Genomic DNA, 113,712 nt, shown 5'->3' on the forward strand with positions numbered 1-113,712 from the left:
GTTTTATGCTTAACGCGCTTTAACATTATGAGCCGGATTGATTCAGACGCACTACCAGATAGACGCAAGTCTCGTGGGTCTCATTGATAAACCGGCAATCGTTGGGCGGCCCCAGTTCCAGACAATCCCCCGCCTGCATCTGATGGCGAGTGTTCCCTTCAACAAAAACTAACTCACCCTGCTGTAGCCAGATGAGCTGTCGCGCCAGCGCGTACGAAGAAGCAGGCATCGGTACATCGCTGCCGGCCGGCAACTCTATTTGCACCAGATCGATCGGCAGATCGCTGCGCGGCGAGACGTGACGGCGCAAATAGTGGCTTTGTGGATCGCGCCACACCGGCTGGTTGGCAAAGCGCAAAAGCTTACCCTCCTGCATCTCTGCACGCGCAATCAACGTCGACATGCTGATACCAAACGCGCCGGAGAGACGGCCCAGCATCGTCGCGGTGGGGCTACTTTCGCCACGTTCTATTTTATGCACCATTGCCCGCGAGGCCCCTGCGCGTTCAGCCAGATCGCTTAGCGACCAGCCGCGGGACTCGCGTTCGATACGAATGCGTGCGCTAATGCGCTGGTTGAGATTGTCTTCTATAGTATTCATGACGTAACAATATAGTGCGCACTACCGTATTACACAACTGTCCGCTATCCCCTATACTGCGCTGTTCCACGTAAAATTTATCGTAAAATTGATGACAGCCGGACGTTCATTATTGTAATAATACCGTACTACTATAGTGTACAAACTTTGAGGCTTGCTATGTCCATCCGCCATGCCAGTAAAGACGATTGCGCGGCGATCGCCGAAATCTATAATCACGCCGTACTGCATACCGCCGCCATCTGGAATGACAAAACCGTCGATATCGATAACCGTATTGCCTGGTTTGAGGCCCGGCAGATTGCCGGCTATCCGGTGCTGGTGAGTGAAGAAAACGGCGTGATTACCGGGTACTCCTCGTTCGGCGACTGGCGCGCATTTGACGGTTTCCGCCATACCGTTGAACATTCGGTCTATGTCCATCCCGATCATCAGGGTAAGGGGATCGGCCGTAAGTTGTTAGTCGCGCTTATCGCTGAAGCGCGGCGTCTGCACAAACATGTGATGGTGGCCGGAATTGAATCCCGCAACCATGCTTCGTTGCATCTACATGAAACCCTGGGGTTTATCACCAGCGGGCAGATGCCGCAGGTGGGAACTAAATTCGGTCGCTGGCTGGATCTGACCTTTATGCAGCTACAGCTCGACGATCGCCAGGATCCGGACGGCGAGGCATGAATCAGTCGCTCACCCTTGCCTGCCTGATAGCGGCGGGCGTCGGTCTGGTATTGCAAAACACCCTGATGGTCCGCATTACCCAATCCGCCTCGACGATTCTTATCGCCATGTTGCTCAATTCGCTGGTGGGAATTGTTATTTTTGTCACCATTTTGCTATTGCGCCACGGCGCGGCAGGCTTTCAGGAACTGGCGCTGAACATCAAATGGTGGACCCTTATTCCCGGCCTGCTGGGATCGTTTTTCGTCTTCGCCAGCATCAGCGGTTATCAAAACGTAGGGGCGGCGACAACCATTGCGGTGCTGGTGGCCAGTCAGCTGGTTGGCGGATTGGTTATTGATTTGATTCGCGCCCACGGCGTGCCGATTAGGGCGTTAATCGGGCCAGTATGCGGGGCGGTGATGTTGGTGGTAGGCGCCTGGCTGGTCGCCAGACGCCAGTTCTGACATCACCCTTAAAGGATCTCGCCGCCTTTGGTTAACTGCTCGCGGCGTGCTTCCTGATCTTCATGATGTTGACGCCCGTGATGGGCTATCGCCGTCCGTAGACGCTGCTGCTGGGTATAGCGTTCTTCGCGGCCCAGCTCAGCATCATCGCTTAAGGCAATCAGTAGCTCGTTCATATGGCTAATCACGCCCCCGGCAATGGTGTCATCGACCCTGGCAATGACATCGTCCAGATGTGCCATCCTGTTCTCCTTTTCGATCAATTCAGCTTAGCTTTGGAAAAATCGCTTCCCATCAGACTCACGCTATAGCCGCTGACGTTGCTGCGGGTGGCGTAGAAAGTTTTACCCGTCGCCAGCGTGATCCACGGCGCCTGCTGATAGAAAATTTCCTGAGCCTGTTGGTAAAGTTTGGCGCGCGCCTGCGGATCGCTCACCAGAAGCGCTTTTTTCACCAGCGCGTCATAGGACTTATCGCACCAGCGCGCTACGTTAGAGCCGGTTTTGATATTATCACAGCTGAGCAGCGTGCCGGCGAAGTTGTCCGGATCGCCATTATCGGACATCCAGCCAAACAACGCGCTATCATGCTCGCCCTTGCGCATACCGGAAAGGTATTCGCCCCACTCATAGCTGACGATTTTCGCTTTTATGCCGACTTTGCTCCAGTCGTTCTGAATCATTTCAGCGACACGTTTCGACTTCGGGTTATACGGGCGCTGTACCGGCATCGACCACAGAGTCACTTCTGCGCCCTGCGCCACCCCCGCCTGCTTAAGCAGCTCTTTCGCCTTCTGTGGATTGTAGTCGTAATCCGGTAAATCCTTCTTGTAACCGAGCATATTGGCCGGGATCGGCGATTTCGCCACGTTGCCGGAATCCAGGAAGACCGCCTTCACGATCGCCTGCTTATCGGTGGCGTAGTTCAGCGCCTGACGTACCAGCACGTTATCAAACGGTTTCTTTTCAGTATTAAATGCCAGATAGCCCACGTTCAAGGCTTCCACCGCGTGTAGCGCCAGATCTTTATTCCCTTTAATTACCGGAAACTGTACCGGCGATGGCGCGGGAATGATCTGGCATTCGTTGGTTTGCAGCTTAGCCAGGCGGGTTTCAACGTTCGGCGTGATGGAGAAGATCAGATGTTTAGTCGGTACCTCGCCTTCCCAATAGTGCGGGTTGGCGATATAACGGATTTGTGAATCTACCTTGTACTGCTGCAGCGCGTAAGGGCCGGTGCCAATAGGCCAGCTATCAACGTATTCCGGCGTCCCCTTTTTCAACATCGCGTCGGCATATTCCGCAGAAAGAATCGAGGCGAAGTCCATCCCCCAGTCGGCGAGAAACGCCGCATTGGGTTCGCTCAGCACAAACTGAACGTGATAATCATCAATCTTCTTCACTTCTTTAATCAGCTTATCAAGACCAACGTCGTGGAAATATTCATAATTGCCCTGCGACACGTTGTGATATGGATGTTGCGGATCCTGCTGGCGCAGCACCGAGAACAACACATCATCCGCATTGAAATCGCGGGTCGGTTTAAAGTATTTATTGCTGTTGAACTGCACGCCTTTACGCAGCGTAAAGGTCCAGGTTTTACCATCCGGAGAGACTTTCCATTCGGTCGCCAGCGACGGAATCGGCGTGTTTTTAAGCGGATCAAAGGTTATCAGGCGATTATAAAGTACCTGTGAGCTGGCAACGAATGAAGGACCAGAGCTGGCGATTTGCGGGTTAAAGGATTCCGGCGAGGCTTCCGAACAGTAGACCAACGTGTCGTTGGCCGCAGCCAACGCGGCGCCGGTCGGCAACAGCGCGCTTAAGGCCAGCGCAAGTAGTGATTTCCCTGTAGACATGGTTATAAACCTTATAAATTTGTTATATGCACACTAATAACAGCACAGTGGAATACAACCAGCAAATAATGAATCGCTATTAGATTCACACTTTAACTCATAAGGTTAGTGCTGTTTGCTTTGCTTAACGGCACTATCATCGGCTACGCCCGCACCGGTACGACAAAATGATTATTTACGACTAAGATCCAATCGCGTGCCGCATTGTCCCTTTTCAGTCAAAGGAGCGTTACATGACGAATTCGATTTATCAGCCTATCACCCTCAACGATCCGCGGTTGTTGCAATTTGCCGAACAGTTGAATCCTGGCGCCAGTCCGATCTATCTCCCGGTCATTGATAGACCTGGGCCTGAGGGAAACGCCTATTGGAACGTCAGCGCGGCGATCGAACAGGTCGGTGGAAAAATGCTGCTGGGCTGGGAGATAAACTACTGGCCGGGCTGTTTTCTGGTCGCAACGCATCACGCCGCCTTACAGGCCGACGATGGCGGTGTCTATGATGTGACTCAACGTTCGCAAGCCGCGGCGGTCCCTAACGTTAATCTTTTTGTTCCCGACGACTCAATTGCTATTGATCTTGATAAAACACCGGCGGTCAAATCACGATTTTACATATTACATTCCGCCGTCCAAATTACGGACTATCTCCGGGCATATGATAATCTCAACGCTTTCGAGAAAAAACTAAGCGATAAGTTATATGATATCGGCTATCGTTGTGAAACGAATAAAGCGTTGGCGAGCGGTGTCGTTGGCGCAACGCCTGCCTTCACGGAAAACAGTTCGGTCGATGTTGACGAAATAAAAATGAATATTTCGGAATTAAGCTGGATATTAAAAGATAAAATTAAAAAGCTAAAACAATATTCTGACGCACTACAGGTACAGCCATTACATTAACTGTCCTCTTTGGGCCGTGGCGAATGGATTATGTCTGCTACGGCCCATGTTCACCGTTCTCATTATTGTACTAAGTTGTGACCCGCTGAGTAATCTGCAAAAAAGTTGTGCGATAACCGCCCTTTCGCCGCTGCGCAATGAGGTAAGGCGGTAGACTCGACACTCCGCAGACCAATGAGGTTACGCTAATGACAATAACCTGCAGCTTATATAGCGGCGGCCGCTGGCATGATGCCGAAGGCCACGCTACTTTCACTCGCCGACATCCGCAAAATAGCGAGATAGTCTCTACCGCCGCAGCGGCCAGCCTCAATGATGCCCGTCGCTGCGCAGAAGCCGCCGCCGCCGCATTCCCGTCATGGCGCGACACCATCCCCTCCGAACGTCGCCGTCTGTTGTTGGAAGCCGCCGAGCAAATGCAGCGTAGAGAGGCGAAATTTATCGCCACTATGGCGGCGGAGACCGGCGCGACAGCGCACTGGGCCGGATTCAACGTGCACCTGGCGGCAGATATTTTGCGTGAAGCCGCGGCCTTGACCACGCAAATCGAAGGTCAAATTATTCCCTCCAACGTGGCCGGTAATCTGGCGATGGGCGTGCGTCAGGGGGCCGGCGTGGTGCTGGCTATGGCGCCGTGGAACGCGCCGCTCATTCTGGCAACCAGAGCCATCGCTACGCCGCTGGCCTGCGGCAATACGGTGATACTCAAGGGTTCGGAACTCTCGCCCGCCACGCAAAGCTTAATCGTCGATGCCCTTGCCGCGGCGGGCTTTCCCGACGGCGTGGTGAATTATCTCACCTGCTCGCCAGCCGAAGCGCCTGCGCTGGTGGAGACGCTGATTGCTCACCCCGCCATACGACGCGTCAATTTTACCGGGTCGACCCCGGTTGGGCGCATTATTGCCCGCACCTGTGGAGAACACCTTAAGCCTGCGATACTGGAACTGGGCGGCAAAGCGCCTCTACTGGTACTGGATGATGCCGATCTGCAGCAGGCAGCGGCGGGCGCGATTTTCGGCGCTTTTGCCAACGCCGGGCAGATTTGTATGTCCACCGAGCGCATTATTGTCGATGAGAGCATCGCGGATGACTTTGTCGCTTTAATCAGCCAACGAGCTTCCGCGCTGCCTGCTACGCTTCTCGGCCCGGTGGTCGATTTGAAAACGGTACAACGCTGCAACGCGTTGATTGATGATGCGCTAAGTAAAGGCGCACATTTACTCTGCGGTGGAAAAGCGGATTCGACGCAAATGCGCGCCACCCTGCTGGATGGCGTAACGAGCGAAATGCGCATATGGCATGAAGAATCTTTTGGCCCGGTCAAATCGGTGATCCGGGTTAACGGCGAGGAAGAGGCGCTGGCCGTGGCAAACGATAGCGAGTACGGGCTGGCGGCAGCGGTTTATAGCCGCGATACCGCTCGCGCCTGGAATGTGGCGCAAAACCTGCAAACCGGTATTTGCCATATTAACGGCCCTACCGTACATGATGAAGCGCAGATGCCGTTCGGCGGCTGTAAAGCGTCCGGCTATGGCCGCTTCGGCGGACGCGCCGGGATCGCTGAATTCACCGAGCTTCGCTGGATAACCATGCAAACTCGCCCGCGCGAATTACCGTTCTGATTTACCGCGATGCTTTCAGACCAGCCCGGCAATCGCGCGCGCCAGCGCGGCCGGGTTTTCCCATGCCATCGAATGCCCCGCCTGTGGTATGACAGCCAATGCGATACCCGCAGTTTCGACGTCTTCCGCTTCCTGTGAGGGTAGCGATAAACTACCGTAGATAAGCGTCTTACGGCATTGCAGGTGAATAAAACGCTCAAACCACGAGGGAGAAGCGCCTACTACCAGGCTGGTAGCTCCCCGCCATAACGCCCACGGTGCGCTATTTTGTAGGCAACCTTTCCATGGGGACGTTTCTGCCGCCAGCATCGACTGATAGCCGTTGGCGATAAAATCATCTTCCGTCTGCCCGGCGATTTTACAGCTATAGAATCCCCCACCGGCATAGAGATTGGGCTCGGCGACAATTAAGGCCTCAACGCGTTTGCCCAGCCGCTGCGCTGCCTCAATAGCCACACTGCCCCCCATACTATGGCCGTAGAGAATGCAGCGGCTGACCTGCAATTTGTTCAGCCACTCCACAACGACCGCAGCCTGGTCAGCAATTCGGTAGCCAAACTGAAGCGGTTTATCGCTGTAACCATAGCCTGGAAGATCAATTAGTAAGGCCCGGCGCCCATTCAATATAGGGTTAGAAACCACTGGCGGGTAATCGTATGAAGAGGCGCAACCTAACCCATGAATGAACACAATAGGGTCCCCCTGGCCTTGGAAATCAAACCAACGGACCGTTGCGCCGGCTAAATGCGAATAGAAGCTGTTCATCAGATGGCATCCTTATTATTTTTAACTGTATTTATATACAGACATCAAGATAATTAGGCCAGCCATTTCTGTTGTTCAGAACAGTGAAACCAGCAACGCCATAGGAAAGCTGAACGGCCATGTCGCACCAATCAACAGCGCCGCCAGCAGGCGAATGCAGCGGCTTTCCTTAGTTAAAAACCAGCTTATCAACGCACAAATACAGCCCATTACGGCATAAAAAACCAGCATCTTCTGGTATAAAGTCATTTTTTTCCTTCCCTGTCAGACATCGCGCCATACGCGTTATCCTGTCCCGCACCACTTAGCACGTCAGAGATCAATACTTCACAAAACAAATCGCTGCAAAGACCATGGAAAAACGGTTGATTCAGTGTTGTCCGATAGCGCAACTCTACGCCACCGACTATAAATGTAGGGGCTTACTCATAAAGGTGGCGTTATGGATGTTTCCAGCAAAACCGTAATTCTGATTAATGTCGGCGCAGCGCTTGCGCTTATTAGCCTGTTATCCGTTCGTTTTGGTTGGTTTTAGTAATTTTTTCAGCAACTAAACCTAAAAAAGCAGCCTCAGCGGCTGCTTTTTTTATGATTTAACTGTCGCGCTTTTCCCGGCGCCTGACTGCTGAAGCGCAGCAATAGTCTTAAGATTTTCCGGGTTATATTGCGGCAAGAAATTCAGCTTTTCGTTATCCCACTCTACCGCTGCGCAAACGTCCTCATTTGCCCCCAGGCTTTCACAGTCACTAATACGCTGGGCAGGGAGATTGCCGTAAAGCATCGCGCTTACGCCGGTGAGTAACAGGAGAAATACTAGCTTTTTCAAAACCAATTCAACTTCAGAATAACAAATTTTGTAAAATTTTCTCATGAGCGATGCGATAAAGTCAAATCACATACATGCAAACAACGGCCCGGTGGCGATCTCTACCCATATTTAACATTATTGCTACAACCATTACCTTCCAGAAGCGCGTTTCTAAGAAGTGGGATCCGCCATGCCCGCCCCGCCAGGGAGAGAATATTTATATAATTGGAAATAACAAATTGATCTGGTTTTTCGTATACCGGATTATTGATATTTAACTATACTTGGCTTTAAGGGGTGAGGATTTTCTTAAATTGACTACGCAAAATAATCAGCAATCGACTTCTGATCCTTACGCTTAATGCGGACTGTAGATTTTCTACTTGTTATTTTGTGCTGTATATTGCGGTAGGTGAACGAAATTATTATTTGCAAATTCACGGATTTCCGCATAGTTTCATTACTATTCGTTATAACGTATTTGCTTTTTTTCTCACTTATTTTGAGGTCGCTTATGTCAGGAATAGTTGCCCTGCTAATGGCTTTAGTTCTATTGGTGATCGCAATCTACAGCCTTGTCTCTTATATTCGTGAGCGCCGCCACTCGGGCCTGCCATCTAAAAAAGATAAACATTAATTATTGCATCGCTCTTAAAAGTCGATACAAAAAAAATCCCCGCATCATCCTGCAGGGATCTAACAATTAATAACATGCTTAGTAGTTTACACCCCATCCGGCGCTTATCTCCGGCACTCACAATGGCTTAGCTCTTGAAGGGGTATAAGAATACTCTCATATTACCCCTTATCTTTTTTAACAATTGTTGCTATTGCAACTATTAGCCTGGTAATGCTGCCGGTACGTTAATGTTTAATGTTTCACCATCACATGGCGAACCACCGTGTAGTCCTCCAGCCCATACATCGACATATCCTTGCCGTAACCAGAAAGCTTCTGTCCGCCGTGCGGCATTTCGCTCACCAGCATGAAATGGGTATTCACCCAGGTGCAACCGTACTGCAAACGCGCGCTCAGACGATGGGCGCGGCCAACGTCCTGCGTCCAGACCGAGGAGGCCAGACCATACTGTGAATCATTAGCCCAGGTTAATACTTGTTCCTCATCGCTAAACGACGTTACGCTGACTACCGGACCAAAAACTTCGCGTTGTACGATAGCATCATCCTGCTGCGCGCCAGCCAACAGCGTGGGCTGGAAATAGTAACCATTCCCCGCCGCGCGACTGCCGCCGGTCACCACTTTAATATGCGGTAAGGCGCGTGCGGCGTTGACAGCCGCGGTCACCCGTTCAAGATGGGCAAGAGAACTTACCGGCCCCAGCTCCGTGGACGGATCGTCAGGCTGCCCCATTTTCAGGCTGGCCACGGCAGCGCCTAGCTTTTCAACCAGCCGTTCGTAGACGCCCTGTTGCGCATAAATACGGCAGGCGGCGGTACAGTCCTGGCCCGCGTTATAAAAACCAAAGGTGCGAATGCCCTCAACGACGGCATCGATATCGGCATCATCAAAAACAATGACCGGCGCTTTACCGCCCAGCTCCATATGGGTGCGTTTAATCGACGTCGCCGTGTGACCAATAATATGGGCGCCGGTGGCGATCGAGCCAGTCAACGAAACCATACGCACTTTACTATGGCCTGTGAGCGGATCGCCAACAGTCGGGCCGCGGCCAAAAAGCACGTTAATGACGCCAGCCGGGAAAATATCCTTCGCGAGCTCCGCCAGCTTCAATGCCGTAAGCGGAGTGATTTCCGAAGGTTTAATCACCACGCAGTTACCAGCCGCCAGCGCGGGCGCCAGCTTCCAGGCCGCCATCATCAGCGGATAGTTCCAGGGTGCAATCGAGGCCACTACGCCAACCGGGTCGCGGCGGATCATTGAGGTATGCCCCTCAAGGTACTCTCCGGCCGCCATTCCCGGCAGGCAACGCGCGGCGCCGGCGAAGAAGCGAAATACATCGGCAATCGCCGGCATTTCATCATTGATAACACAATGTAGCGGTTTACCGCAGTTTAAAGACTCCAGTTTGGCGAGCGTTTCTGCATGTTCAGTAATCACATCCGCCATTTTCAGCAAACATTCGGCGCGGGTTTTCGGCGTTGTCTGGCTCCAGCTGACAAACGCACGATCTGCAGCATTGACGGCGGCATCAACCTGCGCCTCGGTCGCCTCCGCAATCTCAATAATCGTTTCGCCATTGGCAGGATTGAATACCGGCAGCACCTCGCCTTCACCCGCCACTAATTGACCGTTTATCAAAAGGTTATGTTGCATAGCATGATCCTGTAAAGTGTATTATTTTCCGCTTTCGGCGTTATTCTCACCGTCACGGGTTAGCCACCAGGCCCCCAGGATGGGTACAGTCGTCACTAACATCACCAACAGAGCGACGACGTTGGTGACCGGCACATCGCGCGGACGCCCCAGCTGATTTAGCAACCACAGAGGAAGCGTCCGTTCATGACCGGCGGTAAAGGTAGTGACGATAATTTCATCAAAGGACAGGGCGAACGCCAGCATGCCGCCTGCCAGCAGCGCCGACCCCAGATTGGGTAGCACCACATAGCGGAAGGTTTGCCAGCCTGTTGCGCCGAGGTCCATTGATGCTTCTACCAGACTCCATGATGTCCGGCGAAATCGGGCAATAACGTTGTTAAACACTACGACTACGCAGAAGGTCGCATGACCCACCACGATAGTTAGCAAGCCAGGCTCAAGATTAACGGCTTTAAATGCCGTCAACAGCGCCAGGCCGGTAATAATGCCGGGGAGCGCAATAGGTAACAGCAACAGCAGCGACACGGCATTCTTACCAAAAAACGTACTCCGCCACAGCGCGCCGGCAGCGAGAGTACCTAATACCAGGGCAATCCCCGTAGATAAAGCGGCGATCTTAAGTGACAACGTCACTGATTCAATGATATCTGCACGAGCGGCAGCCTCGCTGAACCAGCGGAGCGTCAGCCCTTTCGGCGGGAAGCTGAAAGCGGCATCCTCTGTATTAAAGGCGTACAAGGCGATAATCAGCAGTGGAAAATGGAGAAATATCACCCCGCCCCAGGTGGCAATTTTGAGAAACAACGGTGCGCGTTCAGAGTGCATCAAACGCTCCCAGGCGCTTAACAAACGCCAGATACAGTGCAATAAGAACAATCGGCACCAACGTGAACGCCGCCGCCATCGGCATATTGCCAATCGCGCCCTGCTGCGAATACACCATATTGCCGATAAAGAAACCAGGCGGCCCCACCAGTTGCGGGACAATAAAATCCCCAAGCGTGAGGGAAAAGGTAAAGATAGAACCTGCCGCGATACCCGGTATGGCTAAAGGCAGTACCACGTAGCGGAAGGTTTGTTGCGGTCGGGCGCCTAAATCGGCTGAGGCCTGCAACAGCGATGGCGGCAGACGTTCCAGCGCCGCCTGCACCGGCAGGATCATGAACGGTAGCCAGATATAGACAAATACCATGAATCGCCCGAGCCCGGAGGTCGATAAGGTATTGCCGCCGACCGCCGGGATGGTCAATACCATATTTAACACGCTCTCCAGACCAAGGTGGCCAAGGAACCATTGCGCCACGCCATCTTTCGCCAGCAATAGCGTCCAGGCGTACGCCTTGACGATATAACTTGCCCACATCGGCAACATCACCGCGATATAAAAGAAGGCTTTCATCTTGCCGCGGGTATAACGCGCCATATACCAGGCCATCGGCAATGCCAGGATTGCGCTGGCAATAGTCACGCAGATGGCCATCACCAGGGTACGAACAATGATGTCGTAGTTGGCGGGATTAAACAGAGCCTTCAGGTTAGCGAGCGTCAAATCCGTGGTGACCGACATCGTAAAGTCATCAAAGGTATAGAAGCTTTGCCACAACAGCGTCAGGAGCGACCCCAGATAGACAATGCCAAACCACATCAGCGGACCCAGCAGCAGTAAAAACAGACCCAGTGAGGGTTTTCGCCAGAACAGCCCTGACACTCGCCCGGTCGTTGGTTGCACAAGCGCCATCGTCATCTCAGCCTCCGCTTTCCAGGGAAACCATCGCCGAACGCGACCAACAGGCCAATACCTGTTGCCCCAACTGTGGCGCGCTCAACGCTGCCCCGCCATCGACGTTGGCCTGACTGACTAGCAGTTTATCGCCCGCAGCAAGTTTCAGTTCAATACGCGTTGACGCCCCCTGAAACTGCACCGCCTGCACGGTCCCCTGAACCTGGATATCACCGCCACTATTCAGTCGAATATGTTCAGGACGCAACGACCAGGCGCCGGGCAAGCCGCATAGGCGCTGAGAAACGTCTGGGGTAAAAACGTTCGCGGTGCCGACAAATCCGGCAACAAAGGCGGTTTTAGGCTGTAAATAGAGCGAGTGCGGCGAGTCGACCTGTTCAATACGCCCATTGTTAAACACCGCCACGCGATCGGACATCGACAGCGCCTCACCCTGATCGTGAGTAACAAAAATGAAAGTGATGCCCAACGACTGCTGAAGTTTTTTTAACTCCACCTGCATCTGTTCACGCAGTTTTAAATCCAGCGCGCCAAGCGGTTCATCTAATAACAGCACACGAGGTTGGTTGACCAGCGCGCGAGCTATGGCGACCCGTTGCCGCTGACCGCCGGACAGTTGCGCAGGCTTGCGCGCGTGAACGAACCCAAGCGCCACTTTTTCTAAGGCTTCCTGGGCGCGAAGCTGACGTTCTTTTTTGCCCACGCCTTTCACCATCAGCCCATAGGCGACGTTGTCGATAATCGACATATGCGGAAATAGCGCGTAATCCTGAAAAACCGTATTGACGTCACGCTGCCATGGCGGTAATTCGCTGGCCTGCTGGCCAAAGATACGAATCGAACCGCCGGATAGCTGTTCAAAGCCCGCAATTAAGCGCAGGCAGGTGGTTTTGCCGGAGCCGGACGGCCCCAGCATGGAAAAAAACTCGCCATCGCGAATGGCGATAGTCACGCCATCTACCGCGCGCACGTCACCGTAAAGACGCGAAACGTCATCAAACTCTACCGCGTACGTCATGTTCAGTCTCCAGGCGCTTAGCGGCCACCCATAATCGCGATATAGTCCTGGGTCCAACGGCTATAAGGAACATACTTCCCGCCTTCGGCAATCGGCGTTTTCCAGAACGCAATCTTGTCGAATTGGTTGTAGCCGTTGGTTTCGCAACCTTTGTCTCCCAGTAACGTACTGGCTTTACAGCCCTGTGGCACCACGGGCAGCGATCCAAACCAGGCGGCGACATCGCCCTGTACTTTCGGCGTCAGCGACCAGTTCATCCACTTGTAAGCGCATACCGGATGCTTTGCCTCACTATGCAGCATCGTGGTATCGGACCAGCCGGTTACACCTTCTTTTGGGAACACGGTAGCAATAGGCTGACCTTCGCCTTTCAGACCATTGGCCTGATACGGCCAGGAGCCCGAAGCAACCACTCCTTCGTTTTTAAAGTCGCTCATCTGCACGGTCGCATCGTGCCAGTAACGGTGAACCAGCGGATGCTGATCCTGCAGAACCTTCAACACCGCCTGATACTGCGCTTCGGTGAGTTCATAGGGATCGTTAATTCCTAACTGCGGCTGTGTTGCTTTGACAAATAGCGCCGCATCAGCGATATAAATCGGACCATCATAGGCCTGAACTCGCCCCTGGTTGCTTTTTCCGTCCGGCAGGTCCTGTTTGACGAAAACTACTTTCCAGCTATCAGGCGGTGTCGGGAAAGTTTTAGTGTTGTACATCAGCAGGTTCGGCCCCCATTGATAGGGCGTGCCGTACACTTTATCGCCGACGTTAAACCACGCGCCTTTGGCAACTCGCGGGTCAAGCGTTTTCCAGTTTGGGATCAGCGCGGTATCAATCGCCTGTACACGCTTACCCATAATCAGGCGTAACGAGGCGTCGCCGGAGGCGGTCACCAGGTCGTAGCCGCCCTTCGCCATCAGGCTGACCATTTCGTCAGAGGTGGCGGCAGTTTTCACATTAACCTGACAGCCGCTCTCTTTTTCAAATTGGCTTACCCAGTCATAATTCTTATCCGTCTGACCGCGTTCGATATAACCCGGCCAGGCAATAATATCGAGCCGCCCTTCGCCTTTATCCAGCGAAGTCGGCGGTTCAGCGGCTTGCGCTGTCAGCACAACCATACTCAGCGCGCACAGGCTGCCACGGGCAAATTTTTTGCTCATTTGAACTTACTCCTGTCAGAATAAAAGTAGCGGCAGCCGTGCCGTAAAAATATCTCCCTTAATAAGGGTAGACGGCGGCCTGCGGGGCTCTGGGGAAATTTCCTCAGGTTGTGACCAGGTGCGCATTCCGCAAAAATCGCCACCACGATTCGATAATATGGATTATAGACAAAGAGTTATGGCAAAAGGACGAGTATGCATATTCCCTATGACGACCCGCTAATGGTGGATATTTTAAGCTGATTAATGAATACGAGAATGAAGGGGATAAATTGCCGGGAAAATAAAAGCCGGCAATTAAAAAAAAGCGATGAATAAACTAAGGCAAAAGTTGACGTATAAGTTCGCCGAGCCGTTTCACACCCTGCTCCTCTTTTTCTCCCCAGCCCCAGGCGGTATTAAAACGGAAAAATGAAGTCCAGTCGGCCGTGGTCGAAAACATTTTACCCGGTGCAATACTGATGTTATCCCGCAACGCCAGTGCGCTGAGTTCGCCTGAATCGATACCAGCGGGCAACTCCAGCCACAGGAAATAGCCGCTGTCGCTATGATGAATTTTGACCTCTGCGGGTAAAAAGCGCAGTAGCGCTTGCCAGGCCAGCTGTTTCCGCTCAGCAAGCTGACGACGTAAACGGCGCAAATGCGCGTCGTAGCGTTTGGTAGAAAGATAATCGACCAGCGCCAACTGCATTGGCGAACTCGTAGATAGCGTACTCATCAGCTGTAACTGCTGAATACGGCGGGCATGTCGGCCAGCAGCGACCCAGCCGATACGAAACCCCGGAACCAGACATTTTGAAAATGAGCTACAGTGCAACGTCATCTCATCACGATCCCAGTACTTTGCGGGTAGCGGTTTTTCCCGACCAAAGTACAGCTCACTGTAAACGTCATCTTCAATTAACATGACGTTGTAGCGCGTCAATAGCGACACCAGCCGCGCTTTTTTGTCCGCCGTCAGCGTAAATCCGAGCGGGTTTTGGCTATTGGTCATCAGCCAGCAGGCTTTTACCGGGTAGCTCTGCAAAGCCTGTTCCAGCGCCGCCAGATCGATCCCCTCTTTCACATCGCTGGCCACCGATAGCGCTTTTAGCCGCAAACGTTCAAGCGCCTGCAGCGCGCCGTAAAAGCACGGATTCTCTACGACGACCCAATCGCCGGGTTCAGTCACCGCCTGCAGGCTGAGGTTTAATGCCTCCAACGCACCGGCGGTGATGACTATCTCATCCGGCGATACGTTCATTCCCTGCAACGCATAACGCCGGGCAATCGCATGACGAAGCTCATCGTTACCCGGCGGCAGGTTCTCAATCACACTCATGGCGGTAGCGGTTTTACTCACCTGCGCCAGAGAACGATTTAGCTGCTGCAAGGGGAACAGGCGCGGGTCGGGAAAGGCGGAAGCAAAAGGCAGCATCGAAGCCTGACGGCTTGCCTGCAGGACGTCGAAAATATAGGTGTTGATATCTACCGACTCATGGCGCGTGACTTGCGCCGGAGGTTCAGGCTGGCGCTGTTTTACCGGCTGCGGCGCCACATAATAACCCGATTGCGGGCGTGCGATAATTCGTCCCTGACTTTCCAGTAACTGGTAGGCATGGCTGACGGTCATAAAACTCATTCCGCTGCTGACAACCTGCTCGCGTAATGAAGGTAGGCGATCGCCGGGTTGCCAAACGCCGAGCGCGATCTGTTCCGTGAGCCGTTGCGCAAGCTGCTGATATTTTTTCATTACCGCATCCATTTAACCAACGAGACCCGTATCTTATAACAGATGGTCAAAAATGGCAGGTTTTAAAAACTGATATAGCTAATAGATATGACCGGATAAGTACTGGTTTCGCACTGCAAGCGATGACGCTGATGTTCAAATAACATGAGATTGTATTATCACTAATGAAATATGCGCATTTGAGAATAGTAATAAAATATTATCCGAGCCAGAACGTCATGAGGCATATCCATTAAACGCACGGTATATCAATGCAAAACCCAATCGTTTGAACGTTGATATGCGTTGTTTCTCATGTTGTGAACCAACGATTAAAAAAGCTCGCTAACCTCGCATGAGATAAATTCATCACGCATCTAATAATGAAGTGATTTCATGCTGAGGATAATAATAACTCAAATCATCAGATAGACTCCACCGCCCACAGCAAGCCAAAAAATGCTCATTATCAACAATGAGATAAGTAAACTTCGCAGTCCTTTCTTTGACAAACCGTCTCCCTTTTTTCATCAACTGAATATATCAAATTACAATAAATAACCAATTCACATAATAAATATGGATATTTAAAAAAACAAACCCTGCAGCTAAACTCAGCACCGTTACAGGCTAGCAGAATAATTAATGAAATACAGCGCAAGCAATAAGGAAAATCGTAAACAAAAATGTGAAGTATCACAGGAATAAATTCACAATACGTAATTTATTATTTATAGTGACATGAGAATTGACTTCACAAATATGAAACAGAGATAGAAAGAATAACAATCCGCAACTGTTATCATAAAAAAGCGCTTTTCTGCCTCTGCTATCACTCCCCGCCACCCCTTAAAATTGCGCTGAATCAATTTTGTTGTGGAGTCCTGCATGTTCGGTCTTGATGCATTTCATCTGGCGCGGATCCAATTCGCCTTTACCGTCTCATTTCATATCATCTTTCCCGCGATCACCATCGGTCTTGCCAGCTACCTGGCGGTACTTGAAGGATTGTGGTTAAAAACAAAAAATCCTGTCTGGCGCTCGCTATATCATTTCTGGTCGAAAATCTTTGCCGTCAACTTTGGTATGGGGGTGGTCTCGGGGCTGGTTATGGCCTACCAGTTCGGCACCAACTGGAGTGGTTTCTCGCAGTTCGCAGGCAGCATTACCGGCCCGCTGCTAACTTATGAAGTTCTTACCGCCTTCTTCCTTGAGGCCGGTTTCCTTGGCGTGATGTTATTTGGCTGGAACCGCGTCGGCCCCGGTCTGCATTTTTTCGCCACCTGCATGGTGGCGCTGGGCACCATCATTTCCACGTTCTGGATCCTGGCCTCAAACAGCTGGATGCAAACGCCGCAAGGTTTTGAAATCGTTAACGGCCAGGTGGTACCCGTTGACTGGTTGGCCGTTATCTTTAATCCCTCTTTCCCCTACCGCTTATTCCATATGTCCGTTGCTGCGTTTCTTAGCAGCGCGTTATTCGTGGGCGCCTCCGCCGCATGGCATTTGCTTCGTGGCAACCGAACGCCTGCTATCCGCGCGATGTTCTCTATGGCGCTATGGATGACGCTGCTTGTCGCCCCCATTCAGGCATTAATCGGCGATATGCATGGGCTTAACACCCTGAAATATCAACCAGCGAAAATTGCCGCTATCGAAGGACACTGGGAAAATCCGCCCGGCGAACCGACGCCGCTGCTGCTGTTCGGCTGGCCGGACATGCAACAAGAACGTACCCGCTACGGGCTGGAGATACCTGCCCTCGGCAGTCTGATCCTCACCCACAGCCTCGATAAACAGGTGCCGGCGCTGAAGGAATTCGCCCCGCAAGATCGCCCTAACTCAACCATTGTCTTCTGGTCATTTCGTCTGATGGCGGGCCTGGGAATGCTGATGATTCTGCTTGGCGTCATAGCCCTATGGCTGCGCTATCGCCAGCGTTTGTATACCTCAAAACCATTCCTGCGCTTCGCGTTATGGATGGGGCCTTCCGGACTGATTGCGATTCTGGCTGGCTGGGTGACCACCGAAGTCGGCCGCCAGCCGTGGGTGGTCTACGGCGTACAGCGCACTTCCGAGGCCGTATCAGCTCACGGCGATCTGCATATGACCATTAGCCTGCTGGCCTTTATTGCCGTCTACAGCTCGGTATTCGGTGTTGGCTATAGCTATATGCTGCGCCTGATCCGCAAAGGGCCGCAAGAGCAGGTACCTGTGCCATCAGGAACGCCCGCGCGTCCGCTTTCTGCCGTTACGGATGGTTTTCAGCACAAGGAGTCCCGCTAATGGGTATTGATTTATCGGTTATTTGGTTTGTTATCATCGTGTTCGCCACCCTGATGTACATCGTCATGGACGGTTTCGACTTAGGGATCGGGATACTATTTGCCGCCGTACGCGGCGGTGAAGAGCGCGACGTGATGGTTAACAGCGTCGCACCGGTATGGGATGGCAATGAAACCTGGCTGGTGCTTGGCGGCGCAGGCCTCTTCGGCGCTTTTCCGCTGGCCTATGCGGTGATTATCGACGCGCTGTCGGTGCCGCTCACCCTGATGCTGATCGGGCTTATTTTTCGCGGCGTGGCCTTTGAGTTTCGCTTCAAAGCGACCCCCTCGCACCGTCCTTTCTGGGATAAAGCTTTTCTGGGCGGATCGCTACTGGCGACATTCACCCAGGGCATGGTCGTCGGCGCGGTCATTCATGGTTTTCCGGTCAGCGGTCGCAGCTTTAGCGGCGGAATGTGGGATTGGCTCACGCCATTTACCCTATTCTGCGGTCTCGGCCTCACCGTTGCCTACGCGTTGCTGGGCGCCAGTTGGCTGGTAATGAAAAGCGAGAATCCGCTGCAGAATACCATGCGCAGAATTTCACGCCTTCTGCTGCTGGCCTTACTGATAGTGATAGCGGCGATTAGTCTGTGGACGCCGCTCTCCCAGCCGGCGATCGCCGAGCGCTGGTTTAGCCTGCCGAATCTGGTTTACCTGCTGCCGGTACCGCTGCTGGTTATCGCCATCAGCGCCTGGCTATGGCGCACGCTTGGGCAACGCGACGGTCATTGCCTGCCGTTCGTGTTGACCCTGGGGCTCGTTTTTCTTGGGTTTAGCGGACTTGGGATCAGCATTTGGCCGAATATTATTCCGCCTGGGATCACGTTGTGGCAGGCCGCGGCGCCGCCGCAAAGCCAGGGCTTTATGCTGGTTGGCGCGCTACTGATTATTCCCGTCATTCTTGGTTATACCTTCTGGAGCTACTACGTCTTCCGCGGCAAAGTTCAACCTGGCGAGGGATATCACTGATGGAGAGATCATGGATAAAACGTTTGCTATGGCTGGCGGCCATATGGGGAGCTAGCGTGCTGGCGCTGGGCGCCATCAGCATGATTTTCCGTCTGCTGATGAACGCCGCCGGGCTTCGCGCCTGAAAAAAATCTATTCCCTGGCCTGGCGCTTATCGCGTCAGGCTTTTTTTTCATCTTTCTTCAGCCTAGCCTGACAAAGCCTTGCGCTTCTTTGATAACCAGGCAGAAAAACCAATATTAAATCAATCATATTAATCATGCGTTATTTATTGATATGGAAAATGATATGTGGCGGAGAGGAATAGCGGCAGTGGTGCTGATGTGCGGGTTATTCTCCGGGCATCTGCTCGCCCAACGTCAGGGGCATGATTATTTCCCGGTGCAAAGCCTCGAACAGCAGTTACTGCACGAGGCTGATTGCGATGAACTACGCAGCCGGGCTGAGGATACCGCCAGTTCGCTGCGCGAGCATCACCACCGGCAGTATGCGCGCAAAGCAAAAGCGCATAACTGTCCGCCGTGAGAACGGCCCTTACGCGCCTTTACGCTTGGGCAACGTTTTCATCAGCTCGTCAGGACTGACGGAGGCGACGATACTGCCCGGATGCGGCATCTTGAGGATGTGATTTTTGATTTTACCCACCACGTGCATTTCGCATGGACGGCAATCAAATTTCAGCGTTAACACTTCGTCACCATGGATCAGCTGCATCGGCGTCGCCTTCCAGCTCTTAATCGAGCCTTTAGCCTGCTTCGGACACAGGTTGAAGGCGAATCGCAGGCAATGCTTGGTGATCATCACCGGCACGTCGCCTTTCTCTTCATGAGCTTCATACGCCGCATCGATCAGCTGAACGCCATAGCGCTGGTAGAAAGCGCGCGCTTTGTGGTTATAAACGTTCGCCAGGAACGACAGATGCGTTTCCGGATACACCGGCGGTGGTACGGAGACCGGTTTACGCGTTCCGCGCTGCCAGGCATCGAGGCGCGCCCGATCGAGCATCTCTGCCGTTTCGCGGCGCAGTTGGTTAAGCATACTGTTCGGAACAAACAGCGCCGGTAGATTAATCTGCACATCACGCGGGTAGTAAATGGTCTGGCCGAGCTTCGCCACGCCATCTCGTAAATTGGCCAGCGCTTTTTCCGCCTGGGTCGCTTCGGCGAATTCGCCATCCAGCGTATGCGTGACGCTGACGCCGTCTTCGCAGGTCATGGTCAGCACCAGCTGTTCCTGCCAGCCGCTCAGCGCGATATCAACCGCAATGCGGCGCTCGCTGGAAGTTTTCAGTAGCGCCTGCTGCCAGTTATGATCGAGGTTACGATTAAGCGCCTCGTGCGGACGCACTTTATGCAGGTCTGCCGGCATTTCGTTTGGCCAGACGCGATAACGATTTTCCCCCGTTTTCTCCACCGTATTGGCGCGGAAGCCGACAACTTCACGTTTTATCATCACATTCAGACCGTCGCCGTTAGTCAACGCGTCGGTCACTTCGACATCGAGATAATCTTTTCCGACTTTTAATACTTCGCCTACCGGCAGGCCGATAAATTTCGGCGAATCAAACGCGCCGATATCGCCCTTACGCGCGTTAACAAAATAGTCGGTGCTGCCGCGATGGAACGTTTTATCGGTCGACGGCACGAAGAAGTGTTCGGTGCGCCCGGCGGAAGAACGCGCGAGATCGCCGCGGTCTTCAATAATACGATCCAGCATCTGACGATAGTGAGCGGTGATATTTTTCACATAACTCATATCCTTATAACGCCCTTCAATCTTAAAGGAGCGCACGCCGGCGTCGATCAATGCCGCCAGGTTGGCAGTCTGATCGTTATCTTTCATCGACAATAAATGTTTTTCATAGGCCACGACGCGCCCCTGATCGTCTTTCAGGGTGTAAGGCAGGCGGCAAGCCTGAGAGCAGTCGCCGCGGTTGGCGCTACGTCCGGTTTGCGCATGAGAAATATAGCACTGACCGGAATAGGCTACGCATAAGGCGCCGTGAATAAAGAACTCGATAGTCGCGTCGGTATTATCATAGATCGCTTTAATTTGATCGAGGTTGAGTTCGCGGGCCAGAACAATCTGACTGAAGCCTGCATCAGAGAGAAACTTAGCCTTCTCGACGCTGCGAATATCGCACTGGGTGCTCGCGTGCAGCTCAATCGGCGGCAGATCCAGCTCCATAATCCCCATATCCTGCACGATCAGCGCATCAACGCCGGTCTCGTACAGATCGGTAATCAGCCGTTGCGCGGGTTCCAGTTCATCATCATGAAGAATGGTATTCAGCGTCACAAACACCTTCGCGCCAAAGCGATGCGCAAACGGCACCAGGTTGGCGATATCGCTCAGGCTATTGCTGGCATTATGCCGCGCGCCGAAGCCCGGCCCGCCGATATATACCGCGTCGGCGCCGTGTAAAATCGCTTCACGGGCGATCCCGGCATCGCGGGCAGGACTAAGAAGTTCAAGATGATGGTTTTGCAGGCGCATACGCTCGTCGTTATCCGTTATAGGGGTCGAAATGGCGGCTATTGTAGTCAGAACTGGGCGCAGACGAAAACATTTTCCGCCGCGCCCACACAGCGAATTTGCAGAAATCGGCAATGCATTGAAGAAAAAGCTATTTCTCATGAAAACCCGGCAAGGTTACAGTGGCTGCGTATTCCGGATTTTCCTCGTCACGTTGTGAATTTTAGTCTCAGTCATCTTGATTGGCCGCGGATTAATCCGCGGCTTTTTCTTTTGGATAATGAATCAGTGAATGAAAGTGCGCCGTCTGCGCGCCGCTATTGCGGTAAGCGTGCGTCAGGTCGCCGGCAAAGCGCCGCCCTTCTCCCGCCTGCAATGAATGCCACTGCCCCTGCAGACATAAATCCAGCGTACCGCTAATGACCACGACATGTTCAATGACGCCGGTCTCATGCGGCGTCGATTCGCTCAGTGCGCCGGGGGCGAGGGTAATCGAAAAATGGTCAAAACGCAGTTCAGGATCCCATGGGAAGATGGGCGTCACCACCATCGCCTGCTGCTGTGGGTCGAAGGCGGCGGGCGCTGCGGACTCATCAGCGACAATAAAAGTCGAAAACGCCACATTGAGGCCAGTGGCTATCTTCCACAACGTCGCGACCGTTGGACTGGATTCATTACGTTCAATTTGCCCGAGCATCGCTTTCGATACCCCGGTTTCTTCCGCCAGCCGCGACAAACTCCAGCCGCGCTGCTGACGCAGGCTTTTCAGCGTCGTTGCCAGATGTTGCGCAATATTCATGGATGGCTCCTCATCATTTTCTTGATATTACCAGTTGTACGCTATAACGCACAATGCTACCTTCGTCGTATGTTATAACGCACAAGAGGTGTTCATGCGCTCCTTTACCCTTCCCATCCCCACGCTGCTCGCGGGATTTGTCGCCGTGCTGGTAGGCTATGCCAGCTCCGCCGCCATCATCTGGCAAGCGGCCGCCGCCGCTGGCGCCGACGCCGGGCAAATAGCTGGCTGGATGACCGCCCTTGGCCTGGCGATGGGCGTCAGCACGCTGGTATTAACGCTATGGCGGAAAGTCCCCATCCTCACCGCGTGGTCAACTCCAGGCGCGGCTTTACTGGTCAGTGGATTACAGGGAGCGACGCTGGCGCAGGCGGTGGGAATATTTGTTTTCGCCAACACCCTGATTCTGCTATGCGGCGTGACGGGACTGTTTGCCCGCCTCATGAAGATCATTCCGCATTCGCTGGCGGCGGCAATGCTGGCGGGGATCCTGTTGCGTTTTGGTCTGCAGGCATTTGGCAGTTTGCAGGATAATCTCCCGCTATGCGGCGGGATGTTCGCCGCCTGGCTGTTATGCAAAGCGCTTTACCCACGTTTTGCGGTCGTTGCGGCGTTAGCGGCGGGCGGGATCATCGCCCTGCTAACCGGCTCGCTGTCGCCAGTGGCAAACGATATGGTTTTTGTTGCTCCGCAGTGGATTACGCCGCAGTTCACCCCTTCGCTACTGCTCAGCGTCGGTGTACCGTTTTTCCTTGTCACCATGGCGTCACAGAACGCGCCCGGCCTGGCGACCATTCAGGCATCAGGCTATCGGGTTCCGGTCTCGCCGCTTATCGTATTCACCGGCGCGCTGGCGCTGCTATTCTCACCATTTGGCGTCTATTCCGTGTGCATCGCCGCCATTACCGCCGCCATCTGCCAAAGCCCGGATGCGCATCCGGATGCGGATAAGCGCTGGCTCGCCGCAGCGGCGGCCGGTGTGTTTTATCTGTTGGCGGGGCTATTTGGCGGTTCGATAACCGCGCTAATGGCGGCGCTGCCGCCGGTGTGGATCCAGATGCTGGCGGGGCTGGCATTGTTAGGAACCATTAGCGGCAGCCTCTATCAAGCGCTGGGGCAAGAAAACGAGCGCGATGCCGCAGTGGTAACCTTTTTAGTCACCGCCAGCGGTGTTAGCCTTGCAGGCGTCGGCTCGGCCTTTTGGGGGCTGGTCCTCGGCGGTATCAGCTATATGCTGTTAACCACGCTGCGCCGCGCGTAGCTGGCTTGGCGTAAGACCCGTGGCGCTCTTAACCCGGTGGCTAAAATGGCTGGCGGAGCTAAACCCGCAGGCCAGCGCTATCTCGGTCAACGGCCGTTGGGTGTGGCAAATCAGATGTTGCGCCTTGATCATCCGCCGCTGCATCACATACTGGTGCGGCGCCATATTCATTGACTGGCGGAACATCCGCGCAAAATGGTATTCGCTAAGCGAAGCCTGGGCGGCAAGGTCGGCGAGCGTTAGCGGCTGCTCGAGGTGCTCCTCAATCCACGCCAACAGATTACGCAACAGATGCGGCGCCAGGCCACCGGTAACCGTCGGCAGGCGCCACTGGACGTTCGAATAGTTTTGAATCAGATGCGTTAACAGCAGCGTACTGGCCGAGCTTAACAGTAATTGATTAGCCTGCTGGCGCCAGTCGTTATCGAGCAGAAACTGACGATAAACCGCAGTAATTTTGTCATCGCTGGCGAAGGTTTTTTCCTGCAAGGTGAAAGACGCCGGGCTGCGGTCCCAAATTTGCTCGCCGACGCGGCGCAGGTGCTCATCGGTGCAATAGAGATGAACGAACGAAAGATCGCCGCGAATATCCCAGGTGCTTTCGTCCCCCTTTGGCATCAGACAAAAACGATCCGGCCCGCCGCCGTTCCTCCAGCCGTAGGGCGTTTTTTGGTAGCTTTCGTAACCATCGGCGACATACAGGCTCAACGTGTGGTGGTCGCTGCGCACCGTGATCCGGTCAAGGTCGTTGTACCACGCGGCAAGCTGGATCCCGGAATTGAGTTCTACGGTCCCCCGCAGCACCGCATTTTGTTGTTGTAATGTTTCGAACGTCCCGTATGCCATAGCCTTCACATCGTTTTTAATCCGCAGACCTCTAGTCTATGAATTGTCATCACCGCTTACCAGCATTGACCATGAGCTTGTGAAAAATAAGCGCAAGATTTTGCAAGTCAGCAACAAAACGGTGACAGCGCTTTGCCAGGAAAAATCGCACACTTACGCCAGGCATATTAAAGGAGAGACATTTTGAACGCATTACTCTACGGGCTGGTGGTGGTTATCTGGGGTACCACATGGATTGCTATCTTTTTACAACAAGGGCCCGTCGCCGCGCCGGTATCGATTTTCTGGCGCTTTGCCGTCGCCAGCGTCACTATGCTGACAATTTTGCTGATTACCCGCCGCCTGCGCCCGCTGGCGATGCGCGATCATCTCTTTTGCATGCTGCAAGGCTGCTGCGTCTTTTGTTTTAACTTCTGGTGTTTTTATACCGCCGCGGCGCATATCAATACCGGTCTTGAGTCGGTCATCTTTTCGATGGCGGTCTTATTTAACGCGATCAATAGTTTTATTTTCTTCCGCCAGCAGCCACCGGGGCGCTTTTGGCTGGCTGCGGCACTGGGGCTCGCAGGAATTGTCACCCTTTTCTGGGACGATCTCCTCGCCAATGGTCTAAACGCGTCGCTGCTGTGGGGAATTGGCCTGAGCGCCCTGGGAACGTACGGTTTTTCATTGGGCAACATGCTGAGTATTCGCCACCAACGCCGCGGGCTTGAGACATTGACCACCAATAGCTGGGCCATGTTTTACGGCACCCTGGTGATGGGGGCGATCGCGCTGCTGCGCGGCGATAACTTTACGCCGCAGTGGACCTGGAGTTATATGGGCGCCCTGCTGTATCTGGCGTTGTTCGGTTCGGTTATCGCGTTCGGCGCTTATTTCACTCTGGTAGGCCGTATCGGGGCCAGCAAAGCGGCCTATAGCACGCTGCTTTTCCCGCTGGTGGCGTTAACTATCTCCACCTTCTACGAAGGTTACGTCTGGCATAGCAACGCGGTGCTAGGTCTGGCGTTAATACTGGTAGGAAATCTGGTGATGTTCGCCCGCCCCGAACAGCTGTTTATGCGCCGCCGGCTGGCTTAATAATAAGCCCGTCAGGCAACACGCAAGACGGGCTTAACGCATCAATTACTTCTGCGACGGATCGAATTTCACCGCATCGATCGCCATATCATCAATCACCTGCTTCAACGTATCAGCGGTCAGCGGCGTGCTCTCATTAGACAGCGTTTTACCTTCGCCCTTACGTACAACTTTAATAACCGGTTTATTGGTCTTCGCGTCGATCAGTTCGCCTTCGAAGTAGAGATTCGTGTCCATCGTGCGATGGCCGGTTGCCGCCTGGGTACCCGCGACAATCATCGCCACCGGGATCACTTCATAGAACTGCAGACCTTCTTTACTCGTATCAACACCGGTGATTGCGCCGCGGAAAATCAGGCTGCGCGGGCCAGCCGTAGTCGCCAACGGTTTACGTTCGCTGATGGCCTGCTTCATCTGCTTGTTGGTGTAATTGAGGATGTCCTGCAGCGCTTTCTCCCCTACCTGAGTCGTTGGTTTCGGCACCGGGTAGTAGGTGATTGGACGGTAGACAACATTGTCGTAATTGCTCGGATTGTAGTCCGGGGAGATCCAGCGCAGTTCTGGTTTGCCGGAAGCCGAAGTGGTCTCTTTTAACTTAGAATAATCTTTTAAAAATCCGGAATACTGCTCCGGTTGCGCCAGTTTGGATGCACAACCAGTTAATGCCAGTAGCCCGGCCAGAGCGGCTACTTTAAATAACATTTTTGTACGCATGGATAATCCCTGTAAATGCAGTTTGTCGGCAAGGTTTATAACAAAATTTCACGCTTAGTTTTGTGACAAAAATGGTGGTCCGTCAACTCCTTGCAAAAAATAAATCCGCCAACGCGGCGGATTTATTTACGATGCTTATTTTACGTCCACCTGATAAAAAATATGCTTCCCAAACGGGTCGATTTCATACCCGGTCACCGATTTACTCACCGGTTCAAAAATAGTTGAGTGCGCAATCATCACGGCCGGCATTTGATCGTGCATCATCTGCTGCGCCTGTTTATACAAAGCTTCTCGTTGTGGCCTGTCGGTGATGGTTTTGGCTTCGGCGATAATTTTATCAAACGGCGCGTAGCACCATTTCGCCGAATTAGAACCGCCGTTGGCCGACTGGCAGGTAAATAATGGGCCAAAGAAGTTATCCGGGTCGCCGGTCGCGGTGGTCCAGCCCATCAACGCCGCCTGATGCTCGCCGTCTTTCACCCGCTTAAGGTATTCGCCCCATTCATAGGTGGTGATTTTGGTCTGCACGCCGATTTTAGCCCAGTCGGCCTGGATCATTTCCGCCATCCGTTTCGCATTCGGGTTATAGGGACGCTGAACCGGCATCGCCCACAGGTCGATGGTGATGGGCCCCTTCACGCCGGATTCACGCAGCAGCACTTTGGCTTTTTCCAGATCCCAACTGTAGTCCTGCAGATCGGCATCTGCACTCCAGACGCCAGGCGGCAGCAGATTTTTCGCTACCGTACCGGTACCGTGGAACACCGCGTCAATAATTGCCGGTTTGTTGATAGCCATGGCCAATGCCTGACGTACCTTAACGTTATCCAGCGGCGCTTTCTGCGTGTTGAAGGCCAGGAACCCGGTATTAAGCCCAGCTTTGCTCATCAGATTGATCTGCGGATTCTCTTTCATCCGCGGTAAATCGGCGGGATTAGGGAATGGCATGACCTGACACTCATTTTTCTCGAGTTTAGCGTAACGCACCGAGGCATCAGGCGTAATACTAAATACTAAACGATCGATTTTCGCTTTTCCCTGCCAGTAATCAGGGAATGCGGTAAACAAAATCCGCGAATCTTTTTGGTATTGCGCCAGCTTAAATGGCCCGGTCCCGATGGGATCCATATCAACGCGCTGCGGGGTTCCGGCTTTCAGCATCGCATCGGCATATTCTGCAGAGAGGATTGAAGCAAAATACCAGCCGAGGTCAGCGACAAAAGGCGCCTCGGGGTGCGCGAGGGTAAAACGCACCGTATATTCATCCGGTTTATCAATTGCGGTAATTAACGAACCAAACTCCAGGCTTTCAAAATTGGAGTAGTTGCCATTAGAGACGTTATGATAAGGGTTATTCGGATCCTTTTGCCGCATAAAGGAAAAAATAACGTCATCGGCATTAAAATCACGGGTCGGTTTAAAATACTTATTACTTTGGAATTTAACGCCCTTGCGTAAGTGGAAAGTATAAACTTTGCCATCGTCGCTCACCTCCCAGCTTTCCGCCAGGCTGGGCTGCAATTCCGTGGTGCCAACTTTAAAGTCCACCAGCCGGTTATATATCGGTACCGCGCTGGCATCGACGCTGGTCCCGGAAGTATAAAGCTGCGGATTAAAGTTTTCCGGCGAGCCTTCAGAGCAATAAACCAGTGTTTTCGCATTCACAGCGGAACTCACCGCTAATGCCGCTATCGTCAGAGCTATTGAAGTAAATGTGCGTTGCATGCGTTTCCCTTTTCATTTTTTGACTAATGAATAGCTTGTTGTTTTATTGCCCATAGATAACACTAAAGCCAGATTGCAAACACCTTAAAAATAACTATACCCTAAATAATTCGAGTTGCAGGAAGGCGGCGACGCAGCGAATCCCCAGGAGCTTACTCCAGTAAGTGACTGGGGTGAGTGAGGACAAATTCGTCAGGAACGAATTTGAACGCAGTTCACTGCGCCCGTAAGGGCGAGGCCCAGGGATGGGCCGAGTTATTGCCAACGCACATGCAACTTGAAGTATGACGGGTATATAGAAGGAATCACTATGGCCTCGCCCTTAACCAAACAATTAACCCAGCGCTTCTTTCGCTATCTGGCTATCACCAGCCAAAGCGATCCACGAGCAACCACGTTACCCACGACGCCCGGACAACATCAGATGGCGCAGGCGTTAGCCGACGAGCTACGTCAGTTTGGCCTTGACGATATCGTTGTCGACGAGCACGCGACCGTAACGGCGGTAAAAAAAGGCACCGTCCCCGGTGCGCCGCGGATCGGCTTTATCACGCATATTGATACCGTTGATGTCGGACTGTCGCCGGATATTCATCCGCAAATTCTGCGATTTACTGGTGAAGATCTCTGCCTTAATTCGGAACAGCAAATCTGGCTGCGGGTTAACGAGCATCCGGAAATCCTGGCCTATCGTGATGAAGAGATTATTTTCAGCGACGGCACCAGCGTACTGGGTGCCGATAACAAAGCGGCGGTGACCGTTGTCATGACGCTGCTGGAAAACCTGACCGCCGAACATAAGCATGGCGATATCGTCGTGGCGTTCGTCCCGGACGAAGAAGTGGGTCTTCGCGGGGCAAAAGCGCTGGATCTCTCGCGTTTTGCCGTCGATTTTGCCTGGACCATCGACTGCTGCGAACTCGGCGAGATCGTTTATGAAAACTTCAACGCAGCCTCCGCGGAGATACGGTTTACCGGCGTCACGGCGCACCCAATGTCCGCCAAAGGCGTATTAGTTAACCCGCTGTTAATGGCTACCGACTTTATGAGCCATTTCGACCGCCGGCAGACGCCGGAGCACACCGCCGGGCGCGAAGGCTACGTGTGGTTTAATGGTATTCATGGCGATCAGAACAGCACGCGCTTGCAGGCTAATATTCGCGATTTCGATCTGGACAGCTTTAACCGACGCAAACAACAGATTGGCGAAGTGGCAGAGAAAATCGCCGCCCAGTACCCCACTGCCAGGGTTGAATTCACGATAAGCGATACTTACAGCAATATCAGCAACGCCATTGGCGAAGACCGCCGGGCTATTGATCTGATGTTCACCGCGATGGAAAGCCTCGGTATAACGCCAAAACCCACGCCGATGCGCGGCGGTACCGACGGCGCAGCGTTATCGGCAAAGGGGCTGCTGACGCCGAACTTCTTCACCGGCGCGCATAATTTCCATTCGAAATTCGAATTTTTGCCGCTGCGCGCCTTTGAGGCCTCCTATCTAACCGCCCTACAGCTGTGCCTGCTGGCGGCGGATTAAGCCGGTTTACGCGCCAGCATCGTGGCGAAGCGTAGCTTGATGCGGTTGCCGCTGGCGTCGGTGCGGTGCAATTCGCCGACATCTTCGTTGTACTTGAGGAACTGCCAGCCAGCATAATAGTCGCGCAGTTCTTCAGGTTTGAAGGCGAACGGGAAACCCACGGTACAAGGGTAATCTTCGGTATCCATGGCTGCCACAATCAGGTTATAGCCGCCAGGCTTCGTGCAGCGCTGCATGTTGGCGATAAGACCAGGGATGGTTTTGGCTTCCAGGAACATCATCACCACGGTAGAAAGAATAAAATCATACTCGCCATCAAAACTCAGCGAATTCAGATCCTTAATCGCCGTCTGCAGGTTTTCCAGCCCTTCTGCCTGACGAATGGTCTTCAGATTATCGATACTCATGGGATTCTTATCCCACGCGGTGACGTTGTAACCTTTCGCCGCCAGATACAGGCTGTTGCGACCATTGCCGCAGCCGAGGTCAAGCGTTTGACCCGGCTGCATCAGCGAGGCGGCATACACCACTTCTGAGTGGGTGCGCGTGAGGCCATATTTTTCTGTAAAGTAGTTTTCGTCACGAGTCGTCATGATTAATCCTTGTTTGGCAATAAAGTGGCACGGTCTACGCGAATTAACAGTTTACCCCGCACCAGCAGAAGAAAGGTACGCAGCAGCAGCAGGCCGATAATCAGGTTGCTAAAAATAAATAAGGGGATCGCCAGAGTATGGAAAAAACCGTGCGGCTGACCGTGCCCCAGATGCAGGCCGGTGGTCGCCAGTGCGGAAATCCCGAACGAGAAGCTCCAGAATGAAGCATTAAACGGCTGCTGCAGATACCACGGCATCAGGCGCAACATAAATAGCAGTTGCAGCAGCCCGTAACCAAATAGCATTTTGGCAAAAGTATCACCTTCGCCGCCGTTGACGCTGAGCCACGCGCTACAGGCCACCAGAGCAGGCGCCAGCTGGATACCCAACGATGTCCGCAATGCCGCCGGTAGCTCGCCGTTGCTGCGCAAACGCTGCAGGATTACCGGCTCCAGGCTGAGCCAGGAGAAGACGCCGGCGCCGAGAAACACCAGTCCGGCATCGCTGAATCCCAGCGCGCCGCAGGCCATGGCGCTGATGAAATTGTTGGCGACAGTCGGCAGATATAAACCGGGCGTCGTCGCCGCTCCCGGATGTTTACCCCGCCACAGCCCGGCGCTCTGCCAGGCCGCATAGCATAGCTGCAGCACTACCCCGATAATAAATACCCCCAATGATAACGCTCGGTACCAGGGGACAAAGCCGATTGCCACCAACAGCGTTGTCGCCGGAAGCAAACTGACAAAACTGCTGGCCACTGGATGACGCATCTCCTGTAGCACGCTCCACGGGAAACGAATGGCCCGTGCAATAAACGCTATCATTAATAGTGCCCAAATAATCGTCGCCAGCACCACCAACGCATCGCCAATAATCCTGCTCACCGGCCAGAGGGTACTGGCATAGCGCCAGGCGAATCCCATGCCAATAATTCCCAGCACTATACCAAAATAGCCAGCCGGTAGATTCAGCACCCGGTCGCTTACTGCGTTTTTATTCATTTTATTTAAACTTTCAATTTAATTTTAAGTTGCATTTTAAAGGAACCTTATAAAACGCGCTACGGAGATTTTTGCTATGTTTATGTTAACCAACGGTAAAGAGAGATACTGATGAATAAATATCGTCTGAGCGAGCACGCCCGCCTGTATCATTTCGAAGAAGACGGAATTAAACATAGCGTAAATCTGCGGCAAATCGTGGCGCTGATTGATTTCTCGGACGTTAAGGCGGGTAGCGAAGGTGGCTGGCTCGATGATGAAGCCGCTTTAAGCCAGGGCGGCGACTGCTGGATATATGACGCCAATAGCGTCGTCTTTGCTGGCGCGCGCGTTGACGACAACGCCCGTCTGACCGGCACCTGCGTAATAAGCCACGGGGCGACAATTAGCGATAACGCCTGGCTTGATAATGTTGAGGTAAGTCACGGCGCCAGGATAAGTGACAACGTCACTATAAAGCAATCGCAAATCCGTGGTGTCTGCCGAATCGCCGACCAGGCGCGTATTCTCCCCCATTGTCTGGTGATTGCCGCTCAGGGGCTGACTTCTGATGCCGACAAAGTGCTGCAAATTTATCAGCGCGCCACGGTCAGCGCCTCACGGATTGTTCATCAGGCGCAAATCTACGGTGATGCCGTAGTTGAGCATGCTTTTGTTGAACACCGTGCCGAAGTGTTCGATAACGCACGTATTGAAGGTAATGAAGATAACGATGTATGGATATGTGACAACGCCCGGGTCTACGATTGCGCGCGACTGGTTGCCGGGCGCGGCGAGGATCAAATCCCGACTCTGCGTTATAGTGCGCAAGTGGGTGAAAACGCCGTGGTCGAAGGCAACTGCCTGTTAAAGCATCGCGTCATGGTCGGCGGGCACGCCCATCTTCTCGGCGGGCCCATTCTGCTGGATGACGAGATACTCATCGAAGGACATGCGACGATTCGTGGCGATGTGATTATCGAACATCAGGTAGAAATCTGCGGTAACGCCTGTATCGAAGCGCTGGAGGGTGACAAAATTCATCTTCGCGGGCGCAAAATCGTCAGCGGCGACGAGCATATCACCCGTACGCCGCTGCTGGGTTCGCTGTAGCCACTTATTGCGGGTCGATAATCCGCGCGTAGATATTCTGATCGTCATACGCGCCATTTAAAAACTCGGCCTGCTTCAGACAACCTTCCAGTTGGAAACCATTGCGCAGCGCCACCTGATTACTGCGCTGGTTGGCGACCCGACATTTAATAACGAAACGGCGCACGATGCCCGTTTGCGCATAATGGTGGATAAACGCCTGTAACGCCTGTGATAACAGTCCCTGCCCCTGATGGTTTTGATCGATCCAGTAGCCGATATAGGCTGTCTTGTTCAACGGTTCAATCTGGTTAAATGACAGTACGCCGATCATCTGCCCCTGTAAAAACAGCAGGAACATTTTTGCATAACCGCGCTGGTGCAGCATCACGTTTCCCTGCACGTGGCGCCGGGTTTCATCTTCACTCAGCACTTCCGCAGGCCAGCTTAACGTATGCTGCAACCAGTCACGGTTTTTGAGCACCAGTTGATGTAGCTCACTGACGTAACGTTCGTCAACCGCACGCAGCTCCAGCTGTTCGTTGACCGGGATAGTTTCGATGGTGGGGCCGTTTTCGGCAGTCATGGCAATATCTCACTGATAAACAACAACGCCCGCAGTAGCGCACCGCGGGCGGGTATCAACGACCTGGTTATTTCATAATCCGGTCATCAACGTAGTTACGCCGATCCGCCGCAGGCGGGAAGTACTGATACAGCCACGTTTCGCTGATAGCGTCGCCACGGCAGCGCAGGAACATGCGCATCTCCACCGGATCGGTGGAATCTGAAGTCGGATACCAGTCAAAGAGAATTCGATAGCCGTCAAACGGCTCGACGTAGAGGATCTCTACCTGCTTAGCCTCGCCGCTGGAGAGCGTAATCACCGGCTCAATGCCTTTCGGCGCCGCGGCTTTCAGGTCGCCGCCAACAAAATCGATAGCAAAGCGGCGCGCCCATTTGTCCGGATAATGTTCACCCGGCGCCCATCCTTCCGGGAAGCCGCCCATTCCGGTACGTGTCGCCAGCACTCGCGCCAGCGGAGAGCGTACCGGCGGTTGCGCGCTCCAGTACAAGCGGTAGCTAAAGTCCAGTTGATCACCCGCTTTTACCGGTTTTTCCGGCTGCCAGAAGCAGACGATATTGTCCAACGTTTCGCCGGTAGTCGGGATTTCCATCAGGCTAACGGCCCCTTTTCCCCACTGATTACGGGGCTCCACCCACAGGCTCGGGCGCTTGTTATACCAGCCCATCACATCCTGATAATGGCTGAAATCGCGATCCAGCTGCAGCAGGCCAAATCCCTTCGGGTTTTTATCCTGGAACGCGTTGAACTGCAGCTTTTGCGGATTATTCAGCGGACGACAAATCCACTCGCCGTTGCCGCGCCACATCGACAGGCGGTCAGAATCGTGGATTTGCGGATGGATGGTATCGCACATCCGGCGTTCGTTATTACCGCAGCTGAACATGCTGGTCATCGGCGCAATGCCCAACTGCTTAATGTCTTTGCGCGCATAGAGATGATTTTCGACATCCATGATCACCTGCGTTTCCTGGCAATTCACGGTGAACTTATAAGCGCCGGTGACGCTTGGGCTATCGAGCAGCGCGTAAACGGTGAACACCGTCGCGCCAGGTTTGACGGTTTCAAACCAGAATGACGTGAAATCCGGGAACTCTTCCGGCGTATCGGTAAAGGTGTCGACGGCCAGACCACGCGCCGACAGGCCGTACTGGTAAGTGCTGTCGACCGCGCGGAAGTAGCTGGCGCCCAGGAAGGCGACGATATCGCGGCGCGCCAGTTCCGGCGCCTTAAACACGCGGAAACCGGCGAAACCAAGATCGGTCTGCCCTTCCAGCTGTTTGGTGTCAACACCGGCGTCGTTATACTGGAACAACTCCGGACGGAAATGTATCTCCCGCGCCTGCTGAGACTGCGCGTCCAGCGAGAACATGCGCACCCGGCGGCGGAAGCCCATACCAACATGGAAAAACTGGATATCCAGCTTACGCTCTTCAACGTTATTCCACAGCGAATGCGCCGCATCATACTGAATGCTGTTATAGGCCTGAGGGGTCAGATTCGCCAGCGTCGGCGGCAGGTCACGCGGCGCGCCGCCCCACGGCTGACGGGCTAAGTCATGAGCCATCGCCTGCAGGACGGAAAAGTCAAAGCGGCGCGTCTGGCCATCGGCGATAGCAGAATCCGCGGCGAAAGCCGCTTTAGTGAATAACGAGGCGACTCCTGACGTTCCGCATACGGCGGCAACAGCCATGGATGATTTAAGAAAACGTCTGCGGTTCATGCCTGGAAAAGCGTCCTTTTTGAGAGTTCGACGGATACGCAACGTTGCAAACATCTGCGTCGTGAATTCCGCTCACTCTAGACAAAAATGATTGATAATCCAATTGTTGGCAGGCGAAAAGCATGAAAAAAAAGATGTCCACCGGAACAGACTGAATAACCACCCAGCGATCGCTATCGCTGAGCTGTTTTGGCGAACAGGCGCGACCCGAGACCTCAGCGTTTTTACCCCCGCTTTGTTTATTTTCAGCACGAACAGGATAAATTTTCATCACGCCAGGTGTAATCTCTACTCTCCAGGGAAAAATGTCAGGAGTATCTAATGAAAGTAAAAGCCGCCGTGACGTTGGGTTATCAACAACCATTTAGCATTAAAGATATTCAGGTTAGCGCACCTAAAAAAGACGAAGTGATGGTAAAAATTGTCGCTACAGGCGTTTGTCATACCGACGCGGTAATCCGCGATAACGCCGGGATCCTGCCGATGCCCGCCATCCTGGGCCACGAAGGCGCAGGTATCGTGGTTAACGTCGGTGATGCCGTTCGTGGGGTCGAAATTGGCGATCATGTGGTACTGAGCTACGCCGCCTGCCATCACTGCGAAAACTGCCTCACCAACCATCCTTCCGCGTGCGAAAGTTTCAATGACTTAAACTTTGGTGGACGCTTAGACGATGGCACCACCCCTTATCGTCTGGATGATCAAGAATTATCCGTCTTCTTCGGTCAATCTTCGTTTAGTCAGTATGTGGTCACCAAAGCGACGAATGCTATTGTTGTCGACCGTGAAGTCGAACTATCGCTTCTTGGTCCGCTGGGTTGCGGAATTCAAACCGGTAGCGGCACGGTGTTAAATCGACTAAAACCGGTGGCCGGGGAATCGCTGGTGGTATTCGGCTGCGGCGCGGTTGGTTTAAGCGCCATTATGGCTGCAAAGCTCACCGGCTGTAGCCAAATCATCGCCGTCGATATTCATGCGAACCGCCTTGAGCTGGCACGTGAACTCGGCGCAACCCACGTGATCAATGGCAAACAGGAAGATAGCGTTGCGGTTATTCGCCAACTGACCGGCAAAGGCGCGCACTACGCCATCGAAACTACCGGCGTCGCCGCCATCGTTCTGCAGGCAATCCACGCGATTAAGCCGTTAGGCACGGTGGCGGTCGTCGGCTTTACGGGCGATATCACCTTTAATGTCCAAAACGATCTGATGGCGGAAGGTAAATCATTGATAGGAGTAATCGAAGGAGACGCCGTGCCGCAGCTGTTTATCCCGCAGTTGGTACAGTTTTATAAACAAGGAAAATTCCCCATTGATAAGCTTATCGAATTCTATCCGCTCGAAGAGATTAATCAGGCTTTCGCAGATTCAGCTTCCGGTAAAGTCATCAAACCGGTGGTGCTGATGTAATGCGGGCGGCTCTTTGCGAAACAAAGAGCCGCAAGTAAAGATTATTTCACACTGACGTCGATACCGGGGAAGTACTTCGCCGCCAGACGGGTGATAGTGCCGTCGGCACGCACTTTATCAATTGCCGCGTCGAGCTGTTTTTTAGTTGCCTCATCGCCCTTGCGCAAGCCGTAGCCAATACCGCTGCCCAGAATCGTATCATCAGCCACCGGCTTACCGATAAAACCGAATCCTTTACCCTGCGGCTTACTGAGGAACCCGGCCTGCCCGGCCGCGGACATCACCAGCGAGGCGTCGATACGGCCGTTAAGCAGATCGGCCCACGCCATGTTCTGGTCTTTATAGGAAACCACCGTGACGCCGTGTTTTTCCCAATGCTCTTTGGCAAAGGTTTCCTGAATCGAGCCCTGTAGCACGCCGATGGTTTTGCCCTTCAGCCCATCCGGCGTCGCCTGCATACCGCTGTCGGCCTTGCCCACCAGCTGTGAAGGAATACGGTAGATCGGCTGGGTGAAATCAATACTCTTGCGCCGCTGTTCGGTAATGTTCATCGCCGAATTAATCGCGTCGAATTTCTTCGCCACCAGTCCCGGAATGAGCGCATCAAAGGAGGTTTCGACCCAGCTGCATTTCAACTGCGCGGCCTGACAAATCGCGTTGCCGAGGTCAATATCAAAACCCTGCAACTCCCCTGCCGGATTACGGCTTTCGAACGGCGGATATTCCGCCTCCACGCCGTAGCGTAATTCGCTAGCGGCAAAGCTTGATACGGTACACAGCATTCCCAAAGCAAGAGTTAGGGCTTTTATTTTCATCGTCTGGCTCCTTAACGCGGCTTAACGCGGCACAGCGCCTGCGCGCCGGCCCGCAATGTGGCTTCATCTTTGGCAAAAGAGAGCCGAATCAGTTTGTTATCAGTACCATCGGTATAAAATGCCGATAGCGGAATCGTGGCGACGCCGTATTCGGTAATCAGCCGCTTAACCATCTCGCTGTCATGCTCATCGCTGAAATGGCGATAATCCGCCAGCATGAAGAAAGAGCCGGCGCTCGGCAATAAGCGGAACGGCGAGTCTTGCAGCAGTTGCTGGAGCAAATCACGCTTTTGCTGATAAAAGGCGGCAAGCGACAGCCATGAAGCCGGGTTCTGCATATGCTCTGCGAAAGCGTACTGCATCGGCGTATCGGCAGAAAACATGAGGAACTGATGTACCTTGCAGATCTCATCCATTAGCGCTGCTGGCGCCACGCAGTAGCCAACGCGCCAGCCGGTCACGTGGTAGGTCTTGCCGAAGGAAGAGATAATCACGCTGCGTTCCGCTAGCTGCGGATGGGTCGCCATGCCGTGATGCTTTTCGCCGTCGAAGACTACGTGCTCGTAGACTTCGTCGGACAAAACCACGATATCGGTATTGCGGATCAGCATCGCCAGTTGATTAAGGTCGTCGGCGGAAAGTACCTGGCCGCTTGGATTATGCGGCGTATTAATGATGATCATCCGCGTCTTCGGGGTAATCGCGGCGCGCACCTCGTCCCAGTTAATCGCGAAATCCGGCACGGTGAGCTTAATCGCCACCGGCGTCGCGCCTTGCAGACGCACTATCGGGGCATAGCTATCAAACGAAGGCTCAAAGTAAATCACCTCGTCGCCAGCATGTACCAGCCCGGCAATGGCGGAATAGATCCCCTGGCTGGCGCTAGCGGTAACCAACACTTCGTTATCGACATCATATTGCGTGCCATATAACGTGGCGATTTTGTCAGCGATACGCTCTTTTAAAGCCCGCAGGCCGGTCATCGGCGCGTATTGATTATGTCCGGCGGTCATCGCCTGCGTCACGCCGGCCACCAGCTGTGGGTCGCAGGCAAAGTTAGGCGCGCCCTGAGAAAGATTAATCGCGTTATGCTGCGCGGAGAGCTGACCGATAACGGTAAAAATCGTGGTGCCGACATCCGGCAATTTCGAGCGGGTGGTGACCGAAGCACTAAGAGCCATGATTAATCCTTTCTCGTTTTATTTGCATATCCATTCAAACCAAAGCGACTTCAGGCGACAAGCGAATTGTTATCATAAGAGCTATGCATTCCGATCATGGCTCAGGACGCCTTTAAAACATGACGGGGCTAACACTCAGGCCATAAACCACAATTTTTGTATGCCTTATACTATTCAATTCTTTATAATCCCCAGCGGTTCTAAGGCTACTGACCGTCTTAGAGAAATTTAGAATATATCTCTTTCCGGCATTTCAGGTGCTGAATGGGGCAAGAGGCAAATCTTATGTTTATTACGCCAGCGTATATCGCGTTATTTTTAATCGCATCATGGGGACTTTTTAAACTCGACCAAAAAAGCAACTCGTTATCAAAAAGCGTTTTTATCGCTATCTTTCTCGGCGCCCTTCTCGGATTATCGCTCCATTTCATTGCCAACGAACCGCGTAAAACGGTCATTGATTGGTACAGTATCGTCGGCAACGGCTATGTTAATTTGCTGAAACTTGTCGCGGTTCCGCTGATTTTTATTTCAATTTTGTCAGCGATTAACAAACTCGAAAATAGCGCCGGTATTGGCCGAATGTCCTTAACCATCGTCGCCTGCATGCTGTGTCTGGTAATGATTGCGGGTTGGGTCGGCCTGTTTACCGCTAACCTGATCGGTCTCGACGCCAGCGCATTCAGCCATATGCAATCGACGCTGACCGCCGAAGACGTCAGCAAAACCACAGCCGTTTCGCTACCCCAACTGGTCACTTCGCTGATCCCGACAAATATTTTTCTCGACCTGACCGGCGCGCGCAGCGTATCGGTTATCGGCATCGTCATCTTTACCCTGCTGGCCGGCGTGGCGTTATTGAAGGTGAAAAAAGAGGCGCCGGAGGAAGGTCAAAAATTAAGTAGCGGGATTAACGCGATTCAAATTTGGGTGATGAAGATGGTACGTATCGTCATAGCGCTGACGCCATACGGTGTCCTCGCATTGATGGCAAAAGTCTTTTCAACCTATCAGCTAGCGCAATTCACCAGCCTGCTAGGCTTTATCGCCGCCTGTTATCTGGCAGTCGCCATGATGTTTATCGTGCATGCGATTCTGCTGACTATTAGCGGTCAAAATCCTCTGCGCTACTTTAAAACGGTGTGGCCGGTGCTTACCTTCGCTTTTGTTTCCCGCAGCAGCGCGGCTTCGATTCCATTAGCCATTACCGCACAGGAAAAATTCGGCGTGCCGAATACCATCGCCAATATTGCCGCCTCTTTTGGTTCCAGTATGGGGCAAAACGGCTGCGCCGGAATCTATCCGGCCATCATGGTGGCCATGATTGCGCCCACGCTAGGTATCGACCCACTGTCGTTCTCGTTTTTAGCCAGCTTACTTCCGGCTATCGCTCTGGGCTCAATTGGCGTCGCAGGCGTCGGCGGCGGCGGGACATTTGCGGCGTTGATTGTCCTGTCTACGCTCAACTTCCCGGTGGCGCTGGTCGGCATTTTTATCGCCATTGAGCCAATTGTCGATATGGCGCGTACCGCGCTGAATGTGAATGGATCGATGATGTCTGGCGTACTGGCGACGCGGCTATTGAAAAATCAACGTACAAAGTCGCACCCTGTCGCCTCGATGAGTGAATAATCCCGTCTGATTGAAGCGGCGGCCAGGCCTGAAAACTGGCCGCCAGCTGTTTATTTCTTACTCAACAGATTAAAACTGGTCATCAGGTTCCGATAATCCGGAATGTGGTTAGAGAACAGGGTTCCCAATCCTTCAATATCATTGCGCCAGTCACGGTGCAGCTCACAGGCCACGCCAAACCACGACATTAACTGCACGCCCGCCTGAGACATACGATCCCACGCCGCATCACGGGTGATCGGGTTAAAAGTACCGGAAGCATCGGTCACCACAAAGACGTCGAATCCCTCTTCAATCGCCGACAGCGCCGGGAAGGCCACGCACACTTCAGTGACGACACCGGCAATAATCAGCTGTTTCTTACCGGTGGCTTTTACCGCGTTAACGAAATCTTCGTTATCCCAGGCGTTAATATTGCCGGGACGAGCGATATAAGGGGCGTCGGGGAACTGTTCTTTTAGTTCCGGCACCAGCGGGCCGTTAGGGCCATTCTCAAAACTGGTGGTCAGAATAGTCGGTAGTTTAAAGTATTTAGCCAGATCGCTGAGGGCAAGGACGTTGTTCTTGAATTTATCCGGCTCGATATCACGAACCAGTGAGAGCAGGCCGGTCTGATGGTCAACCAGTAATACTGCCGCATCATTTTTATCCAGACGAACGTAAGGTTTAGACATGGTGGCTCCTTTAATACACATCAACTAATCGGTGAGAAACGTTGTATCAACGAGATTAATAATAGTGTAAGCAGCGGATGACGATTAGATGGCAAAAACGGAACGCATCGTCCCAATTTCGCAACGAGGCGTGGCATACTGCCCATGATCAAAATGCATAGCTGGAGCCAACATGTCGCGTAGCGCCCTGCCTTTTCATACCGTAGAAACGTTTCTGATAACCGCGAGGCATCTCAACCTAACCCATGCCGCACAGGAGCTATGCCTGACGCAGGGGGCGGTCAGCCGGCAGATCGCCGCGCTGGAGAGCTGGTTCGGCTTCCCGCTATTTGAACGCCACGCCCGGGGCCTGCGACTGTCGCCACAGGGCAGCGCGCTTTATCCGGAGCTACAGTCGGCATTCGGCCGCCTGATAACGGTGGCCGAGCAGGCGCGCCAGCAGCAAACTGTCGTGCGCCTGAAAGCGCCTACCTGCGCGATCCGCTGGCTGGTGCCGAAACTACTGGAGATAGAACGACGTTATCCGGAACTGCAGGTGGCGTTGACCACCACCACCGAGCATAACGTCAACTTTAAGACTGAGCCCTACGACGCGGCGATTATCTTTGGCACCCATCAGAGCGCCGGCGATCTGCTGTTTGAAGAAGCCCTCACGCCGGTGACCAGTCCCGATACGCCATGCGATCCCCAGCTATCAGGCGTCACATTTCTCCATCCGACGCGCGATAAAACCGACTGGCTGCTGTGGCTTGCGCACTTCCCGCATGAAACTGCGCTAAAAATGCATAAAAACCAATATTTCGACACCATGGATCTGGCGATCACCGCCGCGATGCAGGGGCTCGGCGTGGCCATGGCGGACGAAACGCTGGTTGCCGGGGATCTGCGAACCGGGCGACTATGTCGCCCCTTCTCGCTTAGCGTCAAAACCGGCGCCAGCTACCGGCTGGTTGTTCGCCGCTCGCAAAGCAAGGCCGACGGGCTGGCGCGCTTTCGCGCCGCGCTGGTTAATCCAGCGTCACATGATGCTTCATCACCCGACGAAACAGCGCCAGCCGCGCGCGCATAAAGCGGTTCTCGACTTTAAAGCCCGCGCGCTTGTTGAGGCCGATACGCAATAAACGGTCCCGCCCGCGCTGACAGGCAGGCCAGCGTACAGGGCCCGTTAACTCGCTGCACTGATTGCCTGCCAGCCTGGCAAAATTAGTCCAGTAGTCGGCGACCTGCGCGGCGAAGGCTTGATCCGCCTCACTGGCGTACTGACACACCGGCTCGGCTCGGGTCAGGTTGTCAAAAACGTAAACCACTTCGTTGCCATGCCAGGCGCCATGGAGATAAGTTTCATGTTCCGCTTCGGCCACATAGTCAAACCAGTATCGCCAGCACGGTTGCCCGAGACGCTGCTGCGCCTGCATGACAACATACCCCAAAGTCGTGAACGCCATATCGCGGCACACTTCTCTGCCTAACGCTTCATCACCTTTGACGCCTGGATACAGCAGTTTGATAAGCCCAAGGCCAAAACGGCGTTCGCGCCGCAGTTTTTGAATCTGCCCGGCAATATCGACGCCAAATACCGCCATCACGCTGGCCTCATCGCTATTGGAGCCAATCATCACCGGCATCGCATGCTGACGTCCTTTAAAGAACGTGTCGAGCATAGGCTCCGGTAGCACCGCATCGCCGACAATCGGCGCCGGGCCAATATTCAGCGGCGCTGTCAGCGCCCAAAAAGCATCGGCGGGGATTGCCCGCAGCTGTTCCGCGCTGGCATCGGCAAGAGAAAAATGTTCCGCCAGCAGCTTTCCCTTCGCCAGCGCCTTTTCCCGCGGTAAATCCGGTAAGGTATAACCGCTTTGTACGATCGCTTTATGGAACAATCCCTTCGCTTTCGGCGACGCCATTAACGACAGGACGCTGCGCGCTCCCGCGGATTCGCCGAACAAGGTGACATTGGCGGCGTCGCCACCGAAAGCGTGGACATTGTCCTGTACCCAGCGTAGCGCGGCTATCTGATCGAGCAGCGCAAAATTATACAACCGCTCGCCCTCTTCGCCTTCCAACGCCGGATGAGCGAAAAAGCCGAGGTGTCCAAGACGATAGTTCACCGTGACCACCACCACCTCGCGGCTGGCCAATGCGCTACCGTCGTAGGGCGGCAGGCTGCCGGCGCCGATGGTGTAGCCGCCGCCGTGCAGCCAGACCATCACCGGGAGCGGCTGCGAGCGGGCGGCGGGCGCCCACACGTTGAGATACAGACAATCTTCTGAGAAACGGCCAGGATCGCCGCCGCCCAGTTCACGACAATATTCGATATCCTGCCAGCTGGCGGCGGAAAAGGTATCGGCCTGACGCACGCCCTGCCAGCGCTCTGGTGGCTGCGGCGAACGCCAACGCAGCTCGCCAACCGGCGGCTGCGCGTAGGGAATACCGCGCCAGATATGGATACCCTGTTCACTGGTGCCGGATAGCGTGCCCTGCCGCGTTTTCACAAGCGGCGTAGATGAATTCTGCATAACAACGTCCTTTTGCAAGTTATGCCATGCAGAGTACCGATTTTAGAGCAGACCGCAACGGCGTTTACTGCGTTCCTCCGCCTGTTGATATAGCTCGAACTCATCGAGGACCTCACAGCCTAACGCCGCTTCAAAAGCGTCACGGCTGGCGTTACCGTGGCTGCGGGCCTGGGTTTCGTTGCCAAGATTTGATTGGAAGATCCCCGCGGCGCTTACCGGTAAAAAATCCTCATAAACAATCGGCTGCGCGACTACCCAACCGCGTTCGATCAGCGGTTGCGGATCGTCGCCGGGGCCAAAAGCATGGCGGTGCGCTTCTCCTGCGGGGGTCAGGCGATAGCGGAACCACGCCAGCCCCTGCTGACGCAACAGAAATTCGCTGTCAGGAAACTGGCAAAAGACCTCCTGCAAATGGCGCTGATGGTTAAGGTTGTCTTTACCGACCCCGGCCTCATTCAGTAAGCGGTCATACAGCGCTCGTCCTTTCGGCGTCAACGCGACGCCGCGTTGTTCAATTTCGCCAAAGCGCGCGCTGTGCGTGCCTTTATGTTCACCGGCGAACATCACCGGCTCTTCCAGCGCTTTAAAACTGGTTTGCCGCAATAAAATCGGCACCTCGCGGCGCGGTGGCCCTTCAATGAGCGCTTTCGGTTCAATACCACACTGCGGCATCAGCGCCTGAACCCGATCGATATCGAGCGTACGCGGCGTCAGATGGTTGATGTGGCAACCGGGGAAACAGACCACATCGGCAATCAACCGGTGCTCATTATGCAGTGCGTGATAGGTTTGCTCGTCAACGGTGGCGTGACGGTGCCAACGAAAAGTTTCCAACGCTTCGTTGACGAATTCGCGCGCTTCTGCTGCCGTGAATTCCCCCCTATCTTCGTGTAACGCAATCAGCTCACGGCAGCGCGGCGTAAAGATATCGCGACGGGCGAGAATATCCGCCGCTTGCTGGCGCAACGCCTCGTTGCCGATCAGTTCAAGACGCAGCAAGGAGGTGAAAATGCGAAACGGGTTACGCGCCAGCGCCGCATCATCGACCGGGCGAAAAGCGGTAGAATGCACGGGTACCCCAGCCTGCGACAGATCGTAATAGCTAACGGGATACATCCCCATAATGGCAAACATGCGACGCAGGGTCGCCAGTTCTTCCGCCGTTCCCACGCGGATCGCGCCGTGGCGCTCAACGTTCAGCCGTGCCAGTTCGTCGGCATTAGCCAATTGTTCATGTAATTTCGGGTTGTGTTCCAGGACCGCCAGATTCACATCCGCCACCAACTCCAGGAGGGTTCCATACTGCGGAACTTCCTGCTGGTACATTGCCGACATAGCCTGTGAAAAGTTTTCCCGAATCTCATCAGCCGTGATGGTGTTCGCCATGATGTCTTACCTCCAGTGAATACTTCCTGGAGTGTAGGAAAGCGCGTTAAGAGTGGCGGGAAGAATTTACAAACTGTGATGCGGATAACCTGCTACCGCGTTTCGTCTGTACAAATCATAACCGCCGGTTATGAAAAATTAGATTTAATTTCACTTTAAATTAACAAAACATTTACAGAGACTGTTTCTGGCGAAATTACAACAACATGCCTCTCTTCCGTTTGATGGAGTACCCTATGAATAATAAATGGTCACCGCGCGAGGTCGTACATCGCGATTACAATAGCCATCCGCCGGCACTAGCGCCGGGATACAAAACCAGCGTGCTACGCTCGCCGCGCAATGCGCTCATCTCCCTGCAAAATTCACTTTCTGAGATTACCGGCCCGGTGTTCAGCAGCGAAGACCTTGGTCCGCTGGATAACGATCTCATTCTCAACTACGCCAAAGACGGCCTGCCGATTGGCGAACGAATTATCGTCCACGGTTACGTGCGCGACGGCTTTGGCCGGCCAATGAAAAATACGCTGGTCGAAGTGTGGCAAGCCAATGCCGGCGGCCGTTACCGTCATAAGAAAGACCAGTATCTGGCGCCGATTGACCCCAACTTCGGCGGCTGCGGACGGGTACTGACCGATGAAAACGGTTATTACTGTTTTCGCACGATCAAACCCGGCCCCTACCCGTGGCGTAATCAGGTTAGCGACTGGCGACCGGCGCATATTCACTTTTCGCTCTCCGGCGATGCCTGGGCGCAACGGCTGATTACCCAAATGTACTTTGAAGGCGATCCGCTTATTAAACAGTGTCCGATTGTCAGAACCATCAATAACGATGATGCCGTGCGTACCCTGATTGCCGAGCTGGATACCCACGCCGCCGTGCCGCTCGACAGCCTGGCCTATCGTTTTGACCTTGTGCTGCGCGGCCATCGCGCCACGCTGTTCGAAAATCGTACTCAGGGGGCCGCCCAATGAAAGACTATTTAGCTGAAACCGCCTCGCAAACTGCCGGGCCTTATGTGCATATTGGTCTGGCACCGGACGCTGCCGGGTTTCATATTTTCGAAAAAAACTTCGGCCCCAACTTAGTGAGCGCGGAAACCAAAGGCCAACGTATTACGATTGAAGGCCGGGTTTTCGATGGTTCCGGAACGCCGGTACGCGACGTGCTGCTGGAACTCTGGCAGGCTAACGCCGACGGGCGTTATAACCATCCCGACGACCGCCAGCAGAGCAAGGCTCTGGACCCCAACTTTCGCGGCTGGGGCCGCACGTGTTCAGACTTTGCATCCGGCGTCTGGCGCTTTCAAACCATCAAACCCGGTTCGGTCGTCGGCCGTGACGGACGCATGATGGCGCCGCACCTCAATCTGTGGGTGGTGGCGCGGGGTATCAACATTGGCCTGAATACGCGGATGTATTTCGCTGATGAACAGGCGGCAAATGAACAGGATCCGGTACTGAATCTGATTGAGTGGGAAGTTCGCCGCCAGACGCTTATCGCGCAACGTGAAGTGCGTGGAGATGAAATCGTCTACCGCTTTGATATTTATTTACAGGGCGATAAAGAGACCGTGTTCTTCGATATTTAATTTCCCACCAAAATAACTCCCTTTTTCCTTGCCCCGTCGACCACGGGGCTTTTTAACGCGCCTGACAGAAATGACTTGTAAGACAATAAGATCAAATGTTAATAATATTTTGCTAACTAGTTATCAAAATTAAACAACTTCGCTTGCTACCGAGACAGCTCTGTTTTTAACATCGATTATGGAAAAAAATGGTCTCTTCAGTCAGCGCATTCGCTTGCGCCATTTACATACTTTTGTCGCCGTCGCACAACAGGGAACCCTGGGGCGGGCGGCAGAAACCCTGAATCTTAGCCAACCTGCGCTATCAAAAACCCTCAACGAGCTTGAGCAGTTGACCGGTACCCGGCTCTTTGAGCGCGGGCGGCTTGGCGCGCAGTTGACGCTGGTTGGCGAACAGTTTCTTACCCATGCGGTCAAGGTGCTGGATGCCCTCAATACCGCGGGCCAGGCTCTCAATCGTAAAGAGGGCATGAATAGCGATGTGGTACGAATTGGCGCCCTGCCAACCGCAGCGCTCGGTATTTTGCCTACGGTGATTGGTCAATTTCATAAACAGCAAAAAGACATCACCTTACAGGTCGCCACCATGAATAACACCATGCTGCTGGCGGGGCTGAAATCCGGCGATGTCGATATTGGTATTGGGCGCATGTCCGATCCGGAGCTCATGAGCGGCCTCAACTATGAACTGCTGTTTCTTGAATCGCTAAAACTGGTCGTCCGCCCCGGCCACCCGTTACTGCAGGAGACGGTAACGCTCAGCCGGGTGATGGAATGGCCGGTAGTGGTCTCACCAAAAGGGACCATTCCGCGGCAGAATGCGGAAACGCTACTGCAAAGCCAGGGCTGTAAAATTCCCCCCGGCTGTATTGAAACGCTGTCGGCCTCGCTTTCGCGCCAGCTCACCGTCGATTACGACTATGTCTGGTTCGTCCCTTCCGGCGCGGTAAAAGACGACCTGCGTCGCGGTTTGTTAACCTCATTACCTATCGCCACCGAAGGCGCCGGCGAGCCGATCGGTATTCTTACCCGGGTGGACGCCAGCTTGTCGCAGGGGGCGCAAACTCTACTGAGCGCGATACGCAAATCCATGCCTGCCTGACCCTCAATGGCCGTTACCCCGAATCAACACATTGGGGTAACGGCATCGCTACGTTCATTCTTCTGCCACTTAATATATACATTGCGCTAATCAATTAGTGCGAAATCATTCATTAACATTTGCGCTCATTTCATTAACAGATTTATCATAGCCATGATTTCACCATTTGGTTCATGTGAAATGAATTCATCTTTTGAAATCACCTTTATGAAGCTTTTCAGAGCTTCACTCAAAAGCAATTTCCATTTGCACTTGATTCATTTGGTACACGCCTGGCAAGGGGTGGTATAAGGAGACAACATGGCTACGGGCAACGTGCCGCGCGGATTCCCCCGGATCCTGCAGTGGCTACTCGCCGGACTGATGTTAATCATCGGTCTGGCAATCGGCATTTTAGGCGCCAAACTGGCAAGCGTCGGCGGCACCTGGTATTTCGCCATTATGGGACTGGTGATGGTTATCGCCTCCCTGCTTATTTTCCGCAATCGTCGCGGCGGTATCGTTCTTTATGCCGTCGCCTTCGCAGCTTCCATTGTTTGGGCTATCAGCGACGCAGGCTGGACCTACTGGCCGCTGTTCTCACGCCTGTTTGCGCTTGGCGTTCTGGCTTTTCTGTGCGCCATTGTTTGGCCTTTCCTTTCCAGCGCTCCGGCCAAAAAAGGCGCGGCCTTCACCCTCGCGGGCGTGCTGGCTGTGGTACTGCTGGTCAGCTTTGGCTGGATGTTCAAATCCCAGCCGCTGGTCATCGCCAGCGAACCCGTGCCGGTAAAACCGGTACAGCCAGGTGAAGAACAAAAAAACTGGGAGCACTGGGGTAATACCACTCACGGCGACCGTTTTGCCGCGTTGGATCAGATCAATAAAAACAATATCAACCGGCTACAGGTTGCCTGGATTGCCCATACCGGCGATATTCCGCAGAGTAACGGTTCCGGCGCGGAAGACCAGAATACGCCGCTGCAGATTGGCGATACACTCTATGTTTGTACGCCATATAGCAAAGTCCTGGCGCTGGATGTCGATAGCGGCAAAGAAAAATGGCGCTACGACTCGAAAGCGACGGCGCCGAACTGGCAACGTTGCCGCGGTTTAGGCTACTACGAAGATAGCCAGGCACAGGCTAATGCCGTGGCCGGGACTCAGCCTGCCGCCTGTGCCCGCCGCCTGTTCCTGCCGACTACCGATGCGCGTCTGATCGCAATCGATGCCGATACTGGTAAAGCCTGTGAAGCATTTGGCGAACACGGTACCGTCGATCTCAGCGTCGGCATGGGGGAAATCAAACCTGGTTATTATCAGCAGACCTCTACCCCGCTGGTGGCCGGTAACCTTGTTGTCGTTGGTGGTCGCATCGCGGATAACTACTCCACCGGTGAACCACCGGGCGTAGTTCGCGCTTTTGACGTGCATACCGGTAAACTGGCCTGGGCCTGGGATCCGGGTAATCCGCAGCTGACCGGCGTACCGCCGGAAGGACAGACCTACACGCGCGGGACGCCGAACGTCTGGTCCGCAATGTCTTACGATGCCAAACTGAATCTTATTTATCTGCCAACCGGTAACGCCACGCCAGATTTCTTCGGCGGCGAACGTACGGCGCTGGATGATAAATACAGCTCATCAATCGTTGCGGTCGATGCGACCACCGGTAAAGTGCGCTGGCATTTCCAGACCACCCATCACGATCTGTGGGATTTCGACCTGCCTTCGCAACCGCTGCTGTACGATCTGCCGGACGGTAAAGGCGGTACGACGCCGGTACTGGTGCAAACCAGCAAGCAGGGCATGATCTTTATGCTTAACCGCGCGACGGGCGAACCGGTCGCTAAAGTGGAAGAACGTCCGGTCCCGGCTGGTAACGTTAAAGGTGAACGCTACTCGCCGACGCAACCGTACTCTGTCGGCATGCCGATGATCGGCAACGAAACGTTGAAAGAATCGGATATGTGGGGCGCCACCCCGGTTGACCTGCTGCTGTGCCGTATTCAGTTCAAAGAGATGCGCCATCAGGGTGTCTTTACACCGCCGGGTGAAGACCGCTCCCTGCAATATCCGGGCTCGCTTGGCGGAATGAACTGGGGCAGCGTGTCGGTCGATCCGAATAACGGCCTGATGTTCGTCAATGACATGCGCCTTGGACTGGCTAACTACATGGTGCCGCGAGCGAAAGTGGCCAAAGATGCCAGCGGTATCGAAATGGGTATCGTACCGATGGAAGGTACGCCGTATGGCGCAATGCGTGAGCGTTTCCTGTCGCCGCTGGGTATCCCCTGCCAGAAGCCGCCGTTCGGCACCATGTCGGCGGTTGATCTGAAAAGCGGTAAGCTGGTCTGGCAGGTTCCGGTGGGTACGGTAGAAGATACCGGTCCGTTGGGTATCCGCATGCATATGCCGATCCCTATCGGCATGCCAACGCTGGGAGCTTCGCTATCTACCCAGTCTGGCCTGCTGTTCTTCGCCGGCACCCAGGATTTCTATCTGCGCGCCTTTGATACCGCCAACGGCAAAGAGATTTGGAAATCTCGCCTACCGGTGGGCAGCCAATCCGGCCCGATGACCTACGTTTCACCGAAAACCGGTAAGCAGTACATCATTATCAACGCCGGCGGCGCGCGTCAGTCTCCCGATCGCGGCGATTACATCATCGCTTACGCTTTACCCGATCAAAAATAAAACCAGGGCCCCGTTCAGGGGCCTTTCTTTATCTCCCCGGTTTCAGATTCCATTTAGGCGCCGATCTTCAGGCTTTTGTTACTATGGAAGCTCATTTCTCAGGCTGGATAAACAGGGAGGAAGCCATCATGGTTTTGATGAAAGGCTCAAGCGCGCTGCTTTTGGCCGCGTTACTATCGGGATGCGCCAACGAGGAACCACCACAGCTTTATCGCCACGACTTTGTGTTGAAGAATCCGCATACGGGTATGCCGCTGCCCTATCTCCCTTACCAAATCACCACGCCAGACGGTATAGTCTTTAAGGGCAGAACCGATAAAAACGGTTTAACCGTAGAAGCGATATCGACTATGCCGGGAGAATTTAAGATCAATATGATCCCTGAGTCAGCACTATAAGTTTCTTCGGCAGGTTCTGATTTTAGAATGTTTTATTACGTTATGTTATTATTGCGAACAGTTATCAATAACAACATGACAAGGATAAAAGATGAAAGGAGCCCTCTATCACCTGCCGATCGGCGCACTCTTATTAGCCGCAACCACCTCGGCCCAGGCGCTGAAAGCGCCAGAAGTGGATTTACGCGACCCGACGCTGTGGGAAGAGAGAAAGGTCAATCCGCTAAACGATGTCTCGGTCCCCTGCGAAGTGGCAAACGGCCCTGATTGTCCCATCTGGGAAGATCAAAAGTCCGATATTCAGCGTGAGAGAGAGCGGCGGGAGCAGCGACGTTGGCAATCCGGCTATGAGCACTGGCGCAAGTATTAACGCAACCAGAAGTCAACCCGGGCGATAGATGGCCCGGGTTTCGCTATCAGCAATACTTAGTTATCACCGAAGTGAATAACCGTACGAATCGATTTACCTTCATGCATCAGATCGAAGGCTTCGTTGATCTGGTCGAGCGGCAACCGGTGGGTGATAAACGGATCGAGGCGAATCTTACCCGCCATCGCGTCTTCAACCATTCCTGGTAGCTGGCTACGCCCTTTCACCCCGCCGAAGGCGGATCCGCGCCATACCCGGCCGGTGACTAACTGGAACGGACGGGTCTTGATTTCCTGACCGGCGCCCGCGACACCGATGATGACGCTCTCACCCCAACCTTTATGGCAGCACTCCAGCGCCGCGCGCATGACGTTGACGTTACCGATACATTCAAAACTGAAATCAACGCCGCCATCGGTTAGCTCGACAATCACGTCCTGAATCGGTTTATCGTAGTCGTTCGGGTTGATAAAGTCGGTGGCGCCCATCTCTTTGGCGAGGGTAAATTTATCCGGATTAGTGTCGACCGCCAAAATGCGTCCGGCTTTCGCCTGCACCGCGCCCTGAATCACCGCCAGGCCAATACCGCCCAGCCCGAACACCGCGACGCTGTCTCCCTCTTTCACCTTCGCGGTATTATGTACCGCGCCGATACCGGTGGTGACGCCGCAGCCCAACAGACACACTTTTTCCAGCGGCGCCTGCGGGTTAACTTTTGCCAGAGAAATCTCGGCGCAAACGGTGTATTCGCTGAAGGTGCTGGTGCCCATATAGTGATAAATCGGCTCGCCGTTATAGGAGAATCGCGTGGTGCCATCCGGCATCAGACCTTTCCCCTGCGTGGCGCGAACCGCCTGGCAGAGGTTAGTTTTGCCAGACTTGCAGAATTTGCATTCGCCGCACTCGGCGGTATACAGCGGAATAACGTGATCGCCAGGTTTCAGGCTGGTCACGCCCTCGCCGACTTCAACGACGATACCGCCGCCTTCATGGCCCAACACCGCCGGGAACACGCCTTCCGGATCGTCGCCAGAGAGAGTAAAAGCATCGGTGTGGCAAACGCCGGTGTGGGTGATTTTTACCAGAACTTCGCCTTTCTTTGGCGGCGCGACGTCAATCTCCACGATTTTTAACGGCTGACCGGGGCCAAAGGCAACTGCTGCACGTGATTTCATACTGTCCATTCCTCGTCGTGATTTTATTTTAAATAGGATCGTAGCAGGTGACCGACTTCCGCCATGCGGGCGGCGCGTTGGTCCGGGGTGGTATCGCCGCTAACCAGTTCATCCTGCAGATGCATCTCCACCAGCTCGCCCATCAAACCGTTGGCGGCGCCGCGAATGGAGGCAATCTGTTGCAGGATAGTCATGCAGGGTTCGCCGGACTCCAGCGCGCGTTCCAGCGCTTCAACCTGCCCGCGAATACGGCGTACGCGGCTAAGCGCACGCTTCTTGTCTTCTGGTGAATGTGGCACGAGATGCCCTCCATATCATATAGGGGGGTATACTATATTTATTTAGTTAAAGTGGCAAATTGAAACGCCGCTAACAACCATAGCATAGCGGCGCAGGTTTACCTTAATCGAGAGTGAGGCTCATGGCTATACAGCGTAGCTCGGCGTTGGCCATTTTCGAATAATGGCTCTTTTCGCCCTGTGAAACAAAGCCATGGCGTAGATAAAAGCCCGCCGCATTGGGGGTCGCCTCAAGCGTAATGGTTTCGAGCCCCCGTCGGCGAGCTTCGGCAATAACCGCCGCCATGATCAAATCCGCGCATCCCTGCCCGCTCCACTCCGGCAGCGTAAAGATCGCTTCCACGCTTAAGGACTCAATATCGAGATAGCCGGTCGCGATAGGTTGGCCCAGCGTATTTTCCACGATATAAAACGGATTATCGGCAACGGCGTGACGATACCCCTCGGGCATCTGTTCCGGCGTCCAGGCGTGAATCACTTCAGCGCCATAGCTTTGACGACAGCCATGGCGAATCGCCTGATTACGGATATTCCACAACGCAGGGGCTTCATCGGGTACCGCGCGTCTCACTCTCATCGCTACTCCTGTTTTTTATGGCGTCGCTCGCGGACGGCTGGCCTTCATTGGGATGCGCGATACCACCAGCGCCCCCAAAACCAGGAACCCGGCAACGAGGTAAAATCCGGCGTTAAAGCTGCCGGTTAAATCCTTCAGCCAGCCGAATAATAGCGGACTCATGGCCGATCCCATATTACCCGTCGCGTTAATCACCGCAATGCCGATCGCTCGTGAGCGCAGGCTGATGGACTGATCTGGCGTGGTCCAGAAAATCACCATCGCCGCATAGGCTCCTGCCGAGGCCATAATTACCCCCAACAGTTGCATCACGCTATTTGCCCCGTGCGCCGCCAGCATCCAGCCCGCGGCGGCAAACAGATAGGGCAATAACGTGTGCAGCTTACGTTCCTGTAAGCGGTCAGAACGTTTACTCCACCAAATCATCGCCACAATGGTACAGATATGTGGTACGGCGCTAAGCAAACCGATGGCGATATTGCTGCTGCCCTGATTAAAGCTCTTGAGGATCAGCGGCGTCCAGACGCTGAGCGCGCTTAAGGTATTACAGAGAAAGAAATAGGCCAGCGTATACATCAACACCACCGGGGTGAAGACGTCGCGCCAGAGGCTGCCTTTCCCCTGCTGCAGCGCGCTCAGGCTGGCGCTACCGTTCGGTTGTACCAGTCGTAGTTTGTCCTTCTCCATCATTTCGCCAAGGCAACGTTTGTCCTCATCGGTGAGCCATTTGGCCTTTTGCGGACTGTCGTCAAGATAGAACCAGACTACCGCCCCCAGCAGCACCGATGGAAATCCTTCCAGCAGGAACAGCCACTGCCAGCCTTTAAGCGCCAGCATGCCATCCATACTGAGAATATAGCCGGAGACCAGCGACCCCAGCGCCATCGTCACCGGCATGGCAATCATAAACAGCGCATTAGCACGCGCTCGGTAGTACGCCGGGAACCAGTAGGTTAAGTAGAGCAGAAGCCCCGGAAGAAAGCCGGCTTCGGCAATCCCCACCAGCATGCGCAGCAGATACAGGCTATTTGGCCCGGTCGCGAACATGGTCGCGGTCGATGCTATCCCCCAAACCACCATAATGCTGGCGATCCAGCGGCGGGCGCCAACGATCCCCAGCATGATGTTACTGGGAATACCGAAGATGACATACATCGCGTAGAACAACGTCGTCGCGAGGCCGAACATGGTGCTACTCAGTCCCAAATCCTGGCTCATGTTGAGCCCGGCAAAGCCGATATTGATACGATCAAGAAATGAAAAGATAAAAAGCAGAAACAGAAAAGGAATTAAGCGACGGAACAATTTATTGATAACCACCTGTTCGCGCGGGCTCAAGCGTTCAGCGCCCCCCGCATCGGCGACAGGAGGGGAAGTGGCCGGTATATTATCGGTCATGTCAGGTTTTCCTTTTGCTCATCGGTATTGAAAATGCAGGCGTTTTAGCCAATGACGCTGCGGATACCGCTGAACGTGCCTGGGTGTCGTTTCGACGACCTCCCGGCTGGATTCAATCCACCGCACTGAGATTCTTATAGAACCTTTCGTTTCGTTTAGACATTTTTATTTACATACTCGATACAAATTTGCAGCATAAGTAACATTTCACGAATCATTTATTGGCGAGTTAACGGAAACAAAAAACCCGCCGGTTGGCGGGTTCAGGCATGTCAGGCGTAGTACTCAACGCTTGCGCGGCATCATGCGCAGCAGCGTATTATCTTTCCATAAATAGTGATGCAGCAGCGCCGCCAGCGCGTGCAGGCCAATCACGAAATAGCCGATATTGGCAAGTAAGCCGTGCAGCCCCTTAAGGCTGTCGACCAAAGCGAAGTTGCTTTGCGCCGCAAAGGGCATCGTCAGACCGAAAGCAAACCACGGGTTACCGCGGTAATACATCATTGCCATGCCAATCGACGGTAGCGCGATAAACAGCAGATATATCACCAGATGGCCAAGATGGGCGAAACCGGTCATCATCGGCGAGGGTTTAGGAACAATCGGCGGCGCCGGAGACTTCAGGCGCACCAGCAGTCGTGCAATCATCAACACAAAAATGGAAATGCCGCAGGAGACATGGATCATGTTTATCACCGGACGGTCGCTGCGCGGGAAAAAACCGCGCAGTTCCATCGCCGCGTAGGCGACGACAACCAGTAAAAAGACCAGCCAGTGAATTCCTATCTGCAGGCCAGAATATTTATCGCGCATGAATAAACCTTATTGGAAGTGTGATGTTGTTAACATAACCGCCTTCCCTTAAATTTTCATTAACCTTTACCGAGGCTTAAAAAACAGCGTTAGCGCGAATTGAATAGCATCAGGGCTCTTTTGCAAAGAGCCCTGGGCGATGTTACTGCTCGGTGAGTTGCAGTTCAGCAATGACCGGCAGATGGTCACTGGCCGCTGACCAGTTAAATTCCGTCGAGTTATGCGGAATCTCCAGCTTCTTCACATCCCACTTTTGCCCTTTGAAGGTGAAAATATGGTCGATATCAATAGCCGGGTTAACGGCAGGCCAGCTACGCGTATCCGTCCCCTGCTTCGACACTTCGTTAAAGAAATAACCGATCTCTTTCACCGGCTGTTCTTCACGGGTTGAATTGAAATCGCCGGCCAGGATCTTAATTGAAGAAGCGATATCTTTAAAATCAGACGCCGCATCGCCAATACTCAAATCGAGAAGATAACGAGCCTGCTCTGTACGCATGGAGGGATCTTTTTGCCAGTCGAGATGGGTCACCATAATAATCGGCGCGGAATCAAAACCCGGTACATCAACCTGCGCCAGTAGCGCCACGCGCTGTTCCGCATTGCCTGACGGCAGCTTCACCACCTGAGAATGCAGGATTTTGTATTTTGACAGCAGCCCCAGCCCGTACTCTCCGCCGTCAAAATCAAGCGCTTTACCAAAGGCATAATGCATATTGTTGGCATCGGCAATCGTCTTAAGCTGATCGATTTTCTGGCTGCGCTGGGTTTTGTTATCGACTTCCGGAACGGCGATAATATCGGCGTTAATTTTTTTAATCGCTGAATTAAGTGCCGTAAAATCGGCCACATTATCAGAAGCTTCATTCTTGCCAATATTATAGGTTGCTATACGTAGTTTCGGCTGATGCTGGGTATAGACTTTATCCGGCACCCCGCCTTTTTGTACCGCAAGTATTTCATTACCAGCAAGTTTCTCAGCTGCCTGGACGTTGGCCGCCAGACAAGCCAGCGCCACCATAGTCAGTGCAATGCTCTTTTTCATTGGTATGCTATTCCCCTTGTTTAAGTATTCTTATATTAAGGGTACCGAGTGAAGACATTGATTATCGTGATGTATAGCGCAAACTTATAACGCAGAGTGAATTAAGTATCCCGAAAGATTTGAGGTTATCCACAAAACGAGTCGGTATCAGATCGCATAGTTTGTGGATAACTCGCTACAGGCCCCGTCACTCCAGCCATCCCGCCTTGTGTTCATTATTCAACCACATAGCGAACCAAATGCCCGCAATAGAGTAGGATATTGGCTGTTAATCGGATTCGCCGAGGGTGATGATTCTGTCCGCGGTTTGCAGGGTCGTTTCACGGTGAGCAATAATTATTCGGGTTATATTCAACTTTTTCATTGCCAGACTGACGTCTTTTTCACACTCTGCGTCCAGTGCGCTGGTGGCTTCATCCATGAATAATATATCCGGACGGCGGTAAAGCGCCCGGGCAATAAAAATCCTCTGTCTCTGTCCCCCAGATAGCCCCTCCCCCAGTTCTCCGATTAACGTCTCATACCCCATTGGCAGAGCCAATATCACGTCATGAATGCTGCTTGTCCGGGCACATTCTCTCATCCAGGCATCATCAACATTTTCAGTGAATCCGCAGATATTCTCCCGAATAGAGCCAGAAAACAGCCGGTCATCCTGCATCACGCAGGCGATCAAGCGATGATAGTTATTTATACCCAGTTGCCTGATATCCGTACCATTCATTAAGACAGCCCCTGATATCGGTTCAGACAAGCCGCACAGTACTTTAAGCAGCGTGGTTTTCCCCGAACCAGAGGGCCCGGTAATGGCCACACTCTCGCCTGCTCGAATCTTGAAACTGAGGCCGCTAAAGACGGGTGCTGACTGGCTGTCGTAACGGAAGCTTAGCGCTTTAATCTCCAGGCTGGCCGGAGACATGGTTGCCTTTAATCCTGAATCTGGTTTTCTTTCTTCCTTTTCATTCAACGCGATATCCGAAATCCTTTCGTTATGCAGGCTCATCATACGCAGCTGTAATAAGAAGTTGACCAGCGATCCTACCCGGTCAGAAAACTGTGCGCGGAATGCGCCAAATGCCACAAACATGCCGATGGTCATTTGGTTCTCCATAACCAGACTGATGCCCAGCCACAGAATAGTCACCTGATCGCACGTCGCCACAAACGTGTTAATGCCGCCGAAGAACATATCAAGACGGCTGAGTCTGATACCGGTATTGATGGCATCAATCTTCAGGTTCAGCCAGTGGCTCCCACGCCGTTCTGCCATTCCCTGCATTTTAACCGTAGCTATTCCGTAGAGTGTTTCCATAAAATATGAACCAGCACGGGCTCCGGCGATTAACGCTTCTTCCGACAGCTGGCGGTACCGGCTATAGGTCAATATACGAATGAAGACATATACCGCTGTAAAGCCCAGTACAAAAACCGTCAATTTTCCACCGTACAGGATAAGCATCAACAAGAGACCGGCAACCATGATGCTGTCCATCATTGCCCCCACCACACTGGTTGTAAACGTGGCGCGAAGCGCATCCAACGAGCTGAAGCGGGAGTGAATATCGCCCATCTTTCGTCGCTCAAAATAGGTCAACGGCAACTGAAGCAGATGACGGAATAGCCCCGACTGCCATTGCACATTTATCAATGACTCCATCGCAAGGGATGACCATGCGCGGATCACGCTAACCAAAGTACGCCCCAAAATAAAAAACATCAGGACTCCACAGATAAGCATGAGCAGTCCCCGGTCATTCGCAGGAATAGCATGATCCATTACCAATTGGGTACCGACAGGCATCACCAGGCCGATAGCTTCAATAATCAGCGACAGACAGAAAATTTTGCTCAGTACGCCCCGGATACCCTGCACGCTGCTGATTAACGCCCGTATTCCGATTCGGCTTTTTATCGTTTCCTGCACAAATGTACTGCCGGGCCAGACCTCCAGCGCCACTCCGGTGAAGCACTGTGACATTTCATCGGTCCCGACAGTTCTTCGCCCCCTGGCTGGATCATGAAGCACGAAGCGATTCTTACGTACGCTGACGAGCACCACGAAATGATTAAAATTCCAGTGCAGGATACAGGGCATTCTGAGAGCATTAAGTTCATGGAGATCCAGTGACAATGCCCGGCTTTCCATCCCTAACTCAATCCCGGTTTGCTGAACACTGGCAAGCGAGGCTCCACGGGCAGACAGATTTATTTGGCGACGTAGGGCGATCAGGTCGATATTACGACCATAATGTCCGCATATCATCGCCAGACAGGCCAGTCCACATTCTGACGTTTCTGTCTGATGAACGACCGGGACTCGCCGCCGAAATTTCAGATCCAATTTCTCCTCGATGGATGATATGAAGTGGTTACGGTTCATGAATCGGCCCCGTAACACTGCGCTTCATATCGTAGAATGGCGAGAGCATCCACTGATAGATTTTACGTTTTTCCAGAAATAACGTGCTCTGTGCCTTCATGCCATTTTCCAGAGGCAGACGCTTGCCGGCGTAGCTGACAGCCTGCTTTTCTGGACTAATCACAACTTTGTAGTAAGCAGCCGCACCTGCCGCAGAGTTAATCGGGGCGGTCGTATAGGTCTGCATTTCGCGGTGGGAGGCTGGCGTCCGGGAAATGAGTGTGACTTTTGCCGAGAACTGACCAAATTTTTCAGCCGGAAAGGCTTCGTAGCGTATATTCACCCTATCACCGACTGAAATATATGGAACGGCTTCATTGGGTACCCAAAGAACCAAATAATAGCGTTGTATTTTTTCTGGAATTATCTGCAGCAGACTGTCGCCTTCGCTGACCATCTGACCTGGGGTGACGCTTAATGAATCAATTTTGCCGTCTGATGAGGCACGAATGATAATATCGCCTCCCGCATCAGTATTAATCCGCTCTTTCTGTAGCTCATAACGCTGCAGTTCCATCTGATAAACCCGGTTGTCAAATTCCGCCGCCTGCGTCTGAATTTGACTTTCCAGATTGGTTAACTGTAGAGCATTTTGTTCATGCTGCGCGCTCAGGCTGAGCAAACTATTATGCTGCTGGTAGTACAAGGCCACCAGACTGGTTAACTGGTCTTTATTAATCAACCCCTGCTGCTGGTACCGTCGGTAATTATCCATGTTATTTTTCATTAATTTTATTCCCTCCTCAGCGCGCCTGACAATGCCTGCCGAGCGTTCAAAAGAGGCGCTATACTGTATTTTCTGTTGCTCAAGCATCCGCAAAGTGGTTTCCTTACTCTCTCTAAGGCGAGTGATAATCTCGGCGATGCGCTTCAATTGGTTTTCGATATCCTGTCGTTGAGTCTCATTGACCACGCCTCTACGTGTACTTTTACTGACATCAATTTGATAAACAGGATCACCCTTTTTTACAGGGTCCCCTTCCCGGACGAACTGTGTCGCGACAAATCCCTGGACACCGGAATAGACATTAACCGGTCTCGGCCAGGTGGTAACTTCACCTTGCACGCTAATACGTCGTGTATAAGTGCCGGTGCTAATTAAAACAATGAAGCAGACGAAAAAAAGCGCGCTGGTAATTATAACCAGCCGAGAGGAGAGTCCCGGTAGTAATACTGCTTTGCCACACCATGTTTTATCCCTGTTTTCGAGCGCTTCCTTACGAAACATATTTCATTCCCGCTATGGCTAAGCCTCTCCGGAATACTGGAGGAATGACACATACTGAATACCAATTACGACCGCGTTCATCAGCGCATGAAGAATAATTGGCATCAGTATTCCGCCGGTTTTTATTCTCCCGATAACCAGCATCAGCGAAACCAGAAATAATATCAGGAACGATCGCCAGTCTATGTACTGTAAATGACAGGCTGAAAATACAACAGACACAGCGACAGCCGCCGCATAATTGTTATTACCGAGCCAGTATTTAAACACACTGAAAAGACAGCCGCGGAAGACCATCTCTTCATAAACAGGAACCAATAGAATCATCACAATGGCATTTAGCCAGAATACATGCCCATCCAGTCGCATCTGTGAAGCTGACCAGTTTTCAGTCTGATAGCCTGCAGTGACAAAAGGCAACAGAAATTGGATCAACAGAATACACAGGAAAAGTATAATAAAAATGCCGAAACGAAAATTCCCTCTCCCCATGCCCTCGCGTTTGTAGAAATAGAGATAATAAAGGGGGGCAATTGCCAGAAACTCCAGTCCGAAAAGTAGTGGATAGAGATATCCCGTTATCATAAGGTCTTTGCTGCCCTCGAAAAAAAGTGGCAAACATGTGATGCCAAAAAATAGCGCAAACATGGCAAAACAGCCGGTTACGGCTTTGTTTCTTGCAATATTGTACTCGCGGTTATATCCGTCAACGTTCATTTTTTATTCCATCGGCGCCAAAAGGCGTGGACGACTCCCACTCGACTGACAAACTTTAATTATGGCTAGTTTTAAAGGTTAAGAGATGGAAGAGCTGATAACATGCTCTTCCATACGCTAACAGCTATCCTTATTCGCTTTTAGACTGGTTTATACACGTACGCCAATCAGCATCTGTCAGTAACAAATATCATTGAGGTTATTCGGACTCCAGTAGCATTCTCTGCCTGCTGCTGCATTCCACGCTTCGGATGGAAGGTTAGCTGGTTTTTGTTTGAGCGTTCCGCCCAAACCAGATGGGGACATCGCTGGGTCCGGTGTTTTTGTTGCAGCCCAGTCATAAACCTGTCCCCCTGCGATCCCACCGGTTATGGCACCAGGAGTTCCGCCTACAAATGTGCCAGCTCCAGCGCCGATTCCCTGAGCAATTTCCCGCCCAATATCCCCCCCTGCACCGGAGACCATACCCAACTGTTTATTTGTCAGCTCTTTCATCTTTCATATTCCTTATGTAATTCAATAGCCAAAAATAAGCATTGCTCAGAAAATATATACATCCAACGGCAAACACAGGCAGCAGTGCTCTGGGTGCCGATAAAATATCTGCATCATCAACAAAACATCGCACAACGAGAAAACAGAATATAAGATAGAAAAGAGAATGCTCCCGGCAAGGATAATATCTTTAAACACCCGCATTATGATTTACCCTGCAGATTTTCCTTCCCGCATTTCATGCCAGCAGGATGGAATTTCGGCATGATTTTTAAATTTTTAAGCTATGGGTTGATAATTATTCCTCAGGCCGCAATCCATTTTCTATTCATCCCTGTATTATTCCTAATGCAAGGTTACATTAATATGACCAGATGTCAATGAATGATATTCATTCTCATTATCGATATTGTGCTGAACCACCGCTATAGTTATCAATACAGCCTCGATGTAGCTATATCCTTCTGCGCTTTTTCTAATTTCTGTTATTGTGATGTAGATCATATTTACCACTCAACGCCGCATGAAATAGCGAACAATGGTAGGCACTCTTTTTGTTGTACTGTCGCGGTAAGAACATTGGAACCACCTCCGACCCGGCGTTATACTTCCTTCGCACCATCTGGCTCCACGTGACAGTTACTGAAGACGCTTCAGGCAGGTAACTTAGCAATAGAAACACCTCAGGTGAACTGCTAAGCCACTGAAAGGTAGGATTTACTCTTCCCGCTCTGCCTGAAGAAGTTTTAACGTATCAACTTCACCACCAGGAGAATATCCATGAGCAAACTTGGGATTAATGGATTTGGTCGTATAGGACGTTTAGTACTTCGCCGCCTGTTAGAAGTAAATAGCCCGCTGGAGGTCGTGGCCATCAACGATCTCACCTCACCGAAAGTCTTAGCCTACCTGCTTAAACATGACTCTAACTACGGTCCTTTCCCATGGAGCGTTGATTTTACAGAAGATGCGCTGATCGTTAATGGAAAAAAAATTACCGTTTACGCAGAGAAAGAGGCCCAGCATATTCCGTGGAAAGCCGCAGGCGCAGAGGTGATTGTTGAATGCACCGGCTTCTATACCTCGGCGGAAAAATCGCAGGCGCATCTGACCGCCGGCGCGAAGAAAGTGCTGATTTCCGCCCCTGCCGGCGAGATGAAAACCATCGTTTATCACGTCAACGACGACACCATGAGCCCGGATGATACCATCATTTCGGTTGCATCCTGCACCACCAACTGTCTGGCGCCAATGGCTAAAGTGCTCAACGATGCTTTCGGCATTACCGTGGGCACCATGACCACTATTCACGCTTATACCGGTACGCAATCGCTGGTTGACGGGCCGCGTGGCAAAGACCTGCGCGCCTCGCGAGCGGCAGCGGAAAACATTATTCCGCACACCACCGGCGCGGCAAAAGCCATTGGTCTGGTGATCCCGGAACTTAGCGGGAAACTGAAAGGTCACGCCCAGCGCGTGCCGACTAAAACCGGCTCAGTGACGGAACTGGTTTCCGTATTGGCGAAGAAAGTCACCGCTGAAGAGGTTAATCAGGCCATGAAAAATGCGGCGGCGAACAATGAATCTTTCGGCTACACCGAAGAAGAAATTGTCTCCTCCGACATTATCGGCAGCCATTTCGGCTCAATCTATGATGCGACTCAACTGGAGATCATGGAGGCCGGCGGCGTACAGCTTGTGAAAACCGTGGCCTGGTACGATAACGAGTACGGCTTTGTTACCCAGCTTGTCCGCGTACTGGATAAATTCGCGAAGTAAACTCAGAACCAGCGGATAGCTGCGGCTATCCGCCTTGCTCCCTACCCCAGCGTTCTGGCGTTCAGCGCCTCGCTCAATAGCGTATCTTCACGCAAGCATTGCCACGCCGCGCTAACATCGCGTGGGAAATCGACGTGGGTAATAAACCCTTTACCGTTGGGGCCATAACCCTGCGCGTTATCCAGCAGACGCGGCAGCTCGCCAAGCAGCAGCGCCAGATAACGCCCCACTGGCCACAATCCACTATCGTCTCCGTTGAATCTCAGGCCAGCAGCGCTGTTTTCAAGCCGCGGCGAACAACCGGGATAGCTCCACCACTGCGGCTGCGCCGGTGCCTCCTGCCAGACGCGGGCAAAGGTCGCCATCGTCCGACGCTGCATGGTCGGATCCTGAATCACCACGCCAGAGGTATGATCCAGCCCACGTTCTTCCAGTAACCGGCGGGTAAACCACGCGTTTTCGCCGCAGTTGGTTGAACGGTCCTCCACCACGATGCGATCGCGCGGAATTTGCCAGAATTGTTCGGCGATGTCCGCCAGGATATGCGATTCCGGACGCCCCTCTACCTGCAGCGCCTGATAGTGCGGATGCTTTCGTACGGCGTCGTAAAGAAAGGTCGTCGAATGACCAATACCGCCGCTTATCAATAGTGGAATCTGCCTCTGTGCCGCGAGCCGACAGGCGGCGTCAATGGTCGGGATCACCGCGTTACCGGCCAACACCGCAATCTGCGGCTGCGCATTCTGCGGCAAATCATCCTGCGCCAACCAGTCGCCGATGAGATTGGCCGCCGCTAACGTGTCGTGTGAAAGCGCCGGGAAATGCTCTGTCATACCCTTTCCTTCTTCTGTCCTGATCCAACAATGAAGTGTCGGGCGACATCATAAACCGCGCTACGGCGAAAAGGAAAATCCGGCAGCCACGCTTCAGCTGCCGGGTATCATCAGGCGCTGGCGTTATCCAATGCCAGTTGCCCTTCGCGCTTCTGTTTCACTTTCCAGAAGCACCATAGCGCAATAAACCACAGCGGCGAGGCCATCAGCGCCAGCAGCGTATCCGGGTCGAAAATCATAATGAAGATTGAGAAGGCGAAAAACAGCAGGCTCAGCCAGCACATAACCACTCCCGCCGGCATTTTGAATTTCGACCGCGCGTGCAGGTCCGGGCGTTTATGGCGATACACCAGGTACGCCACGAGGATCATACCCCAGCTGAAAACCACCATGATCGCCGCCAGCGTTGAAACGATGGTGAACAACGTCATCACGTTTGGCACCAGGAACAGCAGTAACGTACCGCTTAGCATGCAGAAGCAGGAGAACAGCAGGCTACGTACCGGAATGCGGGTATTACGTGAGAGTATACGGAACTGCCAGTGCGCATGTTTTTCCACCGACAGACCGTACAGCATGCGGGTACTGGAATAAACGCCGCTGTTCGCCGACGACATGGCCGACGTCAAGGCGACAAAGTTAATTACCGCGGCGGCGGCAGGTAGCCCGGCCTTGGCGAACAGGGTCACGAACGGACTGGCATCCGGTGAGACGCCAGGCCATGAAGCCACGGCAATAATGACCACCATCGACAGCAGATAGAAAATAATGATGCGCAGCGGCAGCGCGTTAATCGCCTTCGGCAAGATGCGCTCAGGATCGCGCGTTTCCGCCGTCATGGTGCCGAGCAGCTCAATACCGGTGAAGGAGAAAATCGCTATCTGGAAACCGGCGAAGAAACCGGTCACGCCGTGGGGCATAAAGGCCGTCGGGTCGGTAATATGACCTAACGAAGCCTTCACGCCATCCGGCGAAGTCCAGCCAATAGCAATCATCCACGCGCCGGTTAAAATCAGCGCGATAATGGTGATGACCTTAATCAGCGCAAACCAGAATTCGGCCTCGCCGAACATTTTTACCGACAACAAATTAAACAAGAACAGGATCCCAAGCGTACTCAACGCGGGCATCCATGCCGACATCTCCGGAAACCAGTACTGCATATAGCTGCCGCAAACCACCACGTCGGCGATACAGGTCACCACCCAGCTAAGCCAGTAGGTCCAGCCCAGATAGAAACTGGCCTGCGGGCCAAGATAGTCGCCGACGAAATCCGCAAACGAACGGTAATCCAGGCGGGTCAGCAACAGCTCCCCCATCGCCCGCATCACCATATAGGTAAAGAAACCTACCAGTAGATAGATAAGCAGAATGGACGTTCCGGCGACGGCGATGTTTCTGCCCGCCCCCATAAACAGTCCGGTGCCGATAGCGCCGCCCAGCGCAATCATCTGAATGTGCCGGGCGCCAAGGCCGCGTTTGAGCTGCGACGGGCACTCCCCGTCGGCGGCAGGATGAACCTGCCCCTCACGTTGATGTTCAGTCATGTTGATTCCTTCAAGCAGGCATGGAAAGGCTTGGCGCGGTAGCGGTCAGCAGCAGCCCGGCGCGTTGACCGGCGGCGACGCCCGCATTCGGAAACAGGATGTAGGGGGCGTCGGCATTGACCACCCAGGTTTTCTGTGCCTGACGGGCGATTTCATAGCCTGCCGGCAGCGCGGTAAAGTTTTCGATTTTCGGGTCGAGATTCAGGGTAAAACCGTTCTCGCCCTTGATGATGCTCTGCTGCACCACAAAGTATTCGACCGGCGCTTTGCTACGCGGCGGCATGATGCCGTCGGCGATCAGCGCGCCGATAGCCAGTTCGGTGGCGGCAAACAAGCGCAGATCATTTTCACCGAATGGCATCACCTTCCCCAGTTCCAGCGTGGCGCTTTGCGCGCCGAACTTCTCGCTGGTGAAGTGGGTAAAGGTGCCGCCCGGTTCGGTATGACGCACGATGGCATCCATACCGCTGGCCTGCAACAGCTGATAAAAATCTGCGCTGTAGTCGCCATCATGAGCGGGCAGCAGCGCAAACTGCCGATATTTCGACCCGCGAATAGCGGTATGCAGATCGAGGTGCGTGCGCGACACCTTGCCGTGGACATCGGCGCTACGGAAGAAGGCCTGTACGGCCATCTCCAGTTCAAAAGCGCGACGCGACTCGTTCCCGGGCATCGCCGCCAGATGGCGGCCGCCAAACAGCCGGTTGAGATCGTTATGCAGATAACGACGGCCGGCGCGAATGGCGGGCAGATTGCCGAACACCACTAGTAGCGCGTGGGTCAGCGGCTGCTCGCCCAGGCTTAATCCCTGCAGGATCTGCAGCAACATTTCAATCGGCGCGGTTTCGTTACCGTGCACCCCGGCAGAAAGCACCGTCGCCTGTCGCCATGACGTTTTTGGCAGCAGTTGCAGAATGCCATCGCCTAACCAACTGGCTTCGATAGTCGGCGGAAAGGTCCATGTCTGCAGTTTACAATGCAGTAAATCGTTGACGTTTTGTTCCATTCCCGGCCCCTTATCGCTGGAAGTCATAAATCGCGCCCAGATGTAAAATCTGCGTCAGCTCGTCCAGCGCCTGATAAACCTCGCGCAGCAGCTGCGGGTCGGCGAGGTCGCTGGCATGCAGGCGATCGCGATAATGCTTTTCAACCCACGCGGTCAGTTGCTGGTAGCGTTCGTCATTCATCAGGCTGTGAGCGTTGACCGCCGCGCGCTCAGCGTCATTAAGCACCACCCGCAGACGTAAACAGGCCGGGCCGCCGCCGTTGCGCATGCTTTCACGTAGATCGAATGCCGCCACTTCATCGATAGGCGATGCGCTATCGGCGGCAAGAGCGGAGAGATAACGCCAGACGTTTTCACGCTGACGGCACTCTTCCGGCACCACGATCAGCATTTTGCCATCGGCTTTGCTCAGTAACTGGCTGTTGAACAGATAAGAGGCCACCGCGTCATCGAGGCTAACCTGCTCGTCAGGGACTTCAACGCTGGTGAATGGAATATTCAGCCTGGCGTTGCTCTCCTTCAGCGTCGCCAGCACCTCCCGCTGCTGCAGGAAGGCGTGCTGATGATGGAACAGCACGTGGCGGTTGCTGACGGCGATAACATCATTGTGGAATACGCCATGGTCGATAGCCTGCGGATTTTGCTGAGCGAATACGGTGTACTGCGGGTCGAGCTGATGCAGACGCGCCACCGCTTCGCTGGCCTCCAGCGTCTGGCGTGCGGGGTATTTAGCTGGCGCAATGCCGCCGCTGGCGCGCTTACCATAGACAAAAAACTGCACGCCCTGGCGATCATAATCCCCACAGAAACGGTTATGGTTCGCCGCCCCTTCATCACCTAAATCGCCATGCTGCGGCAGCGCCGCGTGATGCGCGAAGTAACGCTCATCGGCGAAGGTGGCCCTGAGGATAGCCGAGGTGATCGGCGCTTCCTGCATGCGGTGCAGCTTATTGTTCAGGTTGGCGACCGTAAAGTGCACTTTTCCATCAGCGCTATCCGCCGACGGCGACACGGTGGCGGCGTTGGCGGTCCACATCGAGGAAGCGGAGCTAAAGGCCGACAATAGCTGCGGGGCCTCTTTAGCCGCACGCTGGATAACCTGCTCGTCGTTACCCTGAAAACCAATACTGCGCAGCATCGTCATATTTGGCCGCGGCTGCGGCGGCAGAATACCCTGTACAAAGCCACGATCGGCCAGGGTCTTCATCTTATAAAGTCCCTGCAGCGCCGCCTTCTTCGGGTTAGATAAACCGTCGCGGTTGTTTTGTGACGCTTCGTTGCCTACCGACAACCCGGCGTAGTGGTGCGTTGGCCCCACCAGGCCGTCAAAATTCGCTTCAAATCCAGACATAGTGTCCTCACAAAAACGGTTATCAGAATGGCAGACCTGGCGACGTCGTCGCCGGAAGCGTCAGCGTTTCGCTGACCAGAGAAGCCATCGGCCAGGCGCAATAATCGGCGGCATACCACGCCGAGGCGCGATGGTTGCCGGAGGCGCCGACACCGCCGAAAGGCGCTTTGCTGGAGGCCCCGGTGAGCGGTTTGTTCCAGTTAACAATCCCGGCGCGCGCTTCGTCGGCCAGCTTGTCGAACAGCGCCGGGTCGGCGGAAATCAGCCCCACCGCCAGGCCGTAGCGGGTGTTATTGGCGATCGCGATCGCCTCATCGAACTGGTCATAACGAATCACGGTCAGCAGCGGGCCGAAGTACTCTTCATCCGGTACCGCGATCCCGGTAACATCGATAATTCCCGGCGTCAGCACGGTTGAGCGCGGATCAGGCTGGCTCATGCGCAGCAGCACTTTGCCGCCCAGCGCTTCCAGCTTCGCCTGCGCCGCCAGCATGCCCTGCGCGGCGGTTTGCGAAATCACCCCGCCCATAAACGGCTGCGGTTCGGCGTTCCATTTACCTGCGCGAATCTGCCGGCTGGCATCAATCAGTTGTTCAACAAGCGCATCGCCCTGTTCGCCGCGCGGTACCAGTAAACGACGCGCGCAGGTGCAGCGCTGCCCGGCGGAGATAAAGGCCGATTGAATAATCACGTTCAGCGCAGCAACGCTATCGACAACGTCGGCCACGATCAGCGAATTATTGCCGCCCATCTCCAGCGCCAACATTTTCTCCGGCTGACCGCCGAGGTAACGGTGGAAGTGGAAGCCAGCGGCGGCGCTACCGGTAAACAGCACGCCGTCGATATCGCGATTTTCCAGCAGCGCCTGGCCGGTATCTTTCGCCCCCTGCACCAGATTCAGCACCCCATCCGGGATCCCGGCCTGCTGCCATAGCTGAACGGTGAGTTCCGCGGTCGCCGGCGTCAATTCGCTCGGTTTAAATACCACGGTGTTACCGGCGATCAGCGCCGGGATAATATGGCCGTTCGGCAGATGCCCCGGGAAGTTGTAAGGGCCAAACACCGCCATCACGCCGTGCGGCTTATGGCGCAGCAGCGCTTTGCCGTCCGGCAGAGCGGACTCGCGATAACCGGTACGTTCGGCGTAGGCATCAATAGAAATCCCGGCCTTGCCGATCATCGCCTGTACTTCGGTGCGGGTTTCCCACAGCGGCTTGCTGGTTTCACGGGAAATTAACGTCGCCAGCGCCTCTTTATTCTCTTCCAGCAGCGCCGCGAAACGTTGAACCACGGCAATGCGGTCGCTTAATGGACGATGCGACCAGCCATAAAACGCCTCGCGCGCGGCGGCGCAGGCGGCCTGCACGTCAGCTGCGCCCGCACTTTGCGACTGCCATAAAACGGACTGGTCTTCCGGCGCCAGCTTAGTTAACGGCGCGCCTGCGCCCTGCTGCCACTTACCTGCTATAAAATGTGCGTTTACCGCCATGATCTGTTTTCCTCTGGGTTGAGTGTCACCGCGTGAACCCGGTCGGTGGCATTGACCTGCAGGGCGTCCAGCGCCTGCTGATCGAGCGCTCCCGGCGTCTCTTGCGCAATGAGTACCGCGCGGAAGTTTTCAAACTGTCCATTCGCGACGATGGTTGGCGTCGCCTGCGGCGTCATGAGTTGCAGCGCCGGCAGCGAATAGCTCTCTCTGATGGCACGAATATTATCGGTTTCAGCTTCCAGTACCGGGCCGGCATCGAAGATGTCGACGGACCCGCGCCAGCTAAACCCTTCTTTTTCCAGAATAGCCCGCGCCGGCGCGGTGTTAGCATGAACCTGTCCTATTACCTCGCGGGCATCATCCGGCAGCAGCGAGATGTAAATCGGGTAAGCCGGCATCAGTTCGGCGATAAAGGTTTTCATCCCCGTCCCGGTGAGACGGTCGGCATCGGCGAAGGGAATATCGAAAAAGTGGTGCCCTAACGCATCCCAGAACGGCGAATTACCCTGCTCGTCGCTGCGCCCGCGCAGCTCGGCAAACAGATGCGGCGAAAACCACTCGCGGAACGCGGCAATAAAGACAAACCGCGCTTTGGAGAGCAGCAGGCCATTGCGGTTCTTCTGGTACTCCGGGTCAAGAAATAGGGTACAGAGTTCGCTGTGACCGGTATGGTCGTAGCTTAAATTGAGCAATTCCTGATGCTTATAAACCCCAAGCTCTTTGGATGCCCGTACCGTCTTCTGAATACGAAAATTGTAGAACGGTTCGTCGAGCCCCACCGCGACCTCAATGGCGCTAACGCCGACAACCCGGCTCAGTTCGGTATCTTCCAGAACAAACAGAACCCCCTGTTCGCCACGCGTCAGCTTGCCGGCAAAGGTTTCTACGCTGCGTTTAATCCGTGCGGCAAGGCGCACGGCATCATTCGGCAGCGATGTCATTCCCACGCCCGCCCGGGAGGCCAGGCGAACAATATCATCGAGGTCGTTTTCCCGTACGGGACGAAATAACATCATAGGCCGTCTCCCGGATTAGCTGATTAAGCGGGCGACGGCGCGCTCAAGGCGCATGAAGGCTTCATCAATATCCGCCAGGGGAATATTGAGCGCAGGGGCGAAACGCAGGACGTCCGGCCCTGCTATCAGCGCGATCAGTCCCTCTTCCGCCGCCAGATTGGTCAGCGCCTTGGCTTTTCCTCGCAGATGACTTGCCAGTTCGGCGCCAATTAGCAGCCCCATCCCGCGTACGGCGCTGAAGACATCATATTTAGCGTTCAGCGCATTGAGTTTATCGACAATAAGGGTATGGCGTTCGCCCACGCCCGCCAGCAGCGCGCTATCCATTTGCGCGAGCACGCTATTAGCGACGGTCGCCGCCAGCGGGTTGCCGCCGAAAGTCGTGCCGTGGGTACCCGGCTGGAACACTTGCGCCCAGGCCTCTTTCGCCAGCATCGCGCCAATTGGGAAGCCGCCGCCCAGCCCTTTTGCGCTGGTGAGAATATCCGGAACTACGTTGTAGTGCTGGTAAGCATACAGTTGGCCGGTACGCCCGGCGCCGGTCTGCACTTCATCAAAAATCAGCGTGGCTTCATGCTCGTCGCACAGCTCGCGCAGTGCCTGCAGGAACTGCGGATCCGCCGGCATGACGCCGCCTTCGCCGATAATCGGCTCGACGATGACTGCGCAGGTGCGGGAAGAGAACGCTGCTTTCACCGCGTCGATGTCGTTATACGGCAGATGGGTGATGTCCTGCGGCAATGGCGCATAGTCGCTGGAGTATTTCGGCTGCCCCCCTACGGTCACGGTAAACAGAGTGCGGCCATGGAAGGAGTTCTTAAAGGCGATGATTTCGCTCTTGTCGGCGCCGAATTTGTCGTGTGCATACTTGCGCGCCAGCTTCAACGCGGCTTCATTGGCTTCAGCACCGGAGTTACAGAAGAAAATTTTATCGGCGAAGGTCGACTCCACCATGGTTTTCGCCAACTGCAGCACCGGTTCGTTGGTATAGCCGTTGCCGATGTGCCACAGCCTATCCAGCTGCGCTTTCAGCGCGTTAGCCAGCGCCGGATTCGCATGACCCAGCGCGTTAACCGCAATGCCGCCAGCCACGTCAATGTACTCTTTACCCTGCTGGTCCCAGACGCGGGAGCCCGCCGCTTTCACCGGGATAAACGGCGCGGGAGCGAAACACGGAACCATATAAGCATCAAAATCTTCGCGAGTGATACTGCCTGACATAACAATTCTCCGGAACGAGGATCGGCGGCATAAATTGGCCAATCGTGAATAGTCGAATTTAACCATTTCCCTTTAGCCGTTTTCAGGGCGCACACGTCCCGCTGCGATGACAAATATTTTCACCACAACTGAAATAAGCCATTTTATTTGTATGGGTATATGTTAATTCACAGTTAATACCTTGTGTATTGCGTGAGCTAATGCTGGGCCCTGACACGCAACAAAGTCAATACAACCTCGAATCATTTTATTCACTTTTAGAGGATCATCAAGATAATGAAAAATATGAAAAAATTATTTCCATATTCACTTATCTGCATAAAATATGCATATTGATGCATGACATGCAGGCGCCTGACCGTGCTTATTTATTCAAATGCAACCCCAAAAAACTAACAAAAATGTAAAATTCGGAATAGCCGTCAAATACTGGTTTATAAAATTGGTGATAACATTCATCACACAGATTTTACTGCTGTACCTATTCCACGGTTTTACACGACACAAATAACATTGAGATACAGGACTCTTATGGAAAAGTTATCTTACGCATCTGAAAGTAGTACATCTCCATGGACCACTTACCTGCGCCAGATCGACCGCGTCGCGCCGTATCTGGGCGACCTCGCCTACTGGGTGGAAACTCTGCGTCACCCGAAACGCGCGCTGATCGTTGATATTCCGGTGCAGATGGATGATGGCACCATCCGCCATTTCGAAGGCTATCGCGTACAGCACAATCTATCGCGTGGACCGGGTAAAGGTGGTGTTCGCTACCATCCGGATGTCGATCTTAACGAGGTAATGGCGCTTTCTGCCTGGATGACCATTAAGTGCGCCGCGGTCAATATTCCTTACGGCGGGGCTAAAGGCGGCATCCGCGTCGACCCGTTCTCACTGTCTGAAGGCGAGCTGGAACGTCTGACTCGACGCTATACCAGCGAAATCGGCATTATCATTGGGCCACAGAAAGATATCCCGGCGCCGGACGTTGGCACCAACGGTAAAGTGATGGCGTGGATGATGGACACCTACTCCATGAATCACGGCACCACTATCACCGGCGTGGTTACCGGTAAGCCGATTCATCTCGGCGGTTCGCTGGGTCGTGAAAAAGCCACCGGCCGCGGCGTCTTCGTCACCGGTCGTGAAGTGGCTCGTCGTAACGGTATCGAAATCGAAGGCGCGAAAGTCGCGCTGCAAGGTTTTGGTAACGTTGGCAGCGAAGCCGCTCGTCTGTTCGCCGACGTTGGCGCGCGTATTGTCGTTATCCAGGATCACACCGCGACCCTGTTCAACGAAGGCGGTATCGACATGCAGGCGCTGACCGCATGGCAGGCCGAGAACAAGAAGATTGCTGGTTTCCCAGGTGCGCGTGAAATCGCCAAAGAAGATTTCTGGACCACCGAGATGGATATCCTGATCCCGGCGGCGCTGGAAGGCCAAATCACCCGTGAGCGCGCGGAAAAAATCAGCTGTAAGCTGATCCTCGAAGGCGCCAACGGCCCAACCTACCCGGACGCCGACGACGTGCTGGCCGACCGCGGGGTGATCGTGGTTCCGGACGTTATCTGTAACGCCGGCGGCGTGACCGTCAGCTACTTCGAATGGGTACAAGACATGGCGAGCTTCTTCTGGAGTGAAGAAGAGATCAACGCCAAGATGGACCGTATCATGACCGATGCTATCGTTCACGTCTGCGATAAAGCCGCCGAGAAAGCGTGTTCTCTGCGTACCGCGGCCTACATCGTCGCCTGTGAGCGCATCCTGCTGGCGCGTAAAGATCGCGGCATCTACCCGGGCTAATCTCCGGTTAATCCAGATACTAAACCCGGGTTCGCCCGGGTTTTTTTATTTTTTCTCCACGTGCCAGCCGGCCTTTTCCACAAAAAACGCACATTGCGTTAACCTATTTTTATCTTCGTGACTTGAAATCGGTAAATCGCCGCGCCTAAAATCATTAGAGCTCTAATGAATTTGTAGGCGGAACATGGATAACCGACAGCTTAACTTTTCCCATCTCTTATACTTAACCGCGCATCACTGGCGGCTGGCGGTTAACCGGCGGTTGAAAAATCTTGGCATGAGCCAGGCGTCATGGGTGGCGGTGTCAGCCATTGCCCGCAACGAGCAGCCCCTATCGCAAAGCGAACTGGCGCAGGAACTCGGTGTCGAAAGCGCCACCATCGTCCCGCTCATTAACCGCCTGGTCGAACTTGAACTGGTGGAGCGCGTTAAGCCTGACAGCGATAAACGTAAGCGTCTGTTGGTCGCCACCGCAAAAGGGATGGCGCTTTTCCATCAGGTGAAAGCGGTCGCCGACGACCTGCGCGAGGAGATCCTCACCGCCATCACTCCGGAAGAGCGTGAGCAAACCCACCGGGTACTGGAAAAGCTGCTGCACGAGGTGGAAAAGAAATAATGCCTCGTCGCGATGCTAATCCCTATGTGCCCCACGACTGGGCGCCGCATGAAAAACCGGCGATGCTCGGTTCACCGTCGACGCCCATCCACAGTACGCCAAAACGTGTCGCTTACGGCATCGTCGGATTGCTGGTATGCCTGACCGGCGCGCTGGGTAATGCCGTCGTTACCGCCAACCTGCAGCTGCTGCAGGGCACTTTTGCCGCCTGGTCGACGGAAATTGCGTGGCTGCCGGCGGTCTACGTCATGACTAACGTCTCTATCAATCTGCTGCTGGTGAAATTTCGCCAGCAGTTTGGCCTGCGCGCCTTTACTGAAGGCTTCCTGGTACTGTATGTACTGGTCACTTTCTTCCACCTGTTCGTCAACGACCTCAGCTCGGCGATGATGGTGCGTGCGGCGCACGGCATGGTGGCAGCGGCGTTAAGTTCACTGGGAATTTACTATCAGGTGCAGGCCTGGCCGGCGCGCCACCGTCTGAAGGCGTTGACCATTGGGATCACCGGATCGTCGCTGGCGATCCCGTTGGCGCGTCTGTTCTCGACTGAATTACTGCAGATTGACGAATGGCGCGGGCTCTACTTCTTTGAGCTCGGCCTGGCGCTGGTGTCGCTCGCCTGCGTCATCGCGCTGAAACTGCCACCCAGCGACCGCAAAAAAGTGTTTGAGAAGAAGGACTTTATTACCTTCTTCCTACTGGCTCCCGGTATGGCTTTAGTCTGCGCGGTCCTGTCGCTGGGCCGTCTGGACTGGTGGTTTGAGGCGCCGTGGCTTGGCTGGTCGCTGGCGGGAGCGGTGGTGCTGATCGTTTCGGCTATCGCCTTCGAGCATAATCGCACTAACCCGCTGCTTAACACCAAATGGCTTTCCAGCGGCAGTATCATTCGTCTCGGGCTGATTATGCTGCTGATACGCATCGTTCTGGCGGAACAGAACACCGGCGTCATCGGCTGGCTGCAGTACGTCGGCTTGCAAAACGAGCAGATGACCAATCTGGCATGGTCTATTTTCGCCGGTATCGTCTGCGGTATCGTCGCCAGTTGCCTGACGCTTAACCCGCAGCGCCTCTACTGGCCCACCGCGACCGCGCTGGCGTTGATCATGATTGCGTCATTGCTTGATAGCCAGTCCACTGCCCTGACCCGTCCGGAACAGTTGATGTTCAGCCAGTTTTTACTAGGCTTCGGCAGCGCCTTCTTCCTCGCGCCGGCCATGCTGGCGGGAATTGGCGGGGTGATTGCCGACCAGCGGAATCTGGTCAGCTTCTCGGTTCTGTTTGGCATGAGCCAAAATATCGGCGGCCTGCTCGGCTCGGCTATCCTCGGTACTTTTCAGACCTGGCGCGAAAAATTTCATTCCAGCCAGTTGGCCGATCAGATAACCACGCTAAACCCGCTGATCGTCGAGCGACTGCAGCAGTACAGCCAGATGTATCAAAGTCAGATTGGCGACAGCACGCTATTGAACGTGCAGGCGACCACCCTGCTGCAAAACGCCTCGACGCTACAGGCCAATATTCTCGCCTACAATGACACTTATCTCCTGACGGCGGCGATCTCCGCCGCCACGCTGGTGTGGATTTTCTGGCGCTTAATCAGATTGCGAATCACCGCCCGTATCGCGCTAAAACGCGCAACCGGCAACAAATAATAAGATAATTTTTACTCTGGAGTGGTTATGAGTCAGCAGGACGCGGCCAGGCAACAGGCCAATACCCGAAACAACATCCGCGTGGTGTCTATTTTTACCGCCGCGGCGATCGGCATCGTCGGCGTATTGGTGATTCTTTACGCCTGGCAGTTGCCCCCTTTCACCCGGCATAGTCAGTTTACCGATAACGCTTATGTGCGCGGTCAGACGACGTTTATCAGCCCGCAGGTTAACGGGTATATCACCGCGGTGAACGTCAAAGATTTCGATACCGTTCAGCCGGGACAGGTGCTGTTCCAGATTGACGATCGCATTTATAAGCAGCGGGTACACCAGGCGCAGGCCACGTTGGCGATGAAACAAGCGGCGCTGAAAAACAACCAGCAGCAGCGGAAAAGCGCCGAAGCTACGATCGTCAAAAACGAGGCCGCCTTGCAAAACGCCCGCGCGCAGAATCAAAAAACCCAGGCCGATTTAAAACGCGTACAGGAGCTTACCGCGGATGGGTCGTTATCCATTCGCGAACGCGACTCCGCGCGGGCCAGCGCGGCTCAGGGCGCAGCCGATATCGAACAGGCGAAAGCCACACTGGAGATGTCGCGCCAGGATCTGCAGTCCACTATCGTCAATCGCGATTCGCTGGAGGCCGATGTGGCCAGCGCCAAAGCGGCGTTGGAGCTTGCCGAAATCGACCTGCAGAATACGCGGATTATCGCCCCGACGGCCGGGCAACTGGGGCAGATCTCCGTACGCCTCGGCGCCTATGTCAGCGCCGGTACGCATTTGACCTCGCTGGTACCGCCTCAGCACTGGGTTATCGCCAACCTGAAAGAGACACAGCTCGCCGAGGTGCGCGTCGGCCAGCCGGTCACCTTCTCGGTCGATGCGTTGAACAGCGAAACCTTCCACGGCAAAGTACAAAGTATTTCGCCAGCGACCGGCGTCGAATTCAGCGCGATCTCTCCGGATAACGCGACCGGCAACTTTGTCAAAATCGCCCAGCGGATCCCTGTCCGTATCGCGGTCGATGAGGGACAGAAAAACAGCTATCGTCTGCGTCCGGGGATGTCGGTGCAGGTGACGATTGATACCCGCGCGGAGAATAAACAATGATCCGCCCGTTAACCCTTGCCGTGGCGCTGGCGCTGGTCGGTTGTCAGTCTGCCGATGTCCCACGTGCGGAGCCTACGCTGGCGATCCCCGCCGCCTGGCGTGCCGATGTGGGTCCTTCCAGCCCGGTGGAAGGCGTGTGGTGGCGCAATTTTCACGATAGCGCGCTTAATCAGTATGTCGATCGGGCGTTGCGCTACAACAGCGACGTCCTGATCGCCCGCGAGCGGGTTAACGAATATCAGGCGCGCGCGTACGCTGCTGATAGCAGCTTATTCCCCTCGCTTGATGCCAGCCTGACCGGTACCCGCGCTCGCGCACAGTCCGCCGCGACCGGTCTGCCCATCCACAGCACGCTGTACAAAGGCGGCCTGACCGCCAGCTATGACGTCGATATTTGGGGGGCCAACCGCAGCGCCGCCAGCGCCGCCGAAGCCAGCCTTGAAGCGCAGAAAGCCGCTGCCGCCGCGGCTAATCTCACCGTAGCGTCATCGGTCGCCGTCGGCTACGTCACCTTGTTGTCATTAGACGAGCAGCTGCGGGTCACCCGCAAAACGCTGAAATCGCGAGAAGATGCGTGGAATCTGGCTAAACGCCAGTATGAAACCGGCTATACCTCGCGCCTGGAGCTCATGCAGGCGGATTCCGAACTGCGCTCGACCCGGGCGCAGATCCCGCCATTGCAGCATCAAATCGCGCAGCAAGAGAACGCCCTGAGCGTTCTGTTGGGCGACAATCCCGGTGTGGTAAAACGTAACGAGTTCGCGCAACTTAGCCCGCTACGCCTGCCCTCACAGCTACCCTCGACGCTAATGAGCCGCCGTCCGGACATTGCGCAGGCTCAACGCCAACTAGTGGCCGCTGATGCCACCCTGGCATCGTCGCAGGCGCAGTTGCTGCCTTCCATCAACCTTACCGCCACCGGCAGTTTGCAGGACAGAACGCTGCCGGATCTGCTCGATAACCCGCTGCGGTTATGGAGCATTGGCGGCAGCATTCTGGCGCCGTTGCTCAACCGTCAGGCGCTAAATGCGCAGGTTGATGTCTCGATGGCTCAGCGCAATCAGGCGCTCTACGGATATGAGAAAACGGTACGTGGTGCGTTCAAAGAGGTGAACGATAGTCTGGATGCCATCAGCCGCTACGGCGAGCAGTTAACCGAGCTCCAGGAGCAGGAATCGGTCGCCGCAGAAACGTTACGTATCGCGCAGAACCGCTATCGTAACGGCTACTCTTCCTATCTGGACGTGTTGGATGCGCAACGTACGTTGTTCTCCACTCAGTTGAGCGTGGTACAGGTGAAAAATAATCTTCTACTGGCGCAGATTGATTTGTACCGGGCGCTGGGAGGCGGCTGGTTTGACTCATCTGCAGCCTGAAACCCAAAGCAATATATGCAGCAATGCAGGTAGAAGTAGCCAATTTTGCTTGAGGATAAATCCCCGGACCGATGTTTCCGCATCGGTCCGGGTTAAGTACGTATTATTTTGTCGTTATTGGTAATACGTAAACTTATATCTCACCCTTTCGGTTTTTGACTGACGCTCGCCAAATTCATCTACGCAGTTGCCAACCTGATCCCAGGCCAGGCATCGGGATTCTCTTTTCCCTGAATAGTCAGTCTGCGTCTCACGTGATAACCAGCGCCCCTGCTCATCCCAGCGCAGCGTCGACGTGGAATCAGATGAAGAAATACGGCTTAAGTACCTTCCTTTATAATCATAATTAAAAGATAGACTCGCTATCATTCCCCCACGAATCATTCTATTTACCAATTGATGTTGGTCGTTATAGCTATAGACAATCGAGCTCATCGCTCTTGGGGCGTCAATACCTGTGATAACTCCACTGGAACTAATAATTCGCCCTGATTTGTCGGTATCGTAACGCTCGGTCATAATTAATTTAGACATTTCTCCGGAAGCACTCCGGGTGAGTCTAATCCATTCTGTAACCCACCCTGTACCTTTTTGCCAGCGGGCTTTATTTCTGAGAGTGTTTGTTTCAGTCGACGTACTACTTTTGCTCTCTCGTTCAAAAGTTTCCAGCCTTCCGCATTGGGCAAAATTAATCACGGTAGAAATATTATCCGGCGACTCAATAATGCGTACCGTTTGTACATCCCCTTTAAAAGGGACTAAATGCGTCAAAATAAAAAAGTTTGCATCATTGATAGCCCGCTGTGTCTCATCACAGAGAGGTGATTCAGATAACGGCTTGCACGCTACAATAACAAGGATTACTGGCACCGCCATGAGAGATTTATTCATATAATCTCATTTTGAAAAGTGATAATCAGGATCGCCGAGGTAATAATGGTCCATAAAATAGAAGTACGTAGCCCCAATTAACCAGAACTAAATATAGTATTCTGCTATTAATGCTGGATGACTATCTCCAGTAGTGGGATGCAACGACGAGTAGTTGTACAGGCGATGTTACAATATCAGCAACCACGGCAAGTGGATATAGAACGCGAGCAGCTGAAAGGCCATTTTTTTTATAAATGTTCACAGCATAGGGTTTATCAAAGTTGCTGATAACGATGTTGCCTTGGATTTTTTCCTTTTTCTGAATAGTCCCCTTTAAAGAATTAACAGATCGATAACAAGGACCGGTATTTTCCCCGAACCCATAGCAATCAAATTGATTTTTCACGAGGATATTCTCCGTTGCTTTATCTATTTTTCGCTCGCCATATTTAAATCTGATATCTGCTGTAAAATCTGTGCGGGTTTTTCCAATATTAAAGCGGTCCAAATCAGTAATTATCAACTGAGGCAGATAGCTCTCTTTTAATTCATACATCTTATCAATCTTATCCCCGCCTTGCTTTATCGGATAATTAAAGCGCTCACCAATAAATATCACCTCGTTTTTCTTATTTTCATCTTTACTGAGTGCGATAGCGACAACATTATCTCTGGCGTATATTTTTTCCTGCGATTCATGACCTCTAATATATTCATTAAGCATCAGAGTATTGCAACCGGTCGTGCAAAAAACCATCGCTAAACAACATGATATTCTAATCCTGGATAAATATTTTTTATAAATCGAGTTAACAATTAACAATCTGTATCCTTAGCCCTATCTTGTGATGAGTAAAAACATACACACTTTACACAGATTAACCAAGCGAGGTCATCGATTTTAAGATTTCATTTATATACGGGCAAGAGTTCCCGGGCGAATATAATCAAGGGAGGAGAAAATTCCAATAAGCGTTGCTTATCTACCGGGGCTGGTATTATGCCCGGCAAGCACAGCGTCGCCGGGCATAATGAAGGGGAGACTACGGCGTAATTTGCTCCATCGCCTGCAACACGCGTTTGTCCGAGATGGGATACGGGGTACCCAACTGTTGAGCAAAGAAGCTGACGCGCAGCTCTTCGATCATCCAGCGGATCTCCTGTACGTCGTCGTCATCGCGGCGATTCGGCGGCAGCTTATTCAACCACTGCTGCCACGCCTGTTGCACACTCTCGACTTTCAGCATCTGCGCGCGGTCACGATGCGGGTCGATTGCCAGCTTCTCAAGACGCTTTTCAATTGCCTGCAGATAACGCAGCGTATCGCCAAGGCGGCGGAAACCGTTGCCGGTAACAAAGCCGCGATAAACCAGACCCGCCATCTGCGCTTTAATATCCGACAGCCCCAGGGCCATCGTCATATCTACCCGCCCTTTCAGACGCTTATTGATGTTAAACACCGCCGTCAGGATCTGCTCGACCTGCTTTGCGATATCGACCACCGTGTCGTTCAGTTCGGCGCGCACTTTATCGTGCAGTTTACTAAAGCCCTCTTCGGTCCACACCGGGCCGCCGGCTTCATCGATAAGCTTGTCAACACCACAGGAGATGCAGTCGTCAATCAGATCCAGCACCTTGCCATACGGGTTGAAATAGAGTCCCAGTTTGGCTTTGTTGGGCAGTTTCTCGTGCAGATATTTAATCGGCGACGGAATATTAAGCAACAGCAAACGGCGTAGACCACGCCACATCGCCTGCTGCTGTTCCTGTGGATTATCAAACAGTTTGATGGCGACGCTGTCACGCTCGTCCACCAGCGCCGGCCAGGCTTTAACCTTATAGTTGCCGCGCTTCTGTTCGTAACTCTCCGCCAGGGTGCCGAAACTCCAGATATGCAGCCCGCTCTGTTCAATACCATCGTCGGCCACCGCCGATAGCGTCTCCTGAACTTTACCTTTTAGCGCGTCTTTTAAGGCCTGCAAAGAGCGCCCTTCCTGCAGTTTCTTATTTTTGTCATCCACCACCCGGAAAGTGATTTTCAGGTGATCGGGCACCTGATCCCACTGCCAGGATTCGCGGTCGATGGTCACGCCGGTCATTTTACGCAACTCACGCTCCAGCGAATCCAGCAGAGGCAACGCCAGCGGCGTCGCGCGGCCTAAAAACGCCTCGGCGTAATTAGGCGCTGGGACGAAATTACGCCGAACGGGTTTCGGCAACGATTTGATTAACGCGATGACCAGCTCGCGACGCAGGCCGGGGATCTGCCATTCAAATCCGGCTTCCTCTACCTGGTTGAGCAACGGCAGCGGAATATGAACCGTTACGCCATCGGCATCCGCGCCGGGTTCAAACTGATAGCTAAGACGCAGTTTAAGATTGCCCTGATGCCAGAAATTCGGGTAGTCCAGTTTACTGACCTGCTCAGCCCCCTCTTTAATCAGCATGCTCTTTTCAAAATTGAGCAAGTCTGGCGTTTCGCGGCTGGCCTGCTTCCACCACTTATCAAAGTGGCGAGCGGAGATGACATCGTGGCTAATGCGCTGGTCGTAAAACTCGAACATGGTCTCGTCATCCACCAGGATGTCGCGACGGCGCGACTTATGCTCCAGCTCTTCGATTTCAGCGCGCAGCTTCAGATTATCGCGGAAGAAAGCATGCCGCGTCTGCCAGTCGCCCTCTACCAACGCGTGGCGAATGAACAGCTCACGGCACAGCGCCGGGTCAATCTGGCTATAGTTCACTTTACGTGCGGCGACGATCGGCAGACCGTAGACGGTAACCTTTTCTGTCGCCATTACCGCGCCCTGCGACCGCTCCCAGTGCGGTTCGCTGTAGGAACGTTTGATCAGATGCTGCGCCACCGGCTCGACCCACTCCGGCTCAATGCGGGCGGCGATGCGCCCCCACAGGCGGCTGGTCTCCACCAGTTCCGCGACCATCGTCCACTTCGGCGGTTTCTTGAATAGACCGGAGCCGGGGAAGATAGAGAACCGGGCATTACGGGCGCCGGTATACTCCTGTTTATCAGAGTCTTTCATCCCGATATGCGACAACAAACCGGTCAGCAGCGCGGTATGAATCTCCCGGTATTCCGCCGGCTCGCTGTTGATCGGCAGGCCGAGTTCTTTCACGACCTGGCGCAGCTGGGTGTAAATATCCTGCCATTCACGCACGCGTAAATAGTTGAGGAAATCCACCCGGCACTGGCGGCGGAACTGATTCGACGAGAGCGCCTTTTGTTGTTCGCCGAGATAGTTCCACAAATTGACAAACGCAAGGAAATCAGACTCTTTATCGTGGAAGCGACGATGCTTTTCATCAGACGCCTGCTGCTTGTCCATGGGGCGCTCGCGCGGATCCTGAATCGACAGCGCGGAAGTGATGATCATCGCTTCACGCACGCAGCCATGTTTCTGCGCTTCCAGCACCATCCGCGCCAGACGAGGATCCACCGGTAGCTGGCTAAGCTGGCGGCCCAGTGGGGTTAGCTTATAAGCCGTTGCCTGCTCATCGGTAGTGATGGCGCCGAGCTCTTCTAACAGACGCACGCCATCCTGGATGTTGCGCTTATCCGGCGCTTCGACAAACGGAAACGCGGCGATATCGCCCAGCCCCAGGGCGGTCATTTGCAGAATGACCGACGCCAGGTTGGTACGCAGAATTTCCGGGTCGGTAAATTCCGGCCGCGACAGGAAATCGTCTTCCGAGTAAAGACGGATACAGATACCTTCTGACACACGTCCGCAGCGGCCTTTACGCTGATTAGCAGAGGCCTGTGATACCGGCTCGATAGGCAGGCGCTGCACTTTTGTACGGTAGCTATAGCGACTGATGCGCGCGGTACCCGGATCGATAACGTATTTGATACCCGGAACCGTTAGCGAGGTTTCAGCAACGTTGGTTGCCAGGACAATACGCCGCCCGCTATGGGACTGGAAGACCCGGTTTTGCTCACTATTGGATAAACGAGCATACAGCGGCAGCACTTCGGTATGGCGCAGATTGAGCTTATTCAGCGCATCGGCAGTATCGCGAATTTCCCGCTCGCCGCTCATAAAGATCAGGATATCGCCGGGGCTTTCGCGCCCCAGTTCATCGACGGCATCAAAAATCGCCTGGAGCTGATCGCGTTCGGTATCGTCCGCCTCTTCAACAATCGGACGATATCGTACTTCAACCGGGTAAGTCCGCCCGGAAACTTCGATAATCGGCGCATGATTAAAATGGCGCGAGAAACGTTCCGGGTCGATGGTTGCGGAGGTTATGATGATTTTCAGGTCCGGGCGGCGCGGCAGGAGTTCTTTCAGATAGCCCAGCAGAAAATCAATGTTCAGACTGCGCTCGTGCGCCTCATCAATAATGATGGTGTCATACTGCATCAGCAGGCGATCCTGCTGGATTTCCGCCAGCAGGATACCGTCGGTCATCAGCTTAACCATGGTGTTTTCGCTGACGTGGTCGCTGAAGCGGACTTTATAACCGATACAGCCGCCTGGCTCGCTCTGCAGCTCTTCGGCAATACGGTTAGCGACGGTTCGCGCCGCCAGTCGACGCGGCTGGGTGTGGCCAATCAGGCCTTTCAGGCCGCGCCCCAGCTCCATGCAAATTTTGGGTAACTGAGTGGTTTTGCCAGAACCGGTCTCCCCGGCGACGATCACCACCTGGTGGTCGCGCACCGCTTCGAGAATTTCTTGTTTTTTCTGACTAACCGGCAGGTTTTCCGGATAGGTAATTGCCGGACGCGCGGCTTCGCGTAGCAGGACTTTCCCAGCGGCCTGTTCTATCTCCTGCGCCATCTCGTGGAGAATGGCCTGCTGGGCATCAGGATTTTTAACCTTCTTTGCGCCATGCAGGCGGCGGCTGTAGCGCGATTTATCGCGCAGCATCAGGCCATCGAGCCGTTCATAGAGCTGCGAGAAAGTGATTTTTTGTTGTTCTGTCATAGCGTTATCGGGCAGTGCTCTGCCGGAAAAATCTCTCATGTAATATTGCTGTAGATTATCACATCTGTAGAATTCATGCCTTGTTCAAAAAAATTGAACATAGAATTCGATATATTGCGCTATCTCTGCGGCATGATTGTGAATACAGTGTCATCAAGCACCAGGGCATTGACCCGTCAATCACATTAAAAGGAAACACCCATGAGCAAAGTATTAGTTCTGAAGTCCAGTATTCTTGCAGGGTACTCGCAATCCGGCCAACTGTCCGACTATTTTGTTGAACAATGGCGCGAAAAACACGCAGGCGACGTTATCACCGTGCGCGATCTGGCGGCAAACCCGATTCCGGTACTGGATGGTGAACTGGTTGGCGCGCTGCGTCCGAGCGATGCACAGTTGACTGCGCGTCAGCAGGAAGCGCTGGCACTCTCCGATGAGCTGATCGCTGAACTGAAAGCTAACGATGTGATTGTTATCGCTGCGCCGATGTACAACTTCAACATCCCGACTCAGCTGAAAAACTATTTTGACCTGGTTGCCCGCGCAGGCGTCACCTTCCGTTACACCGAGAAGGGGCCTGAAGGTCTGGTTACCGGCAAACGTGCGGTAGTGCTAACCAGCCGCGGTGGTATCCATAAAGATACGCCGACCGACCTGGTTACGCCGTATCTGTCTACCTTCCTTGGCTTTATCGGTATCACCGACGTGAACTTCGTGTTTGCAGAGGGTATTGCTTATGGTCCAGAAGTTGCGGCCAAAGCGCAGTCCGATGCCAAAGCGGCGATCGACAGCGTGGTTGCTGCCTGATAAAACAAACCTCCCGCCTCAGCGGGAGGTTTTATTCTTGCCAAGAATTAAACGCTAACGCCATGCGCGGAAGCTAACGCCGCCAGACCGCCAGCGAATCCCTGACCTACCGCTTTAAATTTCCATTCAGCACCGTGACGATACAGTTCGCCAAAGATCATCGCCGTTTCCGTTGATGCATCTTCCGACAGATCAAAACGCGCGATTTCTTCACCATTGTCGTGGTTATACACGCGCATATAGCTATTCTGTACCATACCGAAGTTCTGCTTACGGGCTTCGGCGTCGTAGATGGTTACCGAGAAAACCAGTTTTTTCACCTCTGCGGCAACCTGGGAAAGCGTGATTTTGACCTGTTCATCATCGCAGTCTCCTTCACCGGTACGGTTATCACCCTGGTGCTCAACACCGCCGCAAGGGCTCTTCTTGTTATTAAAGAAGATGAAATTCGCATCCGAGAGCACCTTGCCATCCTCGCCAACCATAAAGACCGACGCGTCAAGGTCGAAGCCCTGCCCGTCAGTGACCCGAGCATCCCAACCTAACCCCACCATCGCGATATTCATCGACGGCGCTTCTTTAGTGAGTGATACGTTACCACCCTTAACCAGGGAAACAGCCATTTAAACCTCCTGTTATAAATCTACCGTATTGCCCGATTCGCAATCAGGCAGCTCGAGTCACGATGCGTTGATTCCATACTGGGCACAGACGCTGGACAAGCCGCCTGCGTATCCCTGACCGACGGCACGGAACTTCCACTCGCCGTTATGGCGATAAAGTTCGCCGAAAAGCATCGCCGTTTCGCTGGAAGCGTCTTCGGTCAAATCATAGCGGGCTACTTCATGCTGCGAATCGTTGTTGACCAAACGAATAAAAGCGCCAGAAACCTGACCGAAGCTTTGGCGACGCATTTGCGCGTCGTGAATGGTCACCACAAAGATAATTTTCGCGACATTCGCGGGGATCATATCCAGTTTGACGATCAGCGATTCATCATCGCCGTCTCCTTCACCGGTCCGGTTGTCACCGGTATGAGTGACCGAACCATCTGCCGATTTTAAGTTGTTGTAGAAGATGAAATCGCTGTCGCTGCGCACCTTTCCTGTCTCAGATAACAGGAAGGCGGAAGCGTCGAGGTCAAAATCCTGGCCGTCGGTGGTACGAACATCCCACCCTAATCCAACCAGCACATTTTTCATTGACGGATCGCTTTTGCTAAGAGAAACGTTACCGCCTTTTGATAGTGATACGCTCATATTAAATCCTTTTTAAAGTGAACATGAATAAGGACAGTGCAAAGAATTAACTACCTCCCGGCTGTTCCTCGTTTTTTTCCTGAAATACAAAACTAGCGACAATCCCAAGAATAAGCACCACCAGAACGACATACAGACTGGCGGTAGCCGAAATACTATAGCCATGGTGCCAGAGATGGTCGGTGGCATTCAGACCAAGCTTAAAGGCAATAAAGAAAAGTAATACGATGACCGCTTTTTCAAGATGCACTAAATAATGTTTAAGCGCCTCCAGTACGAAATAAAGCGTACGTAGGCCAAGAATGGCAAACATCATCGCGCTATAGACAATCAGCGGCTCCTGGCTTATTGCAATAATGGCCGGCACGGAATCAAAAGCAAACATCACATCAGACAGTTCAACGACCGCCACGCATAACATCAGCGGCGTTGCATATAGCGCGACGCGTTTACCAGCGCTAATAATGAGATCTTTATTCTCCGGCTTCGCCCGTTCACGGTCGACCTCTTTAGCGGTAAGTAAAAAAGCATGTCCCACCAATTTTGGCCAGATGGGGAACACACGTTTTACCAGTCGGTAAGCGATATGCTGCGAATAGTCTTCTATTTCATCGCTCTCCTCCCCGCTTTTTAACATCATGACGGCAGTCCATAGCACAATTAAGGCAAAGACTATTTCAACATACGGACCCAGTGCTAATAGCCCTGTGCCGATGGCGACAAAAATAGCGCGGAAAATAATCGCGCCAATCACCCCCCAGTACAGGACGCGGTGGCGATAGCGTTCCGGGATACCAAACCAGGAGAAGATCGCCATCATAACGAAAAGATTATCGACCGAAAGCACCTTTTCTAAGGCGTAACCAGTAACAAACAAACTGGCTACTTCCGCGCCGTGGTGCACCAGCAGAAATCCGGCAAAAGCCATTGCCACCACAACCCAAAATAGTGACCATAGTGCCGCGCTTTTCAGCGATATCACGCTATCGTTACGATGCATCACGAGGTCGATAACGATAGCCCCGATGGCGAGAATAATAAAAACGCTCACCGTTTCAACGGGAAAACCTAAATGCGTGGAGACCATGAAATACCTTTAAATGCTGGGGTTAAAGACCAAACTCTTCAGCGTTAAAACCGAGCGCTGCGATTATTTCTCGGGTTGCCGCCTGTTCATCCGGGTCGAAATGGCCATCGCTTTTGCCCACCGCAATGCCTACTCGCACGGCCAGTTGTGCTGCTTCTGGCTGATCTTTTAAAGCCAGAATATATTTCATGGTTTCGCCTTTGCCGATTTCCATATCGAAATCGAAGCTGGATACCAATTTATTAAAAAAGTCGATCACTTCGTTGGTATCAAAAACTTTCATTTCCTCCGACGAACGAAGAAAGCCCATCATTTTCTGTTTTTCTTCGGCGCTAACACCATCGCTGGAAACGGCAATGCGAGCACATACCGCAACCGTTCCCTGCATGAATTTCTTATTTTTAAAACGCCCAACCTGTTTGACCAGTTCATCGCGGCTGGCGTTCAATGTCGATTTTACTTTATTAAATAATCCCATCGTTCCCTCACTTGGTTTTCTTTATTTAGAACCTGCTCGCCAGCGGAATCCCCAACCGAATGCGCGATCCATCTCTTTATGGCCGGTGAAATATTGATTTATACGCTCAACTTTTATGGCGCCGTTGTCATTGACTAAGCGAGCAATAGCGCACATTGTTCGACGATTATTGCCTTCGGTCAGTCGGGTTTCGATTGGCGGCTGGCCGGGGACATGTAGCGTAACTACGCCATCTGTTTTATCCCAGCTGGCAACGCCTTCATAAATAAAGGCGTAGATTAATATCTGCTGAATATTTTGCCATTCGCTGCCATTGATACAGATCCATTCGCCATCGTTAACAGCCCCCGTACGATCGTCACCCTGAAGCTGAATAAAGGGCGGTTGTTGATATCGCCCAAATGCATTACCCAATGCCTGAACTACGCTTAAATCGCCATTTTTTAATTCGACAAAAGCGCCAAGATCCAGATCAACGTTGCTGGCCCCTCCCCCTAATAATGAACCAAATAAGCCTGTGGCCGAGCTTTGGCGATGCCAATTCAGATTAACGCGTATCTCGCCATAGTCGTCTCGTTTAGCGAGGCTGATTGCCGGTTTCTCTTTAGTCAAAGTGACTTTGCTGAGGTTCACTTTCGCGGCTTCAGCAGCAGGAGGTGTAACTTCATCGGCAATATCAACGCCATAGTATTCAGCGAGCGGTTTTAGTCCGCCCGTAAAACCCTGAGCGACAAAGCGAAACTTCCACTCGCCATTACGCCGGTAAAACTCGCCCAGAATCAGCGCGGCTTCATTTCGACCGTGAACATCGACCTGACAGTCAATCAGCGTATTGCCGTTATGCTCCACCGCGATAGTCAAATGGCCTAATTCACCGATAGTCCTGTTATTATCGCAGGTTGCGGTAAATGCCACCTTTTGGACGTCCGCCTGCAGCAGCCCTAATGCAACCTGAAATACAGTAACAGAATTATTAGCGCTAACCTGTATGGTATTATCATCATTCCGCGGCTGGCCGTAAAAACACATATCCGCATCGCCTCTCACTTTATTATTGGTATAGAGACGAAATGACGACACATCAACACCGCTTCCCGCGCTTATTTTGATACTAAGATTAGCTGCAGGAACCGCGCTATTTCCTCCGGGTAATAATTTCATTAGCGCACCACAATGCGTAATACGTCACTTTCCATATCTTCGATAGTGCGCCCCTGAGCAGCTTGACCATGGGCGGTAAAATCCCAACTGCCATTCTGACGGCTTAATGAAGCAATAATAATACCGGTATGAGAACCTTGCTCGGTTAGCTGGTAGCGGGCCAACTCCTGATTATTTTGATCGAGCACGCGGCAATGGGCATTCTCAACTTCGTTAAAAGTTTGGCCGCGAAAACTATTGACGGTAAAAGCCAGATACTCCACATTAGAGGAAAGTTTTTCCAGATTGACGCGAATGACTTCATCATCACCCTCACCCTCTCCAGTTAAATTATCGCCGCTATGAACGACAGCGCCACAGCGAGATTTCAGCTGTCCAAACCAAATGGTATCCAGCACGTTGCCATTCTTATTCAATAGAATGCAGCTGGCATCAAGGTCGATAGAACCGGCGCCACCGGAGAACAATCCGCCGAAAAACCCTTTTTTCTTCGCCTGCAGCGGATCCCAGCCTAAACCGAAAGTCAGCTGCGATAATGCCGGAGACGCTTTGCTTAATGAAATTGTCTGATTCTTAGTAAGTGAGACCATTTATTATTCCCTATAAAATATATTTAGCAAATCAATATGCATTAAAGACTCGAAAAAAATCATATCATGATAAAGAACTGAGACAAGGCAATTTATAAAATTAGGAAAAAGAAAAATACGCCACTGATAGCAATGCATTCCCAAAATCATTAAAAAATATAAAAATATTCACTGCACAAATACTCATTCCGAAAACAAAAAAGCACCTCATATTATGATTGACATGCCATTATAGCGAACCTAGACTCCAGTTAAATTTAACGCTGGACGCGTGGAAGTAATATTAATGGAAAGAAAAATATGGATTATGGAGGGGCTCGCCTCCCAACGCGATATCATTTTCGGCATTAATGATTTCACAATCAATAATAACAAACACCCAATAACCACCTACGCTTCACATAGTCAATCACGACATGAAATATTATCAACGGCACATTTTTCATTAAGTGAACCCACAGACATCAATTCACGAATGTCATTTATTTCATCAATAACAAAGGAATATGGCATATCCGCCATTCAGGTTGGCAAAGCGTGCCGTTGGTACGAACAGCACCGACGGCAAATTGAAGCGCTAGGCGTGAGTCTCACCACGGGCGCAAGCCAGGTATCCACATTTGATATTGCCGATGACAAAGTCAGCTTTGCAAAAGCCATGCAAGCGTATGGGCTTCCCGTGGTGCCATCTATTCGAATCACTGATACCAACACGCTGGAATATCTCCTCAAAGCGTCACCTTTTCCCGGTTGCCGTTTATGTGTGAAACCCGTGACCGGTATTTATGGCATGGGGTTTTGGCTATTTGATGAGCACGCGCTTTCTACAGATATTATTAACCACCCGGAACAACGACGCATTCAGCCGGAACAGTATCTTGCCGCCGTTAAGAGCAGTGAGGTGTTTACTCCACTGACCCTCATGCCCTGGTTACCCGGGCCCGAATACTCTGTCGACATGCTGCTTAGTCACGGCAAAGTACTGACAGCCATTGGTAGACGAAAAGAAGGCGCGCTGCAGTATCTGGAAAATAGCGGGCCGGCGATAGAACTTGCCTGCGCCTGCGCCGAAGCACTGCACGCTGATGGCCTGGTTAACGTGCAGACCCGGAACGATACAGAAGGCAAACCACTTTTACTGGAAATAAATCTACGCCCTTCCGGTGGTATTGGTTATACCCGTCACAGCGGCGTTAATCTGCCCGGGTTGTTCGCCGCGCAGCGGCTGGATTTACTGACAGCGGATGACATTATACGGCGCGTAGCGCATCAGTTCACCCCTGCAACCATCAGAGTAATGACAGAGAGCAGGCGATACCCTCAGCAACTCAACAACGTTCTTGCGCCTTCGTACAATGCGGAGGTGAAATGATGAAACACGAAAACTGCTACCGCCGTCAGCTCTCAAGTGGCGAATTACGCGTGTTTCACCACGGCGAGGATAACGAACTTCATGCACTGTTTGACATCGCTGAACGGCGCAATCCTAAACGGGCATTTCTGTTTGTCAGTCAGGTGTTAGGTCGACATATCCCTGTTTCGCCGGCAACGATGCGCGCAGTTTACCAGCGACTTGCCGTTGGTTTCCCCGCCGACCTCGCCGGGCCGGTGTTGTTCGTCGGGATGGCTGAGACTGCCGTTGGCCTCGGCGCAGGCGTGTTTGACGAACTCCGCAAACGTGTTGACCAGGCAATCTATCTCACCTCTACGCGTCATCCGCAAGAGGCGGAACTGCTGTGCGAATTTAAAGAAGCGCATAGCCATGCCACGGACCATTTGATTTATCTCCCCGACGATCGAGAAATGCGCCGACGGGTGCTGGAAGCAAAAACTCTGGTGCTCATCGATGATGAAGCAACGACCGGTAATACCTTCATCAATCTTGTGTCCGCGTTGCACCCGCATCTGACACATTTGCAAAGGGTTGTCTCCGTGACCCTCACCGACTGGAGCGGCGATGCCTTCGCCAGGCGTTGTAACCTGCCTGTCAGCCAGGTCGCGTTAGTTAAAGGACGCTGGGAATGGTATCCACAGTCCAACGCTACGCCTCCTGAAATGCCTGCCGTCAATATTACCTCGCGTGGAGAGTATGCCCTTTCACGGCGCCAGACGTGGGGGCGCCTGGGAATGATACGTCCCGCCGCTGACCTCGGCTGCGAGATCGTCGCAGCCACAGGCGAAACTATCCTGGTACTAGGCAGCGGTGAGTTTGTCTGGGAACCATTTTTGCTAGCTGAGCGTCTTGAGCAGCAAGGGGCCAGCATTAAGTTCAGCGCCACTAGTCGCTCGCCGATTGCGCCCGGCATGGCCATCCAATCGCTGCTGTCATTTAACGATAATTACGGGCTGGGCATCCCAAACTTTGTCTACAACGTCGCCCACCAGCGTTTCGATCGCATTATTTTATGTATTGAGACCCCAAAGGAAAGCGTTGATCCCCACCTGGTACACGCGCTGGAGTCGCTTTGTTCGCGACTGGAGATTTTATCTTATGAATAAGCCAGTAGTATTTTCCGATCTCGACGATACGTTATTTCAGACCAGACGGAAAATGGTCAATGAACTCTCTGCGGCCCCCTTTCGTTGCGCCGCGCTGGACCGGGAAATGCGTCCACGCAGCTATATGAACGAAGAGCAGGCCATGCTCGTCGATTGGCTGCTGGAACATGCCGAACTGATCCCCGTCACCGCCAGAGGAAGCGAAGAGTTGGCGCGGGTGCAAATCGCGTTTGACTCATGGGCTATAACCACCCACGGCGCGGTCATCATCACGCCTGAAGGGCTAGCGGATGCTGAGTGGCAACAGCATATGTTGGCTAACCTGGCGCCGTATGCTGACAAACTGACAGCCATGCAACACGACATCACTACCCAGATGGCTATTCAAGGCGTCGACGGCTGGGCGCGCATCAACAAAGAGTATGACGAAGTGCCCGTTTACCTGGTGATGAAACATCGCGACAGCACCAGAATCGCCGAACTTTACGCCTTTGCCGACTGGCTGACGCAGCGCTTCACCCTGCAGGGCTTTTATCTTCACCGCAACGGTAATAATGTTGCCTGGATACCTGAACCTGTCGATAAAGGGTCGGCCGTCGCTTGGCTAGTAAATAAATTGCAGGCCCAGCGCGGCAAATTCCCGGTGCTCGGTTTTGGCGACAGCCTTAGCGATCATCGCTTTTTGCAACTTTGCCATTGGTTTGCCATCCCCAGGCAAAGCCAGTTTGCCGCAGCCATTAATCACCATATTTTCGCAGGTTCTTAATATGCACGAGCTCCATCACTTTTCCGGCGCTTTTCCGCAAAATGACGTCCGCTTTCTACTCAGTCCGGTGAATATCGCCATGACGTCGGTTGATGAAAAAGAGGTGTTGATTCAATCGGGTAAAGCGCACTATTCCGACCTGCTCAGCCAGGAGCCCGCGCCAAGTCAGTGGCATCTTAATCTTTTTGCCAAGGCCCTGCAGCGTGAAACGCCACGCATGGCTAACGAGGTGCAGCAGCTCTGTCACACGCTCATCGCGCAGTTCACTGATACGCCTATCATACTGGTGAGTTTAGTGCGCGCGGGTGTGCCGCTAGGGGTGATGCTACAGCGTGCGCTGCGTGATGCGGGTAAAACGTCCTTCCACTACGGTATTAGCATCATTCGCGATCGCGGTATTGATAGCGCCGCGCTTGACTGGATTGAACGCCGTCACGGCACGCAAGGTATCGTCTTTGTCGACGGATGGACCGGCAAAGGCGCCATTCGTTCGCAGCTGCAACGTTCGCTACATGGCCGTAAAGGCTACCCCGCCGATCCCAGACTGGTGGTGTTAGCCGATCCCTGCGGCTGCGCGTGGTTGTCCGCGTCCGACGATGACTGGTTAATCCCCTTCGGAATCATGGGCGCGCCGGTATCGGGTCTGATTTCTCGCTCTTTGTGGTCGCCGGTCGGCTTTCACGGTTGTGTGCAATGCGATCATTTAGCTGATTTTGAATGCGGCCAGCTACTGGTTGATACCGTTGACAACTATCGACAGACGCTACTATCCGCCGCGCAGATTAAACCTGATTTAGCGCAGAAAGCCAGACTTCGACGCAAAAGCGAAGCTGTAGTGCTCCATCTCGCCGAACGATATGCCGTCGACAATCTTAACCGCATCAAACCAGGCATCGCAGAAGCAACACGAGCGGTGCTTCGCAGGGTACCCGATCATGTTCTGGTGCGCGCCATTAACGATCCGGATGTTGCGCTACTGATTGCGTTAGCCCGCGATAAAGGTATTCACGTAAGCGAAGTTGGCGATGAAATCGGCCAATACCGTGCCGTCACTATTATCAAGAAGGTATTTTAATGAAAACACGTCTCTCGGCATGGAATCTGGGAGCGACCCTATACATGCCCGCCACGCGCCATGATATTGCCTCAACCATCATTGACGGCAAAATGAAAGGACTACGCTCATTAGTGATCTGTCTTGAGGATTCGGTTAGCGATAGCGATATCAACCACGCTCTGGTAAACCTCGAAAAGCTCTGTACACAGCTGGCCCATGCCAAAGCAACACAAGAGCACCGTCTCTGGCCGCTGGTATTTATTCGTCCACGACATCTAACCATGGCGAAACAACTAATCGAGAACTTTGATTTGACGGCCATTGACGGCATGGTCATACCCAAATTCACTCACCATTCACTGGCTGGCTGGTGGCGAGCGATCGGCAGCACTTCTCTGAGCATGATGCCAACGCTGGAAACCGAAGAGGTATTTGATTGCGAGAAAATGCGCCAACTTGCCGTAGAACTCAGCGCTCATCCCTGTCGAGCCCGGATAATCGCCTTGCGTATCGGTGGTAACGATCTCATGAATGTTATCTCGCTGCGTCGTTCGCGTAACCTGACGCTGTACGACGGGCCAATGGGATACGTTATCAAAATGCTGGTATCCGTTTTCTCTCCTTATCATTTCGCCCTTACCGCGCCGGTTTGCGAACATATCGATAGCCAGGAGATCATGGCGCGGGAACTGCAGCTGGATATGGCCCACGGTCTGGTCGGAAAAACAGCTATTCATCCCAATCAATTGCTGACGATTGAACGAGCGCTAATGGTCACACCCGGCGAACACGCTGATGCGCTACGGATCCTTAACTCCAGCCAGGCTGTGTTTAAATCTCAAGGGACAATGTGCGAACCGGCCACCCATCGCAACTGGGCTGCAGCCATCCTGGCCAGAGCAGCCCATTACGGTATCGTTAGCGAATTCGCCCAAGACGCTTTTGCCCAAGGGTCGATAAATTAACCGACACACTACACTATGGATAATGCGATGGCCTCAGGATGAGATTAAATAGTAAACAAGAGCGCATTTTTAAACTGGCGCTGATTCTCGGCAACGGGCAACCGGTCCCCTCAACGGAACTGCTGGAAAAGCTAGGTTGTTCGGATCCAACGTTATCAAGAACGCTGAAAACGTTGCGTGATACCTATGCGGCGGAAATAAAATACAGTAAAGCCGCCCATACCTATCAACTTGTCGCTAGTGGCTCCTTGACGAAGGAGATGATGGAGCGAATGGCAGAAGCGATCCGTGTCAATAGCGACCTAAAAATGCCGATGACTTCGGGTAAAGTCGTATTGAATAAGGATCAAAAAACGGCTATTTCGCTGTCGGTTAAACGCTCGGTGCTACGTAAACTGGACCGGCTGGCCTGCCTGGCGATGCTTACCCGTAGCGGCGCGGTAGAGATGCTGGCGCAAAAGTTTATTGATGAATTAATTGATTCATTTTACAACCAAAAGCGCTGATTATATCGTTCGCCGCCCTATGTCCGGGCGGCAACAAACATCTACTTGAGCTGTCACGCTATCAACCCCGTTATCTCAATTTAGCCACTCAATATCTGCAGTCAGGTAGCGCCGGGAATCGTACCGGCCAGCAACAGTAACTGCCGCCCTATCTGGTCTTTAAACTGCTGTTTATCCGGATGGAAATATAACGGCTCGCCAATATTGACGTCGATGAACAGGGGTAAAGGAATGCGGTTGCCTTTAGCCATCACCCGTTCGGTACCTTTGAGCCCTATAGGGATAATAGCGACCTGCGGCAAACTTTGGCTGAGATACCAAAGCCCTGATTTTATCGGCGCTATCACTCCCGGTTGTCCGCGGGTACCTTCAGGAAAAAGGATCAGGATTTGTTCATCACGTAGCGCTTGTTCACAGGCCGCTAACGGATTTTTCCCCTGCCCGCGGCGCGCTACGGGAATAATATTCAGTACATTCAGGGTGAACCAGGCCAGCGCTTTATTACGTAAAAAATAGTCCGCCGCCGCCACTGGATGAACTTGTCTCTGCGTTCGCAACGAAAATAGCGCCAGCAGCGCGAACACATCCATATGGCTGTTATGATTAGCCACCACGATCGCCGGCCCCTTTTCCGGCAGGCGCTCACGATGTTTCACCCGCAGCCCTAGCCACAGCCAGGCTAATGGCCAGATAACCACTATCGCAAACAGCATTCTAAAGCCATTTTTTAGCATCATGTCAGTAGCAGGAATAACGAATAAAATGGAAGAATACCGGCGCGGTAAAGATAAGAGAGTCCAGCCGGTCAAGAATGCCGCCGTGGCCCGGCAGCAAGGTACCGCTGTCTTTCACCCCAATATCGCGTTTCACCGCCGACATCACCACATCTCCGCAGAAACCCGCGCTGCCGATCATCGCGCCCGCCAATAACGACATCTGCCAGTTAAGCGGCGTCATTATCGGCCCCAGCAGCCATGCGGCCAGCGTGGTGCAGCCTATACCGCCAAGCAATCCGGCCAGGGTCTTATTTGGGCTCACGGTTGGCGTGATTTTGATCCGCCCCAATGATTTACCCCAAAGATACTGCGCAATGTCGTTGAATTCGGTTAAGCCCACCAGAAACAGCACCAGCAGCGCGCCGGTTTGCTGACCGTTGGTTGGCAACACCAGCAAAGAAGCCACGTGGCTAAAAGCGAAGACGGTGGTCATCAGCCCCCAATGGTGCTGCGCGGCGCTATGTAAAAACCCCCGGGTATCCCCCGCCAGAACCATTCTCGCAGGCAGGAATAAAAAGGCGTACACCGGAATGAAAATGATATACAGACCGTACCAGCCAATACTGATTAGCCAATAGTTGATGGGGATGGCGATGAACATCCACAGTACGGGCATGCGGTCAGCCTGTCGGGAGGGCACCAGAGTCAAGAACTCTTTCAGCGCCATAAAGCTGACCAGCGCGAAAAAGGTCAGCGCCAACCAGCGCGGGCTGAGCAACGCCAGCGAAAAAAGGACGATAATCACCCACCAGGTGTGGATCCGTAAGGTCAACTCACGCCAGTTTTTCTCAGGCTTCCGCCAGCGCAGCAGACCATCCACTGCTGTCGCCAATAGCAATAGCAAAAAGATAACCGCCAGAGAACGCAGCAATAGCGTCATGCCCTGGCTCCGGGCAGAACGCTGGAACAGCGGTTGATAATGGTCCAGATAAGTAGCAAGGTAACGAGCCCCCACAGCATATTGCTCCATACCGCCACGTCCGGCCACAGGTTCAATGCTATCCCCCAACCGCCAAACACCATAGCGCGATCGCTTTTCCCCATCGGCCCGGCGTAACTACGCACGCCGCCAATCGCCTGCGTCAGCACTCCGGCAAACTCACTGAGAACCGTACAAAGCAGCATTGTTAACACCAGCGTCGGATGGCTACCGGGAAGCAATAAAAAAGGAAGATATAACGCAACATCGGAGATCACATCGCCAAATTCGTTGAGCACCGCGCCGAGTCGGGACTGCTGACGACACTCTCGGGCCAGCATGCCATCAAGCGCATTCAGCGCCATACGGATAAACAGAACGACTGGAAGTATCCAGTAAAGAGTGTAATGCGGAAAGATCGCCAGGACTAAGCCGGTCAGAACGGATAATAACAAGGCGGCGAGCGTCACCTGATTGGCGGTGACCGCTCGCTTCGCCAACCAGAACATGATTGGCCGCAGCAGCGCCTGAAACGCAGGTTTCACGCTGTAAAGCGTCATTGTCGATCCTCGATAAAGTCAAAGGACCATATTGCGCTTAGCCGCTGCGTGACAAAAGACGGCAAAGTAAAATTCAGAATCCGTTAATATTCAACAAGCTAATAAAAAAATTAATAACATTCAGCTCGACGATTTTGGCCGCAGGTTTTCATCAAATTCCAGACGCTTGCGCCCGGCCTCCATCTCTTTTAATGGCTCCACCTGATGTAGCGTCTGCTTACAGCGTTCGACCAGCACCTGGTATTCACGGGTACCGTGTTTTTTCCACTCCAGCTCCTGTTCGCTCAGCGTACGAATCGCTTTTGCCGGGCTGCCGATGATCAAATGGTTAGCAGGCATTTCCGCTTTCGCTTTTACGAAAGCAGAAGCGCCGACAATACTATTTTCGCCAATTACCGCCCCGTCGATAATCACCGCGCTCATTCCCACCAGCGCGTTGCGGCCAATCACACAGCCGTGCAGAATTGCGCCGTGGCCGATGTGACCGTCCTCTTCCACCACGGTATCCTGGCCGGGGAAGCCGTGCATGACGCAGTTATCCTGAATATTGGCTCCGTCTTTTACTACAATACGGCCGAAGTCGCCGCGCAGGCTGGCATTAGGCCCAACATAGACCCCTTTTCCCAGGATCACGTCGCCAATGAGTACCGCCGTCGGATGAACATAGCTCTCATCCGGCACCACTGGCGTCAGCCCATCAATCTGATAAATCGGCATGCAATCTCCTTAGACGCCCGGCAAACCGCCAAAGCGTTGAAAATAAAGCGGTCCCGGCGCGGGAAGCTCGCCAACCGAGCTTTCACCTTTCTCGCCGACAAACGCCAGCGCGCCGGGGGTCACGCGTTGATAAATATTGATGCACAGCTGCCGCGCGGTTTGCCCGGCCCAGTGTGCGGGAAGCAGCTCTTCCGGCAGCAGCGGGTCTTTAAGCACCACCCGGCGATAGAAATGGATAAGGAGCAGTTGGATCTGGAAACAGCGCTCCGGCGTCAATTCTGACGGTTCGCTGTCGCGCAGCAGCGGCAGTAACGGTCGGAACAATGCGATAAACGCCTCGTACATCTCATTTTGTTCGGTGAGATGCCAGCACTCTTCTACGCGGTCGCGCAGCGCCGCCCTTGAGAGCGCCAGCGGCGAATGGGCTTCAAAACAGATGACGTTTTCGGCAACGCCCGCTTCATGTAGCAGCGATTGGACATCGGCCAGCTTTTGCGACGGCGAAGCCAGCAGGCTCGGCGCCAGCGCGCCAAATCCCTGCCATAACAGTTGCTTTTTGACTTCCGCCAGAACCGTTTTTTCTAACCCTTCCGACAATAGCAGCAGCCAGGTTCCGTCCCATTCGGGAGCGTTCGCCCGGTAGATTTTATGTTCCGCGCGCCGGGTCAGACGTAGTCCTTTATCGCTCAGGCGATAAAAGCTGCGCCGGCCGATACGCACGACGTCTAGCCACTCTTCTTTATTGAGGCGAAATAGCGCGGTGCGAACAAAGCGCTCGCCAAATCCTAATCCTTCCAGCAGCGCCGCGACGCTACCCAGCCACACTTCCCCACCGCGTTGTAATAAGGCGTCGCCATACAGCGAGGCAATCAATGACGTGCCGCTTATCGGCATCGCCGTTACAGCTTGTTGAATAAAGGCGTCGAGTTTACTCATCTGATTCATTCTGTTGTTATATTTTTCCTTTATGAATCATAGCACAGGAAATTCCCGGCTTACGGCGTAAAGGCCTCAGCCGGGTTACCGGGGAGAGAATTAACCGCTAACCACCGCTTTACGCAGGTCGAATACCCGACAGGCTTTCCCTTCAGAGCGAGGAATGCTGCCGCAGTTGACGATAGTAATATCGGTGGAGATCCCGACCATCGACTTAATACGGTGACGCAACTGATGGCAAATCTGGCAGCGTTGTTCATGACTCAACGCCAGCCCACTCTCTTTCAGCTCAACGCGTACCGCCAGCGAATCAAGATGACCGCGGCGATTGACCTCTAACTGATAGTGCGGCGCCAGGTGTTCAAACTTGAGGATCTCCTCTTCCAGCTGCGAGGGGAAAACGTTAACCCCGCGGATAATCAACATATCGTCGCTGCGTCCACTGATGCGATCCATGCGGCGCATGGTCCGCGCGGTTCCCGGCAGCAGGCGCGTCAGGTCGCGGGTACGATAGCGGATCACCGGCAGCGCTTCTTTGGTCAAGGTGGTAAACAACAGTTCGCCATGCTCGCCATCCTCCAGCGGCGTACCGTCGTCCGGGTTGACGATTTCCGGGAAGAAGTGGTCTTCCCAGATGGTCGGGCCATCAACGGTTTCCAGACACTCCATCGCCACCCCCGGCCCCATCACCTCTGACAGACCGTAAATATCCAGCGCGGTGATCCCCAGGCGGCGCTCGATTTCCGCGCGCATCGCCAGCGTCCACGGCTCGGCGCCAAACACGCCGACCCGCAATGAACAGCCGCGGGCATCGCCGCCCATCTGGCGCTCCAGCTCTTCAATCAGATTCAGGCAGTAGGACGGCGTCACCATGATCATATCCGGCTGGAAGTCGCGGATCAGCTGCGCCTGTTTTTCGGTCTGTCCGCCGGACATCGGGATCACCGTCGCGCCTAAACGCTCCGCGCCGTAGTGCGCGCCAAGGCCGCCGGTAAACAGGCCGTAGCCGTAGGCGACGTGAATTTTATCTTTCGCTGAACCTCCGGCCGCACGCAGCGAACGGGCGACAATATTGGCCCAGTTATCAATATCGTTTTGCGTATAACCTACCACCGTCGGTTTGCCGGTGGTGCCGGAAGAGGCGTGAATGCGCACCACCTGCTCCATCGGCACCGCAAAGGTATCGAAGGGATAGTTGTCGCGCAGATCTTGTTTAGTGGTACAGGGGAATTTTTTCAGATCGTTTAATTCCCGAAAATCGTCAGGGTGCACACCGGCGGCGTCGAATTTGCGGCGATACATCGGCACATTTTCATACGCATGCTTGAGCGTCCATTTCAGGCGCTGGGTTTGCAGGGCCTGCAGTTCATCACGCGATGCGGTTTCAATCGGATCTAATTTTGTAGTAGTTATCATTGTAGGGTACTCGCAGGTAAATTAGCTCACACTCGCTCGAGGATCATGGCAATGCCCTGACCCACGCCAATACACATCGTACACAGCGCATAACGTCCGCCCCGGCGTTGCAGCTCAAGGCTGGCGCTGAGCGCCAGCCGCGCGCCGCTCATGCCCAGCGGATGGCCTAACGCGATGGCGCCGCCGTTGGGGTTCACGTGCGACGCATCATCCGGCACGCCGAGTTGTCTGAGCACCCCCAGCGCCTGCGCGGCGAAGGCCTCATTCAGCTCAATCAGGTCCATATCGTTAATATTGAGCCCGGCTCGCTCCAGCACTTTACGCACTGCCGGTACCGGCCCCAGGCCCATCAGGCGCGGCTCAACACCCGCCGTCGCCATCGCCACAATACGCGCGCGCGGCGTGAGCCCCTGTACGCTGGCCTGCTGTTCACTGGCGATAATCAGCGCCGCTGCGCCATCGTTAACGCCGGATGCATTTCCAGCCGTAATGACTCCGCCTTTCCGGAACGGCGCTTTTAATAGCGCGAGTTGCTCAAGCGTGGTTTCCGGTCGAGGATGCTCATCATCGCGTACCGCGCTGACCGCTCCTTTCTTGCCGATGATCTGCACCGGCACGATTTCCTGCGCCAGAATGCCGTCGCGCTGGGCCTGCGCCGTGCGCTGTTGGCTGCGCCAGGCGAAAGCGTCCTGATCGGCTCGGCTAATATTTAACAATTCAGCTACATTCTCTGCCGTTTCCGGCATGCTGTCAGTTCCGAATTGTTGCGCCATGAGCGGGTTCACAAAACGCCAGCCAATCGTGGTATCAAAGAGTTCCGCCTGACGCTGGTACGGCGTGCTGGCTTTTCCCATCACGAATGGCGCGCGCGACATCGATTCGACGCCGCCGGCAATCAACAGATCGGCATCGCCGGCTTTGATCGCCCTGGCGGCAAAACCGATCGCATCCAGACCCGATCCGCACAAGCGGTTAATCGTGGTGCCCGGCACGGTATGCGGATAACCGGCCAATAGCGTCGCCATGTGCGCCACGTTGCGGTTATCTTCACCGGCCTGGTTAGCACAACCGAAAATCACATCATCAATCGCTGCCGGGTCGAGCCCGGGGTTACGGCTCAGCAGCTCACGCAGCGGGATCGCCGCCAGATCGTCGGCGCGGACGCCGGCCAGCGCTCCGCCGTAGCGGCCAATCGGCGTGCGGATCCCGTCACAAATAAAGGCGTCGCGCATTACACTTCTCCCGTGATTGTGCCGCCGATGCGGTGCGATTTGCCGCGGAACAGGGCCACAATCTTTTGCTGTTGATTAACAATTTCGATGTCGTAGACGCCGGTCAGCTTGCCCTGCTGTTTGACTCTGGCGGTGGCGACCAGCCTGTCGCCGGCAAACGCCGGACGAAGAAAATCAATGCTCGCCGCCGAGGCCACCGCCGCCAGCCCCTGGCTGTTACAGGCGTAAGCGAAAGCGGTATCGGCAAGCGTAAATAGTTGACCGCCGTGACAGGTTTGATGGCCGTTAAGCATGTCCGCCGAGACGGTCATGCTCATCTGCGCAAAACCGTCGTCCATTTCGATAAGTTCGATCCCCATCTTTCTGGCGCAGGTATCTTTTTCGTACATCACGCGCGCGTTGCGCCACGGATCATTGCTCATGGTGCTTCTCCATCAGCGCCTTCTGGCGCAACAGGGAACTGGGGCGATAGCGCTCCTCGCCATAATGGTGTTGCAGGTTCTCCAGCAGTTGCAGCACCCGCCGCCAGCCAAGGCTTTCTCCCCACGCCAGCGGGCCTCGCGGATAGTTGACGCCAAGGCGCATGGCGGTATCGATGTCTTGCGGGCTGGCGACGCCTTTTTGCACCGCATCCAGCGCTTCGTTAATCAGCATCGCCACCGTGCGCCACACCAGCAGGCCGGGATAATCGGCAATACGCAGCACTTTCTTGCCCTGCTGCTGGAAGTAATGCACGGCCTTGTCAGTGGCCGCAGGCGCGTTGGTCGCCGCTGCGGCCAGCACCACCGTATCGCTGGCGCACAGGTCATACACCACCACCGGGCGTTGATGCTTAAGGCTCAGCGCCAATGCCGTTTCGCCTTCAGTCTCCAACAATAAGAGTTCATCGAGTTCTGTGACGCTGTCACTTACAACCGTAATAGATTGAACACCACTAGATACCGGCGGCAGCGCCGCGTCCGGCTGCGTCTCGGCGGGCCAGCGATAGACGCCGTGGCCGCTCTTTTTACCCAATCGCCCGGCCAGCGCCAGCTCTTGCTGTAGTAGCGATGGTAGGTAGCGGCGGTCCTGCCAGAAGGCGTTGAATACCGAACAGGTCACGGCGAAGTTGACGTCCTGGCCAATCAGGTCAGTCAATGCCAGCGGTCCCATCGGAAAACCGCCGCCGTCACGCAACGCGGCATCAATAACCTCAGGGGCGGCAACCAGCTCTTCCAGCGCGCGCCAGGCCTCGGCGTAGAAGGGACGCGCTACGCGGTTAACGATAAAACCGGGCGTTGAGCGGCAGCGCACCGGCTGTTTCCCCCAGCCGCTTACGCACTGGCACAGCTGCTCTACCACCTCATCAGACGTCTCGAGCCCACTCACTACCTCGACCAGTTTCATCACCGGCGCCGGATTAAAAAAGTGCAGCCCGGCCACCCGCTCCGGGTTTTTGACCCCGGCGGCGATGGCGGTAATCGAAATAGACGAAGTGTTACTGGTCAACAGCGTTGACGGCGCGCATATCTCCGCCAGCTGTGCGAACAGCGCCGTTTTTACCTCCAGCCGTTCAGAGGCCGCTTCAATTACTAAATCCGCGTCGGCAAGCGCGGCTAAATCGTGAGCCGGATGCAGGCGCGCCAGCAGCGCGTCGGCCTGCTCTGAGGCCAGTTTGCCGCGCTCGACCCGCGATGCCAGACGCATAGCAATGCCGTCGATCGCCTGGGCAATCGCGGTTTGATTAATATCGAAAATACGCACCGGATGTCCGGCGGCAGCGGCCACTTCGGCAATACCGGCCCCCATGGTGCCGCTGCCAATCACCGCCACGGTAGCTAAGGATGTTGTCATGGCCTATTTCCCGCTGAACTGTGGTGGCCGTTTGGCCAGAAACGCGCTGACCCCTTCGCGGTAATCATCGCTGCGCCCGGCCAGGCGCTGATAATCGCGCTCAAGATCCAGCTGCGCATCGAGACTGTTGGTTTCAGAAGCCAGCAGCGCCTTTTTAATCAGCCCAAGACCAAACGTCGGTTGCGCCGCCAGATGGCGCGCCAGCTGCAGACTGGTATCCGCCAGTTCTGAATCGTCCACCAGTTGCCAGATAATCCCCCACTGCGCGGCCTGTTCCGCGCTGAGGCTATCGCCCAACAGCGCCAGCCCCATCGCGCGCGCACGGCCGGCCACCCGCGGCAGGAACCAGCTGCCGCCGCAGTCCGGCACCAGGCCGAGCTTGCTGAACGCCATCACAAATTTGGCTGAACGCGCGGCCAGCACGATATCGCAGCCCAGCGCCAGGGTAGCGCCCGCGCCGGCGGCAACGCCGTTGACCGCGCAGATAACCGGCTTCGGCAGCGCCGCCAGACGGCGTACCAGCGGGTTATAAAAACGTTCTACCGACAGGCCGAGATCCGGCGGCGGGCCGCTGGGGTCGACATTGCGGTCGTTCAAATCCTGGCCGGCGCAAAAGCCGCGACCAGCGCCGGTGATCAGCAAGCAGCGCACGCCGTCATCACGCTCGGCCTGCTTCAGACATTCCGCCAGCTGTTGATGCATCAGATCGTTAAAACTGTTGAGGCGGTCCGGGCGATTGAGGGTAATGGTCATGACGCCCTGTTCCACTGCGCTGAGAATGAAAGCTTCCATGATTAGCGTCCTTTAAATTCCGGTGTACGTTTTTGTAAGAAGGCGTCGATGCCTTCGCGACGGTCCTCGGTAGCGCTCAGCAGGCTAAACAGCTGGCGCTCCTGTTGCAGACCAGCCTGCAGGCTGACTTCCTGCGACAGGCGCAGCGACTGTTTTGCCGCCCGTAGCGCCAGCGGCGAATGGCTGGCAATGGTGGTTGCCAGTTTCAGGGCATACTCATCGGTTAACGCCGCCGGATGGATATCGCTAACCAGCCCGGCCTGCTGCGCCTGGCGGGCGTCAATACTCTCACCGCTCAGCACCATCCGGCTGGCCAACGCCTTGCCAACGCTGCGGATCAGACGCTGGGTGCCGCCCGCGCCCGGCATAATGCCGAGGGTAATTTCCGGCAGGCCAAAGCGGGCATTGTCACCGGCAACAATCAGGTCACACAGCAGGGCCAACTCGCAGCCGGCGCCAAGCGCGTAGCCGTTGACCGAAGCGATGAGCGGTTTAGTGAAAGCATCGATACGCGCCCACAACCGCGGGCGAACATCATCAAGGGTGGCTGGCAGATCTTTTTCCGCCATCTCGTTGAGATCGGCCCCGGCGGCGAAAAAACGCGCGTTACCGCTGATAACGCAGACGCCGACGCTGTCATCAATTGACGCCGCCTCCAGCACCTCGGCAATCTGGGTTAAGAGGGCATTGTTCAGCGCGTTGCGGGCCTGCGGGCGGTTCAGCGTCAGCTGTAACACCCGGCCATGACGGTGGATCAGCAGGTCACTCATGCCATCCCCCGCGCGTCAAAGTCGACCACCACATCGCCGCTGGTTGGCAGCGACTGGCAGCTCAGCACGTAACCCGCCGCCAGCTCGTCCGCTTCCAGGCTGTAATTGGCGGCCATCGCCACTTCACCGCGTAGCACTTTGCATTTACAGGTAGCGCATACCCCGCCCTTACAGGCGAACGGCAGATCGGCGCCCTGACGCAATGCGGCATCCAGGATGCTGTCGTCTTCGGCGCTGAGGGCGATAAGCCGATCGCGCCCATCCTGGCGGATGGTCACCGTGCGCCCTTCCGCCTGCACTCCAGCGGCCCGCTTCACATTGCCGCCTGGGGTATTAAAGCGTTCGAGATGAATGGACTTCTCCGGCACGCCAAGTTCGCGCAGCGTCGTTTCCGCCTCATCCATCATCACCGCCGGACCGCAGATAAAGGCCTCGTCGAAACGGCTAAAATCCAGCAGATGGTCAGCGAGCTGGCGCAGTTTGTCGCCGTCAATGCGGCCCTGTAGCAGATCGCTGTCCATCGACTCCTGGCTAAACAGATGTATCACCTGCAGGCGCTGCGGATAGCGGTCTTTTAAATCGGCCAGCGCCTGGCGGAACATCATGCTATGGCTGCTGCGGTTACCGTAGATCAGCGTGAAGCGGCTTTGCACCTCGGTCGCCAGCGTCGCGCTAATGATAGCCATCATCGGCGTGATCCCGGAACCGGCGGCAATCGCCAGATATTCACCCTGCCGTTCAGCCTGCGGTTGATAACCGAAATGCCCCTGCGGCACCATCACCTCCAGCTCCATACCCTGCTGGATATCGTGCTGGGCGTAACGCGAGAAGCGCCCGCCGTCGATGGCTTTGACCGCGACGCTAATTTCCCCTGGCGTGCGGCTGCGACAAATGGAGTAACAGCGGCGCAGTTCTTCGCCGCCCAGACGGGCTTTTAGCGTCAGATGCTGGCCCGGGCGAAAACAGTATTCCGCCTGCAGGGCTTGCGGAATCGCAAAAGTGATGGTCACCGCATCGCGGGTTTCCGGCTCGACTCTCGCCACCTTAAGCGAATGGAACGTCGTCATGGCAACCTCAAATACATTTAAAGTAATCAAAAGGTTCGCGGCAGCTGTCGCAGCGATAGAGCGCTTTACAGGCCGTGGAACCGAATTCGCTAATCAGCGAGGTATGGGTGCTGCCGCAGCGCGGACAGCTCACCTCAGCGGGCATGTCCGCATGGCAGGCGTGCCCCTGGGGCGGGCTGATGCCGTACTGGCGCAGGCGCTCGCGGGCATCCTGATTCATCCAGTCGGTGGTCCACGGCGGATCCAGCTGCAGGACGATATGTACCGGCACAAAGCCATGCTCGCTCATGACCGTACGGATCTCGCCCAGCAGATGCTCCGTCGCCGGACAGCCCGAATAGGTCGGGGTAAAGCCAATCACCCAGCCGTCGCCGTGGCGCGCGACGCTGCGCACCATTCCGAGGTCGGTGATGGTGAGTACCGGCACTTCCGGATCCGGGATCGCGCTTAATAATCCCCAGATGGTGCGAACCTCTGCAGGAGCGATATCGGCAAGACGTTGCATAGTCACCTCACTTACCACTGCAGTCCAGGATGCGAACGCTGCAGATACTGCATCTCCGCCAGCAGCGGGCCGAGATGTTCACTGTGCAGCCCCTGTTTGCCACCGCTGCGGAAGGCAGCTTCCTGCGGGATTTGTAAGCCGGAGTCGAGCAGCGCCGTGTGTACCGCGCTTTGCCATTCGGCCTGAAGCTCGCGCGGATCAACCGCAATGCCCTGCTCAACCAGGCTGAGCTCCACTTCATCGGCAAGGAACAGTTCGCCGGTGAAGCGCCAAAGATTGTCGACCGCCTGCTGCATTTTGCGGTTTGATATCTCGGTGCCGTTACCCAGTCGCTCCAGCCAGCCGCGGCTAAAACGCTGGTGGTAACGCACCTCTTTCAGCCCTTTAGCGGCAATGGCCGCCAGCTGCGTATCGCGGCTGTTCACCAGGCGGCTGAACAGGGCGACGTGCCAGACGTCGATAAAGAACTGGCGGGCGATAGTGTCGGCAAAATTGCCGTTTGGCTGCTCCACCAGCAGCAGGTTGCTGAACTGGCGCTCATCGCGGCCAAAGGCCAGCGTATCTTCGTCGCCGCAGCCGTTAAGCTCGGCGGCATAGCTTAAAAAATTGCGCGCCTGTCCGAGCAGGTCGAGGCCGATGTTGGCCAGCGCAAGATCGATCTCGAGCTCGGGCGCATGGCCGCACCAGGCGCCTAAACGCTGGGCCAGAACCAGACCATTGTCGCCAAGGCGCAGGGCGTAGGTGGCTACGGGGTTAGGGTTATTCATCGCCGCCTCACATATGTTCCATGCCGTCCGGCACGGTATAGAAAGTCGGATGACGGTAGACTTTGCTTTCCGCCGGGTCGAAGAATTCGCCGCGTTCTTCCGGCTGCGAAGCAACGATTTCGCTGGCCTTCACCACCCAAATTGAGCAGCCTTCGCTGCGGCGGGTGTAGGCATCGCGGGCATTCTCCAACGCCATTTGATCATCGGCAGCGTGCAGACTGCCGACGTGACGATGGGATAACCCCTGTTTGCTGCGAACGAACACTTCATATAACGGCCAGTAAACTTTGCTCATGTTGTCTCTCCTCATGCCGCGCTGCGGGCCTGCTGTTTTTGCGCATGGGCCAGTGCGGCTTCGCGCACCCATTCGCCCTCTTCCCAGGCCTTACGCTTGGCGGCCAGCCGCTCGTGGTTGCAAATGCCACGGCCGCTAATCACCTCGTTAAATTCCTGCCAGTCGATTTCGCCGAAGCGGTAGTGGCCGCTGGCTTCATCAAAGCGCAAATCCGGGTCCGGTACGGTCATACCGAGGATCTCTACCTGCGGCACGGTGTTATCGACGAAGCGCTGACGTAGCTCGTCGTTGGAGTGCAGTTTGATTTTCCACGCCATGCTGCGGGCGCTGTTCGGCGAGTTGTCATCGTTAGGGCCAAACATCATCAGCGCCGGCCACCAGAAGCGGTTAATAGCGTCCTGCAGCATCTGCCGCTGCGCGTCATTGCCCTGCGCCAGCGCCATGCAGGCTTCAAATCCCTGGCGCTGGTGAAAACTCTCTTCTTTGCAGATTTTGACCATCGCCCGGGCATAGGGGCCGTAGGAGGTCCGGCACAGCGCCACCTGGTTGACGATGGCCGCGCCATCGACCAGCCAGCCGATCACGCCGATATCGGCCCAGCTGAGGGTCGGGTAGTTAAAAATAGAGGAATATTTCATCTGCCCGTCGAGCATTTTCTGATACAGGTCTTCCCGGGCGCAGCCCAGCGTTTCCGCGGCGCTATAGAGATAAAGCCCGTGTCCGGCCTCATCCTGTACCTTAGCCAGCAGGATCGCTTTGCGGCGCAGCGTCGGCGCGCGGGTGATCCAGTTGCCTTCCGGCAGCATGCCGACAATTTCCGAGTGCGCGTGCTGACCTATCTGACGAATCAAGGTCTTACGATAGGCATCCGGCATCCAGTCCCGCGGTTCGATGGCCGTTTCCTGCGCGATGCGCTGGTCAAAGCGTTGTTCTTCTGTCACGTCATCACCTTTATGATTCCGATATTCACAACAAAAACATTTATGTGAATCACTTTGTTTATTGAAGGTTACATATTAGTTAAATAAAACCACAAATTTTGTTTGTTCTTTTTGTGATGATAACCGCAAAACCTTTTGTAAATAGCATTAACAACAATCACATAAGCAAAAAACCTAATTAACCACCGATCACAATGTTAATAAAATATTAAATATAGACTTGCATTTTATGATTCATAAAAGAACTATTTATAGTAATCATGCGTAACACATTTGGAGATTTGCGATGCAGCAGTTAGCCAGTTACTTATCCGGCGCCTGGCAGACCGGCCGGGGCCGCGCCCGTACTATCCATCACGCCATCACCGGCGCGGCGCTTTGGGAGGTGACCAGTGAAGGCCTGGATATGGCGCAGGCGCGTCGTTTCGCGATTGAACGCGGTGGCAAAGCCCTGCAGGCGATGACCTTTATTGAACGCAGCGCGATGCTGAAAGCGGTAGCAAAACGGTTGCTGGAGCAGAAAGACGAGTTCTACGCCATCTCCGCCCAAACCGGCGCCACTCGCGCCGACAGTTGGGTGGATATTGAAGGCGGTATCGGTACTTTGTTCACTTATGCCGGGCTCGGTAGCCGCGAACTGCCGGACGATATTCTGTGGCCGGAAGACGAGCTTATCCCGCTCTCCAAACAGGGCGGTTTTGCCGCGCGTCATGTGCTGACATCAAAATCAGGCGTCGCCGTCCATATCAACGCCTTCAACTTCCCCTGCTGGGGAATGCTGGAAAAACTGGCGCCGACCTGGCTTGCCGGCATGCCTGCTATCATTAAACCGGCAACCGCTACCGCCCAGCTCACCCAGGCAATGGTGAAAGCGATTGTCGACAGCGGCCTGGTGCCGGAAGGCGCCATCAGCCTGATTTGCGGCGGCGCGGGCGATCTTCTCGACCATCTCGATAGCCAGGACGTAGTGACCTTTACCGGCTCAGCCGCCACCGGCCAGCAGCTACGGACTCACCCTAACCTGGTGGCCAAATCTATTCCCTTTACCATGGAAGCAGATTCGCTCAACTGCTGCGTATTAGGTGAAGACGTCACGCCGGAGCAACCGGAATTTGCGCTGTTTATTCGGGAAGTGGTCCGCGAGATGACGGCGAAAGCCGGGCAAAAATGTACCGCTATCCGCAGAATCATCGTGCCACTGGCTCAGATTAATGCGGTTAGCGATGCACTGATCTCCCGCCTGCATAAAGTAACCGTCGGTGACCCTGCGCAGGAGGGCATTAAGATGGGGGCCCTGGTTAATAGCGAGCAGCGTCAGGACGTGCAGGATAACGTCAATAAACTGATTGCCGCCGGCTGCGAAGCGCTGCTCGGCGGACAGGCAGATCTTAATGCTGATGGCGCGTTCTTCCCGCCGACCCTGCTGTACTGCCCGCAGCCGGATGAAACGCCAGCGGTTCACGCCATTGAAGCCTTTGGCCCGGTGGCGACGCTGATGCCGTATCGCGACCGCCAGCATGCGCTCACGCTGGCACGCGCCGGTGGCGGTAGTCTGGCCGGTACGCTGGTCACCGCCAGCGGCGAGCTGGCGCGCGAGTTTATTCTCGGCGCCGCGCGCGCACATGGTCGTATTCAGATACTGAACGAAGCATCCTCCGCGGAGTCCACCGGCCACGGTTCGCCGCTGCCGCAGCTGGTACACGGCGGCCCCGGCCGTGCTGGCGGCGGAGAAGAGCTCGGCGGACTGCGTTCGGTGAAACACTATATGCAGCGTACCGCGATTCAGGGCAGCCCAACGATGCTGGCGACCATAAGCCAGCAGTGGGTGCGCGGCGCTCAGGTGAATGAAGACCGCATTCACCCGTTCCGTAAATACTTCGAAGAGATCCAGCCTGGCGATAGCTTATTAACCCCGCGCCGAACGCTGACCGAAGCGGATATCGTTAATTTCGCCTGCCTGAGCGGCGATCATTTCTACGCGCACATGGACAAAATCGCCGCCGCTGAGTCGATTTTCGGCGAGCGGGTGGTCCACGGTTATTTCCTGATCTCCGCTGCGGCAGGGCTGTTCGTCGATGCCGGCGTCGGGCCGGTTATCGCCAACTACGGCATGGAAAACCTGCGCTTTATTGAGCCGGTCAAACCGGGAGACACCATTCAGGTTCGTCTGACCTGTAAGCGGAAAACGGTTAAACGTCAGCGCAGCGCCGATGAAAAAGCCACCGGCGTGGTGGAATGGGCAGTCGAGATTTTCAACCAGCATCAGCAGGCGGTGGCGCTGTATTCCATTCTTACCCTGGTGGCGCGCCAGCAGGGAGACTTCCCGGCGTAGTCAACACGCAGGCACCACGCGCTTAATGCCTCTACGGAGGCATTTTTTACGTCCGTCTGGCAAAACTGACAAACAAGCTGGCAAAAGCAAACAAACGTTCGCGGGCGGCAGACTGCTAGGGTAAGCGTAACAAAGCCGACATTCGCAGCGGCAACAACAACACAACAATAAGATGAGGTCACAATGGCAAACGGATTGATGTTTTCCCCCCGTAAAACCGCGCTGGCGCTGGCCGTCGCGGTGGTTTGCGCCTGGCAATCACCGGTCTTCGCTCACGGTAGCGAAGCGCACATGGTGCCGTTGGATAAAACGCTGCAGGAATTCGGCGCCGATGTGCAGTGGGATGACTATGCGCAAATGTTTACCCTGATAAAAGATGGCGCTTACGTCAAAGTAAAGCCCGGCGCCAAAACGGCGATCGTCAACGGTAAACCCCTTGATCTACAGGTGCCGGTGGTAATGAAGGAGGGTAAAGCCTGGGTCTCCGATACCTTTATCAACGATGTGTTCCAGTCCGGTCTCGATCAGACCTTCCAGGTCGAAAAGCGCCCTCACCCGTTAAACTCGCTCTCGGCGGCGGAAATCAGTGACGCAGTGACCATTGTTAAAGCCGCGCCGGAGTTTCAGCCAAATACCCGCTTCACTGAGATTTCGCTGCACGAGCCGGATAAAGCGGCGGTATGGGCCTTTGCCCTGCAGGGAACGCCCGTTGATGCCCCGCGCACCGCCGATGTGGTGATGCTCGATGGCAAACATGTCATTGAAGCCGTCGTCGATCTGCAGAACAAAAAAATCCTCTCATGGACGCCGATTAAAGGCGCCCACGGGATGGTGCTGCTCGATGACTTCGTCAGCGTGCAGAACATCATCAATGCCAGCAGCGAATTCGCTGAGGTGCTGAAAAAGCACGGTATTACCGATCCCAGTAAAGTGGTCACCACCCCGCTCACCGTCGGCTACTTTGATGGCAAAGATGGCCTGCAGCAGGATGCGCGTCTGCTGAAGGTCGTCAGTTATCTCGATACCGGCGACGGCAACTACTGGGCGCACCCGATTGAAAACCTGGTGGCGGTGGTCGACCTTGAAGCGAAGAAAATCATCAAAATTGAAGAAGGCCCGGTGATCCCGGTACCGATGGAACCCCGTCCTTATGATGGTCGCGACCGCAACGCCCCGGCGGTGAAACCGCTGGAGATAACCGAACCGGAAGGTAAAAACTACACGATCACCGGCGATACCATTCACTGGCGGAACTGGGATTTTCATCTGCGCCTGAACTCGCGCGTCGGGCCCATTCTCTCGACGGTGACTTACAACGATAACGGCACAAAACGCCAGGTAATGTATGAAGGTTCCCTCGGCGGGATGATCGTCCCCTACGGCGACCCTGACGTCGGCTGGTATTTCAAAGCCTATCTGGACTCCGGCGATTACGGTATGGGCACCCTAACATCGCCGATTGTTCGCGGTAAAGATGCGCCGTCAAATGCGGTACTGCTGGACGAAACTATCGCCGATTACACCGGCAAACCGACCACTATTCCAGGCGCGGTCGCCATATTCGAACGCTATGCCGGGCCGGAATATAAGCATCTGGAAATGGGCAAACCTAACGTCAGCACCGAACGCCGGGAACTGGTGGTGCGCTGGATCAGTACCGTCGGGAACTATGATTATATCTTTGACTGGGTGTTCCATGACAACGGCACCATCGGTATCGATGCCGGCGCCACCGGCATTGAAGCGGTGAAAGGCGTGATGGCGAAGACCATGCACGACCCCAGCGCCAAAGAGGATACCCGCTACGGGACGCTGATCGACCATAATATTGTCGGCACCACCCACCAGCATATTTATAATTTCCGCCTCGATCTTGACGTGGACGGTGAAAACAACACCCTGGTGGCGATGGATCCTGAAGTGAAGCCAAACACCGCCGGCGGCCCGCGCACCAGCACCATGCAGGTGAATCAATACACAATCGATAGCGAGCAGAAAGCGGCGCAGAAATTCGACCCTGGCACTATCCGCCTGCTGAGCAACACCAGCAAAGAGAACCGCATGGGTAACCCGGTCTCTTACCAGATTATCCCTTATGCCGGCGGCACGCACCCGGCGGCGACTGGCGCCAAGTTCGCCCCGGACGAGTGGATATATCATCGCCTGAGCTTTATGGATAAACAGCTGTGGGTGACGCGCTACCATCCAAGCGAACGTTATCCGGAAGGAAAATATCCCAACCGTTCCGCCCAGGATACCGGCTTAGGGCAGTACGCGAAGGATGATGAGTCGCTGACTAACCACGATGACGTCGTGTGGATTACCACCGGCACCACTCACGTCGCGCGCGCCGAAGAGTGGCCAATTATGCCGACCGAATGGGCGCATGCGCTGCTCAAACCATGGAACTTCTTTGACGAAACCCCAACGCTTGGCGAGAAGAAAAAGTAATCTTAACCCGCGGTGAAATCGAGCAGGATTTTACCGCCTCTTCCCGGCTGGCCTGCGGCGGCAATCGCCTCACGCCAGTCGCACAGCTTTATCACCTGCGCCGCGGGCTGCGCTGTGGTCGGCAGCTGTCGCCAGATCCCGGCAAACGCCGCCTGCCACGCATCAACGCTGAGTGTCGATAAGGCCTCCCGCAGATGAAATTTGCGTACCGATGCGCTGCCTCGCGTCTGGATGAGCGGTTTACCGGATAACAAGCCATAAGAGACCAGCGTTGACGACACCGGCAGTACCGCCAGCAGAAAATTCGCCAGCTCACCGCCAACCGCATCAAACACCAAATCGCTGTACTGACTGACTTGTTCAATCAGCGCCCTGTCGCCTTCGAGTAGCGGGTAGACGCCATACTGCTGCAAGCGCGGGATGTGCTGCGGCGAGCGAATAATACCGCTGACCGAACGCGCGCCCATGGCGAGCGCCCACTGTGCCAGCAGGCTGGCGCAGGACGATGAAGCGGCGGTCAAAAGTACCTGTTTCCCCGCTACCTGCCAGCGCGTGAGCATCAGCATCGCGGTCAGCGGATTGATATAGCCGCGCGCGGCCACGATGTCATCGATGTCTTCAGCGACCGGCACCAGCCAGCGCGGATCAATATCAAGATAACGCTGCCAGGTTCCGGCGCCGCGTAGCGGTAGGACCCGCTGCCCCAGTCGTGGACGCCCACTCGTCGAGTCTTCAATCACCACCCCAACGCCTTCATAGCCCGCCACCGATGGCAGCGTCGTACGATGGCGGTAAGCGCCGGTAATGGGGATCAGATCGGAAGGGTTGACCGGGGCATAGCGCATTTGTACCCGAACAAGTCCGGGCGCCAGCGGCGGCAACGGCAGGTGATGCAGCGCGAGCACCGTTTCCGGCGCGCCGTACTGCTGATAGCAAAGCGCATCATTCCACATAGCGGGGCAACATCAGAAAAAAAAGAGCGCCGATCATAGCAAATCAGCGCTCAGGGGGAAGAGGTATGTCCAACCACCGGGGAGTTTCCCGGAGGCGGCGCATTGCGCCTTCTCCGGGCTACCAAATCGCACAATGCTGTAGCCCCGGTAAGCGATAGCGCCACCGGGGAGTTTACCGCAGGCGGCACATGGCGCCTTCTACGGGCTACCAAACCCCACCACGCTGTAGGTCGGATAAGCGTAGCGCCATCCGACAAAAAATCAGTAGCGCACGCACACCGATTTGGTTTCGCACCAGTCGTCCAGCCAGTCCGGGCCAAAATCGCGCCCGGTACCGGACTGCTTCATCCCGCCGAACGGCAGGTTGGCATCAATCAGCGTATGGCTGTTAACCCATACCGTACCGGCC

The 113,712-nt window shown here is 54.1% G+C and carries 109 protein-coding genes (1 of these 109 cut by a window edge); 38 read left to right on the forward strand and 71 right to left on the reverse strand.

Features of this window, described 5'->3' with window-relative positions:
- Positions 1 to 25: 25 nt before the first annotated feature.
- Positions 26 to 601 (reverse strand): XRE family transcriptional regulator, encoded by a 576-nt coding sequence (locus ABLV17_RS23580; protein WP_308959220.1) that lies wholly within the window; start codon positions 599 to 601, stop codon positions 26 to 28.
- Positions 602 to 760: 159 nt separating this feature from the next.
- On the opposite strand from ABLV17_RS23580, the gene ABLV17_RS23585 reads away from it, so the two are divergent.
- Complete coding sequence (locus tag ABLV17_RS23585; RefSeq protein WP_087859544.1) at positions 761 to 1,279, forward strand: GNAT family N-acetyltransferase; 519 nt, start codon at positions 761 to 763, stop codon at positions 1,277 to 1,279.
- The gene (locus tag ABLV17_RS23590) at positions 1,276 to 1,725 is read left to right on the forward strand and encodes a DMT family transporter (RefSeq protein ID WP_032708166.1); all 450 of its coding nucleotides are present in this window, start codon (positions 1,276 to 1,278) and stop codon (positions 1,723 to 1,725) included. The genes ABLV17_RS23585 and ABLV17_RS23590 overlap by 4 nt, the downstream gene beginning before the upstream one ends.
- 8 nt (positions 1,726 to 1,733) lie before the next feature.
- On the opposite strand, the gene ABLV17_RS23595 is transcribed toward ABLV17_RS23590, so the two are convergent.
- Both ABLV17_RS23595 and ABLV17_RS23600 read right to left on the reverse strand, forming a co-directional pair.
- Complete coding sequence (locus ABLV17_RS23595) at positions 1,734 to 1,967, reverse strand: YdcY family protein (RefSeq protein ID WP_113373278.1); 234 nt, start codon at positions 1,965 to 1,967, stop codon at positions 1,734 to 1,736.
- Between the two features lie 17 nt (positions 1,968 to 1,984).
- Positions 1,985 to 3,583: an ABC transporter substrate-binding protein gene (locus tag ABLV17_RS23600; protein ID WP_308959171.1), complete on the reverse strand. Its 1,599-nt coding sequence runs from the start codon at positions 3,581 to 3,583 to the stop codon at positions 1,985 to 1,987.
- Positions 3,584 to 3,816: 233 nt separating this feature from the next.
- Between ABLV17_RS23600 and ABLV17_RS23605 the strand changes: the two genes are divergently transcribed.
- On the forward strand, positions 3,817 to 4,485 hold the full coding sequence (locus ABLV17_RS23605) for a hypothetical protein (RefSeq protein ID WP_087859541.1): 669 nt from the start codon (positions 3,817 to 3,819) through the stop codon (positions 4,483 to 4,485).
- Between the two features lie 188 nt (positions 4,486 to 4,673).
- The gene (locus ABLV17_RS23610) at positions 4,674 to 6,107 is read left to right on the forward strand and encodes an aldehyde dehydrogenase (RefSeq protein WP_348854717.1); all 1,434 of its coding nucleotides are present in this window, start codon (positions 4,674 to 4,676) and stop codon (positions 6,105 to 6,107) included.
- A gap of 15 nt (positions 6,108 to 6,122) precedes the next feature.
- On the opposite strand, the gene ABLV17_RS23615 is transcribed toward ABLV17_RS23610, so the two are convergent.
- Both ABLV17_RS23615 and ABLV17_RS23620 read right to left on the reverse strand, forming a co-directional pair.
- Positions 6,123 to 6,872 carry an alpha/beta hydrolase gene (locus ABLV17_RS23615; RefSeq protein ID WP_045394028.1) on the reverse strand — a complete coding sequence of 250 codons (750 nt, stop codon included), beginning with the start codon at positions 6,870 to 6,872 and terminating at the stop codon, positions 6,123 to 6,125.
- Between the two features lie 75 nt (positions 6,873 to 6,947).
- Positions 6,948 to 7,121: a GhoT/OrtT family toxin gene (locus ABLV17_RS23620; RefSeq protein WP_015366412.1), complete on the reverse strand. Its 174-nt coding sequence runs from the start codon at positions 7,119 to 7,121 to the stop codon at positions 6,948 to 6,950.
- 193 nt (positions 7,122 to 7,314) lie between these two features.
- On the opposite strand from ABLV17_RS23620, the gene yncL reads away from it, so the two are divergent.
- Positions 7,315 to 7,407, forward strand: a complete 93-nt coding sequence (gene yncL / locus ABLV17_RS23625; RefSeq protein WP_064571558.1) for a stress response membrane protein YncL — start codon at positions 7,315 to 7,317, stop codon at positions 7,405 to 7,407.
- Between the two features lie 51 nt (positions 7,408 to 7,458).
- On the opposite strand, the gene ABLV17_RS23630 is transcribed toward yncL, so the two are convergent.
- Positions 7,459 to 7,743 (reverse strand): hypothetical protein, encoded by a 285-nt coding sequence (locus ABLV17_RS23630; protein WP_308958878.1) that lies wholly within the window; start codon positions 7,741 to 7,743, stop codon positions 7,459 to 7,461.
- Between the two features lie 451 nt (positions 7,744 to 8,194).
- Between ABLV17_RS23630 and ABLV17_RS23635 the strand changes: the two genes are divergently transcribed.
- Entirely contained in the window at positions 8,195 to 8,317 is a 123-nt protein-coding gene (locus ABLV17_RS23635; RefSeq protein ID WP_087859538.1) for a small membrane protein, read from the forward strand.
- A gap of 234 nt (positions 8,318 to 8,551) precedes the next feature.
- On the opposite strand, the gene patD is transcribed toward ABLV17_RS23635, so the two are convergent.
- The 6 genes from patD to ABLV17_RS23665 all read right to left on the reverse strand — a co-directional run bounded on the left by patD (position 8,552) and on the right by ABLV17_RS23665 (position 15,633).
- Entirely contained in the window at positions 8,552 to 9,976 is a 1,425-nt protein-coding gene (gene patD, locus ABLV17_RS23640; protein WP_087859537.1) for an aminobutyraldehyde dehydrogenase, read from the reverse strand.
- A gap of 21 nt (positions 9,977 to 9,997) precedes the next feature.
- Entirely contained in the window at positions 9,998 to 10,804 is an 807-nt protein-coding gene (locus tag ABLV17_RS23645; RefSeq protein WP_113373273.1) for an ABC transporter permease, read from the reverse strand.
- Positions 10,794 to 11,723: an ABC transporter permease gene (locus ABLV17_RS23650; RefSeq protein ID WP_087859534.1), complete on the reverse strand. Its 930-nt coding sequence runs from the start codon at positions 11,721 to 11,723 to the stop codon at positions 10,794 to 10,796. Before ABLV17_RS23650 ends, ABLV17_RS23645 begins: the two co-directional genes overlap by 11 nt.
- A 1-nt stretch (position 11,724) precedes the next feature.
- Positions 11,725 to 12,738, reverse strand: coding sequence for an ABC transporter ATP-binding protein (locus ABLV17_RS23655; RefSeq protein WP_087859532.1), 1,014 nt, complete (start codon positions 12,736 to 12,738; stop codon positions 11,725 to 11,727).
- Between the two features lie 17 nt (positions 12,739 to 12,755).
- Positions 12,756 to 13,901 carry a putative ABC transporter substrate-binding protein YdcS gene (ydcS, locus tag ABLV17_RS23660; RefSeq protein WP_308958879.1) on the reverse strand — a complete coding sequence of 382 codons (1,146 nt, stop codon included), beginning with the start codon at positions 13,899 to 13,901 and terminating at the stop codon, positions 12,756 to 12,758.
- 319 nt (positions 13,902 to 14,220) lie between these two features.
- Entirely contained in the window at positions 14,221 to 15,633 is a 1,413-nt protein-coding gene (locus tag ABLV17_RS23665; RefSeq protein ID WP_087859530.1) for a PLP-dependent aminotransferase family protein, read from the reverse strand.
- An 867-nt stretch (positions 15,634 to 16,500) separates the two neighbouring features.
- Between ABLV17_RS23665 and ABLV17_RS23670 the strand changes: the two genes are divergently transcribed.
- From ABLV17_RS23670 to ABLV17_RS23685, 4 genes are all read left to right on the forward strand, one after another.
- Entirely contained in the window at positions 16,501 to 17,898 is a 1,398-nt protein-coding gene (locus tag ABLV17_RS23670) for a cytochrome ubiquinol oxidase subunit I (RefSeq protein WP_308958880.1), read from the forward strand.
- Positions 17,898 to 18,908: a cytochrome d ubiquinol oxidase subunit II gene (cydB, locus tag ABLV17_RS23675; RefSeq protein ID WP_087859528.1), complete on the forward strand. Its 1,011-nt coding sequence runs from the start codon at positions 17,898 to 17,900 to the stop codon at positions 18,906 to 18,908. The genes ABLV17_RS23670 and cydB overlap by 1 nt, the downstream gene beginning before the upstream one ends.
- On the forward strand, positions 18,908 to 19,033 hold the full coding sequence (locus tag ABLV17_RS23680; protein ID WP_087859527.1) for a DUF2474 domain-containing protein: 126 nt from the start codon (positions 18,908 to 18,910) through the stop codon (positions 19,031 to 19,033). The genes cydB and ABLV17_RS23680 overlap by 1 nt, the downstream gene beginning before the upstream one ends.
- 163 nt (positions 19,034 to 19,196) lie before the next feature.
- On the forward strand, positions 19,197 to 19,433 hold the full coding sequence (locus ABLV17_RS23685) for a DUF2554 family protein (protein ID WP_087859526.1): 237 nt from the start codon (positions 19,197 to 19,199) through the stop codon (positions 19,431 to 19,433).
- A gap of 9 nt (positions 19,434 to 19,442) precedes the next feature.
- Here the strand turns inward: ABLV17_RS23685 and ABLV17_RS23690 are convergent, their stop codons facing one another.
- On the reverse strand, positions 19,443 to 21,404 hold the full coding sequence (locus ABLV17_RS23690) for a U32 family peptidase (RefSeq protein ID WP_113373268.1): 1,962 nt from the start codon (positions 21,402 to 21,404) through the stop codon (positions 19,443 to 19,445).
- Positions 21,405 to 21,636: 232 nt separating this feature from the next.
- A complete protein-coding gene (locus tag ABLV17_RS23695; protein WP_348854719.1) occupies positions 21,637 to 22,182 on the reverse strand; it encodes an XRE family transcriptional regulator in 546 nt (181 codons plus the stop codon).
- Between the two features lie 88 nt (positions 22,183 to 22,270).
- Here ABLV17_RS23695 and ABLV17_RS23700 point away from each other — a divergent pair, with 88 nt between their 5' ends.
- Complete coding sequence (locus ABLV17_RS23700; protein ID WP_348854720.1) at positions 22,271 to 23,443, forward strand: benzoate/H(+) symporter BenE family transporter; 1,173 nt, start codon at positions 22,271 to 22,273, stop codon at positions 23,441 to 23,443.
- Here ABLV17_RS23700 and ABLV17_RS23705 read toward each other — a convergent pair.
- Positions 23,420 to 24,289: an AraC family transcriptional regulator gene (locus ABLV17_RS23705; protein ID WP_113373266.1), complete on the reverse strand. Its 870-nt coding sequence runs from the start codon at positions 24,287 to 24,289 to the stop codon at positions 23,420 to 23,422. The two genes, ABLV17_RS23700 and ABLV17_RS23705, sit on opposite strands and share 24 nt — an antisense overlap.
- A 183-nt stretch (positions 24,290 to 24,472) precedes the next feature.
- Between ABLV17_RS23705 and ABLV17_RS23710 the strand changes: the two genes are divergently transcribed.
- The gene (locus ABLV17_RS23710) at positions 24,473 to 25,369 is read left to right on the forward strand and encodes a DMT family transporter (RefSeq protein ID WP_348854721.1); all 897 of its coding nucleotides are present in this window, start codon (positions 24,473 to 24,475) and stop codon (positions 25,367 to 25,369) included.
- 45 nt (positions 25,370 to 25,414) lie between these two features.
- On the opposite strand, the gene ABLV17_RS23715 is transcribed toward ABLV17_RS23710, so the two are convergent.
- Positions 25,415 to 26,083: a DUF3313 domain-containing protein gene (locus ABLV17_RS23715; RefSeq protein WP_032708181.1), complete on the reverse strand. Its 669-nt coding sequence runs from the start codon at positions 26,081 to 26,083 to the stop codon at positions 25,415 to 25,417.
- A 135-nt stretch (positions 26,084 to 26,218) separates the two neighbouring features.
- Positions 26,219 to 27,811 carry an ABC transporter substrate-binding protein gene (locus tag ABLV17_RS23720; protein ID WP_183269070.1) on the reverse strand — a complete coding sequence of 531 codons (1,593 nt, stop codon included), beginning with the start codon at positions 27,809 to 27,811 and terminating at the stop codon, positions 26,219 to 26,221.
- A gap of 310 nt (positions 27,812 to 28,121) precedes the next feature.
- On the opposite strand from ABLV17_RS23720, the gene pepT reads away from it, so the two are divergent.
- Entirely contained in the window at positions 28,122 to 29,351 is a 1,230-nt protein-coding gene (gene pepT / locus ABLV17_RS23725) for a peptidase T (protein ID WP_348854722.1), read from the forward strand.
- On the opposite strand, the gene tehB is transcribed toward pepT, so the two are convergent.
- Together tehB and tehA are read right to left on the reverse strand one after the other, a co-directional pair.
- Entirely contained in the window at positions 29,348 to 29,944 is a 597-nt protein-coding gene (gene tehB / locus ABLV17_RS23730; protein ID WP_348854723.1) for a tellurite resistance methyltransferase TehB, read from the reverse strand. The genes pepT and tehB overlap by 4 nt on opposite strands.
- A 2-nt stretch (positions 29,945 to 29,946) precedes the next feature.
- Positions 29,947 to 30,945, reverse strand: a complete 999-nt coding sequence (tehA, locus tag ABLV17_RS23735) for a dicarboxylate transporter/tellurite-resistance protein TehA (protein ID WP_348854724.1) — start codon at positions 30,943 to 30,945, stop codon at positions 29,947 to 29,949.
- 111 nt (positions 30,946 to 31,056) lie between these two features.
- On the opposite strand from tehA, the gene ydcK reads away from it, so the two are divergent.
- A complete protein-coding gene (gene ydcK / locus ABLV17_RS23740; protein ID WP_113373261.1) occupies positions 31,057 to 32,037 on the forward strand; it encodes a YdcK family protein in 981 nt (326 codons plus the stop codon).
- 4 nt (positions 32,038 to 32,041) lie between these two features.
- Here ydcK and rimL read toward each other — a convergent pair whose 3' ends face one another.
- The 3 genes from rimL to ABLV17_RS23755 all read right to left on the reverse strand — a co-directional run bounded on the left by rimL (position 32,042) and on the right by ABLV17_RS23755 (position 34,596).
- Positions 32,042 to 32,602 (reverse strand): 50S ribosomal protein L7/L12-serine acetyltransferase, encoded by a 561-nt coding sequence (gene rimL, locus ABLV17_RS23745; protein ID WP_087859512.1) that lies wholly within the window; start codon positions 32,600 to 32,602, stop codon positions 32,042 to 32,044.
- Positions 32,603 to 32,669: 67 nt separating this feature from the next.
- Entirely contained in the window at positions 32,670 to 34,325 is a 1,656-nt protein-coding gene (locus ABLV17_RS23750) for a glucan biosynthesis protein (RefSeq protein ID WP_087859511.1), read from the reverse strand.
- Complete coding sequence (locus ABLV17_RS23755) at positions 34,303 to 34,596, reverse strand: hypothetical protein (RefSeq protein WP_123907193.1); 294 nt, start codon at positions 34,594 to 34,596, stop codon at positions 34,303 to 34,305. The genes ABLV17_RS23750 and ABLV17_RS23755 overlap by 23 nt, the downstream gene beginning before the upstream one ends.
- 50 nt (positions 34,597 to 34,646) lie before the next feature.
- Here ABLV17_RS23755 and ABLV17_RS23760 point away from each other — a divergent pair, with 50 nt between their 5' ends.
- Positions 34,647 to 35,735 carry an NAD(P)-dependent alcohol dehydrogenase gene (locus tag ABLV17_RS23760; RefSeq protein WP_047077586.1) on the forward strand — a complete coding sequence of 363 codons (1,089 nt, stop codon included), beginning with the start codon at positions 34,647 to 34,649 and terminating at the stop codon, positions 35,733 to 35,735.
- A gap of 41 nt (positions 35,736 to 35,776) precedes the next feature.
- Here the strand turns inward: ABLV17_RS23760 and ABLV17_RS23765 are convergent, their stop codons facing one another.
- Both ABLV17_RS23765 and ABLV17_RS23770 read right to left on the reverse strand, forming a co-directional pair.
- Positions 35,777 to 36,550 (reverse strand): ABC transporter substrate-binding protein, encoded by a 774-nt coding sequence (locus tag ABLV17_RS23765; RefSeq protein WP_087859510.1) that lies wholly within the window; start codon positions 36,548 to 36,550, stop codon positions 35,777 to 35,779.
- An 11-nt stretch (positions 36,551 to 36,561) separates the two neighbouring features.
- Positions 36,562 to 37,731 carry a pyridoxal phosphate-dependent aminotransferase gene (locus ABLV17_RS23770; RefSeq protein WP_271032632.1) on the reverse strand — a complete coding sequence of 390 codons (1,170 nt, stop codon included), beginning with the start codon at positions 37,729 to 37,731 and terminating at the stop codon, positions 36,562 to 36,564.
- A 285-nt stretch (positions 37,732 to 38,016) separates the two neighbouring features.
- Between ABLV17_RS23770 and ABLV17_RS23775 the strand changes: the two genes are divergently transcribed.
- The gene (locus ABLV17_RS23775) at positions 38,017 to 39,363 is read left to right on the forward strand and encodes an L-cystine transporter (RefSeq protein WP_113373258.1); all 1,347 of its coding nucleotides are present in this window, start codon (positions 38,017 to 38,019) and stop codon (positions 39,361 to 39,363) included.
- A 50-nt stretch (positions 39,364 to 39,413) separates the two neighbouring features.
- On the opposite strand, the gene ycaC is transcribed toward ABLV17_RS23775, so the two are convergent.
- Positions 39,414 to 40,037 (reverse strand): isochorismate family cysteine hydrolase YcaC, encoded by a 624-nt coding sequence (gene ycaC, locus ABLV17_RS23780; RefSeq protein ID WP_015366381.1) that lies wholly within the window; start codon positions 40,035 to 40,037, stop codon positions 39,414 to 39,416.
- Between the two features lie 172 nt (positions 40,038 to 40,209).
- On the opposite strand from ycaC, the gene ABLV17_RS23785 reads away from it, so the two are divergent.
- On the forward strand, positions 40,210 to 41,106 hold the full coding sequence (locus ABLV17_RS23785) for a LysR family transcriptional regulator (RefSeq protein ID WP_020078659.1): 897 nt from the start codon (positions 40,210 to 40,212) through the stop codon (positions 41,104 to 41,106).
- Here ABLV17_RS23785 and ABLV17_RS23790 read toward each other — a convergent pair.
- Together ABLV17_RS23790 and ABLV17_RS23795 are read right to left on the reverse strand one after the other, a co-directional pair.
- A complete protein-coding gene (locus ABLV17_RS23790; protein ID WP_271032633.1) occupies positions 41,045 to 42,553 on the reverse strand; it encodes a carboxylesterase/lipase family protein in 1,509 nt (502 codons plus the stop codon). The two genes, ABLV17_RS23785 and ABLV17_RS23790, sit on opposite strands and share 62 nt — an antisense overlap.
- A 42-nt stretch (positions 42,554 to 42,595) precedes the next feature.
- Positions 42,596 to 43,939: a VOC family protein gene (locus ABLV17_RS23795; RefSeq protein WP_087859505.1), complete on the reverse strand. Its 1,344-nt coding sequence runs from the start codon at positions 43,937 to 43,939 to the stop codon at positions 42,596 to 42,598.
- A 236-nt stretch (positions 43,940 to 44,175) separates the two neighbouring features.
- Between ABLV17_RS23795 and pcaH the strand changes: the two genes are divergently transcribed.
- From pcaH to ABLV17_RS23825, 6 genes are all read left to right on the forward strand, one after another.
- Positions 44,176 to 44,916, forward strand: a complete 741-nt coding sequence (gene pcaH, locus ABLV17_RS23800) for a protocatechuate 3,4-dioxygenase subunit beta (protein ID WP_087859504.1) — start codon at positions 44,176 to 44,178, stop codon at positions 44,914 to 44,916.
- Complete coding sequence (gene pcaG / locus ABLV17_RS23805; protein WP_308958144.1) at positions 44,913 to 45,533, forward strand: protocatechuate 3,4-dioxygenase subunit alpha; 621 nt, start codon at positions 44,913 to 44,915, stop codon at positions 45,531 to 45,533. The genes pcaH and pcaG overlap by 4 nt, the downstream gene beginning before the upstream one ends.
- Before the next feature lie 178 nt (positions 45,534 to 45,711).
- Positions 45,712 to 46,635 (forward strand): LysR substrate-binding domain-containing protein, encoded by a 924-nt coding sequence (locus tag ABLV17_RS23810; protein WP_045382604.1) that lies wholly within the window; start codon positions 45,712 to 45,714, stop codon positions 46,633 to 46,635.
- A 300-nt stretch (positions 46,636 to 46,935) separates the two neighbouring features.
- Positions 46,936 to 49,308 (forward strand): glucose/quinate/shikimate family membrane-bound PQQ-dependent dehydrogenase, encoded by a 2,373-nt coding sequence (locus tag ABLV17_RS23815; protein ID WP_308958143.1) that lies wholly within the window; start codon positions 46,936 to 46,938, stop codon positions 49,306 to 49,308.
- Between the two features lie 83 nt (positions 49,309 to 49,391).
- Positions 49,392 to 49,706 (forward strand): hypothetical protein, encoded by a 315-nt coding sequence (locus ABLV17_RS23820; RefSeq protein WP_228302256.1) that lies wholly within the window; start codon positions 49,392 to 49,394, stop codon positions 49,704 to 49,706.
- A gap of 91 nt (positions 49,707 to 49,797) precedes the next feature.
- A complete protein-coding gene (locus tag ABLV17_RS23825) occupies positions 49,798 to 50,076 on the forward strand; it encodes a hypothetical protein (protein ID WP_087859498.1) in 279 nt (92 codons plus the stop codon).
- A gap of 56 nt (positions 50,077 to 50,132) precedes the next feature.
- On the opposite strand, the gene ABLV17_RS23830 is transcribed toward ABLV17_RS23825, so the two are convergent.
- From ABLV17_RS23830 to ABLV17_RS23875, 10 genes are all read right to left on the reverse strand, one after another.
- Positions 50,133 to 51,251 (reverse strand): S-(hydroxymethyl)glutathione dehydrogenase/class III alcohol dehydrogenase, encoded by a 1,119-nt coding sequence (locus ABLV17_RS23830; RefSeq protein WP_045393936.1) that lies wholly within the window; start codon positions 51,249 to 51,251, stop codon positions 50,133 to 50,135.
- Between the two features lie 23 nt (positions 51,252 to 51,274).
- On the reverse strand, positions 51,275 to 51,550 hold the full coding sequence (locus ABLV17_RS23835; RefSeq protein ID WP_015705585.1) for a metal/formaldehyde-sensitive transcriptional repressor: 276 nt from the start codon (positions 51,548 to 51,550) through the stop codon (positions 51,275 to 51,277).
- A gap of 103 nt (positions 51,551 to 51,653) precedes the next feature.
- Complete coding sequence (locus ABLV17_RS23840) at positions 51,654 to 52,127, reverse strand: GNAT family N-acetyltransferase (protein ID WP_113373253.1); 474 nt, start codon at positions 52,125 to 52,127, stop codon at positions 51,654 to 51,656.
- A 15-nt stretch (positions 52,128 to 52,142) separates the two neighbouring features.
- Positions 52,143 to 53,525 carry a 4-hydroxyphenylacetate permease gene (gene hpaX / locus ABLV17_RS23845; protein WP_348854725.1) on the reverse strand — a complete coding sequence of 461 codons (1,383 nt, stop codon included), beginning with the start codon at positions 53,523 to 53,525 and terminating at the stop codon, positions 52,143 to 52,145.
- Between the two features lie 285 nt (positions 53,526 to 53,810).
- Entirely contained in the window at positions 53,811 to 54,338 is a 528-nt protein-coding gene (gene cybB / locus ABLV17_RS23850; protein WP_113373252.1) for a cytochrome b561, read from the reverse strand.
- A gap of 142 nt (positions 54,339 to 54,480) precedes the next feature.
- The gene (locus tag ABLV17_RS23855; RefSeq protein ID WP_113373251.1) at positions 54,481 to 55,383 is read right to left on the reverse strand and encodes an endonuclease/exonuclease/phosphatase family protein; all 903 of its coding nucleotides are present in this window, start codon (positions 55,381 to 55,383) and stop codon (positions 54,481 to 54,483) included.
- Between the two features lie 268 nt (positions 55,384 to 55,651).
- Positions 55,652 to 57,763, reverse strand: coding sequence for a peptidase domain-containing ABC transporter (locus ABLV17_RS23860; RefSeq protein WP_213316182.1), 2,112 nt, complete (start codon positions 57,761 to 57,763; stop codon positions 55,652 to 55,654).
- Positions 57,753 to 59,030, reverse strand: a complete 1,278-nt coding sequence (locus ABLV17_RS23865; protein WP_308958142.1) for an HlyD family secretion protein — start codon at positions 59,028 to 59,030, stop codon at positions 57,753 to 57,755. The genes ABLV17_RS23860 and ABLV17_RS23865 overlap by 11 nt, the downstream gene beginning before the upstream one ends.
- Before the next feature lie 18 nt (positions 59,031 to 59,048).
- Positions 59,049 to 59,747: a type II CAAX endopeptidase family protein gene (locus ABLV17_RS23870; RefSeq protein WP_087859490.1), complete on the reverse strand. Its 699-nt coding sequence runs from the start codon at positions 59,745 to 59,747 to the stop codon at positions 59,049 to 59,051.
- A gap of 177 nt (positions 59,748 to 59,924) precedes the next feature.
- Positions 59,925 to 60,242 (reverse strand): colicin V family bacteriocin, encoded by a 318-nt coding sequence (locus tag ABLV17_RS23875; RefSeq protein ID WP_042894619.1) that lies wholly within the window; start codon positions 60,240 to 60,242, stop codon positions 59,925 to 59,927.
- Positions 60,243 to 61,022: 780 nt separating this feature from the next.
- Here ABLV17_RS23875 and gap point away from each other — a divergent pair.
- A complete protein-coding gene (gap, locus tag ABLV17_RS23880) occupies positions 61,023 to 62,021 on the forward strand; it encodes a type I glyceraldehyde-3-phosphate dehydrogenase (RefSeq protein ID WP_015366361.1) in 999 nt (332 codons plus the stop codon).
- A gap of 41 nt (positions 62,022 to 62,062) precedes the next feature.
- On the opposite strand, the gene ABLV17_RS23885 is transcribed toward gap, so the two are convergent.
- From ABLV17_RS23885 to ABLV17_RS23915, 7 genes are all read right to left on the reverse strand, one after another.
- Positions 62,063 to 62,854, reverse strand: coding sequence for a YdcF family protein (locus tag ABLV17_RS23885; RefSeq protein ID WP_308958141.1), 792 nt, complete (start codon positions 62,852 to 62,854; stop codon positions 62,063 to 62,065).
- Between the two features lie 110 nt (positions 62,855 to 62,964).
- Complete coding sequence (locus ABLV17_RS23890; protein WP_045382631.1) at positions 62,965 to 64,401, reverse strand: amino acid permease; 1,437 nt, start codon at positions 64,399 to 64,401, stop codon at positions 62,965 to 62,967.
- Positions 64,402 to 64,411: 10 nt separating this feature from the next.
- On the reverse strand, positions 64,412 to 65,407 hold the full coding sequence (astE, locus tag ABLV17_RS23895) for a succinylglutamate desuccinylase (protein ID WP_113373247.1): 996 nt from the start codon (positions 65,405 to 65,407) through the stop codon (positions 64,412 to 64,414).
- 10 nt (positions 65,408 to 65,417) lie between these two features.
- Positions 65,418 to 66,758, reverse strand: coding sequence for an N-succinylarginine dihydrolase (gene astB / locus ABLV17_RS23900; protein ID WP_308958140.1), 1,341 nt, complete (start codon positions 66,756 to 66,758; stop codon positions 65,418 to 65,420).
- Between the two features lie 22 nt (positions 66,759 to 66,780).
- Positions 66,781 to 68,247: a succinylglutamate-semialdehyde dehydrogenase gene (astD, locus tag ABLV17_RS23905; protein WP_348854727.1), complete on the reverse strand. Its 1,467-nt coding sequence runs from the start codon at positions 68,245 to 68,247 to the stop codon at positions 66,781 to 66,783.
- Complete coding sequence (gene astA, locus ABLV17_RS23910) at positions 68,238 to 69,260, reverse strand: arginine N-succinyltransferase (RefSeq protein WP_308958154.1); 1,023 nt, start codon at positions 69,258 to 69,260, stop codon at positions 68,238 to 68,240. Before astA ends, astD begins: the two co-directional genes overlap by 10 nt.
- Before the next feature lie 18 nt (positions 69,261 to 69,278).
- Positions 69,279 to 70,484 carry a bifunctional succinylornithine transaminase/acetylornithine transaminase gene (locus tag ABLV17_RS23915; protein WP_308958138.1) on the reverse strand — a complete coding sequence of 402 codons (1,206 nt, stop codon included), beginning with the start codon at positions 70,482 to 70,484 and terminating at the stop codon, positions 69,279 to 69,281.
- Between the two features lie 531 nt (positions 70,485 to 71,015).
- Here ABLV17_RS23915 and ABLV17_RS23920 point away from each other — a divergent pair.
- The 5 genes from ABLV17_RS23920 to ABLV17_RS23940 all read left to right on the forward strand — a co-directional run bounded on the left by ABLV17_RS23920 (position 71,016) and on the right by ABLV17_RS23940 (position 77,047).
- Entirely contained in the window at positions 71,016 to 72,290 is a 1,275-nt protein-coding gene (locus ABLV17_RS23920; RefSeq protein WP_015366353.1) for a Glu/Leu/Phe/Val dehydrogenase, read from the forward strand.
- Positions 72,291 to 72,474: 184 nt separating this feature from the next.
- Positions 72,475 to 72,906 carry a MarR family transcriptional regulator gene (locus ABLV17_RS23925; protein WP_015366352.1) on the forward strand — a complete coding sequence of 144 codons (432 nt, stop codon included), beginning with the start codon at positions 72,475 to 72,477 and terminating at the stop codon, positions 72,904 to 72,906.
- A complete protein-coding gene (locus ABLV17_RS23930) occupies positions 72,906 to 74,558 on the forward strand; it encodes an MFS transporter (protein WP_213316191.1) in 1,653 nt (550 codons plus the stop codon). The genes ABLV17_RS23925 and ABLV17_RS23930 overlap by 1 nt, the downstream gene beginning before the upstream one ends.
- 27 nt (positions 74,559 to 74,585) lie before the next feature.
- Positions 74,586 to 75,671, forward strand: a complete 1,086-nt coding sequence (locus ABLV17_RS23935; protein ID WP_015705600.1) for an HlyD family secretion protein — start codon at positions 74,586 to 74,588, stop codon at positions 75,669 to 75,671.
- Entirely contained in the window at positions 75,668 to 77,047 is a 1,380-nt protein-coding gene (locus tag ABLV17_RS23940; protein WP_308958136.1) for an efflux transporter outer membrane subunit, read from the forward strand. Before ABLV17_RS23935 ends, ABLV17_RS23940 begins: the two co-directional genes overlap by 4 nt.
- 114 nt (positions 77,048 to 77,161) lie before the next feature.
- Here ABLV17_RS23940 and ABLV17_RS23945 read toward each other — a convergent pair whose 3' ends face one another.
- The 3 genes from ABLV17_RS23945 to hrpA form a co-directional block, all read right to left on the reverse strand.
- A complete protein-coding gene (locus ABLV17_RS23945; RefSeq protein ID WP_308958135.1) occupies positions 77,162 to 77,938 on the reverse strand; it encodes a hypothetical protein in 777 nt (258 codons plus the stop codon).
- A gap of 121 nt (positions 77,939 to 78,059) precedes the next feature.
- Complete coding sequence (locus ABLV17_RS23950; protein ID WP_308958134.1) at positions 78,060 to 78,644, reverse strand: hypothetical protein; 585 nt, start codon at positions 78,642 to 78,644, stop codon at positions 78,060 to 78,062.
- Positions 78,645 to 78,963: 319 nt separating this feature from the next.
- Entirely contained in the window at positions 78,964 to 82,866 is a 3,903-nt protein-coding gene (gene hrpA / locus ABLV17_RS23955) for an ATP-dependent RNA helicase HrpA (protein WP_308958133.1), read from the reverse strand.
- A gap of 201 nt (positions 82,867 to 83,067) precedes the next feature.
- On the opposite strand from hrpA, the gene azoR reads away from it, so the two are divergent.
- Entirely contained in the window at positions 83,068 to 83,673 is a 606-nt protein-coding gene (gene azoR, locus ABLV17_RS23960; protein WP_049052730.1) for an FMN-dependent NADH-azoreductase, read from the forward strand.
- 47 nt (positions 83,674 to 83,720) lie between these two features.
- On the opposite strand, the gene ABLV17_RS23965 is transcribed toward azoR, so the two are convergent.
- The 6 genes from ABLV17_RS23965 to ABLV17_RS23990 are packed head-to-tail and all read right to left on the reverse strand — an operon-like array spanning position 83,721 to position 88,248.
- Entirely contained in the window at positions 83,721 to 84,296 is a 576-nt protein-coding gene (locus ABLV17_RS23965; protein ID WP_348854729.1) for a TerD family protein, read from the reverse strand.
- Between the two features lie 57 nt (positions 84,297 to 84,353).
- Positions 84,354 to 84,932 carry a TerD family protein gene (locus tag ABLV17_RS23970; RefSeq protein WP_087859477.1) on the reverse strand — a complete coding sequence of 193 codons (579 nt, stop codon included), beginning with the start codon at positions 84,930 to 84,932 and terminating at the stop codon, positions 84,354 to 84,356.
- 46 nt (positions 84,933 to 84,978) lie between these two features.
- The gene (locus ABLV17_RS23975; protein WP_087859476.1) at positions 84,979 to 86,019 is read right to left on the reverse strand and encodes a TerC/Alx family metal homeostasis membrane protein; all 1,041 of its coding nucleotides are present in this window, start codon (positions 86,017 to 86,019) and stop codon (positions 84,979 to 84,981) included.
- A gap of 22 nt (positions 86,020 to 86,041) precedes the next feature.
- Entirely contained in the window at positions 86,042 to 86,497 is a 456-nt protein-coding gene (locus tag ABLV17_RS23980; protein ID WP_087859475.1) for a tellurite resistance TerB family protein, read from the reverse strand.
- 21 nt (positions 86,498 to 86,518) lie between these two features.
- The gene (locus ABLV17_RS23985; protein WP_308958706.1) at positions 86,519 to 87,658 is read right to left on the reverse strand and encodes a TerD family protein; all 1,140 of its coding nucleotides are present in this window, start codon (positions 87,656 to 87,658) and stop codon (positions 86,519 to 86,521) included.
- On the reverse strand, positions 87,658 to 88,248 hold the full coding sequence (locus tag ABLV17_RS23990; RefSeq protein ID WP_308958705.1) for a TerD family protein: 591 nt from the start codon (positions 88,246 to 88,248) through the stop codon (positions 87,658 to 87,660). The genes ABLV17_RS23985 and ABLV17_RS23990 overlap by 1 nt, the downstream gene beginning before the upstream one ends.
- A 286-nt stretch (positions 88,249 to 88,534) precedes the next feature.
- Here ABLV17_RS23990 and ABLV17_RS23995 point away from each other — a divergent pair, with 286 nt between their 5' ends.
- Genes ABLV17_RS23995 through ABLV17_RS24020 form a run of 6 tightly spaced genes read left to right on the forward strand, consistent with a single transcriptional unit; the run spans position 88,535 to position 94,041 of the window.
- The gene (locus ABLV17_RS23995; protein WP_348854730.1) at positions 88,535 to 89,620 is read left to right on the forward strand and encodes an ATP-grasp domain-containing protein; all 1,086 of its coding nucleotides are present in this window, start codon (positions 88,535 to 88,537) and stop codon (positions 89,618 to 89,620) included.
- Complete coding sequence (locus ABLV17_RS24000; RefSeq protein WP_308958703.1) at positions 89,617 to 90,747, forward strand: phosphoribosyltransferase domain-containing protein; 1,131 nt, start codon at positions 89,617 to 89,619, stop codon at positions 90,745 to 90,747. Before ABLV17_RS23995 ends, ABLV17_RS24000 begins: the two co-directional genes overlap by 4 nt.
- Positions 90,740 to 91,513: a hypothetical protein gene (locus ABLV17_RS24005; protein WP_113373232.1), complete on the forward strand. Its 774-nt coding sequence runs from the start codon at positions 90,740 to 90,742 to the stop codon at positions 91,511 to 91,513. Before ABLV17_RS24000 ends, ABLV17_RS24005 begins: the two co-directional genes overlap by 8 nt.
- 1 nt (position 91,514) lies before the next feature.
- Positions 91,515 to 92,588 carry a cysteine protease StiP family protein gene (locus ABLV17_RS24010; protein ID WP_308958702.1) on the forward strand — a complete coding sequence of 358 codons (1,074 nt, stop codon included), beginning with the start codon at positions 91,515 to 91,517 and terminating at the stop codon, positions 92,586 to 92,588.
- Positions 92,588 to 93,535 carry an HpcH/HpaI aldolase/citrate lyase family protein gene (locus ABLV17_RS24015; protein WP_113373230.1) on the forward strand — a complete coding sequence of 316 codons (948 nt, stop codon included), beginning with the start codon at positions 92,588 to 92,590 and terminating at the stop codon, positions 93,533 to 93,535. The genes ABLV17_RS24010 and ABLV17_RS24015 overlap by 1 nt, the downstream gene beginning before the upstream one ends.
- Before the next feature lie 38 nt (positions 93,536 to 93,573).
- The gene (locus tag ABLV17_RS24020; protein ID WP_113373229.1) at positions 93,574 to 94,041 is read left to right on the forward strand and encodes a tellurium resistance protein TerW; all 468 of its coding nucleotides are present in this window, start codon (positions 93,574 to 93,576) and stop codon (positions 94,039 to 94,041) included.
- Between the two features lie 101 nt (positions 94,042 to 94,142).
- Here ABLV17_RS24020 and ABLV17_RS24025 read toward each other — a convergent pair whose 3' ends face one another.
- From ABLV17_RS24025 to paaA, 16 genes are all read right to left on the reverse strand, one after another.
- Entirely contained in the window at positions 94,143 to 94,754 is a 612-nt protein-coding gene (locus ABLV17_RS24025; protein WP_308958701.1) for a lysophospholipid acyltransferase family protein, read from the reverse strand.
- Between the two features lie 25 nt (positions 94,755 to 94,779).
- On the reverse strand, positions 94,780 to 95,697 hold the full coding sequence (locus ABLV17_RS24030; protein WP_087859467.1) for a phosphatidate cytidylyltransferase: 918 nt from the start codon (positions 95,695 to 95,697) through the stop codon (positions 94,780 to 94,782).
- Positions 95,694 to 96,296, reverse strand: coding sequence for a CDP-alcohol phosphatidyltransferase family protein (locus ABLV17_RS24035; protein WP_087859466.1), 603 nt, complete (start codon positions 96,294 to 96,296; stop codon positions 95,694 to 95,696). The genes ABLV17_RS24030 and ABLV17_RS24035 overlap by 4 nt, the downstream gene beginning before the upstream one ends.
- Positions 96,297 to 96,416: 120 nt before the next feature.
- Complete coding sequence (paaY, locus tag ABLV17_RS24040) at positions 96,417 to 97,013, reverse strand: phenylacetic acid degradation protein PaaY (RefSeq protein WP_113373226.1); 597 nt, start codon at positions 97,011 to 97,013, stop codon at positions 96,417 to 96,419.
- 9 nt (positions 97,014 to 97,022) lie between these two features.
- A complete protein-coding gene (gene paaX / locus ABLV17_RS24045; protein ID WP_026612287.1) occupies positions 97,023 to 97,949 on the reverse strand; it encodes a phenylacetic acid degradation operon negative regulatory protein PaaX in 927 nt (308 codons plus the stop codon).
- Between the two features lie 99 nt (positions 97,950 to 98,048).
- Positions 98,049 to 99,365, reverse strand: coding sequence for a phenylacetate--CoA ligase PaaK (gene paaK / locus ABLV17_RS24050; RefSeq protein ID WP_004224503.1), 1,317 nt, complete (start codon positions 99,363 to 99,365; stop codon positions 98,049 to 98,051).
- A gap of 26 nt (positions 99,366 to 99,391) precedes the next feature.
- Positions 99,392 to 100,597 carry a 3-oxoadipyl-CoA thiolase gene (gene pcaF / locus ABLV17_RS24055; RefSeq protein ID WP_113373225.1) on the reverse strand — a complete coding sequence of 402 codons (1,206 nt, stop codon included), beginning with the start codon at positions 100,595 to 100,597 and terminating at the stop codon, positions 99,392 to 99,394.
- The gene (gene paaI, locus ABLV17_RS24060) at positions 100,597 to 101,019 is read right to left on the reverse strand and encodes a hydroxyphenylacetyl-CoA thioesterase PaaI (RefSeq protein WP_023279988.1); all 423 of its coding nucleotides are present in this window, start codon (positions 101,017 to 101,019) and stop codon (positions 100,597 to 100,599) included. Before paaI ends, pcaF begins: the two co-directional genes overlap by 1 nt.
- Positions 101,009 to 102,430, reverse strand: coding sequence for a 3-hydroxyacyl-CoA dehydrogenase (locus ABLV17_RS24065; protein WP_308958700.1), 1,422 nt, complete (start codon positions 102,428 to 102,430; stop codon positions 101,009 to 101,011). The genes paaI and ABLV17_RS24065 overlap by 11 nt, the downstream gene beginning before the upstream one ends.
- A gap of 3 nt (positions 102,431 to 102,433) precedes the next feature.
- Positions 102,434 to 103,222: a 2-(1,2-epoxy-1,2-dihydrophenyl)acetyl-CoA isomerase PaaG gene (paaG, locus tag ABLV17_RS24070; protein ID WP_032711767.1), complete on the reverse strand. Its 789-nt coding sequence runs from the start codon at positions 103,220 to 103,222 to the stop codon at positions 102,434 to 102,436.
- A gap of 2 nt (positions 103,223 to 103,224) precedes the next feature.
- Positions 103,225 to 103,992, reverse strand: a complete 768-nt coding sequence (gene paaF / locus ABLV17_RS24075) for a 2,3-dehydroadipyl-CoA hydratase PaaF (RefSeq protein WP_113373222.1) — start codon at positions 103,990 to 103,992, stop codon at positions 103,225 to 103,227.
- Positions 103,989 to 105,059, reverse strand: coding sequence for a 1,2-phenylacetyl-CoA epoxidase subunit PaaE (gene paaE / locus ABLV17_RS24080; protein ID WP_308958699.1), 1,071 nt, complete (start codon positions 105,057 to 105,059; stop codon positions 103,989 to 103,991). The genes paaF and paaE overlap by 4 nt, the downstream gene beginning before the upstream one ends.
- Before the next feature lie 7 nt (positions 105,060 to 105,066).
- Entirely contained in the window at positions 105,067 to 105,564 is a 498-nt protein-coding gene (paaD, locus tag ABLV17_RS24085) for a 1,2-phenylacetyl-CoA epoxidase subunit PaaD (protein WP_308958708.1), read from the reverse strand.
- A gap of 11 nt (positions 105,565 to 105,575) precedes the next feature.
- On the reverse strand, positions 105,576 to 106,331 hold the full coding sequence (gene paaC, locus ABLV17_RS24090) for a 1,2-phenylacetyl-CoA epoxidase subunit PaaC (protein WP_308958698.1): 756 nt from the start codon (positions 106,329 to 106,331) through the stop codon (positions 105,576 to 105,578).
- 7 nt (positions 106,332 to 106,338) lie between these two features.
- Complete coding sequence (gene paaB, locus ABLV17_RS24095; protein WP_004224492.1) at positions 106,339 to 106,626, reverse strand: 1,2-phenylacetyl-CoA epoxidase subunit PaaB; 288 nt, start codon at positions 106,624 to 106,626, stop codon at positions 106,339 to 106,341.
- Between the two features lie 11 nt (positions 106,627 to 106,637).
- Positions 106,638 to 107,567, reverse strand: a complete 930-nt coding sequence (gene paaA, locus ABLV17_RS24100; protein WP_016160906.1) for a 1,2-phenylacetyl-CoA epoxidase subunit PaaA — start codon at positions 107,565 to 107,567, stop codon at positions 106,638 to 106,640.
- A 286-nt stretch (positions 107,568 to 107,853) separates the two neighbouring features.
- Here paaA and paaZ point away from each other — a divergent pair, with 286 nt between their 5' ends.
- Complete coding sequence (gene paaZ / locus ABLV17_RS24105; RefSeq protein WP_308958697.1) at positions 107,854 to 109,899, forward strand: phenylacetic acid degradation bifunctional protein PaaZ; 2,046 nt, start codon at positions 107,854 to 107,856, stop codon at positions 109,897 to 109,899.
- Positions 109,900 to 110,082: 183 nt separating this feature from the next.
- Complete coding sequence (tynA, locus tag ABLV17_RS24110) at positions 110,083 to 112,350, forward strand: primary-amine oxidase (protein WP_348854733.1); 2,268 nt, start codon at positions 110,083 to 110,085, stop codon at positions 112,348 to 112,350.
- A gap of 2 nt (positions 112,351 to 112,352) precedes the next feature.
- On the opposite strand, the gene ABLV17_RS24115 is transcribed toward tynA, so the two are convergent.
- Positions 112,353 to 113,303: a zinc-dependent alcohol dehydrogenase family protein gene (locus ABLV17_RS24115; RefSeq protein WP_087859455.1), complete on the reverse strand. Its 951-nt coding sequence runs from the start codon at positions 113,301 to 113,303 to the stop codon at positions 112,353 to 112,355.
- Positions 113,304 to 113,564: 261 nt separating this feature from the next.
- Positions 113,565 to 113,712, reverse strand: partial view of an aldehyde dehydrogenase family protein gene (locus tag ABLV17_RS24120; RefSeq protein ID WP_015366329.1) — the end only. It continues 1,352 nt past the right edge of the window; 148 of the gene's 1,500 nt are visible here — the last part of the coding sequence; its start codon lies off the right edge, out of view; it ends in the stop codon at positions 113,565 to 113,567.

It is taken from the genome of Klebsiella sp. CN_Kp091 (genome assembly GCF_040065095.1).
Taxonomy (GTDB): domain Bacteria; phylum Pseudomonadota; class Gammaproteobacteria; order Enterobacterales; family Enterobacteriaceae; genus Klebsiella; species Klebsiella aerogenes.

What these genes read in the sequence shown, in the direction of transcription:
- ABLV17_RS23580 (WP_308959220.1), bottom strand. Translation starts at nt 601, where the DNA reads ATGAATACTATAGAAGACAATCTCAACCAGCGCATTAGCGCACGCATT.
- ABLV17_RS23585 (WP_087859544.1), top strand. Translation starts at nt 761, where the DNA reads ATGTCCATCCGCCATGCCAGTAAAGACGATTGCGCGGCGATCGCCGAA.
- ABLV17_RS23590 (WP_032708166.1), top strand. Translation starts at nt 1,276, where the DNA reads ATGAATCAGTCGCTCACCCTTGCCTGCCTGATAGCGGCGGGCGTCGGT.
- ABLV17_RS23595 (WP_113373278.1), bottom strand. Translation starts at nt 1,967, where the DNA reads ATGGCACATCTGGACGATGTCATTGCCAGGGTCGATGACACCATTGCC.
- ABLV17_RS23600 (WP_308959171.1), bottom strand. Translation starts at nt 3,583, where the DNA reads ATGTCTACAGGGAAATCACTACTTGCGCTGGCCTTAAGCGCGCTGTTG.
- ABLV17_RS23605 (WP_087859541.1), top strand. Translation starts at nt 3,817, where the DNA reads ATGACGAATTCGATTTATCAGCCTATCACCCTCAACGATCCGCGGTTG.
- ABLV17_RS23610 (WP_348854717.1), top strand. Translation starts at nt 4,674, where the DNA reads ATGACAATAACCTGCAGCTTATATAGCGGCGGCCGCTGGCATGATGCC.
- ABLV17_RS23615 (WP_045394028.1), bottom strand. Translation starts at nt 6,872, where the DNA reads ATGAACAGCTTCTATTCGCATTTAGCCGGCGCAACGGTCCGTTGGTTT.
- ABLV17_RS23620 (WP_015366412.1), bottom strand. Translation starts at nt 7,121, where the DNA reads ATGACTTTATACCAGAAGATGCTGGTTTTTTATGCCGTAATGGGCTGT.
- yncL (WP_064571558.1), top strand. Translation starts at nt 7,315, where the DNA reads ATGGATGTTTCCAGCAAAACCGTAATTCTGATTAATGTCGGCGCAGCG.
- ABLV17_RS23630 (WP_308958878.1), bottom strand. Translation starts at nt 7,743, where the DNA reads ATGAGAAAATTTTACAAAATTTGTTATTCTGAAGTTGAATTGGTTTTG.
- ABLV17_RS23635 (WP_087859538.1), top strand. Translation starts at nt 8,195, where the DNA reads ATGTCAGGAATAGTTGCCCTGCTAATGGCTTTAGTTCTATTGGTGATC.
- patD (WP_087859537.1), bottom strand. Translation starts at nt 9,976, where the DNA reads ATGCAACATAACCTTTTGATAAACGGTCAATTAGTGGCGGGTGAAGGC.
- ABLV17_RS23645 (WP_113373273.1), bottom strand. Translation starts at nt 10,804, where the DNA reads ATGCACTCTGAACGCGCACCGTTGTTTCTCAAAATTGCCACCTGGGGC.
- ABLV17_RS23650 (WP_087859534.1), bottom strand. Translation starts at nt 11,723, where the DNA reads ATGACGATGGCGCTTGTGCAACCAACGACCGGGCGAGTGTCAGGGCTG.
- ABLV17_RS23655 (WP_087859532.1), bottom strand. Translation starts at nt 12,738, where the DNA reads ATGACGTACGCGGTAGAGTTTGATGACGTTTCGCGTCTTTACGGTGAC.
- ydcS (WP_308958879.1), bottom strand. Translation starts at nt 13,901, where the DNA reads ATGAGCAAAAAATTTGCCCGTGGCAGCCTGTGCGCGCTGAGTATGGTT.
- ABLV17_RS23665 (WP_087859530.1), bottom strand. Translation starts at nt 15,633, where the DNA reads ATGAAAAAATATCAGCAGCTTGCGCAACGGCTCACGGAACAGATCGCG.
- ABLV17_RS23670 (WP_308958880.1), top strand. Translation starts at nt 16,501, where the DNA reads ATGTTCGGTCTTGATGCATTTCATCTGGCGCGGATCCAATTCGCCTTT.
- cydB (WP_087859528.1), top strand. Translation starts at nt 17,898, where the DNA reads ATGGGTATTGATTTATCGGTTATTTGGTTTGTTATCATCGTGTTCGCC.
- ABLV17_RS23680 (WP_087859527.1), top strand. Translation starts at nt 18,908, where the DNA reads ATGGAGAGATCATGGATAAAACGTTTGCTATGGCTGGCGGCCATATGG.
- ABLV17_RS23685 (WP_087859526.1), top strand. Translation starts at nt 19,197, where the DNA reads ATGTGGCGGAGAGGAATAGCGGCAGTGGTGCTGATGTGCGGGTTATTC.
- ABLV17_RS23690 (WP_113373268.1), bottom strand. Translation starts at nt 21,404, where the DNA reads ATGCGCCTGCAAAACCATCATCTTGAACTTCTTAGTCCTGCCCGCGAT.
- ABLV17_RS23695 (WP_348854719.1), bottom strand. Translation starts at nt 22,182, where the DNA reads ATGAATATTGCGCAACATCTGGCAACGACGCTGAAAAGCCTGCGTCAG.
- ABLV17_RS23705 (WP_113373266.1), bottom strand. Translation starts at nt 24,289, where the DNA reads ATGGCATACGGGACGTTCGAAACATTACAACAACAAAATGCGGTGCTG.
- ABLV17_RS23715 (WP_032708181.1), bottom strand. Translation starts at nt 26,083, where the DNA reads ATGCGTACAAAAATGTTATTTAAAGTAGCCGCTCTGGCCGGGCTACTG.
- ABLV17_RS23720 (WP_183269070.1), bottom strand. Translation starts at nt 27,811, where the DNA reads ATGCAACGCACATTTACTTCAATAGCTCTGACGATAGCGGCATTAGCG.
- pepT (WP_348854722.1), top strand. Translation starts at nt 28,122, where the DNA reads ATGGCCTCGCCCTTAACCAAACAATTAACCCAGCGCTTCTTTCGCTAT.
- tehB (WP_348854723.1), bottom strand. Translation starts at nt 29,944, where the DNA reads ATGACGACTCGTGACGAAAACTACTTTACAGAAAAATATGGCCTCACG.
- tehA (WP_348854724.1), bottom strand. Translation starts at nt 30,945, where the DNA reads ATGAATAAAAACGCAGTAAGCGACCGGGTGCTGAATCTACCGGCTGGC.
- ydcK (WP_113373261.1), top strand. Translation starts at nt 31,057, where the DNA reads ATGAATAAATATCGTCTGAGCGAGCACGCCCGCCTGTATCATTTCGAA.
- rimL (WP_087859512.1), bottom strand. Translation starts at nt 32,602, where the DNA reads ATGACTGCCGAAAACGGCCCCACCATCGAAACTATCCCGGTCAACGAA.
- ABLV17_RS23750 (WP_087859511.1), bottom strand. Translation starts at nt 34,325, where the DNA reads ATGAACCGCAGACGTTTTCTTAAATCATCCATGGCTGTTGCCGCCGTA.
- ABLV17_RS23755 (WP_123907193.1), bottom strand. Translation starts at nt 34,596, where the DNA reads ATGAAAATTTATCCTGTTCGTGCTGAAAATAAACAAAGCGGGGGTAAA.
- ABLV17_RS23760 (WP_047077586.1), top strand. Translation starts at nt 34,647, where the DNA reads ATGAAAGTAAAAGCCGCCGTGACGTTGGGTTATCAACAACCATTTAGC.
- ABLV17_RS23765 (WP_087859510.1), bottom strand. Translation starts at nt 36,550, where the DNA reads ATGAAAATAAAAGCCCTAACTCTTGCTTTGGGAATGCTGTGTACCGTA.
- ABLV17_RS23770 (WP_271032632.1), bottom strand. Translation starts at nt 37,731, where the DNA reads ATGGCTCTTAGTGCTTCGGTCACCACCCGCTCGAAATTGCCGGATGTC.
- ABLV17_RS23775 (WP_113373258.1), top strand. Translation starts at nt 38,017, where the DNA reads ATGTTTATTACGCCAGCGTATATCGCGTTATTTTTAATCGCATCATGG.
- ycaC (WP_015366381.1), bottom strand. Translation starts at nt 40,037, where the DNA reads ATGTCTAAACCTTACGTTCGTCTGGATAAAAATGATGCGGCAGTATTA.
- ABLV17_RS23785 (WP_020078659.1), top strand. Translation starts at nt 40,210, where the DNA reads ATGTCGCGTAGCGCCCTGCCTTTTCATACCGTAGAAACGTTTCTGATA.
- ABLV17_RS23790 (WP_271032633.1), bottom strand. Translation starts at nt 42,553, where the DNA reads ATGCAGAATTCATCTACGCCGCTTGTGAAAACGCGGCAGGGCACGCTA.
- ABLV17_RS23795 (WP_087859505.1), bottom strand. Translation starts at nt 43,939, where the DNA reads ATGGCGAACACCATCACGGCTGATGAGATTCGGGAAAACTTTTCACAG.
- pcaH (WP_087859504.1), top strand. Translation starts at nt 44,176, where the DNA reads ATGAATAATAAATGGTCACCGCGCGAGGTCGTACATCGCGATTACAAT.
- pcaG (WP_308958144.1), top strand. Translation starts at nt 44,913, where the DNA reads ATGAAAGACTATTTAGCTGAAACCGCCTCGCAAACTGCCGGGCCTTAT.
- ABLV17_RS23810 (WP_045382604.1), top strand. Translation starts at nt 45,712, where the DNA reads ATGGAAAAAAATGGTCTCTTCAGTCAGCGCATTCGCTTGCGCCATTTA.
- ABLV17_RS23815 (WP_308958143.1), top strand. Translation starts at nt 46,936, where the DNA reads ATGGCTACGGGCAACGTGCCGCGCGGATTCCCCCGGATCCTGCAGTGG.
- ABLV17_RS23820 (WP_228302256.1), top strand. Translation starts at nt 49,392, where the DNA reads ATGGAAGCTCATTTCTCAGGCTGGATAAACAGGGAGGAAGCCATCATG.
- ABLV17_RS23825 (WP_087859498.1), top strand. Translation starts at nt 49,798, where the DNA reads ATGAAAGGAGCCCTCTATCACCTGCCGATCGGCGCACTCTTATTAGCC.
- ABLV17_RS23830 (WP_045393936.1), bottom strand. Translation starts at nt 51,251, where the DNA reads ATGAAATCACGTGCAGCAGTTGCCTTTGGCCCCGGTCAGCCGTTAAAA.
- ABLV17_RS23840 (WP_113373253.1), bottom strand. Translation starts at nt 52,127, where the DNA reads ATGAGAGTGAGACGCGCGGTACCCGATGAAGCCCCTGCGTTGTGGAAT.
- hpaX (WP_348854725.1), bottom strand. Translation starts at nt 53,525, where the DNA reads ATGACCGATAATATACCGGCCACTTCCCCTCCTGTCGCCGATGCGGGG.
- cybB (WP_113373252.1), bottom strand. Translation starts at nt 54,338, where the DNA reads ATGCGCGATAAATATTCTGGCCTGCAGATAGGAATTCACTGGCTGGTC.
- ABLV17_RS23855 (WP_113373251.1), bottom strand. Translation starts at nt 55,383, where the DNA reads ATGAAAAAGAGCATTGCACTGACTATGGTGGCGCTGGCTTGTCTGGCG.
- ABLV17_RS23860 (WP_213316182.1), bottom strand. Translation starts at nt 57,763, where the DNA reads ATGAACCGTAACCACTTCATATCATCCATCGAGGAGAAATTGGATCTG.
- ABLV17_RS23865 (WP_308958142.1), bottom strand. Translation starts at nt 59,030, where the DNA reads ATGTTTCGTAAGGAAGCGCTCGAAAACAGGGATAAAACATGGTGTGGC.
- ABLV17_RS23870 (WP_087859490.1), bottom strand. Translation starts at nt 59,747, where the DNA reads ATGAACGTTGACGGATATAACCGCGAGTACAATATTGCAAGAAACAAA.
- ABLV17_RS23875 (WP_042894619.1), bottom strand. Translation starts at nt 60,242, where the DNA reads ATGAAAGAGCTGACAAATAAACAGTTGGGTATGGTCTCCGGTGCAGGG.
- gap (WP_015366361.1), top strand. Translation starts at nt 61,023, where the DNA reads ATGAGCAAACTTGGGATTAATGGATTTGGTCGTATAGGACGTTTAGTA.
- ABLV17_RS23885 (WP_308958141.1), bottom strand. Translation starts at nt 62,854, where the DNA reads ATGACAGAGCATTTCCCGGCGCTTTCACACGACACGTTAGCGGCGGCC.
- ABLV17_RS23890 (WP_045382631.1), bottom strand. Translation starts at nt 64,401, where the DNA reads ATGACTGAACATCAACGTGAGGGGCAGGTTCATCCTGCCGCCGACGGG.
- astE (WP_113373247.1), bottom strand. Translation starts at nt 65,407, where the DNA reads ATGGAACAAAACGTCAACGATTTACTGCATTGTAAACTGCAGACATGG.
- astB (WP_308958140.1), bottom strand. Translation starts at nt 66,758, where the DNA reads ATGTCTGGATTTGAAGCGAATTTTGACGGCCTGGTGGGGCCAACGCAC.
- astD (WP_348854727.1), bottom strand. Translation starts at nt 68,247, where the DNA reads ATGGCGGTAAACGCACATTTTATAGCAGGTAAGTGGCAGCAGGGCGCA.
- astA (WP_308958154.1), bottom strand. Translation starts at nt 69,260, where the DNA reads ATGTTATTTCGTCCCGTACGGGAAAACGACCTCGATGATATTGTTCGC.
- ABLV17_RS23915 (WP_308958138.1), bottom strand. Translation starts at nt 70,484, where the DNA reads ATGTCAGGCAGTATCACTCGCGAAGATTTTGATGCTTATATGGTTCCG.
- ABLV17_RS23920 (WP_015366353.1), top strand. Translation starts at nt 71,016, where the DNA reads ATGGAAAAGTTATCTTACGCATCTGAAAGTAGTACATCTCCATGGACC.
- ABLV17_RS23925 (WP_015366352.1), top strand. Translation starts at nt 72,475, where the DNA reads ATGGATAACCGACAGCTTAACTTTTCCCATCTCTTATACTTAACCGCG.
- ABLV17_RS23930 (WP_213316191.1), top strand. Translation starts at nt 72,906, where the DNA reads ATGCCTCGTCGCGATGCTAATCCCTATGTGCCCCACGACTGGGCGCCG.
- ABLV17_RS23935 (WP_015705600.1), top strand. Translation starts at nt 74,586, where the DNA reads ATGAGTCAGCAGGACGCGGCCAGGCAACAGGCCAATACCCGAAACAAC.
- ABLV17_RS23940 (WP_308958136.1), top strand. Translation starts at nt 75,668, where the DNA reads ATGATCCGCCCGTTAACCCTTGCCGTGGCGCTGGCGCTGGTCGGTTGT.
- ABLV17_RS23945 (WP_308958135.1), bottom strand. Translation starts at nt 77,938, where the DNA reads ATGAATAAATCTCTCATGGCGGTGCCAGTAATCCTTGTTATTGTAGCG.
- ABLV17_RS23950 (WP_308958134.1), bottom strand. Translation starts at nt 78,644, where the DNA reads ATGCTTAATGAATATATTAGAGGTCATGAATCGCAGGAAAAAATATAC.
- hrpA (WP_308958133.1), bottom strand. Translation starts at nt 82,866, where the DNA reads ATGACAGAACAACAAAAAATCACTTTCTCGCAGCTCTATGAACGGCTC.
- azoR (WP_049052730.1), top strand. Translation starts at nt 83,068, where the DNA reads ATGAGCAAAGTATTAGTTCTGAAGTCCAGTATTCTTGCAGGGTACTCG.
- ABLV17_RS23965 (WP_348854729.1), bottom strand. Translation starts at nt 84,296, where the DNA reads ATGGCTGTTTCCCTGGTTAAGGGTGGTAACGTATCACTCACTAAAGAA.
- ABLV17_RS23970 (WP_087859477.1), bottom strand. Translation starts at nt 84,932, where the DNA reads ATGAGCGTATCACTATCAAAAGGCGGTAACGTTTCTCTTAGCAAAAGC.
- ABLV17_RS23975 (WP_087859476.1), bottom strand. Translation starts at nt 86,019, where the DNA reads ATGGTCTCCACGCATTTAGGTTTTCCCGTTGAAACGGTGAGCGTTTTT.
- ABLV17_RS23980 (WP_087859475.1), bottom strand. Translation starts at nt 86,497, where the DNA reads ATGGGATTATTTAATAAAGTAAAATCGACATTGAACGCCAGCCGCGAT.
- ABLV17_RS23985 (WP_308958706.1), bottom strand. Translation starts at nt 87,658, where the DNA reads ATGAAATTATTACCCGGAGGAAATAGCGCGGTTCCTGCAGCTAATCTT.
- ABLV17_RS23990 (WP_308958705.1), bottom strand. Translation starts at nt 88,248, where the DNA reads ATGGTCTCACTTACTAAGAATCAGACAATTTCATTAAGCAAAGCGTCT.
- ABLV17_RS23995 (WP_348854730.1), top strand. Translation starts at nt 88,535, where the DNA reads ATGGAAAGAAAAATATGGATTATGGAGGGGCTCGCCTCCCAACGCGAT.
- ABLV17_RS24000 (WP_308958703.1), top strand. Translation starts at nt 89,617, where the DNA reads ATGATGAAACACGAAAACTGCTACCGCCGTCAGCTCTCAAGTGGCGAA.
- ABLV17_RS24005 (WP_113373232.1), top strand. Translation starts at nt 90,740, where the DNA reads ATGAATAAGCCAGTAGTATTTTCCGATCTCGACGATACGTTATTTCAG.
- ABLV17_RS24010 (WP_308958702.1), top strand. Translation starts at nt 91,515, where the DNA reads ATGCACGAGCTCCATCACTTTTCCGGCGCTTTTCCGCAAAATGACGTC.
- ABLV17_RS24015 (WP_113373230.1), top strand. Translation starts at nt 92,588, where the DNA reads ATGAAAACACGTCTCTCGGCATGGAATCTGGGAGCGACCCTATACATG.
- ABLV17_RS24020 (WP_113373229.1), top strand. Translation starts at nt 93,574, where the DNA reads ATGAGATTAAATAGTAAACAAGAGCGCATTTTTAAACTGGCGCTGATT.
- ABLV17_RS24025 (WP_308958701.1), bottom strand. Translation starts at nt 94,754, where the DNA reads ATGCTGTTTGCGATAGTGGTTATCTGGCCATTAGCCTGGCTGTGGCTA.
- ABLV17_RS24030 (WP_087859467.1), bottom strand. Translation starts at nt 95,697, where the DNA reads ATGACGCTATTGCTGCGTTCTCTGGCGGTTATCTTTTTGCTATTGCTA.
- ABLV17_RS24035 (WP_087859466.1), bottom strand. Translation starts at nt 96,296, where the DNA reads ATGACGCTTTACAGCGTGAAACCTGCGTTTCAGGCGCTGCTGCGGCCA.
- paaY (WP_113373226.1), bottom strand. Translation starts at nt 97,013, where the DNA reads ATGCCGATTTATCAGATTGATGGGCTGACGCCAGTGGTGCCGGATGAG.
- paaX (WP_026612287.1), bottom strand. Translation starts at nt 97,949, where the DNA reads ATGAGTAAACTCGACGCCTTTATTCAACAAGCTGTAACGGCGATGCCG.
- paaK (WP_004224503.1), bottom strand. Translation starts at nt 99,365, where the DNA reads ATGATAACTACTACAAAATTAGATCCGATTGAAACCGCATCGCGTGAT.
- pcaF (WP_113373225.1), bottom strand. Translation starts at nt 100,597, where the DNA reads ATGCGCGACGCCTTTATTTGTGACGGGATCCGCACGCCGATTGGCCGC.
- paaI (WP_023279988.1), bottom strand. Translation starts at nt 101,019, where the DNA reads ATGAGCAATGATCCGTGGCGCAACGCGCGCGTGATGTACGAAAAAGAT.
- ABLV17_RS24065 (WP_308958700.1), bottom strand. Translation starts at nt 102,430, where the DNA reads ATGACAACATCCTTAGCTACCGTGGCGGTGATTGGCAGCGGCACCATG.
- paaG (WP_032711767.1), bottom strand. Translation starts at nt 103,222, where the DNA reads ATGGAAGCTTTCATTCTCAGCGCAGTGGAACAGGGCGTCATGACCATT.
- paaF (WP_113373222.1), bottom strand. Translation starts at nt 103,992, where the DNA reads ATGAGTGACCTGCTGATCCACCGTCATGGCCGGGTGTTACAGCTGACG.
- paaE (WP_308958699.1), bottom strand. Translation starts at nt 105,059, where the DNA reads ATGACGACGTTCCATTCGCTTAAGGTGGCGAGAGTCGAGCCGGAAACC.
- paaD (WP_308958708.1), bottom strand. Translation starts at nt 105,564, where the DNA reads ATGCAACGTCTTGCCGATATCGCTCCTGCAGAGGTTCGCACCATCTGG.
- paaC (WP_308958698.1), bottom strand. Translation starts at nt 106,331, where the DNA reads ATGAATAACCCTAACCCCGTAGCCACCTACGCCCTGCGCCTTGGCGAC.
- paaB (WP_004224492.1), bottom strand. Translation starts at nt 106,626, where the DNA reads ATGAGCAAAGTTTACTGGCCGTTATATGAAGTGTTCGTTCGCAGCAAA.
- paaZ (WP_308958697.1), top strand. Translation starts at nt 107,854, where the DNA reads ATGCAGCAGTTAGCCAGTTACTTATCCGGCGCCTGGCAGACCGGCCGG.
- tynA (WP_348854733.1), top strand. Translation starts at nt 110,083, where the DNA reads ATGGCAAACGGATTGATGTTTTCCCCCCGTAAAACCGCGCTGGCGCTG.
- ABLV17_RS24115 (WP_087859455.1), bottom strand. Translation starts at nt 113,303, where the DNA reads ATGTGGAATGATGCGCTTTGCTATCAGCAGTACGGCGCGCCGGAAACG.